Below are 111315 nucleotides of genomic sequence, written 5' to 3' on the forward strand. Positions count from 1 at the left end.
GTCAGACGAAAAAATTCCGCCCATTGTTTCTCCCGCCACGCCTGCTGCGTCGGTGCGCCCCGACCGCGTGGGCCGCGCGTCCGATGCCGATGAACGCGATCGCCGCTCGCGCGAGGCGCCGCCGCGCTATCTGAAGGATAACGACACGCCGTTTGCGCTGGCCTGGCGCGTGCTGACGTCGCGCTACCGTTCGATGCGCGACAAGGCGGGACGCGACTTTATGCGGCGCACTTTGCGCATCGGTATTTCGGCGCGCATTTTTCATCCGGAGCCGGGCGCCACCGGTCTGCGCAGCAAGAATCTGCAGTACCTGGAAGAGTCGATCGCGCAGTGGGTGATGTCGCGCGATGTGCTGGTATTCATGATCCCGACCGTTAATACCAGTGGCTTGCTCCATCCCAGCAATATCACCTTGCGCCACTACGCGCGCCACCTCGATGGCCTGGTGTTGCAGGGCGGGGCGGATGTGTCGCCGCAGACGTATTCGGAAGCGGCCACCCGGCCCGAATGGAGCGGCGACCGCGCGCGCGACCTGTATGAACTGGAGCTGTTGCATGAATTCGTCGATGCGGGCAAACCTGTGCTGGGCATCTGCCGTGGCTGCCAGCTGATCAACGTGGGCTTTGGTGGCACCTTGTACCAGGATATCGCCTCGGACGTGGAGGGCGCATCCTCGCATGTGAACGATCTGTATGACCGCCACCGCCATACCATCGTGTTCCCGAAAGGCTCAACCCTGGCCGGGATGTTTCCGAAGGCGGGCGAGGCCCTGGTCAATTCGATCCACCACCAGTCGGTAAAAGACCTGGGGCGCGATATCACGGTGGAAGCGTATTCGCATGGCGACAATATCGTCGAGGCGATTCGCTACCAGCGTGCGCGTTTCGTGATGGGCCTGCAGTGGCACCCTGAATTCCATTCGGCCGGCGGCGTCGAGCTGCTCGATTGCACGCCGATACTCGATAATTTTTTGCGCGCCGCGCGGGAGACCCGATTTTGATTACGCGCCGTGATGTCCTTGGCTCCCTGTTGATGCTGCCGTTTGCCGGTGCGTTTGCGGCGCCGCGCAGCACTGCACAGCCGTTTGCGCTGACCTCCCCGGCACGGGCAGCGGCCCTGAAGACGCAGGTGCCGTCCAAGGTGGCAATGCAGGTGACCCGTGCTGCGCAAAAGGCCGTGGACCGGCCCGTACATATGATGGCCGAGGTACGTACCGGCGGCCTGCTCAACGGCGAAGGCGGGCGCAAGGAGAGCCAGCAGGCGCAGGAAGACTGGCGCCAGGCGCGGTTGCAGGCGCTGGCCTGGCGGCTGTCGGGCGAAGCGGCTTGCCTGGACAATGCACGCAAGCTGGTACTGGCCTGGAGCCGTGGCTATCAGCCCTCGTTCAGCCCCGTCGACGAGACCGAATTGGCCAGCCTGTTGATGGGCGTGGATCTGATCCAGGAACGCCTGAGCGGCAGCGAGCGCGAACAGGTGCAGGCGTTTTGCCGCACCCTGGCGAGCGGCTACCTCAGCGATCCGATCAAGGTGGGCGGGCCGTCGACGGCCCGCAATAACTGGCACAGCCACCGCATCAAGATCGGCACGGCGGCAGCGTATTTGTCTGGCGATGCGGCGCTGGTCGCGCGCGCCAGGGAACGCTTTATGGCCCATGTACCACGCAATATCGGTGAAGGCGGCGTACCGTTCGACTTCGAGCAGCGCGACGCCCTGCATTACACCACCTACAGCCTGGAACCCTTGCTGACAGCGGCGCTGATGGCGAAGCAGCATGGCGATGACTGGTTCGCAGACCCCGCTGCGCGGCGCTTGAAAGAGGCGCTGGCCTGGCTGACGCCGTATGCGCAAGGGAAAAAAACGCACGAGGAGTTCGCCAACAGCGCCGTACCGTTCGACCGCAAGCGCGTGGCGGCGAAACAGAAGGGATTCACCGGCAACTGGGATCGCACGGGTGCGGCCAATGTATACTTGCTGGCGTCGCGCTTAGATGAATCTTATGCGCCGCTGGCGCGCGAACTGCAGCCGCCGGCCTGGGCGCAGGCACTGTTCTGATCAATAAACCATCGGTTCGCCCCGGAAGCAGCGGATGGCCGAATCGACCATGCCCTCGGCGCTGCCCCGTACATGGCGCTGCTTGCGCAGATACTGTGCGTCGCTCCACTGCTTGGCCACGTCGGACAAATGCTTCAGCGCCTGCGTGCTGCCCAGCGCTTCGCCGTGCGGTTCCATCTTGCGCAGGGTGGTCATGATGTCTTCGCGCAGCGACATGGTTTCGTAGGTTTTCGGGTGCGTGATGGCGCCGTCCAGGCCGAAGCGGCAGGCCTGGAAGCGATTGTAGTTGTAGACCAGATAGTCGTCTTCCACCGGAGGCGCTTCCTTGCGTTCGAGCAGGTAGCGGCACAGCGCCTGCAGGTAGGCGGCCAGCGCGGCGGCCCGTTCCACCGTCAAGGGCGTGTCACATACGCGCAGCTCGATGGTGCCGAATTCCGGCTTGGGACGGATATCCCAGTAAAAATCCTTCATGCTCTTGATGATGCCGGTGTTTTCCATCTTGGCGAAATACACGTTCGAGAACTGCTCCCAGCTCAAGGTGAACGGCGCGCGTCCGCTCATCGGAAACGCGAACACGGAATTCAGGCGGGCCGAATCGAACAGGGTGTCGCGTCCCTGCACGTAAGGCGAAGACGCCGACAGGGCGATAAAGTGGGGTATGTAGCGGTTCAGCGAGTGCAACAAGAACATGGCATCGTCGCCCGAGGCGCAGCCGATATGCACGTGCTGGCCGAAGATGGTGAACTGCTTGGCCAGGTAGCCGTACAGTTCCGAGATCTCCTGGAAGCGCGCCTTGGGAAAAATCTTTTGCGACGACCATTGCTGGAACGGGTGGGTGCCGCCGCCGGCGATGCCGATATTGAGCTTGTCGCCGGCGGTGATCAGGGTGTCGCGGATTTCCTGCAATTGCGCCAGCAGCGGTTCGTGGTGGGTGTGCACGCTCGAATTAATCTCGATCATGCTCTCGGTGATCTCGGGCGTGACATTGCCGGGAAACGGCTTCTTGCCCAGCAAATGCAGCAGGTCGGGGCTGGCCGCTGTCAGGTCGTAGTCCGACAGATTCACCAGTTGCAGTTCGAGTTCGACGCCGAAGGTCAGCGCGGCAGATTGGCCAAAGGGTTCCAGCGGCATTTAGCGCTCCTTGATTTCATGGGTTTCTTTTGCCAGCATCAGCACGCGCTGCACCAGCACGGGGCCGATCACTTCCAGCATCAGCGTGATGGCGGCCAGCGCATTGAGTTCGTCGCCGAAATTCACGCCCAGCTGGCGCGCGTGTTCCAGCAGCAGGATGATAAATACCGACACCGGCGTCAGCGCCACGCCGGTCAGAATGCCCTTGCGCCAGGAGATGCCGCTGACGTGCGAAAATGCGGCCACGCCGACCGTCTTGGCCAGCAAGCGCCCGGCGATCAGCGCGCCGGCCAGCGCCGCGCCGGCCTTTACGCTGGACCATTCCAGGGTCGAGGCGGCGTACACGAACAGCAGCACGGTCAGTAACTCTCCCAGCGCACCGAAGTTGCGCTGCGCCTGGCTGAAGGCCACGCGGCGGTGGCGCGCCACCAGGCCGAAGGTCAGGGTGGCCAGCAGCGGTGACAAGCTGGTGGTATAGGTCAGGGCGACCAGCAGCATGACGGACAAGGCAAACGCCACGGTGGCGTCCTGCGCCATATTGCCAAGGCGGCGCAGCATGGCCGGCACCACGATGCCGAACACGATGCCGGCGCCCACCGAGGCGGCCAGCACGGCGGCGCTACTGCTGGTCGCTTCGATCAGGTCGGTCGAGCTGTAGAACATCCAGAAGCCGACGATAATGTTAAACATGAACACGGCCAGCACGCAGTTGAGCGCCGTCAGGTGCACCAGGCGTTCCGTTACCTGTCCCGAGCTGCGCTCTTCATTGATGACGCGCATGATGGTGGCCGGCGAGGTCGACATCGACAGGGACGCCAGCAGCAGCGCCGTCATGCGCGAGGTATCGAATTCGAGCGCGATGAAATACACGATGGCAAACGTGCCCAGTGCTTCGACCAGGCCGGCCACCGCGATCCACGGATTGTTCTTCAGCCAGCGCAGGTTGATGCGGTAGCCGACCTCGAACAGTATCAAGCCAAACGCCACGTCGGCCAGCACCAGCATCGGGCCCGCTTCCATCTGTGGCAGGATGCCCACCTGAACCTGGGCCAGGATAAAGCCGATCACGCCATAAAAGCTGATGCGCGGCAGGCCGGTCCAGCGGTGGCCGAATTCGCCGATGACCCAGGCCAGCGTAATGGCGAACGGCCACGACAGGTCGGCGGCGATAGCGAGGAGACTGTGCATGCTGATTCCTTTGTAGTAGCGTCGGCACCGGCCGGCAGCGTCAAGGCTGGCGCGGCAAAAACATGGTGCAGCGGTAGTGCATGTGTTGCGATGCCATCATGATGCGCAGATTCTACCGGAGCAGGAGGCGCGCACGATGTACGCAATCGAACGGTGAGGCGGCCATGGCGACCGCGCAGGGGTGCTGCATGGCGGCCTGCTGCCGCCATGGACTTTTTGTTATACGCTTTTACTTACTGAGCAGGCGCATGCCCCGTTCCAGGCCGTCGATCGACAGCGGGAACATACGCTCGTTCATCAACTGGCGCATCACGCCGATCGACTGGCGGTACTGCCACAGGCCTTCCTGCTCGGGATTGAGCCAGATGAATTTCGGGAAGGCAGCCGTGAAACGCGCCAGCCAGACGGAACCGGCTTCCTCGTTGTTGTACTCGACCGAGCCGCCCGGATGCAGGATTTCATACGGGCTCATGGTGGCGTCACCGACGAAAATGAGCTTGGTGTCGGGCGGATATTTGCGCAGCACGTCCCAGGTGGGGAAACGTTCGGCATTGCGGCGCCGGTTGTTCTTCCACAGATAGTCGTAGACGCAGTTATGGAAGTAATAGAACTCCATGTTCTTGAATTCGGTTTTTGCCGCCGAAAACAGTTCCTCGGTGCGCTCGATATGGTCGTCCATGCTGCCGCCCACGTCGAACAGCATCAGGACCTTGATGCGGTTCCTGCGTTCGGCGCGCATCTTGATGTCGAGGTAGCCGGCGTTGTTGGCAGTGGCGGCGATGGTGGCGTCGAGCGCCAGTTCGTCCTGCGCGCCCTCGCGCGCGAACTTGCGCAGGCGGCGCAAGGCCACCTTCAGGTTGCGCGTACCCAGTTCGCGTTCGCCGTCGTAATCCTTGTAGCTGCGCGCTTCCCATACTTTCACTGCCGTGCGGTTGCCGCCCTTGCCGCCGATGCGGATGCCTTCCGGGTTGGTGCCGCCATTGCCGAACGGCGAGGTGCCGCCCGTACCGATCCACTTGCTGCCGCCTTCGTGGCGTTCCTTCTGTTCCTTCAGCAGTTCGTTGAGGCGGTCCATCAGCTTGTCGTAGCCGAATTTTTCCAGTTGCGCCTTTTGTTCATCGCTCAGTTCGCGCCGCATGCGTTTCAACAGCCAGTCGAGCGGGATGGCGGCATTGGTGTCGAACGCCGCATCGATGCCCTTGAAGTACTGCGCAAAGGCGCGGTCGAACTTGTCGAAATGGGCCTCGTCCTTGACCAGGGTCAGGCGCGCCAGGTAATAAAAGTCGTCCATGGAAGCACTGATCACATTCTTTTGCAGCGCTTCCAATAGCGTCAAAAATTCCTTGATCGAGACGGGAATCTTCGCATCCTTGAGCGTGAAAAAGAAGTCGATCAGCACGGGGGGGCTCCGGCACGGGGCAGCGCCACGATCGGCCGCTGCGCCAGCTTGTAGCGCAGGTGAGCCGCGATTTCGGGCCATTCGCCGCGCGTGATGCTGTACATGACGGTGTCGCGCACGGTGCCGTCGCGGCGCAGCGCATGGTGGCGCAGCACGCCGTCCTTTTTCGCGCCCAGCCGTTCGATGGCGGCCTGTGAAGCGTGGTTGAAGTTATCGGTGCGCAGGCCCACCAGCGCGCAATCGAGCGTGTCGAAGGCGTGCGTCAGCAGCAGCAACTTGCAGCTGGTGTTGACATGGCTGCGCTGGCAGTGTTTGGCGTACCAGGTGTAGCCGATTTCCACCCGGCTCACTTCCGGCAGCACGTCGTGGTAGCTGGTGGTGCCCAGCACCTCTCCGCTGGCCGCGTCGAGCACGGCAAAGGCAAAGCGCGAGGGGCGCATTTCGATGGCCTTGAAGATGTACTGCTCGATTTGGTCCGGTTCGGGCACCGATGTCACGCGCAACTGCCACAGCTGGCCGTCGGCGGCTGCCGCGCGCAGGCCTTCGGCGTGGTGCGGTGCCAGCGGTTCGAGGCGGATGCCGTTCAATTCCAGCACCACGGGAGCGATGGTTTTCACGGGCGCTCCTTAGCGGTTGGTGCGCGACATGAACATCAGGCGCTCGAACAGGCTTATGTCCTGCTCGTTTTTCAAGAGCGCGCCGTGCAGCGGCGGCACCACGGTTTTCTGGTCGCCGCTGCGCAGTGCTTCGACCGGGATATCTTCGGCCAGCAGCAGTTTGAGCCAGTCGAGAAATTCCGAGGTCGAGGGTTTCTTTTTCAGGCCTGGCACGTCGCGTACGGCGTAAAAGGTTTGCAGTGCCTGCGCCAGCAATTCCTGTTTCAGATTGGGGTAGTGGACGGCGACGATCTGCTCCATCGTGTCCTTGTCCGGGAATTTGATGTAATGGAAGAAGCAGCGGCGCAAAAAGGCATCCGGCAGTTCTTTTTCGTTGTTCGAGGTAATGATGACCAGCGGGCGATGCAGCGCCTTGACCATCTGGCGCGTTTCATACACATAGAATTCCATGCGGTCGAGTTCGCGCAGCAAGTCGTTGGGGAATTCGATATCGGCCTTGTCGATCTCGTCGATCAGCAGCACCACCGGTTCTGGCGCCGTGAATGCCTGCCACAGCACGCCCTTGACGATGTAGTTCTGAATATCGCGCACGCGTTCGTCGCCCAGTTGCGAGTCGCGCAGGCGCGACACGGCATCGTATTCGTACAGGCCCTGCTGGGCCTTGGTGGTCGACTTGATATGCCACTGCATCAAAGGCATGTTCAGCGCGGCTGCCACTTCTTCGGCCAGCATGGTCTTGCCGGTGCCAGGCTCGCCTTTGATCAGCAGCGGGCGCTGCAGAGTCAGGGCCGCATTCACGGCCAGTTTCAGGTCGGCGGTGGCGACGTAGTTATCGGAGCCTTCGAAGCGGTGGCCTTGCTGTGGGTGCTGTGCTTGCATGAGCGATCCTGCCAAAGTAGGGAAAGACCGAGTATAAACAGAACCGTGGCGCACCGCCACGCCACGCTCTTGTAGCGGTACGCGCACAAGCCGGTTATGCAGGTGGACTTGCAAGAATATCTTGGTTAGAATCGGCAAGGACCAACTTAATTGGCAACCTTAATTGTCAACCTTACTTGTCAACATATAAGATCAAAAAAAACCAGCCTTCGCGTTTCTCCGATTACCTTTGTTCACTTTGTGCCAATATGAAAAAAATAATCGCACTTCTCTTGCTGGCAGGCATCTCGAATGCCGTCACAGCAGCTGACATCGCAGGAAACGCCAAGGCCGGGACAGCCAAGGTGGAAATGTGTATCGGATGCCATGGCATTCCTGGCTACAAAGCCACTTTTCCTGAAGTCTTCCAGGTGCCGATGATAGGCGGGCAATCCGCCAAATATATTGAAAATGCGCTCAAGGCCTACCAGAAGGGCGACCGCAAGCACCCCACCATGAAGGGCATCGCCGCCAGCCTGTCGGACCAGGATATCGCCGACGTGGCGGCCTATTATTCGCAACAAGCCAAGCCCAACTGAGGACCAGCCAGATGAAAAGACTACTCGCCGCCCTGTTGTGCTCGGTAATATCCTGCGCGGCTGTCGCCGCCGGCAATATCAATACGGGCAAGGCCCTGGCCGAAAAATACAGCTGCGCCACCTGCCACGGCAAGGACTACGCCTCGCCGATCGACCCTTCCTACCCCAAGCTGGCCGGCCAGCACCGCGACTACCTGGAACATGCGCTGACCGCCTACAAGCGCGGCGACGCTCCCAACGGGCGCAACAACGCCATCATGACGGGCCAGGTCAAGCCACTGAGCAACCAGGACATCAAGGACCTGGCGGCCTACTTCAACAGCCTGCCGAAAAGCCTGGTCATTCACCGCTGAGGGTTGTTGATCCATCCGAAGCCACGCCGTGGCTTTTCTCATGCAGGGCCAGGAATACGAGGCCGGCGATCAGCGCAATGTTTTTCGTCAGCGGCCCGAAAGGGTGGATCAGGAATTCCGGCAGGAAGACGGCGATCACCAGCGTATAGCCGGCCACCAGCGCGCACTGCGTCCACCATAGCCACGGCCTGGCATGCAACAGCGAGGCGACGCCCATCGCCAGGTCGGCCAGGCAGGATGCGGCAAACACCAGCTCGGTATGCGATGTGATGCCGCTACGGCGCAGCCATGCGAGCGATTCGGCATGCGGATACAGACACCAGGAGACAAACGCCGTCCATAGCCAGATAAAGGCCATGCCGAGACGCATGGCCCAGTATAGCCGTTGCAGGCTGGCTGCTGTCATGGTGCGGGTTTGGCAACCATCAGCCAGTAGACCAGCATGAGCGCGGCAAATGCCGGCACGCCGAGCCAGAACCAGCAGCGCGCATAGGTCCAGTACAGGCGCGGCAGGGGCGTGCCCGTGTCGTCAGCCAGGCGGGCTAGGCTGCGCATGCGGATCTGCAGCCACACCACGGGCAGCCAGCAGGCGCCAGCCAGCGCGTACAGCAGCATCGAGGCGAACACCCAGCCGGACAGTATCGGATAGCCGGCCAGGTGCGCCAGCGCCAGTCCGGACAGCGGCTGGACGATGACTGCCGGAGTTGTGAACAGCCAGTCGGCCAGCACAGTCTTTTCGGCCGACAGGCGGATCGCACGCACCTCGCCGCCCCTGTCGTTGACCCACTTGAAGAAAGCGATGCCGATGCCGGTGCCAAACAGGATGGTGGCGCTGAGGATGTGCAGCCATTTGACGAACAGGTAGCAGCTCATGCCGGTACCTCGGTTACGTCATAGCCTTGCAGCGCGGCCAGGTAGGTTTCCACGGTGAGCAGGCCGACGCAGGGCATCGCACCGCGCGGCAACGGCGCGCCACCGCTGGCGCTGGCCAGGCGGTTCGCCAGCGCTATCGCCGCGCCGCACGGAATATGCGGGCCGTGGTTTTGCGCTGCCAGCAATTGCCATGTCAGTATCAAAGGCAGGCCATCGAGCCCCACCCCTTGCAGCGTGACGAACATCGCGCCCTTGTCGCTGACCAGCGGCTCCACCCAGTGGCTGATGGCGTGTAGCGGCCTGGCCAGTAACAGCAGGCTGCGCAACAGGCCAAGACGCACCAGTTGTGCTGCCGTCCAGACGAACAGATGGCCGGGCGCGCCGGCAAAACCGGCGTGAAAAGTGACGGTGTCGAGGCCCGGATAGCGTTGCGGAAACAGCGTCAGGTCGGGCACGTCGCAACTGCCCAGCAAGCGCCGGCCCACGGGCGCGGCAAAGCGGTGTTGCTTCAGGTCGAGCCAGCCGTGTGTGGTCTCCTGGTTGCCGGCAACCAGGCGCTGGAATGGTTTGCCGCAGTACGAGAAGATGCCGGCCATGGTCGCAATGCCTGGTGCGCGGGCGCCGGAGGCGATGCCATGGCGGATCGATGTGAGCTGGCGAAAGCGCGGCAGGTAGCGCTCCACCACGGCCGATGACAGCGCGGGCAGCGAGCTGGCGCCGCTGGTGACGAAGACACCACGCTGGCGTGCCAGTTCGTCGAGGCTGGCAATGCCGGCGACAAAATCGCGGCCGTCCGCCAGGTCGATATAGTTGGCGCCGGCCTCGATCGCTGCACGGGCAACACGATAATCCTGGCCCTGGAACGGGCCGGCGGTATGGATCAGCGTATCGACACCGAGTTCGGCCAGGCGCCGCGCCAGATCAGGTGCACGGGTATCGAGCGCCATTGCTTGCTGCGACGGCAAGCCCAATTGCGCCGTCAGTGCCGTGGCCCTGGCGGCGTCGCGCCCGGCCACCAGCAGATGGATATCCTGGTTGCCGGCCAGTGCCTCGCAAATGCGCGTGCCGAAGAAACCGTAGCCGCCGAGTACAAGAATGGTGTGATGAGCCAAGATATCCTTCAGTCGATGACTTTCTTGGCAACATGATACTACCTGATCAGCGGCGGCGCACGCAGTCGATATACGCCTCCGTATCTGGCGGCAGACCCGAGCGCTGCGAGGCCCAGATCATCTGGCCCAGGCATTCCATCACTTCGTGCTGGGCCGCGTGGGCCGAATCGAGGCGCTGGGTCAGTTGCTGGACGGCCGTGCGGATGCCGCGCGGCTGGTCGACCTGCACCTGTTCCGTGATCGACAGGTGCATGGACAGGTGCAAAAAGGGATTCGCCTGGCCGCCTTCGACCGAGTAGTCGCGCGCCAGCGCCGCCTCGACGTCGCTGAGTTCGTTTTCATATTCCGGATGATCGAGGATCCAGTCGATCGCGATCGCTTCCATCGGCGACAGGATTTCGCGGGCGCGGTGCTTGCGCAAGGTGTCGCAAAAGAATCGGCGCACATCGTCGGAAGAAGGATTGAACATCGTTTTGGCAGAGGTCTGAAAAGGGCAGGCGGTATTGTACCGCGTACACGTAATCTGTACTCAGGCCCGGTCGATGCGGGCCGCGTAGCAGCCGCGCCGGGCATTGTGCACATGAATATAGCTGACGTCCGGATCGGCAAACAAGCGTCCGATCACGGTTTCCATGGCCGTGCCTTCCACCACGTCAGCATCGAGCATCATGCCATCGGCGTCATAGGCGCGCAGCGACAGCAATCGTATGCGCAGCGACTCCGGCACCTGGTCGAGGGCGTCATAGGGTTGCGTGGCACCCTCGCGGATAAAGATGGCGTGCGAGGCGCGGTAGGGCGTGTTGGCGTCCTGGCAGACATGGTTCAGCAGCAGCACCGTGTCGCCGATTGCCGCGTCGCGCAGTTCGATGCGGTCCGGGTAACCGGGCTGGCTGTCGACCGCCTGTCGGATAATGCCAAGCGTGGCCAGTTCATCGTCGGGCAGGCCGTAATACGGCAGGAAAGGGGCGGGCGACAGGCCGCGAATACGGAAATGCATGCTCAGGCTCCAGTGTTGTCAAACCCTGATCAGACCATGATGCATGCGCGATCGCCATCCGTTTCTTGCTTTCTGCCGGCTCTCTGCACGGCGACATCGGCGCTGTTTTTGACTCCTGCTTACAGGTCATTTAATACTCCAAAGTAAGTGTTATCCACGATCCGGGCGGCCCGGCAAGGGCAACTAACGGTGATAAAATCGCGGTTCTTGATATTTGCTATGGACATTGCCGTCTATTTGTTGCCAGTGTGGCCCCGCGCGAGGGCCTGAACAGCAGCGGCGCCGTATTTTCTTGTCCGCACCATCGCCACCCGCTCGCTGCCGCACTCTGCGGGGCGGCGGCAGCATGCTTCATCACCATCGATTTATGACGATCCTGCCGCTGTTTGCGCTGGAGGGATAGCTGTTTTCCGATGGTCTTGCGCTTGCTGCCCTGGTGGCCTGGAAGAGCCAACCCTCAGTATTCTTAACGGAGTTACCTATGCGTAAATCGCTAATAGTTTTGATGTCGTGCCTGATCCTGGCGGCATGTGACAAGACGCCGCCGGCGTCGACGGACAAGCCGCTCGACGTGCTGCTGATCGGCGCCGGCACCATGAGCGCCACCCTGGGCAGCATGCTCAAGGAACTTGATCCTTCGCTGACGATGGAAATGGTTGAGCGCATGGATTCCGTGTCGGCCGAAAGCTCGGACGCGATGAACAATGCGGGCACGGGCCACTCGGCCTTTGCCGAACTGAACTACACCCCGGAAGCGGCCGATGGCAGCATCGAAACCAAGAAAGCCGTTGCCATTAACGAACAGTTCGAAGTGTCGAAGCAGTTCTGGGCCTATCAGGTGGCCAACAGGCACCTGGGTGCGCCGCAGACCTTCATCAACAATGTGCCGCACATGAGCTTTGTCTGGGGCGACGACAATATCGCTTTCCTGAAGAAGCGCTATGCCGCGCTGCAACAGGAAAACCTGTTCAAGGGCATGCTGTTTTCGGAAGATTTCAAGCAGATCGAACAGTGGGCGCCACTGGTCATGCAAGGCCGTGACAAGAACCAGAAAGTGGCGGCAACCCGCATGGACATCGGTACCGACGTCAATTTCGGCAACCTGACGCGCGGCCTGGTCAAATACCTGACCGACAGCCATGGCATGACCTTGCAGCTGCGTCACGAAGTTGAAGACATCAAGCGCGGCGCCGATGGCGTGTGGAACGTGACCGTCAAGAACCTGGCCGATGGCACCAAAAAGAATGTGCGCGCCAAGTTCGTGTTTATCGGTGCTGGCGGCGGTTCGCTGCCATTGCTGGAAAAATCGGGCATTCCTGAAGCCAAGGGCTTCGGCGGCGTTCCGGTCGGCGGCCAATGGCTGGTGACCACCAATCCGGCTCTGGTCGAAGCCCATGCGGCCAAGGTCTACGGCAAAGCCTCGGTCGGTTCGCCGCCGATGTCGGTGCCGCACCTGGACACCCGTATTATCGATGGCAAGAAAGCGCTGCTGTTTGGCCCGTTCGCTACCTTCTCGACCAAGTTCCTGAAAAACGGCTCGTGGATCGACCTGCCAGCCTCGATCGGCACCGGCAATATCAAGCCGATGCTGCAAGCCGGCTACGACAATATCCCGCTGACCAAATACCTGGTGCAGCAGGTGATGAACTCGCCGGAAGACCGCTTGGCCACGCTGCGCGAATACCTGCCGAACGCCAAGATGGAAGACTGGACCTTGCAGAACGCCGGCCAGCGCGTGCAGATCGTCAAGGATGATCCGGTCAAGGGTGGCTTGCTGCAGTTCGGCACCGAAGTCGTCGGTGCCGCCGATGGCAGCATCGTGGCCCTGCTGGGCGCCTCGCCAGGTGCATCGACTGCGCCGCCAATCATGATCAAGGTGCTGCAAACGGCCTTCAAGGATCGCCTGGCCACGCCGCAATGGCAAGCCAAGATGCTGGAAATGGTGCCGTCGTATGGCCAGAAACTGAACAGTGACCCGGCGCTGGCGAACAAGATCCGCCACTACAGCAGCGATATCCTGGGCCTGAAAGCATTTACGCTGGAAGTGCCTGCAGCGGCGCCAGCGGTAGCGGCAGCGGCAAACTAGGCGCCAGGCTCTGCACAGCCGGCAATAAAAAAAGGGCAGCCTGCGAGGGCTGCCCTTTTTGCATGGGACGCTGGATGGATGCCGCTTACGGCTTGCCGGGCAGAATCAATTCCGGCGTGCAGTTGTCACGGCTGCCTTCCTCGCCGCCCTTGGTTGCTGCCCCAGCCTCTTGCGCACGGGGCGCATGGGGCTGGCGCAAATAGCGCGCGCCATGGCGATGCGGCTGCTGCGTGTTGCCGTTCACGGGCCAGGTCAGGAAGCGGGACAGCTCCTGCAAGGCGCGCTGGTAGACATCACGCTTGAATTCAATCACGACATCGAGCGGGACCCAGTACTCATGCCAGCGCCAGGCGTCGAACTCGGGATGGTCGGTCAGGCGCAGATTGACGTCGTTATCGCGCGCGCACATTCTCAGCAGAAACCAAATCTGCTTCTGGCCACGGTAATGACCACGAATCTCGCGCTTGATGAAGTGGTCCGGCACTTCATAGCGCAGCCAGTCGCGGGTGCGGCCGACAATTTTGACGTGTTCCTGTCTGAGTCCGATTTCCTCTTCAAGTTCGCGAAACATGGCTTGTTCCGGTGTTTCGCCATATTTGATACCGCCTTGCGGAAACTGCCATGAGTGCTCGCGCACCCGCTTGCCCCACCACACCTCGTTCTGGGCGTTTAGCAGGATGATGCCGACGTTGGGCCGAAACCCTTCACGGTCGAGCATAAAACACCTCAAACTTTCTGCGACAGCGCGTCTTTTTTTACATAAATGCCTGCAACTCCGCGTGCCAGTGGTCTTTTCGGGGTGCGAAAAGCGCTGGAATCGCACCAATTGAGCGCATTTGTATAAAGTATGGACGCATCAGCCAGCTAATCCTTTAAAATTAGGTTGATTATAACCCTCTCTTTTTAAAAAGAATTCACCGTTATGCGCGCCTCCCGTTTTTTTATCTCGACACTCAAAGATGCCCCTTCTGACGCGGAAATCGTCAGCCACCAATTGATGATGCGTGCAGGCATGATCAAACGCCTCGGTTCCGGCATCTACACCTACATGCCGATGGGCCTGCGCGTGATCCGCAAAGTGGAAGCCATCGTGCGCGAGGAGATGAACCAGGCCGCCGCCATCGAGCTGCTGATGCCGCTGGTGCAGCCGGCCGAACTGTGGCAGGAGACGGGCCGCTGGGACAAGATGGGCGCTGAACTGATGCGCGTGAAAGACCGCCATGGCCGCGAATACGCGATCCAGCCAACCTCGGAAGAAGTCATCACCGACGTGGTGCGCACCGAAATCAAGTCCTACCGCCAGCTGCCGCTCAATTTTTATCATATCCAGACCAAGTTCCGCGATGAGCGCCGCCCGCGCTTCGGCCTGATGCGCGGCCGCGAATTCACCATGAAGGACGCCTACTCGTTTGACCGCGACCTGGCCGGCATGCAGGCGTCGTACAAGGTCATGTTCGATGCCTACACCCGCATCTTCACGCGCTTTGGCCTGAAGTTCCGCGCGGTGGCGGCCGACAACGGCGCCATCGGCGGCTCCGGCTCGCATGAATTCCACGTCATCGCCCACACCGGCGAAGACGCGCTGGTGTACTGCCCGACCTCCGACTACGCGGCCAATATGGAAGCGGCCGAAGCGCTGCCATTGACCGGCGAGCGTGCCGCTGCAGCCCAGGAACTGACGAAAACGGCCACCCCTGACACCGTAAAATGCGAAGCCGTGGCTGCCTTGCTTGGTATCAACCTGGCCCGCACCGTCAAAACCATCGCCCTGACGGTGGAAACCGAAAAAGACGGCAAGCTCACGAAACAGCATTTCATGCTGCTGCTGCGCGGCGACCATGAACTGAACGAAATCAAGGTCGGCAAGGTCGCCGGCCTGGCCAATCACCGTTTCACGACCGAAGAAGAACTGCTGGAAGTCTACGGTTCGATTCCTGGCTACCTGGGCCCGATCGGCACCAGGCTGCCGGTCACCGTGGTGGCTGACCGCACCGTCGCCCACATGAGCGACTTTGTCTGCGGCGCGAATGAAGCCGGTTTCCACTACACGGGCGCCAACTGGGGCCGTGATTTGCCGGAACCTGCCCTCGTGGCCGACCTGCGCAATGTGGTTGCCGGCGACGCTTCGCCGGACGGCAAGGGCGTGCTGGCGATCGAGCGCGGCATCGAAGTCGGTCACGTGTTCCAGCTGGGCACGGCCTACTCGGAAAGCATGAAAGCCACCTTCCTCGACGAAAACGGCAAGCCTGCACCGCTGCAGATGGGTTGCTACGGCATCGGCATCACGCGCATCCTGGGCGCTGCCATCGAACAGAACTTCGACGACAAGGGCATTATCTGGCCAGCCTCAATCGCGCCATTTGAAGTGGTGCTGTGCCCGATGGGCATGGACCGCAGTGAACTGGTCAAGGAACAGACGGAACAGCTGTACGCGGCCCTGCAAGGCGCTGGCGTCGATGTCATCCTCGATGACCGTGGCCAGCGCCCTGGCGCCATGTTTGCCGACTGGGAGCTGATCGGCGTGCCGCACCGCATCGTGATCGGCGAGCGTGGCCTGAAGGAAGGCAAGCTGGAATACCAGGGCCGCCGCGATACGGAAGCCACGGGCGTGGCGCCAGGCGACATGGTTGCCTTTATCCAGGCCAAAATGGCGCAGTGAGTCGCATGCCTGTACTGAAAACGGCCGGCGCGCTCGCGCTGGCCGCCTGCCTGGCCTGCGCCCCGCTTGCGCAGGCCGGCAACCAGAAGGAAGAGGCGCTGGCCGATTCGGTCCGCCTGGCGCTGTCGCATGCGATCCGCGACGAGCGTCCACCACAACCCACCTTTGCCAATCCACTTGACCAGCAACGCTACCAGCAATGGCTGGCGCAGATGTCGCAGCGGCTGCAGCGCAAACTGCCGGACGCCCAGCTGCGCACGGAATTTCTGGAAACCGTCTGGTACGAAGCGCGCCGCGCGGGCCTGGAGCCGGCGCTGGTGCTGGGCCTGATACAGGTCGAGTCGAACTACCGCAAATATGCCGTCTCGCTGGCCGGTGCGCGTGGCTACATGCAGGTGATGCCATTCTGGACCGGTGTTATCGGCGACCATGACCGCAGCAAGCTGTTTCACATGCAGACCAACTTGCGCTATGGCTGCGCGATTTTGCGCATGTATCTGGATATGGAAAAGGGGGATTTGTATCTGGCGCTGGGGCGGTATAACGGTAGCCGGGGACGGGCCGAGTATCCGAATGCGGTGCGGGCGGCGTGGAGAAACTGGGAGTTCAAATAAAGGCCGGGGTCAGACCCCCTCGACCGGCAGCGCAAGCCTCTGATTTAGCGGCACTGAGGGTCTGACCCCCAAAAAAATACCCCGCTCGCAGTAAAGCGGCGGGGTACTCGCTCGGCCAATGCGCCGGCGGGTAGCTGATTATTTCAAATGATCGGAGATGAGCTTCGTCATTTCAAACATGGAGACTTGGGCCTTGCCGCCAAAAACGGCTTTCAGTTTGTCGTCTGCATTGATCATGCGGCGGTTGGCCGGATCTTGCAGGTCGAGTTTTTTGATGTAATCCCAGACCTTCTTGGTCACTTCAGTGCGCGGCAGTGGTGCTGCGCCAACGACGGCTGCCAGTTCGGTGGACGGCGTCATTGCTTTCATGAAGGCTGCGTTTGGCTTGCGTGGTGTTGCCGGTGCTGCCGCTTTCTTCGCCGCTGCCGGTTTCGCAGCCGGTTTGGCTGCGGGTTTTGCCGCTGGTGCGGCTTTGGCTGCGGGTGCTGCTTTCTTGGCGGCTGCAGGTTTGGCTGCTGCCGCTTTGGCTGGCGCTGCTACTGGGGTTTTTTTGGCTGTTGCCATCTTCGAGCCTCCTTAACAAACACATGGGAAATTGCGCAATTAATCGCACGGCTAATATTGGTGGGGATTTACACAGTATGCAAGCGATTTTCACGTTTTCACGAGGAAAAAGCAGTGAAATCCTCCCTCTGTCGCCCGGGCGCAGCCTGGAAGGACATGGAAGAGTGTTTTTGCCTGAAAACGGCATGCTTGCTGGCTATGCGGCGAGAGGGAGTGCCGGGCTGAGGAAAATGCCGCCCGGCATTATTTAACATATCGTTTTACTGCTTTTTGACCTGTCTTCAGGCGTCTCTAAGGCGTTCAAAATCGTCGCGAGCGGATGTGATTTGTGGCCGAGAAGCGCAGCCGTACGAAAGTACGGTGAGCATCGTCGGCCGCAAAGCGCACCGCGCAGCAGATTTTGAAGCCTTACTTCAGGCCGGGCATCATGCCCTTCATGGAGCGCATCATCTTCATCATGCCGCCGCCCGACAATTTCTTCATCATTGTCTGCATCTGTTCAAACTGGTTCAGCATGCGGTTCACTTCCTGTACCTGCACGCCGGCGCCGGCGGCGATGCGGCGCTTACGGGTGGCCTTGATCAGTTCAGGCTTGGCGCGTTCCTGTGGCGTCATCGAGTCGATAATGCCGCACATGCGCCGTACCTGCTTGTCTGCCTGGTCCATGTTCTTGCCGCCGGCGGCCTGCTGGAATTGCGCCGGCAATTTGTCCATCAGGTTGGCCATGCCGCCCATTTTCTTCATTTGACCCAGTTGCGCTTTGAAGTCGTTCATGTCGAACTTGCCGCCGACCTTCATCTTCTGCGCCAGGTCCGCCGCCGCCTTGCTGTCGACGCCCTTGCGCGCTTCTTCGACCAGCGCCAGGATGTCGCCCATGCCCAGAATACGGTTGGCCATGCGGGTCGGGTCGAACGCTTCCAGGCCGTCGAGTTTTTCCGAGACACCGGCAAACTTGATCGGTTTGCCAGTAATGTGGCGCACCGACAGGGCGGCACCGCCGCGCGCATCGCCATCGAGCTTGGTCAGCACGATACCGGTCAGCGGCAGCGCATCGTTGAAGGCCTTGGCCGTGTTGATGGCATCCTGGCCCAGCATGGCGTCGACCACGAACAGGGTTTCGATCGGTTTCACGGCCGCGTGAACGGCAGCGATTTCGCGCATCATCTCTTCGTCGATACCGAGACGGCCGGCCGTATCGATGATCAGCACATCGTGATAATGCTTCTTGGCCCAGTCCAGCGCGGCCAGCGCGATATCGACCGGTTTGTCATTGGCGGTGGAGGGGAAGAAGTCGGCGCCGACCTGGCTGGTCACCGATTGCAGCTGGGCGATCGCGGCAGGACGATACACGTCGGCCGAGACGGTCAGCACTTTCTTCTTTTTTTCTTCCTTCAGGTATTTCGCCAGCTTGCCGACGGTGGTGGTTTTACCCACACCTTGCAGACCGGCCATCAAAATAATGGCGGGCGGCTGCTGCGCAAAGCTGATCTGCGACGCTTCGGGGCCAAGGTCGGCGCCCATGATGGCGGCCAGCTCGCGCTGCACCACGCCAACCAGCGCCTGGCCCGGCGACAGCGAAGAAAGCACTTCCTCGCCCATGGATTTTTCCTTGACGCGGGCGATGAATTCGCGCACGGCGGGCAGGGCGACGTCGGCCTCGAGCAGCGCCAGGCGCACTTCGCGCAGCATTTCGGCAGTGTTGGTTTCGGTCAGGCGCGCCTCGCCGCGCATGGTCTTGACGACTTTGGCAAGCCGTTGGGTAAGATTATCTAGCATGATGAACCTGCAGTGGAAAGCTTGGAGTGGGCGGCGCGAAGCCGGACGATGGCCGCCATTTTACTCTATCGCGTGGCTGTCACGGATCGTGGTCTGCTGACCTTGCTGCAGTAATTGATATTTCAAAGACATAAATAATTTGTTGCTCCAGCTTCAACACACGGTACTATCTCTGCATAATAAAAAAGCAGTGTTTCCTTGCCTGCAAGCCAGGCATCCCATCACCGTGAGACAGGAGAAGCAGATGCGCCAGTACAGTATCTTGAAAACCACCATCGCCGCCGCCGTCATGCTGACGTTCAGCATGGCTGCTGTACAGGCCCAGGCCCAGGAAGTGGTCCGCCTGGGCAACTTGAAGTTCGCCCATTACGGCGCCGTGTCGTATATCAAGGAAATCGCGCCCAAGTGCGGCATCAAGGTCGAAGAGCATATTTTCGCCAAGGGCCTGGATGTGATGCAGGCGATTATCGCCGGCGAACTGGACGTGGGCGCGACGGCCTCCGAGGCGGCCATTTCCGGGCGTGCCGGCGGTGCGCCCATCTATGTGGTGGCCGGCTTTGCCAAGGGTGGCGCGCGGCTGGTGGGTGGGGTGGGGCAGAAGATTGCCGGTGTCAAGGACCTGAAAGGCAAGCGCGTGGGCGTAACGCGCGGCGGCATCCAGGAAGTGCTGCTGCTGGCCGAGCTGTCGCAGGCGGGACTGACGTATTCGGAAACCAAGGGCAAGGACGTGCAGCTGGTGTTCCTCGCCTATGCGGACCTGAACCAGGCGCTGATGGGCAAGAATATCGACGCCATGATGCAGTCGGAGCCGCAATCGTCGCAGGCCATCAACAAGGGTTTTGGCACCGAAGTGATCAAACCCTATGACACGCCGATTGGCGAGCCGGTGCGCACCATGGTGATGACGGAAAAGTTCTACAAGGAACGCCGTCCGGTGGCCGAGAAATTCATGCGCTGCTTTGTCGAGGCCACCAAGACCTTTATCGACAACAAGCCGACGGCCGAAAAATACGTGCGCGAAGTGGTGTTCCGTGGCCAGATCACCAAGGATGACTTCGACGATGCGATCAGCAATTCGCCGTATTCCTACGACATCACGCCCGAGCATATCCAGACCACTACCGACGTGATGGTGAAAACCGGCGTGGGTCGCATGAGCAAACCGCCGGTGGCCAAAGACTGGGTCAAGACGGACTTGCTCGACCAGGCCAAGAAAAGCCTGAACGTTAAGTAAGGGCATTCAGGCCGACCGTCTGCGCGCAGTTCAACGCTTGGCGGCGGCCGCCAGGATCACTTCGGCTACCTGTTTTGGCTGCGACAGCATCGGCACGTGGCTGGTTTGCAGCACGGTGGTGGTGGCATTGATCTTCTTCGCAAATGCCTGCTGCAGTTCCGGCGCGATCATGCGGTCCTTGCCGGCCACGATGTAATAGCTGGGCTTGTTTTTCCAGGCAGCCACGGTGGTCTTGTCGGCAAACGCCTTGCCGTGGATCGGTCCCTGGGTAGCGGCCATCAAGCGGGTCTGGGCGGCGGGCAGGTCCTGGGCGAAATTGACCCTGACCGATTCTGCCGGCAGATACAGGAAACCGGCAGCGTCCGCTGTCAGGGTGGCGATGCCCGGCGGCGTCGGATAGTCCTTGCCCAACTCTCCCGATGCCTCGCCTTCGGATGGCGCGAAGGCCGCCACGTAGACCAGCGCCTTGACCTTGTCGCTGGTGCCTGCTTGCGTGATGACGGTGCCACCCCAGGAGTGGCCCACCAGGATCACGCGGCCGGTCTGGGCATCGATCACGCGCTGGGCGGCGGCCACATCGTCAGCCAGGGAGGTCAGCGGATTTTGCACGGCCACCACTTTCAAGCCCTTGGCCTGCAGCAAGGGAATCACCTTGTCCCAGCTGGAACCGTCTGCAAACGCGCCATGCACCAGCACCACGGTGGTGTCGGCATTTTGTTGTGCAGGCGCGGCCGCATGGACGGGAGCAAATGCGGCGCCCGAGGCGATGGCGGCGGCAAGCAGGGAAGCTTTGAAAGGGATGGACGACATGGAAGGATTCCTTTTTTTATAGCTCACTATTATTTAGTGAGCTAAGTAATTGATAAAAAAAATGACTGGTGAGATCGACCTGGCCTTCTTGTCTGAAGCTGTGCAGCCAGTCGACGCAAGAAGAATAGCGCACTAATAATTAGTGCGCAATATATTTTTAAAGAAAGTTGACCGGGCTTGCGCCCTCAGGTGCCCAGCCTGGCGTTCAGCTTGCGCAAGCCTTCCATCATGACCTCGAATTCCGGTGCGATCACGCTGCAGTTGTCGGCAATCGCCTGATCGATGACGCTGCTGGCCTGGCGCAGCTGGCGGCCGGCCGGCGTCAGGGTCAGCACGCGGTTGCGCTCGTCGCGCGGATCGCGCTGGCGCAGCAGATAACCTTCCGCTTCAAGCCGCTTGACCAGCGGCGTAATCGAGCCGGAATCTTGCTGCAGGCGCTCGGCCAGGTCCTTGATGCCCAGGCCTTCCTGGTCCCACAGCACCAGCATGACCAGGTATTGCGGATACGTCAGACGGATGGCGGCCAGCATCGGCTTGTAGAGCTGCGTCATTTTCAGCGAGGTGGCATAGAGCTGGAAACACAATTTATCGTCGAGGCTGGAGGAGGGCATGGCAAGGCAATCAGAAAGCGGGGGTGGCGCCAGCCTAACGATAATCGGCGCGTTTGGCAAATTCAGCAATATCCCGCAATGCCCGGCAAGCTTGCCGTGCCGTGCTGCAGGAAGATTCGCGAAATCTTGAGAGCAGGCCACCCGGTCCAGCCTCAGGCGCGATATCATGGCAGGCTATTTCGCATTGCGCGCCAGCGCTGCCGGCAGCCGTGGGTGCTGCTGCGCGATTCGCGCTGGCCGGCTATGGTGTAAACTTAAAACATGCAGACTTATTTCTTTTTCCTTGCCGCCCTGGCGTATGCGGTATGCGCGTTTCTTCCCTCGTCGCAGGGCAGGCTGATCGCCGCGCTGACCGGCCTGGCCTGGCTGTCGCACGGCGCCACCCTGTGGTTCGACCTGATGGCGCCCGGTACCTTGCGTTTCGGTTTTTCCGCCATGCTGTCGGCCGCGCTGTGGGTATCGGTGGGCGCCTACTGGATAGAGAACCGCAATTTCAGCCTCGACGGCTTGCGCCGCATGGTCATGCCCTGCGCCGTGCTGGCGCTCGTCCTGGCCTGGGCCTTTCCCGGTAACCAGGTGGTACTGGAAGGCAAATCGGCTGTGTTCGGCTGGCATATCACGGTGGCGGTGCTGGCCTACAGCACTCTGACGATTGCCGCTTTTCACGCCGTGCTGATGGCGCTGCAGGAGTCGCGTCTGCACACGCGCAGCGAGCGGCGCGGCTTTTTTTCGGGTGCGCTGGACCAGTTGCCAGCCCTGTTGACGATGGAAAAGTTGCTGTTTCGCATGATAGGACTGGGTTTTATTTTGCTGAGCCTGACCGTGCTGTCGGGCATCGTGTTTTCTGAGCAATTATTTGGCAAGGCCCTGACCTGGGATCACAAGTCGGTATTTACCATGCTGTCGTGGCTGCTGTTTGCCGTGCTGCTGGCCGGACGGCGCTTTCGCGGCTGGCGCGGCAAGACGGCGCTGACATTTACCCTGGCCGGCTTTGCCACCTTGCTGCTGGCCTATGTCGGCAGCCGTTTTGTACTGGAAGTGGTTTTGCACCGAGGAGTTTTATGACCCGTATTTTGTTTTGGCTGGCGCTGGTGTTCCTGGTGGTGTTCGCGATCCGCAGCAAGATTCGCAGCGTGCAGCAGCGTGCCCAGCAGCAGCAACGGCAGCAGCCCAATCCCTTTACTCCGCCCGGCCGCGTTGCCGAGCTGCCCGACGCCGAGCTGATGCTGTGCTGCGCCCACTGCGGCGTGTATTACCCGGCCTCCGAAAACGTGCAGGCCAAGGGCCACGACTACTGCAGCCACGCGCACGCCACTGTGTAACGACACTGGTCGTTTTCTTCCCGCATTGCTCATCCGTATCGTAACGCCCTCGGCCAGCGGCCAGGCGTAGCATGGTCGTGTCACGCTTAATTGTCGTGCTTGACCGCAGTCCTTGCTGAAAGGATCACCATGCCCAGCTTGCGTACCGGGGCCACCGCCGGCCATCTTGCGCCCATTGCATCAGCGCCGCAGCTGAGCGGCAGTTCGGCCGCCATGCAGGCATTGAGGGCGCAGATCGCGCGTATTGCCACTGCCAGGGCGCCGGTGGCGATCCGTGGCGAATCGGGCAGCGGCAAGGAGCTGGTGGCGCGCGCCATCCACGCCCAGGGCGCGCGCGCCGATGGCCCTTTTATTGCCGTCAATTGCGGCGCCATTCCCGAGGCGCTGGTGGAAGCGGAGTTGTTTGGCAGTCGTCCGGGTGCCTACACGGGCGCGCTGCATGAACGCCAGGGCCTGTTCCAGGCAGCCGACGGCGGCAGCCTGCTGCTCGACGAGGTCGATGACCTGCCTTTGGTGATGCAGGTCAAGCTGCTGCGCGCGCTGCAGGAGCGCCGCGTGCGCAAACTCGGTGGCAGCGCCGATGAGGCGGTCGACGTGCGCATCTTGTGTGCCAGCCAGCATGGGCTGGCGCGCGGCGTGGCCGCCGGCACGTTTCGCCAGGATCTGTATTACCGCCTGAACGTGATCGAACTGGCGGTGCCGCCCTTGCGCGAGCGGCTGGGCGACTTGCCGGCCCTTTGCGAGGCGATCCTGGCGCGGCTGGCGCCACGGCAAGGCATACGCCTGGCGCCGGCGGTACTGGCGGCGCTGGCGCGCCATGCTTTTCCCGGCAATGTGCGCGAACTGGAAAACCTGCTGGAGCGGGCGCTGGCCTTTGCCGAGGGCGGCATGATCACGGTCGATGGGCTGGGCTTGCCTGTAGCTGCATCTGCGCCCGCGCCTGCGCCAGTAACGGCCTTGCACGCCGGCTTGCCCGGCCGCCAATTGCCGCTGCCCGGCATGGCGCACGGTGGGGTGCCCATCGTGCCGCTGCAGCTGTTCCTGCTGCAAACCGAGCGCGAGATGATCTTGCAGGCACTGGCGCAGACGCACTACCACCGCGCACGGGCGGCGCGGCAACTGGGTATCAGCGTGCGCCAGCTGCGCTACCGCATGCAAAAATTACAACTGCGCGAACCCCCGGGCTGAGCCGAAAAAGCCGGTGCCGGGATGGCAGCGGCGCGGTAGATTATAATGCCGGTCCCGGTTTGGTTGCGGTCCGCAGCGGCCTGCGTTAGTGCTTACTATGCGGGTGCCGGGCCTGTTATCCATGCCCTGAAAAGTCAATTGAATTCGTGCAGAAAATCGTAAAAATTAAGCGGGACAGAGGCGGAAAAAGTATTGCGCCTGCCATCGATGGGTACTACAATTAGTGCATAAATTAGATGTAGTTACTAAATGTAGTGCCATCACAGATGTTTTCAGCATTAGTGTCCAGCCAGCGCCAACACCCTCTGGGTGCTCAACTGGCAATGTTGACACTGGCGGTTTATCACCCTTAGAGACATGCTTCGCGCCTATCATGGCCGTGAGGGCAGGCTGTTTTCATTTGTATCATCTGACGCCTTAATAATGTAGTTTTTATCAATCAATACCGGAAGAAGCCCGGACCATCGGGCGTTCTATTCAACCACACACGCGGCAGCAAAACTGCAGGCTGACTTTAGCTGACAACGGGAGCTTCAATGCAATCACCTCAAGATATTTCCATCCATCCAACGCCAGTACTGCCAGCGCCAGGCGCGGCGCACAGCGTGGCTAGCACCGGCGCGGCCATGGGCGACTATCGCATCATCCGCCGCAATGGTGCGGTGGTGGCATTTGAGCCTTCGAAAATCGCGATCGCCATGACCAAGGCGTTTTTGGCCGTGAGCGGTGGCCAGGGCGCCGCTTCCGCCCGCGTGCGTGAACTGGTGGAACAATTGACGGCCGGCGTGGTCGCAGCGCTGGTGCGCCGCCAGCCGGGCGGCGGCACCTTCCATATCGAAGACGTGCAGGACCAGGTTGAACTGTCGCTGATGCGTTCGGGCGAGCACGACGTGGCGCGTGCCTACGTGCTGTACCGCGCCAAGCACATGGAAGAGCGCCGTTTGCAGAAGGAAGCGCTGGGTGCTTCCGCGCAAGTGGCCGCACCGCAACTGAACGTGCTGGACAACGGCGTGCGCCGCCCGCTCGACATGCAGCAAGTGCGCGACCTGATCAACGCCGCCTGCGCCGGCCTGGAAAAGCACGTCGACGCCGACGCCATCCTGGCTGAAACCGTGAAAAACCTGTACGACGGCGTACCGGTCGAAGAACTGCACAAGTCGGCCATCCTGGCAGCGCGCGCGCTGATGGAAAAAGATCCGGCCTACTCGCAAGTGACGGCCCGCATCCTGCTGCACACGGTGCGCAAGGAAGTGTTCGGCAAGGAAGTGCCGCAAGCGGCCGCCGCCAGTGAGTACCTGAGCTATTTCCCGGCCTATATCGCCAAGGGTATTGCTGCCGAACTGCTGAACCCGGTGCTGGCCACCTTCGACCTGGAACGCCTGGCAAAAGCCATCGTGGCCGACCGCGACCTGCAATTCGGCTATATCGGCCTGCAAACCCTGTACGACCGCTACTTCCTGCACATCCGTGACGTGCGCATCGAAATGCCGCAGGCGTTCTACATGCGCGTGGCCATGGGCCTGGCCCTGAACGAATCGGACCGCGAAGCGCGCGCCATCGAGTTCTACAGCCTGTTGTCCTCGTTCGACTTCATGAGCTCGACGCCGACCCTGTTCAACTCGGGCACCTTGCGCTCGCAACTGTCGTCGTGCTACCTGAGCACCGTGTCCGATGACCTCGAAGGCATCTATGACGCCATCAAGGACAACGCGCTGCTGGCCAAATATGCAGGCGGCCTGGGCAATGACTGGACGCCAGTGCGCGCCCTGGGCGCCCACATCAAGGGCACCAACGGCAAGTCGCAAGGCGTGGTGCCGTTCCTGAAAGTGGTCAACGACACGGCCGTGGCCGTGAACCAGGGCGGCAAGCGCAAGGGCGCCGTTTGCGCCTACCTGGAAACCTGGCACATGGATATCGAGGAATTCCTCGACCTGCGCAAGAACACGGGCGACGATCGCCGCCGCACCCACGACATGAACACGGCCAACTGGATTCCCGACATGTTCATGAAGCGCGTGATGGAAAAAGGCGAGTGGACCCTGTTCTCGCCATCGGAAACGCCGGACCTGCACGACAAGGTCGGCAAGGCTTTCGAGACGGCTTACCTGGGCTACGAAGCGAAAGCGGCGGCCGGCGAAATCCGTTCGTTCAAGAAGATCGCCGCACTGGACCTGTGGCGCAAGATGCTGTCGATGCTGTTTGAAACCGGCCACCCATGGATCACCTTCAAGGACCCATGCAATATCCGCAGCCCGCAGTCGCATGTCGGCGTGGTCCACAGCTCGAACCTGTGCACGGAAATCACCCTGAACACCAGCGCCGATGAAATCGCCGTCTGCAACCTCGGTTCCGTCAACATGCCGGCGCACATGAAAGAAGGCAAGCTCGACCACGTCAAGCTGGCCAAGACCGTGCGTACCGCCATGCGCATGCTCGACAACGTGATCGACATCAATTACTACGCCGTCGACAAGGCGCGCAATTCGAACATGCGCCACCGTCCGGTCGGCATGGGCATCATGGGCTTCCAGGATTGCCTGCACATGATGCGCATCCCGTTCGCCTCGAACGAAGCCGTGTCGTTTGCCGATACTTCGATGGAAGCGGTGTGCTACTACGCCTACCTGGCTTCGACCGAACTGGCCGAAGAACGCGGCCGCTACGAGTCGTACGCAGGTTCCTTGTGGGACCGCGGCATCCTGCCACAGGATTCCGTCAAGTTGCTGGCGGAAGAGCGCGGCGGCTACCTGGAAGTCGATACCTCGTCGGCGATGGACTGGACGCCGGTGCGCGAACGCATCGCCAAGTTCGGCATGCGCAATTCGAACTGCGTGGCGATCGCTCCGACGGCCACCATTTCGAACATCATCGGCGTATCGGCCTGTATCGAGCCGACGTTCCAGAACCTGTACGTGAAATCGAACCTGTCGGGCGAATTCACCGAGATCAACGGCTACCTGGTGCGCGACCTGAAGGCACGCGACCTGTGGGATGAAGTCATGATCTCGGACCTGAAATACTTCGATGGTTCGCTGGTGAAAATCGACCGCATTCCGCAAGACCTGCGCGATATCTACGCCACCGCCTTTGAAGTGTCGCCGAGCTGGCTGGTGGAAGCCGCATCACGCCGCCAGAAGTGGATCGACCAGGCGCAATCGCTGAACATCTACATGGCTGGCGCATCGGGCAAGAAACTGGACGAAACGTATAAACTGGCATGGCTGCGCGGCCTGAAAACCACCTACTATCTGCGCACCATCGCCGCCACCCACATGGAGAAATCAACCTCCAAAACTGGCGCCCTGAACGCCGTGGCAGTTGACGGCGGCATGTCGGCCAGCGCACAAAGTGCCCAGGCAGCGAGTGTGGCGGCGGCAGCCGTCGCCGTGGCGCCAGTGGCGATTGCCGCCGCGGCGGATGATGCGGATGGCGAAGCTTGCTACCTGCGTCCTGGTGATGACGGCTTTGAAGAGTGCGAAGCCTGCCAATAAGTTTGAGTGGTCAGCCCGGCAGCGCCGGGCTGAATATTGTGAATAGCTGCATTTCAAGAGAGAAATAATTATGTCCTTATCCTGGGATGATGAAACCACGCCGGCAGTCGTGCCGCGTCCGGCGCAGCAAGCGCCACTGGGCAATACCGAATTGAACCTGCCAGCCGGCGCCGAGCCGTCCGAAGCGAACGCCGAGCAGGTAGCGCGCCGCGTCAATGCCGACGACAAGCGCATCATCAACGGCAAGACCGACGTCAACCAGCTCGTGCCGTTCAAGTACAAATGGGCCTGGGACAAATACCTGGCCGGCTGCGCCAACCACTGGATGCCGCAGGAAGTGAACATGCAGCGCGATATCGAGCTGTGGAAAAACCCGAACGGCCTGACGGAAGACGAACGCCGCCTGGTGAAACGCAACCTGGGCTTTTTTGTGACCGCCGACTCGCTGGCTGCCAACAATATCGTGCTGGGTACTTATCGCCACATCACGGCGCCGGAATGCCGCCAGTACCTGCTGCGCCAGGCTTTCGAGGAAGCGATCCATACCCACGCCTACCAGTACATCGTGGAGTCGCTGGGCCTGGATGAAGCCGAAATTTTCAACGCCTACAACGAAGTCAAGTCGATCCGCGACAAGGATGAATTCCTGATTCCGTTCATCGACATGCTGACCGACCCGACGTTTACTACCGGCACGACGGAAAACGACCAGAAGCTGCTCAAGTCCCTGATCGTGTTTGCCTGCCTGATGGAAGGCCTGTTCTTCTACGTCGGCTTTACGCAGATCCTGGCGCTGGGCCGCCAGAACAAGATGATGGGCGCCGCCGAGCAGTACCAGTACATCCTGCGCGACGAATCGATGCACTGCAACTTCGGCATCGACCTGATCAACACCATCAAGATGGAAAACCCGCAGCTGTGGACGGCTGCATTCCGCGAAGAGATCAAGGCGCTGTTCCTGCGCGCCGTTGACCTGGAATATGCGTATGCCGAAGACACCATGCCACGCGGCGTGCTGGGCCTGAATGCGCCGATGTTCAAGGGGTACCTGCGCTTTATCGCCAACCGCCGCGCCCAGCAGATCGGCCTTGAGCCACTGTTCGCGCAAGAGGAAAATCCATTCCCGTGGATGAGCGAGATGATCGACATGAAGAAAGAACGCAACTTCTTCGAAACGCGCGTGACGGAATACCAGACCGGCGGCGCGCTGAATTGGGAATAAACTGCTTTGCCTTCAAAAAAACCCCGCCAGCTGGAGTCCAGCTGGCGGGGTTTTTTCATGACACGCCGGCGTTTACTGCAAGCCGCCTGCGCTGATGAAATGCTGGCGTGCAAAGGCCAGCAACTGGCCATCGGAAGGATGATCGACCGTTTCCACCGCCTTGATCTTGTCGGCAATTGCCGCTGCATTGGTGCCCACGTGCTTGACAAAGGCGGTCTTTTCGCCACCCGGCCCGACCACCAGGATCTGCTGGCTGTCTTTCAGCGCGTCCGCGATATCGTTGTAGAAGCGCGTGTTGTCATCTTCGCTGGCGTGGCTGTCGCCGTGCTTGATGTGCGGGTGGGCATGCGTCGAGTGCGTTTTCAGTGATTCGGATTCGGAAGCGTCCTTGTCGAAATGGATGACATGGGCTTTGACATGGTCGAGCCAGACGACGGTGTTGTTGAGTGACATGGGAAACTTTCGTTGGGTTGCGTGAGGACGCCTTGGCGCCACAGGGGGTAGCATGCCGTCCGGACGTCTCCGGGCAATTCGGCAACTCGTTCATGGTAGGCGCACGGCCCATGCTGATCGGTACGCTAACTCACGGAGCGGCCATGTACTGGCGCTTGCTGCGCTGCGCTGTCACCGAGCTGCCGACCGACGCCGCGACGATCAGCACGATCGCCAGCCATTGCATGGCGCTCAGGTACTCTCCCAACAGCAGCAGCGCCAGCAGGGCCGCCACGGCCGGCTCCATGCTGGCCATGATGCCGAAAGCCTGCGGCGACAATCGTTTCAGGGCCACCATCTCGAGCGAGATCGGGATCGCGCTGGAAATCAGCGCCACGCCCAACCCGGTGGCCAGTATCAGCGGCGACAACAGCGCGCTGCCCGCATGCGCCACGCCGACCGGCACCACCACCAGCGCAGCCACGAACAGGCCCAGCGAGACCGAATGGCCCGCATGCAGATGGCTGGCGCGCTTGCCGAAGATAATGTAGGTGGCCCAGAACACGGCGGCGCTCAAGGCGCACAGCACGCCGGCGGGATCGAGCGTGCTGAGATCATGGCCCAGTGGCAGCAGCAGTCCCAGTCCGCTCGCCGCCAGCAGCACCCAGGCAAAGTCCAGCGGGCGGCGCGAGGAAAACAGCGCCACGGCCAGCGGACCGGCAAATTCGATCGCCACCGCAATCCCGAACGGGATGGTGCGCAAGGACATATAAAACGACAGATTCATCGCGCCCAGCGCCGCGCCATACAGGGCCACCGTGCGCGCGTCGGCAGCGCTCAAGGCCCAGCGCCACGGGCGCCAGAACAGCAGCAGCAACAGCGCTGAAAAACCAACGCGTACGGCCGTCGTGCCCTGTGCACCGACCACGGGGAACAGCGAGTGCTTGGCCCACGAGGTGCCAAGGCCAAGCGCGGTGACAGCGCCCAGAATGGCCAGCATGGGGATAAAAGATGTGTGGCGTGACATGGTCGATGCGATGGCGGCAGAGTGTGGAATTTTAGTGCAAAAAAATGCTGGGCATGAGGGCAAATCGCGTGTGAAGTTGTGCCACCATGATCCGCCTAATGAGCTTGTACGGCGCGTGCAAATATCGGTAGCTCCGCAGCCAAACCGGCCATTTGCTGCAGCTTTGTACGTTAGCACGCCTATCCCTGCAAAAAAGCCCTTGAAAACGTATCGTGCCGGTTGCGCATGGACAAGGTTTTCGTGTACTTTAGGACGATTGCAAATACGAGTGGTAGTATGCGGGGTTTTTTGACCAGCGCGACGCCAGCAAAAGCTCGCAAACCAGGGATACAGATTTACACGGATATGCACAAAACCACACCGTTTTCGTCTGCCGCCGTGCCCGAATTTTTTCAGGCATGGCGGTTTTTTATTTGATGATACGCAGTGGTGGCGAACGCGATGCGAGGAGCGGAACAAACGCACGGCATCGAAAACGAAACACCCGAATTCAGACTTTGCCACCAGCTGCGAGATAGAGCAGGGTGGCACCGACGATGGCTGAAGTGCTGCAAACGTGAGGAGTTGCAGCAGTTCAGCTGGTGCCGAATTCATTAGCGCAAACGACCGTTTGTGCCGATGAATAATTCGCCTGGCCTATCCCTGTGGTGGGTTGGACGGGTTTAAATCTTGTAGCTTAAATTTTTCATCTCAGATGAAGGAGAGACAAATGGCAACAGCCGCTAAGAAATCAGAAGTAAAGAAACCAGCCGCCAAAGCTGCCCCTGCCGCGAAAACGCCAGCAGCCGCAGCCAAGCCGGTTGCCGCCAAACCTGCAGCAACTAAAGCTGCAGCAAAACCAGCCGCCAAGCCAGCAGCCAAAGCCGCAGCAAAACCAGCAGCCAAACCAGCAGCCAAACCAGCAGCCAAACCAGCAGCCAAACCAGCAGCGAAGGCAGCCGCCAAGCCGGTAGCGAAACCTGCTGCCAAAGCGGCAGCCAAGCCGGCAACGAAGGTTGCCACTAAAGCCGCAGCGAAACCTGCCGCCAAACCAGCAGCAAAGGTTGCCACTAAAGCAGCCGCCAAGCCAGCGGCGAAGGTTGCCACCAAAGCCGCAGCCAAGCCAGTAGCGAAAGCAGCATCGAAACCTGCAGCCAAGCCGGCGGCCAAAGCAGCAGCTAAACCTGCCGCCAAGCCAGCAGCGAAACCTGCAACCAAGCCAGCGGCCAAAGCAGCAGCCAAGCCAGCAGCGAAGGTTGCAACCAAAGCCGCAGCGAAACCTGCCGCCAAGCCAGCAGCCAAAGCTGCGACCAAGGCAGTCGCCAAACCAGCGGCAAAAGCGGCAGCGAAACCTGCGGCCAAGGTTGCAACTAAAGCAGCAGCGAAACCTGCAGTGAAATCCGCAGCGAAGGCAGCCGCCAAGCCAGCAGCGAAACCTGCGGCGAAAGCAGCAGCAAAACCTGCAGCCAAGCCTGCGACGAAGGTTGCAGCGAAAGCTGCCGCGAAACCTGCGGCCAAGCCAGCAGCCAAAGTTGCAGCAAAACCAGCGGCCAAGCCGGCAGCTAAAGTCGCGGCCAAGCCAGCAGCGAAGGTTGCAACTAAAGCAGAAGCCAAACCGGCAGCGCAAGCTGCGGCCAAGGCAGCAGCCAAGCCAGCGGCGAAACCTGCGGCCAAAGCAGCAGCAAAACCGGCTGCCAAGACAGCCGCCAAGCCAGCAGCCGCTCCGGCCGCAGCAGCGCCGGTAGCCGCAGCAGAACCTGCAGTTGCAGCGCCTGCCGCAGCCAAGCCGGCAGCCAAAAAGGCTGCGCCTAAAAAGGCCGCGCCGAAAGCGGAAGCGGCCAAACCGGCAGCGCCGATCGCACCCGTAGCAAAAACCGTGTTGGCACCTGCCGCAGCCTGGCCATTCCCAACCAGCACCCGCCCATCGTAATGTGACGAAGCGGGTGCCTGGATGAGGCAACACGCCGCTGTGTGATCATCACACAGCGGTTTTTTTTTGGAGAATTTGTTGTGCTGATCACTATCCTTACATTGATCGTTGATACCATTGCCACGCTGCTGGGCGGCGTCTTGCTGCTGCGCTTCTGGATGCAGGCCGTGCGCGTGCGTCCGCCGTCGTCGGTGGCGCAGTTCACCTTTCAATTGACCGACTGGCTGGTGCGCCCGCTGCGCCGCATCGTGCCGGGCGTGGGCGGCTACGACTGGGCCAGCCTGATCGGCGCTTTCGTGATCGTGCTGCTGGCCACCTGCATCTGGTTTATCGCCGGCCTGTCGGTCGAGGCGGTGCTGCTGAAAGCCCTGCAGCGCTTTCTGCAATGGATACTGTACGGTTTCATGGCGCTGCTGATCATCGAGGCGATCTTCAGCTGGGTCAACCCGCATGCGCCGCTGGCGCCATTCGTACGAGCCCTGAACGAGCCACTGCTGCGTCCGATTCGCAAGGTGGTGCCACTGGTGGGCAGCCTGGATTTGTCGCTGCTGGTGGCGTTGATACTGCTGCAGATCGCGCAGATGCTGGTGGGGATGATTTTTGTGCTGGGCAGATGATGCAGGTAGTACTGGGGTCAGACCCTCAATGCCGCAAACTCAGAGTTCATTGCTAGCGGGCGAGGGGGTCTGACCCCGGCCTTAACGGGGTTCGCCGGTTCAATAGCGGTAACCGAACGCCGCTTCAAACTGGTCAGCGATGCTTTCCGCCGTAAACACATGGTTTTGCGCGCCCTGGGTGGCGATCTTGATGGCGCCCAGCAGGCTGGCCAGGCGACCGCTGGTTTCCCAGCCCAGGCCGTTAGTGATGCCGAACAGCAAGCCGGCACGGTAGGCGTCACCGCAGCCGGTCGGGTCCAGCACTTCTCTGGCGGCCACGACAGGAATGTCGATGCGCTTGCCGTCCGTATAAATTTCCGAACCATGTTCACCGCGCGTGACGATCAGCGCTTCGAGGCGGCTGGCGATTTCCGGCAGGGTCAAACCCGTGCGTTCCATCAACATTTCCATCTCATAATCGTTGGCTGACACATAGGTCGCCTTGTTGATGAAGTCGATCAATTGTTCGCCATTGAAGCGCGGCAATTGCTGGCCCGGATCGAACATGAAGGGAATGCCCAGCTCGGCCAGGTCGGCGGCGTGCTTGAGCATACCCTGGTCGCCGTCCGGCGAAATGATGGCGACGCGTGCAGGGCCGGCGCTGGCGATCGGGTTTTCATGCGCGAACGACATGGCGCCCGGGTGGAAGGCATTGATCTGGTTGTTGTCGCAGTCGGCGGTGACGAAACACTGCGCGTTGTAGCTGTCGGCCTTGATCAGGATATTGGCGGTGGAAATGCCCAGCTTTTGCAGGCGCTCCAGGTAAGCGGCGCTGTCCTGGCCCATCACGCCGACGATGCGCGGGTCGCCGCCCAGCATTTTCAGGCTGTAGGCGATATTGCCGGCGCAGCCGCCGAACTCGGTGCGCATGGTGGGCACCAGGAACGAGACGTTCACCTTGTGCAACTGGTCGGCCAGCAGCGATTCGCCGAAACGGCCCGGGAATTGCATGATGGTGTCGGTGGCGAGCGAGCCGCAGATCAATGAAGTTTTGGTCATGTGAGTGTCAGTCAAGGGTAAAAGATGGCGATACGGTAGCCGGACGCCGCGAGCTGGTCCAGGGTGAAATACAGTTTGATGTTCTGCTCCGAGCGCGGCGCAAAGCCCTTGGCGACATCGGTGCCCGCTGGCAGGTAATCGCGCGGCGCCACCACGCGGCGCAGCACGGGTTTGCCATCGTCGTCGTTAAGTAGCAGCTCGATGTGTGGCCATGCTTGCGCGCTGCGGCCCAGGTTGCGCAACTGCGATATGTAGGAAAAGCGGCCTGGCGCGAGCGTTTGCAATTCACCCTGCTCGATGGCCAGCGCTTCGATCTGCGCCGGCAGGTCGACCTGGCAGCCGCTTGCCGAGCACAGCGCGGCAAGTGCCGGCTTAAACTGCGGAAACTGCGCTGCCAGAGGATTGCGGAAGGTGGTCATCACCTGCAGCAGCAACAGCAGCAACAAGGCCACCGCGCCGGCCGCCATTGCCACGCGCATGGCCTTGCCGCTCTGTTCGCGGCGCCGGACCTGGGTCACGAAGGCGGGCTCTTCAACTGGCGGCAACTCCTCCAGCACATGCAGTTCATCCACCGCAGGCGTGCTGCCGGCCGGCAGGTCGAAGGAATGGTCGGCCAGCGTGGGTTCCTGGCGCGTGCCGGCCGGGGCCGCTTGCGCAGGTTTGTCCAGGCTGACTTTATATGGCTCGACTTCAGGTTTTGTTGGCGACGCGATTGCTGCCGGTGCGTCGGCCTCGAACTTCGGCTCGCGCCGGCTGTCGCGCAGATAGGTGACAAAGGCGGGCGCTTCATCGGTTTCGCGGCGGCGGAAGGGCGCCTTCGGTACGGGTAGCGCGGCCATTGCCGGCGCGGGGGCTGGCTCGGCCTCGGGTTCGACTGTTGTTGCGGGTTCGGCGCCTGTTCCAGGCGCATGGTCGATATCGAGGTCGAGCTCGATCGCTTCCTCGTCCTCTTGCACCAGGTCTTTATCGGCGTTCAGTTGCGCCGTTGCCGGCAAGATACCAAAAGGATCGAACGAGGTATCGAAGTCGAGCGTATATACCGGCTCAGCGTCGTCGCTGGTGGCGGGCTGGGGCAGGTCGGGAACATCGAGCGCCAGCAAGGGCGGCAACGATGGTGTTGCCGGTAGCGGTGCCGGGGCAACCGATGGCAACAATGCCGCGCTTGGCTCGACCAGCGCGGCATTGCCGTCAAAGACTTCCTTGCAGGTGCCACAGCGTACGATGCCCCCACGTAATTTCAACTGGTCAGCGGCGACCCGAAATATCGTGTTGCAATGGGGGCATTTGGTGGCGAGGGCCATTGCTGTGCTTACGCACCTTGCGCGCGGGGCGCAGGAGCGGCATCGCTGCCCAGGCGGCCGTGCAGGGCCACCCAGCCGTCTTGCTCGGCCCATACGCCAAGCTTGATGAATGGGGCATAAGCTGCCGCCACTTCTTCTGCCTGGCGCGCCAGCACGCCGGACAATATCAAGGCGCCGCCGTCAGCCACGCGGCCCGAGAGCATCGGCGCCATCAGTTTCAATGGGCTCGACAGGATATTGGCCACCACAATGTCAAACTTCGCCATGGCGTGTGCCGACGTGGCAAATGTATCTGGCAGGAAATATTCGATCTCGCACTGGTTGCGCTCGGCATTGTCGCGCGCCGATTCGATCGCCTGCGGGTCGATATCGACGCCGGCCACGGTCTGCGCACCCAGCTTTTTTGCAACCATCGCCAGAATGCCGGAACCGCAACCATAGTCGAGCACATTCTTGCCGGGTGCCGGATGGGCTTCCAGCCATTCCATGCACAGGCGCGTGGTCGGATGGCTGCCGGTACCGAAGGCCAGGCCAGGGTCCAGTTCCAGGATCAGTCCGTCAGGATCGGGTGCTTCGTGCCAGCTGGGCACGACCCAGATATTCTTGCCGATGTGAATTGGTGCGAACTGCGATTGCGTCAGGCGTACCCAGTCCTGCTCTTCGACCGGGCGGGTAGTGAACGCCGGCGCGTCGGCCAGGCCGATGGCGGCCGCAGCGGCTGCCACGATGGCTGCCTGGTCGGCGTCGACATCGGTCAGCGCGACCACGCGGCTGCGTTCCCACGCCGCTTCCTTAGGCTCCATGCCGGGCTCGCCAAACAGCGGCTGCTCGGCATCGGTGCCTTCGTCGGCGTCTTCCACCGACACCGACAGGGCGCCCGCTTCCATCAGCGCGTCGGACATCGCCTCGGCGTTGTCGCGGGCGATTTCGATGACGATTTCAGTCCAGCTCATGCACCCGCCTTGGCGTCCGCCTTGATTTCGGATTTCTTGGCGATGCTCGGCGGTTCACCGTGGATGTTCTTGCCCAGGTCCGGCATGTCGGCCAGCTTCTGTTCCAGGTAATGGATGTTGGTGCCGCCTTCGATAAAGCGTGCATCGATCATCAGCTCGCGGTGCAGGGCGATATTGGTGTTGATGCCTTCGACCACCATTTCGGACAGGGCGATCTGCATGCGGCGTATCGCCTGCTCGCGCGTGGCGCCGTAAGCGATCACTTTGCCGATCATCGAGTCATAGTGTGGCGGCACGTAGTAGCCGGCGTAGGCATGCGAATCGACGCGAATGCCTGGGCCGCCTGGTGCGTGCCAGGAAATGATCTTGCCTGGCGATGGCGTGAACTTGAACGGATCTTCGGCGTTGATGCGGCACTCGATGGCATGGCCCGACAGCAGCACGTCGCGCTGGCGAAAGCGCAGTTTTTCGCCGGCGGCGATGCGGATCTGTTCCTGCACGATATCGATGCCGGTGATCATTTCCGTGACCGGGTGTTCCACCTGCACGCGGGTGTTCATTTCAATGAAGTAGAACTCGCCGTTTTCATACAGGAACTCAAACGTGCCGGCACCGCGGTAGCCGATCTTGCGGCACGCTTCGGCGCAACGGTCACCGATCTTTTCGATCAGTTTGCGCGGGATGCCCGGCGCCGGTGCTTCTTCGATCACTTTCTGGTGGCGGCGCTGCATCGAGCAGTCGCGCTCGCCGAGCCAGACGGCGTTCTTGTGTTCGTCGGCGAGGATCTGGATTTCCACGTGGCGCGGATTTTCCAGGTACTTCTCCATATACACTTCAGGGTTGCCGAAAGCGGTACCGGCTTCGGTCTTGGTCATCGCCACGGCGTTGATCAGGGCCGCTTCGGTGTGCACCACGCGCATGCCGCGTCCGCCACCGCCACCGGCTGCCTTGATAATGACCGGGTAGCCGATTTTGCGGGCAATTTGCACAATCGCTTTCGGATCGTCCGGCAACGCGCCTTCCGAGCCTGGCACGCACGGCACGCCGGCCTTGATCATGGTCTGCTTGGCGGAGACCTTGTCGCCCATCAGGCGGATCGATTCGGAACGGGGTCCGATAAAGACGAAGCCCGATTTTTCGACGCGTTCGGCGAAGTCGGCGTTTTCCGACAGGAAGCCATAACCGGGGTGGATCGCTTGCGCGTCCGTCACTTCAGCGGCGCTGATAATGGCTGGCATGTTCAGGTAGCTCAGGGTCGACTGGGCCGGCCCGATGCAAACGGATTCGTCGGCCAGCTTGACGTATTTTGCGTCCTTGTCGGCTTCAGAGTGAACTACAACCGTTTTGATGCCCATTTCGCGGCAGGCGCGCTGAATACGGAGGGCGATTTCACCACGGTTGGCAATCAGGATTTTTTCAAACATGGTAGGTTCGCGTATGTCTGTGAGAGCCGGCTAGCCGGCAGAACAACAAGTGTGAGGGGCGTTAAACTGCACACGGCCGTTGCCGGCCGTGTGGACAGGGTATCAGCCGATCACGAACAGGGGTTGACCGAATTCGACCGGCTGGCCGTTTTCCACCAGGATCTGGGTCACGACGCCGGCTTTGTCGGTATCGATTTCATTGAGCAGCTTCATCGCTTCGATGATGCACAGGGTGTCGCCTTCTTTTACGGTGGAACCAACTTCAACATAAGCGGCGCTGCCAGGAGCGGACGAACGGTAGAAGGTGCCGACCATCGGCGACTTGACCACGTAGCCGGTCGGCTCGGCGGCCACTACGGGGGCTGCTGCCGGCGCAGGTGCGGCTTGCGGGGCGGTCTGGTAAGGGGCTTGCATGCCTTGCGGCTGCATCATGACCATCTGGTTTTGCGGCATGGCCGACGATTTGACGATGCGAACCTTGCTTTCGCCTTCGGTCACTTCCAGCTCTGCGATATCCGATTCGGCGACCAGGTCGATCAAGGTCTTGAGTTTTCGTAGATCCATGTGAAACCCCTAGGAATGTATTGTTTTATAAGTGGTGCGGCACGGTCAAAAAACCCGTCGCCGCGCTAATTGCATGCAGATCGCGTAGATTAACGCTTTTTAAGCGCAAAGTCGATGGCAAGCCGATATCCATCGATACCCAGCCCGCAGATCGTCCCCTGCGCGATTGCGCTCAGGAATGAGTGATGACGAAACGTTTCGCGCTGGTAAATATTTGAGATATGCACTTCCACGAACGGAATGGCTACTCCCGCCAGCGCATCGCGCAAAGCCACGCTGGTATGTGTCAGGCCACCTGGATTGATGATGATCGCGTCCACCCCTTCCGCTCGCGCGGCGTGGATACGATCGATCAGCGCCCCTTCATGGTTACTCTGGAAGCATACCAGATCGGCGCCGGCCGCCAGAGCTTGCGCCATCGCCGCCTGCTCGATATCGGCCAAGGTGCTGGCGCCATAGACCTCAGGCTCGCGCGTCCCCAGCAAATTCAGGTTGGGGCCGTTGAGCAGAAGGAGGTTTTTTGCCATGTATCGAAGACCGTTTTAGCGAAAGTTCCGCATTTTGCAGCCAAAGATACGCATTGGCAAGAGAAAAAAGCACGCTGTCGAATTTACAATTTGGCCAGGTCGGCGCGCAATTGATCGAATTTCAGGCGGCCCAGATAAGTCTTCTTGACTTCGCCGTCAGCGCCAATCAACACGGTAAACGGCAGGCCGCCCGTGGCATTGCCGAAATGGCGCGACAGATCGGTGCCGCTCATGCCCGATACATACACCGGGTAGGCGATCTTGACCTTCTCGGCAAAGGTGGCGATATTGCTGGCCGAATCGATGCCGATGCCGATGATCTGCAGGTTTTTGGCGGCAAATTCACCTTGCACTTCGGACAATTCCGGCATTTCCTGCACGCAGGGCGGGCACCATGGCGCCCAGAAGTTCACCAGCAAATTCTTGCCTTTCCATTGCGACAAGGCTTGCTTGGCGCCGGCCGCATCCGGCAGCGACAGCGCATACAGCTCATTGACGGCGGGCGAAACGGCCACTGCCGGACTCGGCTTGTCATGCTTGAGGCCCACATACGCGCCGACAGCGCCGAACAGCAAGGCCACGACGGCACAGGCAATAATATTCTTTTTAGTCATATTCATTAAGATTAAGGTTTTTGATCATTCTGCCTGAGACTTGCTCAGCAGGGTACGCAGGCCGACGATATCGGTGCGCAGCAGCTTGCCGTCCGCCTTGGGCTTGAGCGCGCCGCGCATGTCGTCGAGTTCGTACATGGCGGCATGCACGCCTTCATTTTTCCACAGGAAACTGGCCGTCTCGACCGCATCATAGCGCGGCCCCTTGAAATGCGGCGTTTCCGACATGTCCAGCACCACGTTTTTATTGAGCAGAAAAATATGGATATCCTTGGCGCTCTCGGCAAACAGCTGCAGATAGATTTCATCGTGCGGGCCGGCCGTGCCGTTGAGCACAGGGCCGCTCAATAGCGGGTGGAATTGTTGCAACGCCTCCATCACCTGCAGCGCAATCGTGCGCAGCTGGAACAGCCGCGCCGGCTGGCTGTCGGCTAGGAACAAAGCATTGTAGAGCCGCAGCTGTCCTTCGATCATCTCGTTGTCTGGCAGCACGTTGGCACCGCCTGGGGTCCCGCCCAGGATCTGGCGTGCCGCCTTGCGCTTGGCGCTGCCATAGTCGGCGCCATCCTGCGCCACCAGGCGGGCGGCAGCGGCGGCAATTTCCACGCGTAATTGCCTGGTGTCATCAAAAGCATCAGTCGTCATGAACGAGATCATACTCTGAAGCGGAAAAAACCATGGCGTCAGGTAAAATCCCACACTTACTTTTGTTTCCTGCAGTTTCCTACATTAACAAGCACGTCTTTTGCACTGATCACATGCATATTCATATCCTCGGCATTTGCGGTACCTTCATGGGCGGCCTGGCTGTCCTGGCCAAGGAAGCCGGCCATAAAGTTACCGGCTGCGATGCCAACGTCTACCCGCCGATGAGCACCCAGCTGGCAGCCCAGGGCATCGAATTGATCCAGGGCTTCGACCCGAAACAGACTGAGCTGAACCCGGATTTATATGTGATCGGCAACGTGGTCTCGCGGGGCAACCCGCTGGTCGAGGAAATCCTCAACCGCAGCCTGCCGTATGTATCGGGTCCGCAATGGATAGGCGAGCATATCCTGCGCAACAAGTGGGTACTGGCCGTGGCCGGCACACATGGCAAGACCACGACCTCGGCCATGCTGGCCTGGATACTGGAAGACGCCGGCTATGCGCCGGGCTTCCTGATCGGCGGCGTGCCGATGAACTTCGGCGTTTCCGCGCGCCTGTCGGGCACGATCGATGGCAAGAGCGCCGGGTCCGACTTTTTTGTTATCGAAGCCGATGAATACGATACGGCGTTTTTCGACAAGCGCAGCAAGTTCGTGCATTACCACGCAAAAACTGCCGTGATGAACAACCTCGAATACGATCATGCCGATATCTTCCCCGATCTGCATGCGATCGAGACCCAGTTCCACCACTTGGTACGCACCGTGCCCGGCATCGGTCGCCTGATTGTCAATGGCGATGAGGCCTCGCTGCAGCGCGTGCTGGCGCGCGGCTGCTGGAGCGAGCAGGAAACGTTTGGTCAAGACAGTTTCGGCCAGGACGCCGACTGGCAACTGACGGAACAGGAGAACGGCAGCTTCGACGTGCTGTTCAAGGGCAAGCACGAAGGCCATGTGGCATGGTCGCTGACTGGCAAGCACAACCGCAGCAATGCGCTGGCGGCAATTGCTGCCGCGCGCCACGTGGGCGTGCCGATTGCGCAAGCCTGCGATTCGCTGGCTACCTTCGAGAGCGTCAAGCGGCGCATGGAAGTGCGCGGCGTGGTCGACAATATTACCGTGTATGACGATTTTGCCCATCACCCGACGGCGATTGCCACCACCGTCGGCGGCCTGCGCCAAAAGATAGGTAAAAGCGGCCGTATCCTGGCCGTGCTGGAACCGCGTTCGAATACCATGAAGCTGGGCGCCATGAAAGATGCGCTGCCGGGCAGCCTGAAAGATGCCGACCTGGTATTCGGCTTCGGCAGCGGGCAGGCGCTGGGCTGGAGCCTGGCTGATGCGCTGGCGCCGCTGGGAAACATTGCCAGCGCTTATGAAGAAATCGATGCGCTGGTGGCAGCCGTGGCGGCAGCAGCGCGCCCCGGCGACCAGATCATCGTGATGAGCAACGGCGGCTTTGGCGGCGTGCACCAGAAGTTGCTGGAGGCCCTGGCTCGATGATTTTGTACCTGCATGGATTTCGCTCGTCGCCGCTGTCGATGAAGTCGCGCCTGCTGGCCGCGCAGATGCAGGCGCTGGGTCGTAGTGACGAATGGCGCTGCCCGCAACTGCCGGCTTCGCCGAAGCTGGCGATCGAGCTGGCACTGTCGCTGGTCAAGCATGTGCCGGCGCACGAATTGACCAGTACCTTGACGATTATCGGCTCGTCCTTGGGCGGTTATTACGCCACCTGGCTGGCCGAGCAACTGGACTGCCGTGCGGTGCTGCTGAACCCGGCCATCGTGCCGCTGCTGGACCTGGAGCAGCATGTGGGCGTGACAACAGCGTTTCATTCCGATGAGCCGTTTGAATTCAGGCGTGACTATATCGACGAGCTGCGCGGCTTTGCCGTGCCGGCGATTTCCAGGCCCGAACGCTATTTCCTGCTCGCCGCCACCGGCGACGAAGTGCTCGACTACCGCGACATGGTGGCGCATTATGCAGGGGCGAGACAGACGATCATCGACGGCAGCGACCACGGCATCAGCGAGTTTGCCGACTATCTGGTGCCGGTCCTGCAATTTTGCGGCATCGGCATGGACGCTGGCCGGTGAGGCCCGGTTCGCTGCGCCAGGCGCAATGGCATGCACATGTGAACGCCGTCAATGCGCCACCCGCCTTGCGCCACTGGCTCACTGGCGGCGGTTCGTTGACGGCCAGGCTGAAAGCCCATAGCCGCGCGTTTCGCGTGCAATGTTTGCATCAGGAAACGGCGCGCTGCCTGACGGACGAGGCGGCCATTATCGGCCTGCACCGCGCGGGCCGGGTATGGGAGCGCGAAGTGCTGCTGCGCTGCGACGGCCAGCCCGTTGTGTTTGGCCATACGGTGGTGCCGATGCAGGCCACGGCCACCGACTGGCCGCTGTTTTCCGCGCTGGGCGAACGCTCGCTGGGCACGACGCTGTTTGGCGACCGCATGGTGCGCCGCGGCGAACTGGAATTTGCGCGCCTGCGCGCCGGCCACCCTCTGGTGCAGCGGGCGCAAGCGGCGCTGGCGCTGGAAGGGCGCGCCGCACCAGGGCAGGCATTATTTTTTGCGCGCCGCTGCCTGTATCAGCGCCATCAGGGCTTGCTGCTGGTGACCGAAGTATTTCTGCCGGCGGTGCTGGAATTGGCGCCTGTCGTTGCAACTGACAAATTAATCAATAAAGCATAATAATGAATCTATTTTTTGAAGAATCCGGCGATTTCAAGGTCGGCACGGTCCTGTCGCAGGCAGGCGAGGCATATCAGGTTGAAATGGCCAGCGGCAAGCGTACCAAGGTCAAGGTCAAGGATGTGCTGCTGCAATATGAAAAGCCGGCGCCGGGCGAACTGCTTGAGCAGGCCAAGGCCGTTGCTGCCGAGATTGATCTCGATTTCCTGTGGGAAGTGGCGGGCGAAGAGGAGTTCGGCTTTGCCGAGCTGGGCGCCGAATACTTCGGCCACGCGCCGCTGCCGTTCGAAGCGGCTGGCCTGATTTTGTCGCTGCATTCGGCCCCCGTGTATTTCTACAAGAAGGGCCGTGGCCGCTACAAGGCCGCGCCCGAGGCGTCGCTGAAGGCGGCCCTGGCTGGTATCGAAAAGAAAAAACAGCAGGCGCTGGTGCAGGCTGCTTATGTGGACGAGCTCAAGCAGAATCGTTTGCCCGCTTCGATGCAATCGATGGTGCTGCAACTGCTGTTCAAGCCCGACAAGAACACCATCGAATACAAGGCGCTGGAAGCGGCCTGCAATGAACTGCATACAACTGCGCCGCGGCTGATGCTGGCCACCGGCGGCGTCGCCACGCCAAAAGAGCTGCATTTGTCGAAGTTTTTGTTTGAAAACTTCCCCAAAGGCGCCGGTTTCCCCAGCGTGCCCGTGCCGTCCGTTACCGCGAAATTGCCGCTGGCCGCTGTGGCCGCGTTTTCCATCGATGATGTGACCACCACCGAGATCGATGATGCGTTTTCGGTACAGCCTTTGCCTGATGGCAATTTCAAGGTCGGTATTCATATTGCCGCGCCGGGCCTGGGCATCCGCCCGGACGACGCAATCGACAAGATGGCGCGCCAGCGCATGTCAACCGTCTACATGCCGGGCGACAAGATCACCATGCTGCCCGACGAGATCGTCAACGCGTTTACCCTGGCCGAAGGCACGACCTGCCCGGCGCTGTCGCTGTACGCCACTCTGGATCCGAAAGCAGACTGGGCCGTGGTCAGCACGGAAACGCGCGCCGAGCTGGTGCCGATCGCCAGCAATTTGCGCCATAACCAGCTCGACGACCTGGTCAACGAAGAAACGCTGGCCAGCGGCGAAGGCGAATATCCGCACAAGGCCGACTTTGCCGTGCTGTGGCAGTGGGCCCAGCAGCTGGAACAGGGCCGCATGAAAAAGCGCGAAGGGTTTGGCCTGAAGCCCGAACAGAACAACCGCATCGATTTCAATTTCTATGTGGAAAACGATATCGTCAGCGTAGTACGCCGCAAGCGTGGCGCGCCGCTCGACAAGATCGTCGCCGAACTGATGATCTTTGCCAACAGTACCTGGGGCAAAATGCTGCACGACCATGGCGTGCCCGGCATCTACCGCAGCCAGGGTGGCGGCTCCGGCAATGGCTGGGCGGCAAAGATGCAGGTGCGCATGGTCACCCATGCGGCGCCGCACCAGGGCCTGGGCGTGGATCAATACGCGTGGAGTACCTCGCCGCTGCGTCGGTACACCGACCTGGTCAATCAGTGGCAGATCATCGCCTGCGCCGAACATGGCGTGACGGCACCGCTGGTGGCGCCGTTCAAGCCGCGCGACGCCAATCTGTTCGCCATCGTCTCGGCATTTGATGCGGCCTATGCCGCCTATGGCGACTTCCAGTCGAATATGGAACGCTACTGGTGCTTGCGCTGGCTGGCGCAGGAAGAGGCGCGCCAGGTCGATGCGGTGGTGCTCAAGGATGAGATCCTGCGCCTGGTCGATATTCCGCTGGTGATCAAGCTGCCGGGCATGCCGTCGGTGGCGCGCGGCGCGCAAGTCACGCTGGACCTGTTGCGCTGGGACGAAGTCGACCTGTCGATCGAAGCGCGCCTGCTGGAGATCGCCGCCGCGTCCGGCGATGCCGCTGCCACTGAAGAGTATGAGGAAGAAGAGGGCGCTGACGCCCAGGCCGAAGGCGATGCTGTCGAGCCTGCGAACCCGGCGGCCGAGGTCGAAATAGCCGAGGTTAAGGCGGAAGAGCCGGAAGTTCCAAAATAACAAGTCCTGTCACTTCGGCAACCATGATGGGGCAGCATGACGGAGGCAAGAAAAACGTGCGGGCGATTGATCCTGAGCTGCTTTGCAGCTGGCTGAGCGCCCGCTCGATCGTGCGCGGACTGCCTCTGCCAGTCCCGGATCATGGGGGCTGGCGCGTGGAAACCGGCTCACCCGATGAACTGCGCCGCCATGTCTTTGCCGGTCCCGATCCGGCGATCTCCACATTGGCCAGTACGATCATCTCGCCGCATATCCTGATCAAGATGTGCGGCCCGGGTGAGCAATTGCTGCAGCTGTTGCCGCCGGGCTGGCAACTGCTCCAGGGCAGATTTTTCATGACGCACCAAGGCGGTCTTGCTGTGCAAAGCCTGCCTGCTGGCTACCGCCTTGACGTCGTGACCGCCAACGGCATCACCGAAGCGCGTATTTTGGCGCAGGATGGCGGTATCGCCGCCAGCGGCCATGCCGTGGAATATGGCGGTGTGTTTGTGTTTGACCGTATCGTGACTGAACCTGCACATCAGCGCCGCGGGCTGGGCCGGGCCATTATGGCGGCTCTCGGTGCCAGGCAAGGTTCGGGCAGCGCGCGCCGCGTGCTGGTGGCAACTGAAGATGGGTTGAAATTGTATGCGAGTCTGGGTTGGGAGGTACAATCGCCGTATTCGACGGCAGCGATTGCAGCCTGATCGGGTGTGACGCTGGCAACTTTACCCGCACCCCGCACAAAAACTGCCGGTAGCCCCCCGGCTTTGACGTAAAATTCATCATTTCTCGACGTCACGGACCTGCTGCCCGCGTGAAGCTACTTCAACAACATCGTTTCCTGGTCATTGCCATTGGCGCCTCGCTGCTGGCGCATGGTGCATTGCTGGCGATGCGCTTTGTGGCGCCTGCGCCGCAGCGCGCGGTGGCCACCGATCCCGGCCTGGAAGTGATACTGGTCAATGCCAAGCATGCGGCCCAGCCCTTGAAGGCCGAGGCGCTGGCGCAAGCCAATCTCGACGGTGGTGGGCAGGCCGACAAGGGGCGTGCCAAGTCGCCGTTGCCGGACATGCGCAAGGTGGAAGAGGGTGACAGCGTCAAGGCCAGCGCGCGCCGGATTGCCGAACTGGAACGCAAGCAGCAAGAATTGCTGACCCAGGCGCAGAAACCCACGCCCTACAGCGCCGCGCCGGTGACGGAAAAAGACAAGCCCAACCCGACGGCGACCGGGTCGGATTTGCTGGAGAGCAGCAAGGCGATTGCCCGCATGGCGGCCGAGATCAGCCAGACGGTGGAAGACCAGAACAAGCGTCCGCGCAAGACCTTCATTACGCCCAGCACGCAGGAGGTCGGCTATGCCATGTATTACAAGACCTTGCAAAAGCGCATCGAGGATATCGGCACCTTGAATTTCCCGCAAAAAAATGGCCGCAAGATGTATGGCGAGCTGGTGGTGTATATCCCGATCTTTCAGGACGGCACGATTTACCAGAAGGAAGGCGGCATCCGCGTCGAGAAAAGCTCGGGCAACCCGGCGCTCGATGCGGCGGCGATGGCCATCGTGCGCCGCGCGGCGCCGTTTGGCCGCTTTCCGCCGAACATGCTGTCGAGCGACAAGGACGACCTGTGGATCGTTATCACCCGATTCAAATTTACCCGCGAAGAAAAAATGGAAGCTAACCTGACAGGCGGCAGCAATTGAGTACCGACACCATCCAAACCGACGCTTACTGTGTGTTCGGCAATCCGATTGCCCATAGCAAGTCGCCGATTATTCATGCCGCGTTTGCGCAGCAGACCGGCCAAGCCCTTGTCTATGAACGCCGGCTGGCACCGTTGGACGGTTTTGCGCTGGCGGCGCGCGGCTTTGCGGCCGAAGGCGGCAAGGGCGCCAATGTGACGGTGCCGTTCAAGCTCGACGCCTGCGCGCTGGCGACCGAACTGACGCCGCGCGCGAAAGCGGCCGGTGCGGTCAATACCCTGCGCTTCGACGGCGACGTGATTCTTGGCGATAATACCGATGGCGCCGGCCTGGTGGCCGATATCGTGCGCAATGCGGGCGTAGCCATTCCTGGCAAGCGCGTGCTGCTGCTGGGCGCCGGTGGCGCGGCGCGTGGCGTGATGTTGCCGCTGCTGCAGCAGCAGCCTGGCGAAATCTTTATTGCCAACCGCACCGTGGCCACGGCGGAAAAGCTGGTCGAACAGTTCCACGAGGGCGCGTCGGCCGATTGCACCTTGCGTGCGGGCGGCTTCGAGCAGCCTGATGGCGTGTTCGATATCGTTATCAACGCCACCTCCGCCAGCCTGGCCGGCGACTTGCCGCCGGTGCCGCCGGGCGTGTTTGGCAGCCATACCCTGGCGCTGGACATGATGTATGGCACAGCGCCGACGGTATTCATGGATTTTGCCGCGCAGCATGGCGCGCAGGTGCGCGATGGCCTGGGCATGCTGGTCGAGCAGGCCGCCGAAGCATTTTACGTATGGCGCGGCGTGCGCCCTGAAACGCGGGGCTTGCTGGCGCTGCTGCGCGGTGCCCTGTGAAGGCGGCAAGAAAAGGCGCGCGCAAGGGCGCGTCTTCCAGCCGCTTGGGCTGGATCAAATGGCTGTTTATCGTGCCGGTGCTGGCCTTTATCGTGGTACAGCTGTATTTCTTTTTTCAGATATGGTGGTGGGTCGACCATAATCCGACCAGCACCGCCTTTATGCGCGAGCAGTTGGCCAGCCTGCAGGAAAAGAATCCGCAGGCCGTCATCCAGCAAACCTGGGTGCCGTACGAGCGCATCTCGAACAACCTGAAACGCGCCATCATCGCCTCGGAAGACGCCAATTTTTCCGAGCACGAAGGCATCGACTGGGAGGCCTTGCAAAAAGCCTACGAGAAAAACAGCAAAAAGCAGAAGGTGGTGGCCGGCGGCTCGACCATTACCCAGCAACTGGCGAAAAACCTGTTCCTGTCCGGCTCGCGCAGCTATGTGCGCAAGGGCCAGGAACTGATCATCACCTATATGCTGGAAAGCCTGATGGACAAGCAGCGTATCTTTGAAATCTACCTGAACGTGGTGGAGTTCGGTCGCGGCACCTTTGGCGCCGAAGCGGCGGCGCGCCATTACTACCGCACCAGCGCCGCCAGGCTGAGCGCCAGCCAAGCGGCCAAGCTGGCCGTGATGCTGCCCAATCCGCGGTATTACGACGGCCATCGCGACACCGGCTACCTGAACCGGCGCACCGGCGTGATCCTGCGCCGCATGGGTGCGGCGGAGTTACCCGAGTGACCTGCGTGTTCGAATAGGCAAACATGGCATAAAGACAGCGTTGTATGGATGCTGCGGCGCACTATTTCGGTGAAAAAGGGTGGCGCGGGGGTGGTCGTGAAAAGCCCTTTGCGAGTACACTTGCGCTGTTTTGATTTTTGGCGCCAGCGCCACACCTACCACGATAACCCCACATCCGGCTGAGAGCGCGCATGATCAATGTCTTTGTATTACAGAATGGCCGGCTCAACCAGGTGCCGATCGACAGCCGCGCAGACCTCGAAAATGCCGAACCGGTGTGGGTCGACCTGACCGATCCTACCGATGATGAACGGGCCTGGGTCAAGGCAACCTACAACGTTACCCTGCCGGGCGAAGACGAAGTCAAGGATATCGAGGCGTCGGCCCGCTACTACGAAGCGGAAAACGGCGACCTGCACCTGCGTACCGATTTCTTGCTGGAAGAAGACGACGGCCCCTCGCGCGTCATCACCGTGGCCTTTATCCTGGCCCGAAAAATCCTGTTCTCGATGCATACAGACGACCTGCCCGTATTCCGCCTGGTGCGCATGCGCGCCCGTTCGCGGCCCGGTTCGATCGCCGACTATATGGACGTGCTGCTGGACTTGTACGCCACCGACGCCGAATACTCGGCCGACGTGCTCGAAGGTATTTACCAGAACCTGGAAGAAGTCAGCACGCGCGTGCTGCAAAAGGAATTTACCGACGCCCACGCGGCCGAAGCGCTGAACGCGATTGCCCACGAGGAAGACTTGAATGGCCGTATCCGCCGCAACATGATGGATACGCGCCGTGCTGTCAGCTTTCTGATGCGCGGCCGGCTGCTCAATTCCGAGCAGTTCGAGGAAGCGCGCCAGATTCTGCGCGATATCGAATCGCTGGACGGCCATACCTCGTTCCTGTTCGACAAGATCAACTTCCTGATGGACGCCACTGTCGGTTTCATCAACATCAACCAGAACAAGATCATCAAGATCTTCTCGGTGGCCAGCGTGGCGTTCCTGCCGCCGACCCTGATCGCCAGCGTGTATGGCATGAATTTCAAGTTTTTGCCGGAACTGGAATGGACTTTCGGCTATCCGTGGGCTTGGGGATTGATGATTACCAGCGCGATTGCGCCGTTCCTGTATTTCCGCCATCGGGGCTGGTTGAAGTGAAAAAAGGGCCTTGCGGCCCTTTTTTATTGCGCTGGACGTTTCGGCGCAATACCCGTGTACTGCGCCGACATCAGTTTCCAGTTTGATCCATCCTTGACGGCCACATAGCTGGCGCGCATGGCCATCTGGCGCTGCTGGCCGCCGGCGTTGACCGAGATCGCCAGCTTGCCGATCAGCACGGCTGTGCCGCCTGTCACGCGCACCAGCGGTTCCTCGACCGTGATGATGGGCGTGGCGGTCTTTTTTTCCGGCGCATAGAAGGCCAGCATTTTCTCGCGCGTGTCGACTTCGCCCATCGGCGACACTTCCACGTAATTGTCGGCCGTCAGCGCGGCCAGGGCAGGCACGTCGAAGTTTGTCTGCGCCGCCACGTGCTGGCGCACCAGAGTCAGGACATCGGCCTGGTCGTCCGCCGCCAGTGCCGGCAGCGCGACGATAGCGGACAGCGCAAACGCGGCCACGGTGGAAATCAGGGATAATCGATGGTTCTGCAAGCGGTTGTGCTTCATGGCATGGGTTCCGGTGAGGACTGATTCAAACGATCAGAACAAGCTGAAGTATGCCGGGAATTGAGATTAAAGCAACTGCTTGCGTGTCGAACCACTTATTGGAGCATGCATGCCGGACACCTTGAGCAAGCCATCCCCGTACACCCATCTGATCAGTGACTGCGATGGCGTGCTGATCGACAGCGAGGCCGTGGCGCTGCAGGCGCTGCTCGACCTGCTGGCGCCGCGCCTGCCGGATTTGCCGGCGGGCGTCACGCTGCAAGGCCTGATCGAACCGCGCCTGGGCCTGCGCCTGGTGCCGCTGATGCGCGATATATACGCTGAACTGCGCTTGCCGCAGTTGCCGGAAGAGGAAGCGCTGGCCATTGCCCATACCGTCAACGTCCGTTGCGACGAACATTTGAGCGCCGTGCCCGGCGTGGCGCAGGCGCTGGCCGCCATCGACCTGCCGAAAGCAGTGGCCTCGAACAGCGTCAGCGCGCGCGTGCATGCCGCTTTGACGCGCACCGGCATGGTCGGGCTGTTTGGCGGGCGCTACTTCACGCCCGACCTGGTCGGCCACGCCAAGCCGCATCCTGGCCTGTACCTGGCCGCTGCCGCCGGCTTTGGTGTCCCACCCGCCCAGTGCCTGGTGCTGGAAGACAGCGTGACGGGCGTGACCGCCGCTGCTGCCGCCGGCATGATGGTGCTGGGTTTTATCGGCGGCGGCCATATCGCCGAAGGGCAGGAAGCGCGCTTGAAGGCGGCTGGCGCAGCCCATGTTTTCAGCGACATGGCAGCGCTGCCGGCGCTGGTGGCTGCCATCTGTAACGGCGTGCCGGCCTAGCAGGCCTGACGGCTTGCGCCGGCACTAATGCCCGACATCCTGGTGCAGCCTGTGCATCAGGTTTTGCAGTGCCGGATAGGCATCGCGATACACACCGAACACGCGCTGGTACGTGGCGCTGGCACGGGGCTCGGGCGTACTGCGCGGCACCAGCGTGACCCAGCCCTGCTGCGCCGCTTCGCGCGAAATCAAACCCGTGCCCAGCGCTGCCAACAAGGCCGCGCCCAGCGCCGCTTCGACGTTTTCGGCGATGGTATACACTTGGTAGCCCGTGATGTCGGCAATCATTTGCATCCACAGCGGCGAATGGGCCGCGCCGCCGACGACGATCAGCTTGTCGTCCAGGCTGGCCGCGTCTTTGCTGCCGGCGTCGATATTGTGTTTCAGCGCAAAGCTCACGCCTTCGAGCACGGCGCGGTACAAATGGGCGCGGCCGTGGTACAGGTTCAGGCCCAGGAAGGCGCCGCTGGCTTTTGCGTCCCAGATCGGGCTGCGCTCGCCCATCAGGTAGGGCAGGAACAGCACGCCGTCGGCACCGGCCGGCACCCTGGCGGCATTTTCTTCCATTAACTGGTGCACGTCGGCATAGCCTTGCCGTTTTGCGTCATCGATATCGGCCTGGCAGAAGGCGTCGCGAAACCAGCTGACGGATGCGCCGGCCGTGATCGCGCCACCAAATACATACAGATCGTGCTGGCTGTTGAATACATGCGGCATGCTGACCAGGCCGTGGCTGGCGTCGGCTTGCTGGCGGATGGTGCCCCAGCACATGCTGGTGCCTATCATCGCCACGTGCTGGCCGGCGCGGCTGACGCCCGCCGCCAGGGTGGCGACAGCCGCATCGACGCCGCCGGCGACCACCTTTGTGCCTGGCAGCAGACCCAGTTGTCCGGCCACCTGTGGCAGTAGCGCGCCGACCACCTCGGACGAGTCGACTAGGCGTTCGGGCATCATGCGTGCCGGGATGCCCAGCGCCGCGAGCATTTCGGCGGACCAGCAGCGCGCGGCCATGTCGTACACGCCGCCGATATTGCCGGCCGAACTATGGTCGACCGCCACTTCGCCACACAGCAGGTAATTGATATAGCTGTTTGGTGGCAGCAGGTAGCGCGTGCGTTGCCAGACGGTTGGCAGGTGGTTTTTCAGCCACAGCATCTTGGTATAACCGTAATAGCTGTCGACGCCATTGCTGGTGATGGCATGCAGGCGTTCGAGGTCGATATGCTGGTTGACCCATTCCACTTCGGCAGTGGCGCGGCGGTCCATCCAGATCAGGCAGGGGTGCAGCGGCGCCATGGCCTCGTCGACGGCGATGCCGGAGCCGCCGTACAGGCTGCTGACGCAAATGGCCTTGATCCGTGCCGCTGGCACGCCGCCTTTTGATACCACTTCGCGTATGCAGATAGTGACAGCGTCGTACCATACGGCCGGCCACTGTTCTGCCCACAGCGGTTTGGGTGTATCGACCTGATAGCCGTGCGCATGCTGGGCAATAATGGCGCCCGTGCTGTCCACCAGCAAGGCCTTGGTGCTTTGCGTGCCGATATCGACACCGATGACATAGTCCATGCAGTCTCCTTTTTTATTGCAAGAATATAGCAGGAGAGCGGCAACCATGGGGAGGGCGCCAGCGCGGCGGCCAGGAAGGCCGCCGCGAAAAATCGCTTGAAGCGATTACTTCAATGCGGCAAACACCTTGCGCGCTGCGGCGATGGTGGCATCGATCACGGCGTCATCGTGCTGCGCCGAGACAAAGCCCGCTTCAAACGCCGCCGGCGCGAAGTACACGCCTTCGTCCAGCATGGCGTGGAAGAAGGCGTTAAACTTGCTGCGGTCGCCGGCCATCATTTCGGCGTAGCTGGTCGGTGGCGCGGCGCTGAAATAAATGCCGAACATGCCGCCGATGGCGTCGGCGCAAAATTCCACGCCCGCTTCTTGCGCCGCGCTTGTCAAGCCGTCGGCCAGGCGCTGTGCGGTGGCGCCCAGCTTTTCATAAAAGCCCGGCTGCTGTATCAGTTTCAAGGTCGTCATGCCGGCAGCCACGGCCACCGGATTGCCCGACAGGGTGCCAGCCTGGTAGACGGCGCCCAGCGGCGCCATATGCTGCATCAGCGTTGCGCTGCCGCCAAAGGCCGCCACCGGCATGCCGCCGCCGATCACCTTGCCCAGCGCGGTGAGGTCGGGCTTGATGTTGTACAGCGCCTGCGCGCCGCCCAGCGCCACGCGGAAGCCGCACATGACTTCATCGAAAATCAGCAGCGCGCCGTGCTCGGTGCACAAGTCGCGCATTGCTTGCAGGAATTCTGGCGTGGCTTTCACCAGGTTCATATTGCCAGCCACCGGTTCGACGATCACGCAGGCGATTTCGGCGCCAAAACTGTCGAAGGCGTCTTTCAGCTGCTCGACGTTGTTGTAATCAAGCACCAGGGTGTGCTTGACAAAATCTTCCGGCACGCCGGCCGAAGTCGGGTTGCCGAAGGTGAGCAGGCCACTGCCGGCTTTCACCAGCAGCGAGTCGGCGTGGCCGTGGTAGCAGCCTTCGAACTTGACGATCTTGTCGCGTCCGGTGGCGCCACGCGCCAGGCGCAGCGCGCTCATGGTCGCTTCGGTGCCCGACGAGACCAGGCGCACCTGTTCGATCGACGGCACCAGGCGCGTGATTTCCTCGGCCATCAGGATCTCGCCTTCGGTCGGCGCGCCGAACGACAGGCCCAGCGCGGCCGCGTCCTGCACCGCTTTCACCACTTGCGGGTGAGCGTGGCCGACAATCGCCGGGCCCCACGAGCCGATATAGTCGATATAGCGCTTGCCGTCGGCATCCCAGAAATACGGGCCTTCGGCGCGCGTGATGAAGCGTGGCGTGCCGCCCACCGAGCGGAAGGCGCGTACCGGCGAATTGACGCCGCCCGGCGTGGTTTTCTGGGCGCGGGCGAACAGGGTATCGTTTTGCGAAGTCGTCATGAGGTTGCCTTGTATGGTTTGTGAGGGTAGTCAGGGGTCAGGCGCCGGCCTTGAACAGGCGGTTCGGCACCAGCTTGCCCATGCCGAAGCGCCGCGCATGCGTCAGCGCGCCGGCCGTGTATTCCTGCGCCGCCACCACTGCCTGCTGCACGTCGCTGCCGACATCGCCGCCGCCCTGGTCGAGTGCCAGCAGCGCCGTGGCCGCCGCCGACAGGGTGCTGCCGGCGCCGTTGAAGATGCCGGGCAGGTGGCGCCATACGTCGTGGCGCACCACGCCGTCTTCGCCGAACAGGGTATTGGCGCGCAGCTTGCCTTCGCCGCTGCCGCTCTTGCCGGCGTCAGCCGGCATGCCGGTCACCAGCACGTATTCGCAGCCCAGGGCAACCAGGTAGTCGACATCGTTTTGCAAGGTGTCGGACGGGTCGCTGTCGCGCCAGGTTTCGGCGAGGCGTTCCAGTTCCACCGGCGACAGTACCAGCAGGGTGGTTTGCGGGATCAGCAACTGGCGCACGGCGGTCAGGATGTCTTCGTCGTCCATGCCCTGTTCCGGCAGCGCCGAAATGAAAGGGTCGAGTATCAGCGGCACGTCGGGGTAGTCGGAGACGATTTCGGCGATCGCCGTGACGTTTTCCACGCTGCCCAGCGCGCCGATCTTGATGGCGGCCACTGACATGTCTTCAAGCAGCACGCGAGCCTGGTCGGAGACCCAGTCCGGGTCGACCGCCTGCATGTCTTCGACGCGGGCGGTATCGCTGATCAACAGGCCGGTGGTAACCGACAGGCCATGGCAACCGAACGCTGCAAAAGTGGCCAGGTCGGCCTGGATACCGATCGCGCCGACGGGATCGGACACGCCGAAGCTTAATATGAGAGGAGAAGTTTGGTTTTGCACGGCGGGTAGATTAAGATACCTAATTCAGCATTTTACTTGATTGAAGGGTGGCGGAACGTGAGTAGCAACGAAACAACGCAGCAATTCCAAACATGGATGTGTCTTATTTGCGGCTGGGTTTATGATGAAGCGGCCGGCCTGCCAGACGAAGACATCGCTCCCGGCACGCGTTGGGCCGACGTGCCGATGAACTGGACCTGCCCGGAATGCGGCGCGCGCAAAGATGACTTCGAGATGGTGGCTATTTAAACAATTTTATACGCCAGGCCAGCCATGTGCCAGCATGGCTGCGGCGCAGCAGCTTGTGACGGCCTATGCTATGGTGTGAATAATTGCCGAATGATCAAACTGGACCAGCCGTGAGCAGCCCCGTATCTGACGCCAGCGCCGACGCCAGCGATATCACCATCCTGGTGATCGACGACAGCGCCACCATGCGTACCTGCGTGGCCGGCTACCTGCGCGACGCCGGCTACCGCGTGGTGCTGGCCGAAGACGGCTTCGACGCGCTGGCCAAGCTGGACGACTGCAGGCCGGAACTGGTGGTGTGCGACGTGGTGATGCCGCGCCTTGATGGCTACCGCACTTGCGCCCTGATACGCGCTAGCGCCGGTTTTCGCGCCACGCCGGTGCTGATGCTGTCGGCCAAGGGGGGCTTGTTCGACCTCGCGCGCGGCAGGCAGGTGGGCGCCAGCGCCTGCCTGGCCAAACCGCTGGCGCGCGAGGTGCTGCTGGCGGCCGTACGGCAGCACCTGGTCGCAACGGCGCCGCTGTAGCGCCGTCAGTCGTTTTTAACCACCAATGCAGCAAGGAAGCAGATGTCCATACATACAATTCTGATCGTCGATGATTCGCCGACGGAACGCTACTACCTGAGCGAGATGCTGGTGCGCGCCGGTTATGCGGTATTGACCGCCGAAGATGGCGCCGACGCACTGGCGCAGCTCAAGCAGGCCAGGCCCGACCTGATCCTGATGGACGTGGTGATGCCGGGCGCGAATGGCTTCCAGATCACGCGCGCCATCGCACGCGACCCCGAACTGGCGCATGTGCCGGTGATTATCTGTTCCAGCAAAAGCCAGGAAACCGACCGCATCTGGGGTTTGCGCCAAGGCGCGCGCGACTACCTGGTCAAGCCGGTGGTCGAAGCAGACCTGCTGGCCAAGATCGCGGCACTGTCCTGACCGATGCAGATTACGCCCGGCATCAGTGCCTCCGGATCGCCACCTGTTGAAGGCGGTGCGCGGCACGGGCGTTTGCGCCAGTATCAGCTGCAGCTGCACGAAAGGGTGCAGGCCGCGCGCAGCGGCGCACTGGCCGGGCGCAAGGACCTGGGCGTGCTGCTGGGCGGCCGGCACTGTCTGCTCGACCTCACGCAATTGGGTGAAATCGTGATTCCGGCCGGCCTGCACATCCAGGGCGTGCCACTGGCGCAGGACTGGTACCTGGGCCTGGCGGCCATGCGCGGACGCCTGACGGCCATCATCGACCTGGCGCGCTATATGGGCCAGCCGGCCTGCAGCATGGGCGGCGACAGCCGTCTGATCACATTTGCGCCGCGCCTGGGGCTCGATTGCGCGGTGCTGGTCGAGCGCGTGCTGGGCCTGCGCCAGCAGCGCGGCATGCTGGCCATGGCGCTGCCACCAGGTTTGCACGATGCACCGTGGGCCGCGCATGCGCTGCACGACAGCGAACACCAGCATTGGTTGCGGCTGGACCTGGCGCAACTGGCGCAAGCCGAGCGTTTTCTCGACGCCGGCTTTGCCAGCGCCCTTGCCACCCCCCAGATCGCTCACACACACAAGGAATTGCGCTGATGGGCGACCACTCTTCGATCCTGGCTGACGGCGCCGTGCCGGCCGCCACCATTTCGCCCGACGATTTGCCCTTGCGCCTGCGCGACGCGCTGGGACGGCGCAAGACGCTGGCCAGCGCGCCGGCGACCGACCTGAAACTGCCGCTGATCGGCCATCTGCCACTGCAAAAACAGCTGTCGGTATTGAGCACCGTGATGGCCCTGAGCCTGGCCGCCAGCCTGCTGTTTGTCGGCCTTAATACCCGGAGCGGCAATATCGCTTCGGCCCAGACCCAGCTGGCCAGCGACGCGCTGATGCACTCGCAGCGCCTGGGAAAAGCGGCGCCGAACGCGGTGCAGGGCAATCCCGAGGCGTTCCGCCAGCTGGAGGAAAGCCGCAATGAACTGAACCAGGATTTCCGCCTGATGGTGCGCGGTGGTACTTATCACGGCCGCGATATCGGCGAGTCGCGCGCCAGCTTGCTGGCGGCAGTGGCCGACGCGCGTAAAAAATGGGCCAGCAGCGACCGCGCGGCCGGCACCATCTTGCGCCTGAAGGCGGAACTGGGCCAGTTTGACCAGACCTTGCAGCAATTAAATGCGCGCACGCCGGCCTTGCTGGCGCAAACCGAGGAAATCGCGGCGCTCAAGGTGCAGCGCGGCGGCAACGGGCGCGAGCTGGCCGTGATCGGCCGGCTGATGATGCTGACCCAGCGCATGAGCCGCAGCGCCAGCGGTTTTATCGATTCCGGCAGCATCAGTTCGGAAACCGCCTTCGCGCTGGGGCGCGATACCACCTATTTCCGTGCCGCCGTAGACGGACTGCTCAATGGCAGCGCGACCTTGCAACTGGCACCCACCCGCGATGTGCAATTGCGCGAACAGCTGGTGGCGCTGAAGGCCGGCTTCGACAGCTATCAGAAACTGGTCTCGTTGCTGCTTGACGGCCTCGACAAATTCAGCGCGGCGAAAAGCGCCGAGCAGCTGATCTTCAGCGAAAACGAAGACCTGCGCCAGCGCCTGACCCTGCTGCAGCAGATGTACCATCTGAAACAGGAAAGCCTGGGCGCGGCCTTCTGGTTGATGGTGGGCGGTGTGCTGCTGACCCTGGTGGCAGCGGCCGGCATGGGCCGCGTGCTGCTGCAGGACTCCGTCAACCGCACGCGCGACGCCGAACGGCGGCGCCAGGAAGCCGAGATCCGCCGCCTGCTGTCGCAAGAAAAAGAGGAAGCGGCCAAGGCGCAGAACGACCAGAACCAGGCGGCCATCCTGCGCCTGATGAACGAACTGCAAAAGGTGGCCGACGGCGACCTGACGGTACAGGCAACGGTGTCGGAAGACATCACGGGTGCAATCGCCGATTCGGTCAACTACACGGTCGAAGAACTGCGCGGCCTGGTGGGGCGCGTGACGGCGACCGCCGAACAGGTCAACCGCGCGTCGACCCATGCGCAAAGTATCTCGAGCAAACTGCTGATCGCCTCGCAGCAGCAGTCGCGCGAAATCCAGGGTGTCAGCGCGACAGTGGTGAAAATGGCAAATGCGATCACCGAGGTGTCGAAGTCGGCCAGCGTCTCGGCCGACGTGGCGCGCCAGTCGGTGGCCGCCGCCCTGCAAGGTTCGACGGCGGTGGAAAACGCCATCAAGGGCATGCATGAGATCCGCGACCAGATCCAGGATACCTCCAAGCGCATCAAGCGCCTCGGCGAGTCGTCGCAGGAAATCGGCGAGATTACTGAACTGATTTCCGACATTACCGAACAGACCAATGTGCTGGCGCTGAACGCCGCCATCCAGGCCGCCTCGGCCGGCGAAGCAGGGCGCGGCTTTTCAGTGGTGGCCGAGGAAGTGCAGCGCCTGGCCGAGCGTTCGGCGGGCGCTGCCAAGCAGATCGGCGTGCTGGTACGCACCATCCAGGCAGACACCCAGGATGCAACCCGGGCGATGGAAAAATCGACCCAGGGCGTGGTCGAAGGCGCGCATTTGTCCGACGCGGCCGGCGCCGCCCTGAACGATATCAGCAAGGTGTCGAAACACCTGGCCGAACTGATCCAGGGCATGTCGTTCGCCACCGGTACGCAAGCCGGTTCGGCCAGCGGCATGGCCCTCAATATCCAGCATATCCTGAGCGTGACTGAACAGACCCAGGACGGCACGCAGCAAACGGCGCAGTCGATCCACAAACTGTCGCTGCTGGCGCAGGAGCTGAAAAACTCGGTGTCGCGCTTCCGCGTCGCCGCGTGAGCCAGGATCCGGCGCGTGCCGATTTTTGCGTTATGAATTCTTTACCGAGGCAGGCATGAGCACACCAGATAATCCGCAGCAGTCCAGGCCGCAGCAGTCCAAGCCATTCGACAGCGAGCCCTTGTCGTGGGTAATGGTGGAAATTCGCGAAGCGCTGGCCCGTTCCCGCACGGCTTTGTTCGAAGCTGGCGGGCGCGAGCGCGAAGAGCGCGCCACCGCCCTGCAGCATGCGCGCTCGCATCTGCACCAGGCGCATGGCGCGCTGGTAATGGTCGACGTGGCCGGCGCCGGCCTGCTGACGGCGGGCGCGGAACAGGCGCTGACGCGTTTTCGCGACGGCACGCTGGAGTACACGGTCGACCATGCGCAGGTGGTGGCCGAGCTGTACCAGGCCCTCACCGAATACCTGGAAGACCTGCTGGCCGGGACGCTGCCGCAGCCCACCCGCTTGTTCCCCTACTACCGTGCGCTGCAGACCATGCTGGGCGTGGAGCGCGTGCATCCGGCCGAACTGTTTTTCCCGCCCGCTGTCGATCAGGGCCACGCCATCGTGCTGGCCGAGCCGGTAATTGCCGCCGATTATCCGGCCTGGCGCAGCCGCTTTGAAAAGTCGCTGCTGCCTTATTTGCGGGCGCCGGACGCCGAGGCGCGCCAGTTGCACGCTCAATCCCTGCACGACACCTTGCAATTGGTGGCCGATGCGCAAGCAGAAGCGTCGGCGCGCACCTTCTGGTTCACCATGCAGGCGGTAGCCGGCCTGGCGGCCCAGGGTCAGGGCGGCGACAGCCTGTACATGAAACAGCTGTTCGGCCTGATTAACCTCCAATTGCGCCGCCTGGCGCAAGGCACGGCCGGCTTGCCCGACACCTTGCTGCGCGATGCGCTGTACCTGATCGCCGCCGCTGGCGAGCCCACACCCGCGGCGCGCCAGTTGCGCCAGGCTTTCGAACTCGATGGCCTGGTGGCCGACGACGTGGAAGCGCGGCGCTATGGCCAGGTCGACCAAGCCGCCTTGCAAAGCGCACGCGAAGCGCTGGCGCGCGCGCGCGGCAACTGGCGTGAAGCTGCGCCAGGCGAGGCTTTCAGCGAGGCGCTGCTTGACGTGGCAGCACAGGCGGAGACCTTGAAAGTGCCGGCCCTGGCCAGCCTGCTGCGCCAGGGCGCGGATGTGGCGCGGCAGGCGCAAGGCAATGGCCGCCTGCCGGCGCTGGCAGAGGAAATGGAAACGGCGCTGCTGTTTGCCGAAACCGGCCTGGAGCAACTGCGCAGGCTGCCCGACGATTTCGCCAGCAATGCCGAAACCATCGCCGCACGCTTGCAGGCGCTGCTGGACGGCGAGGCACCATCGGCGCCGGCGCAAGGCGAATTGTCGCGCCAGATCGAACAGGGGCAAGTGGCAGGGGCGCTGGCCGAGGCCATGAAAGCGGGCTTGCGCCAGGTCGAGCAGTTGCTCAATGCCTATTACGCCGATATTGGCCGCCGCACGGAACTGGCCGGCGTGGCGCCGTTGCTCGAGCCGATGCAGCAGACCCTCGATGAGCTGGGCCAGGCGGCCGCCAGCGCGGGCATGCAGCAGGTAGAGTCTGCCGTACAGATGCTGCTGGACGGCGATGGGCGGGCGTCCCGGGCGCCGATGGAAGTGCTCGACGAGATCGCGCAAAACGTCAGCGCGCTGGGATTTTTTGTCGACATGCTGGGCCGCAATCCGCAGGCGGCCAGCGCGCGCTTTCATTTCGATGCCGCCAGTGGCGCCTTCCGCGCGCTGCCGTTCGAAAAAGTGGCGGCAAGCGGCAGCGTGCCGGTGCCGGTGCTCGATCACGCTTTGCCGCCGCAGGCCAGCATGCCGCCGGCGCAAGACACGGCGCCGGCCGCCGGCGATCTCGACGCAGACATGCTCGATATTTTCCTGGCTGAAGCGCGCGAGGTGCTGGCCTTTGTCGAAACCAGCCTGGCCGCGCTGCGCGCCGAGGCGGGTGCCGGCAGTGGCGAACACAGTGGCGAACACCTGGCCATGCTGCGCCGCGCGTATCAGACCCTGAAAGGCAGCAGCCGCATGATCGGCCTGGCGCAGTTTGCCGAAGCGGCCGGCGCCATCGAAAAGGTGCTCAATACCTGGCTGGCCGAGGCGCGCCCGGCCAGCGATGATCTGTATACCCTGCTCAATTATGGCTGGTACCAGTTGAGCGAATGGGTGGCCGAACTGGAGGGCGGCGGCGCGCGCGGGCGCGAGGCGGGCATGCTGCCGGACGCGGCCGAGCGGGTGCGCCAGGGCGGACCGTTCGAACTGCGCAAGCGGCGCCCGGCGGCGAAGGATACGCCAGCACCGGCCCCGGCCAATCCCGGCCACGGCAATGTGATCGGCTTCCCACCGGCCACCGCGCCCACGGTGCACGAGACGCCGGACGACAACCTGAAACACGTGGGCGAGCTGCGCATCAGCCTGCCTCTGTATAACATCTACCTGGCCGAAACCGACGAACTGCTGCGCGTGCTTGAGCGCGACTTCGGCGAATGGCGCCATGAAGCGCGCGCCGTCAGCGCCGACGCGCTGCAGGCCGTGCATACCCTGGCCGGCAGCTCCGGCACGGTAGGTTTTACCGCCTTGCGCGATCTGGCTCACGCGCTGGAAACCGCCATCGAAACCGTGGTGGCGCCGCGTGCCGGGCTGGCCGACGCGCAGCACGACGTGCTGGAACACGCCACCGATGGTATCCGCCAGATGCTGCAGGCGTTTGCCCTGGGCGATCTGGCGCCAGCGCAGCCGGCGCTGATCGAGGAACTCAATACCCTGTGGCGTGCGCTGACTGCGCCGCCAGCGACCAGTGTGCCTGAGCCTGAGCCAGAGAATGGCCTGGACGCCCTGTTCGCTGCCACCTACGCCAGCATCATGGAGGCCGGCAGCAAGCCGGTCGAGAGCGGGCTGGACGCGCTGTTCGCCGCCGCCTACGCCAGCATCGTTGCCGATGGAGCAGGGCAGGGAAATGCCGCGGCGGACGAGGCGCCAGCGGCGCGCATGAAACTGCCGCCGGCGCCCGATACCAGCGCCATCGACGACCTGTTCGATTCCGTGTTCGATACGCCGCCAGCAGTGTCCGAGCCTGAACCCGAGCCGGAACCTGGACTGGAAACCGATGCGCCGGCAATGGTGGCGGCAGATGCGCAGGTCCTGCTGGCCGCCAGCGCCGGTATCAGCGACGAGCTGGACCTGGACTTGCTGCCGGTGTTCCTGGAAGAGGGCGCCGATTTGCTGCCGCAGATCGGTGCTGCGCTGCGCAACTGGCAGCAGCAGCCGCAAGACAGCAGCCAGGCGCAGATGCTGCTGCGTACCCTGCACACGGTCAAGGGCAGCGCGCGCATGGCCGGCGCCATGCGCCTGGGCCAGCATGCGCATGAAATCGAAACGCATATTGAAAACATGCTGCACGCGGGCACGGCCACGCCGCAGGCTTTCGAAGAATTGCTCGCCCATTACGACCATGCGCTGCATCTGTTCGAACAGTTGCAGCAGCCTTTGCTGCCGCTGCCGGGCATGGAAGACAAGCCGCCAGCGGAACCGAAAGCGGCGCTGGTGCGGGTGCGCGCCGACATCCTTGACCGCCTGGTGAACCAGGCCGGCGAAGTGTCGATCACGCGCTCGAAAATCGACAACGAAGTGGGTGTGCTGGGCGCCTCGCTGGCAGAGTTTTCCGACAATCTGGCGCGCTTGCGCCGCCAGCTGCGCGAAGTGGAAATGCAGGCCGAATCGCAGATCGCCTCGCGCATGGCGGTGGGCAGTGCGCGTGATTTCGACCCGCTTGAATTCGACCGTTTTACGCGCTTGCAGGAACTGACGCGCATGATGGCCGAAAGCGTCAACGACGTCGCTTCCTTCCATGAAAACCTGAGCCAGAGCGTCAGCACGGTGGGCGATGACCTGGTGCTGCAGGCGCGCCTGACGCGCGAATTGCAGCGCGACCTGATGCAGATCCGCATGGTGCCTTTTGCCAGCATCGCCGAGCGTTTGTTCCGCGTGGCGCGGCAAAGCGCCAAGGAAGTCGACAAGCGGGTCAACCTCGATATTCGCGGCGGTGCGGTGGAAATTGACCGCAGCGTGCTGGAACGCATGGCCGCACCGTTCGAACATTTGCTGCGCAATGCGATTGCACACGGCATCGAGCCGCGCAAGGCACGCCTGGCGGCAGGCAAGAACGAAACGGGCGAGTTGCTGGTGCAGGTCAGCCAGCAGGGCAATGAAGTGGCGATCGCTTTTTCAGACGATGGCGCCGGGCTGGACCTGGAGCGCATCCGCGCCAGGGCGCGCAGCGCCGGCCTGGTCGCGCCGGACGCCGAGGTCAGCGACGCGCAGGCGGCCGAACTGATCTTCGCGCCCGGCCTGTCCACCGCCGACAGCCTGACCGAGCTGGCCGGCCGTGGTTTCGGCATGGATATCGTGCGCTCGGAAGCGCTGGCGCTGGGCGGGCGGGTCGACACCGCGACCGAAGCGGGCCAGGGGATCCGTTTCACCATCCATCTGCCCCTGACTCTGGCGGTGACACAGGTGGTGCTGCTGGCGGCCAATGGCAAGACCTATGCCTTGCCCTCGGTACTGGTCGAGCAGGTGCTGCATCTGAAGGGCGAGCAGCTGGAGCAAGTGACAAGCTCCGGCCAGATCGATGCGCACGGCCAGTTGCTGGCGCTGCACCAGTTGTCGGCCATGCTGGGCGACCCACCGGCGGCGCCCGCTACCCGGCGCCATGCGCCGGTACTGCTGCTACGCAATGGCAACGACAGGCTGGCGCTGCAGGTTGACGATGTGCTGGGCAACCGCGAAGTGGTGGTCAAGCATGTGGGCCCGCAACTGGCGCGCATGCCGGGCATTGCCGGCGCCACGGTGCTGGGCACCGGCGACATCGTCCTGATCCTGAACCCGGTGGCGCTGGCGCAGCACCTGGCTCACCATCCGGAATTGCTGGCGCAGTACGCGGCGGCGGCCGGCGAAGGCCGGGTGGCGCTGCCAGCACCGCGCGCCTGCGTGATGGTGGTCGACGATTCGCTGACCGTGCGCCGCGTGATGCAGCGCCTGTTCGAGCGCGAAGGTTACCTGGTGCTGCTGGCCAAGGACGGCGTCGACGCGCTCGAGCAGCTGCATGAACTCGAACCGGCTGCGTTGCCGGCCCTGATGCTGGTCGACGTCGAAATGCCGCGCATGGACGGTTTTGATTTGACGCGCAATGTGCGCAGCGACGAACGCACGCGTGCGATTCCCCTCATCATGATCACCTCGCGCAGCGCCGACAAGCACCGCCAGCATGCCTTGGCCCTGGGCGTGAATGCGTATTTCGGCAAACCTTTCCAGGAGCAGGAGCTGCTGGCCGAGGTGGATCGGCTGCTCACAGGGAACTGATCCGCAGTGCCGGCCATGTCTGCTTGATGAAGGCCGTCCACACCAACAGGAAAACAATGAGTATTGACGCCAGACTGAAAAAACTCGCAGCCAAGGCCAGCAGCAAGGGCGAGCATGCGCTCGCTGCGGCCGCCTTTTACCTGATGCAGGATCTGGACGCCATCGACCGGCAAATCAATCTGGTCGGGGCGTTGCATGAAGTGGGCTATCTTCAAAACTCGCTGAAGCCATACTGGCAGGCGTTCAGGATGGACGAGGCGGCGTGGATAGAACGCTGCCTGGCCAGGTTGCTGGTGGCCGACCATGACTATTGGGCACTGGCCGCATTGCTGGGCTGCAATGGTCCGGCGACGATCAGCATGGCGGCCGGCAAGGGCTTCAAGTCCGCCGCGACCAGGCTTTACCAGCGGTTTGACCAGCCCGATGTGCAGGTCGACACCTTGTATCTGAATGCCATCGGCAAGGTGTTGCATCCGATACTGGAGATCGGCCATGACACCCGGGACATGCAGAATGTCGACCTGGGTCGCGCACGCGCACTGACTCTGGACCATGCGCCATGGCAGCCTGGCGATCCACTCGGATCGGTCGGGCTTTCCCTGTCCATGCAGGCAAGGCTGCCGCATGGTGCCTGGCGCTCGGTCTGGGCGCCGTTTGCCACGCAGCAAACGAGCGAGCTTACTTGACCACCTTGACTACCTCATAGCGCGCCAGAGTCTCCTTGCGCGCCTCGTCGTGCTGCACGATGGGCGCCGGATAATCGCGGCCCAGCACGATGTTCTTCTGGTCGAGCAGCATGCGCGGCACCAGCCACGGCGCATGGATTTCCTTGTCGCCCAGCGCTTTCAGCTGCGGCAGATAACGGCGGATAAAGCGGCCGTTGGCGTCGAATTTTTCCGACTGGGTGATCGGGTTGAAGATGCGGAAATAAGGCTGGGCGTCGCAGCCCGACGACGAGGCCCACTGCCAGCCGCCGTTGTTCGAGGCCAGGTCGAAGTCGTTCAGGTGCAGTGCAAAATACGCTTCGCCACGGCGCCAGTCGATGCCCAGATCCTTGATCAGAAAGCAGGCCGTGACCATGCGCAGGCGGTTGTGCATATAGCCGCTCTGGTTCAGCTGCAGCATGGCTGCGTCGACCAGCGGATAGCCGGTGCGCCCTTCGCACCAGGCGGCAAACGCTTCGTCGGCTTGCGCTCCGGTTTCCCAGGCGATGGCGTCGTAGGCGCTCTTGAAAGCACCCTGTTCCACATGCGGATTCTGGTACAGGATCATGGCGTAGAAGTCGCGCCAGATTAGTTCGGACAGCCAGACAGGCGCGCCGTCGCCGCCGCTGCCGCGCTCCATCAGGTCGACCATGGTGCGCACCAGGTAGCGCAGCGACACGGTGCCGAAGCGCAGATGCAGCGACAGGTATGACGGCCCCTTCAGGGCAGGGTAGTCGCGCGCCACGTCGTACTTTTCCACGCGCGCCAGGAAGTCTTCGAACAATGTCGCGCCGCCCGACATGCCGGTGGGGATCGCCAGTTCACCGAGGTTGCTGGGTTCGAAACCGAGCTGCTCCAGGGTCGGCAGAGCCACCGGCTGGCCGCGCGGCGGCGCCAGCCTGGCTGCATGAGGCTCGATATCGTGCGGCGCCAGGCACGACGGGTCGGCCTGCAGTTTTTTCAGCCAGGCATTTTTATACGGCGTGAAGACGGTGTACGGCTTGTCGGACAGGGTCAGCACTTCATCTTTTTCAAAGATCACCTGGTCCTTGAAGCTGAACCATAATCGCGCGTCTGCGGTCAGGGCGTCCGCCACGCCGGCATCGCGGGCGATTGCCTGCGGCTCGTAGTCATGGTTTGCGAACACGGCGTCGGCCTTCAGTTCGGCCGCCAGGCGCGGTATCGCCGTGGCCGCATCGTCGTGCAGCACGATCAGGTCGCCACCGAGCTGGCGCAGTTCGCTGGCCAGTTCAGCCAGGCTGGCATGGATAAAGTCGACGCGCCGGTCGCGGCGCGGCAGGCTGTCCAGAATCGCGGTGTCGTAGACGAAGACGCAGTGCACGGCCTGGCTCTGGCGCAAAGCATGTTGCAGTGCAGCATGGTCAAACGCGCGCAGGTCGCGGCGGAACCAGACCAGGGAGGTATTGAGTGTCATGGGTGTCAGATTGTGCGTATTTGCGTTGTAAAAGGTCAAGAAAGGGCGATTTTTCGCCGCTTGCGGCGCATTATGCCTGTGCGGGCCGCGCCTTGGGCGTCGCCGGCATGGCAATTCAGTGTAAACTAGCGGCTGATTTCGCGGTATTTGCGCGTGCGCCAGCAGAACGGTAACGATCTTACAATCGACGTCCCCACGCAAGCCACGCGCACTCAAATCACGTCGCAAAACCGCATCGTACAAATAATAATGACAGCAGGGGTAAAGTGTCTTGCCAGCAAGCCCACAGAGAGAGCAACGCGCATGAAAAAGAGTAAATTCGACCACACGCTCCCGGGACATCGTTTGATGCAGAGCGCCGGCGAAGGCGCCGCCACCGGTTCATCCACCTTGAATCTGGCCAATCATTTTCTGATCGCCATGCCGGCAATGCAAGACCCTATCTTCGGCGGCACCGTGGTCTATGTGTGCGAACACAATGAAAATGGCGTGCTGGGCGTGGTCATCAACAAGCCGACCGACATGACGATGGATGTGCTGTTCGAGCGCATCGACCTGAAACTGGCGGCCGGCAGCGATACACCCATCGTCAATGAACCGATCATGTTCGGCGGCCCGGTGCAGGACGACCGCGGCTTCGTGCTGCACACGCCCGGTGCGCGCTATTCCTCGTCGCTGACGGTGACCGACGAAGTGGCGTTTACCACCTCGATCGATGTGCTCGAAGCCGTCGCCAAGGGCGAAGGCCCCGAGCGTATGCTGGTCTCGATCGGCTATTCGGGCTGGAGCCCGGGCCAGCTGGAAGAGGAAATCGGCCGCAACGGCTGGCTGACGGTGGGCGCTTCGGCCGATGTCCTGTTCGATTTCCCGATCGCCGAACGCTACGTGGCGGCCATCAAGCTGCTGGGCATCGATCCGCTCATGTTGGCCAGCGAGGCTGGCCACGCATGAACGGTGAGGCGATCGACACCATACTCGCATTTGACTTTGGCCTGAAACGCATCGGCGTGGCCATCGGCAACACCATGATCTGCCAGGCCAAGCCGCTGAGCGTGATCACGGCGATTGCCAATGAACCGAAGTTTGCCGCCATCGCCGCCTTGATCCGCGAATGGGGCGCAACGCGCATCGTGGTGGGCTTGCCGAGCCACCCGGATGGCACCGAACATGAAATGAGCGCGCGCTGCCGGCGCTTTGCCAACCAGGTTCATGGCCGCTTCGGCCTGCCGGTGGAACTGGTCGACGAGCGTTATTCCTCGGCCGTGCTTGCCGCCAGACGCGGTGAAGTGATCGATGACCGCGCCGCCGCCGTAATCTTGCAGCAGTATTTCGACGCCCGGTCCTGAACCGTTTTTTTTGACTACTCCTCCACTTATGTCCAATCTTGTGAATCCCTCCCAACTCGACGCCGAGGCCCTGTACGGGGTCTTGCTGGAGCAAGTGCGCAGCGGCCTGGCCGGCGCCAGCAACGTGGCCATCGTCGGCATCCACTCGGGCGGCGCCTGGCTGGCTGAACGCCTGGCACGCGACCTGGACCTGACGGCCCGCCTGGGCGTGCTCGACGTCTCCTTTTATCGCGACGACTTCGCGCAGAAGGGCCTGCATGCCGACGTCAAGCCGACAAAAATTGCGTTTGACGTCGCTGGCGCCACCATCCTGCTGGTCGACGACGTGCTGTACACGGGCCGCACCACGCGCGCGGCCATCAACGAATTGTTCGATTACGGCCGTCCGGCCAAGATCATGCTGGCCGCCCTGGTAGACCGGGGCGAGCGCCAGTTGCCGGTGGCCGCCGATTTCGTGGCCGCCTTTACCGCCGTGCCGCCGGGCCAGGCGCTGGTACTGAAGCAGGCCGACGATAAATTCACGCTCACCATAGACACCCACCATGCTTAATCCGCAACTGAATAAACACGGCGAACTGCAGCACCTGTTGACTATCGAAGGCTTGCCGAAGTCTATCGTCAACCATATCCTCGACACGGCTTCCTCGTTCGTCGGCATCTCTGACCGCGATGTGAAGAAAGTGCCGCTGATGCGCGGCAAAAGCGTGTTCAACCTGTTTTTTGAAAACTCCACGCGCACCCGCACCACCTTCGAGATTGCCTCGAAACGCCTGTCGGCCGACGTCATCAACCTGAACATCCAGGCTTCGTCGGCCAGCAAGGGCGAATCCCTGCTCGATACCATCGACAACCTGTCGGCCATGCATGCCGACATGTTCGTCGTGCGCCATGCGCAGTCGGGTGCGCCCTACCTGATCGCCAAGCACCTGATCGACACCAGACAGCCGCATGTTCACGTGGTCAACGCCGGTGACGGCCGCCACGCGCACCCGACCCAGGGCCTGCTCGACATGTACACGATCCGCCACTACAAAAAGGATTTCACCAACCTGACGGTGGCCATCGTCGGTGACATCCTGCACAGCCGCGTGGCGCGTTCCGACATCCATGCGCTGACCACCCTGGGTGTGCCGGAAGTGCGCGCCATCGGCCCGCACACCCTGCTGCCGGGCGGCCTGGAGCAAATGGGCGTGCGTACCTTCACCAACATGGATGAAGGCCTGAAAGGCGTCGACGTGATCATCATGCTGCGCCTGCAGAACGAGCGCATGAGCGGCGCGCTGCTGCCGTCGGCGCAGGAGTACTTCAAGAGCTACGGCCTGACGCCGGAGCGCCTGGCGCTGGCGAAACCGGATGCCATCGTGATGCACCCGGGGCCGATGAACCGCGGCGTCGAGATAGATTCGGCCGTGGCCGACGGTCCGCAGGCGGTGATCCTGCCGCAGGTGACCTTCGGTATCGCCGTGCGCATGGCGGTAATGAGTATTTTGGCTGGTAATCAGGGCTGATGGCCCAAGGACGAGAAGCAAGCATGACGACACTACATATCAAGAACGGCCATCTGATCGACCCTGCCAACGGCATCGATGGCGTGCAGGACCTGTTTATCGCCGACGGCAAGGTACTGGCGGTGGGCAGCGCGCCGGCCGGCTTTGTCGCCGACAACACTTTTGACGCGGCCGGCCTGGTGGTCTCGCCGGGCCTGGTCGACCTGTCCGCGCGGCTGCGCGAGCCGGGCTACGAATACAAGGCCACGCTGGAGTCCGAGCTCCAGGCGGCGCTGCAAGGCGGCGTGACCAGCCTGGTATGCCCGCCCGACACCGACCCGGTGTTAGATGAGCCGGGCCTGGTGGAGATGCTGAAATACCGCGCCAAGACGCAGGACAAGGCGCATGTGCACCCTCTGGGCGCGCTGACGATGGGCCTGAAAGGCCAGTCGCTGACAGAAATGGCGGAACTGACGGAAGCTGGTTGCATCGGCTTTGCACAGGCCGAGGAACCAATCGAAGACACCACCGTGCTGCTGCGCGCGATGCAATATGCGAACACCTTTGGCTACACCGTGTGGCTGCGCCCGCAGGACCCGCATATCGGCCGTGGCGGCATTGCCCACAGCGGTCCGCTGGCCTCGCGCCTCGGTTTGTCCGGCGTGCCGGTGATGTCCGAGACCATCGCACTGCACACGATTTTCGAGTTGATGCGGGCTACCCGCGCGCGCGTGCACCTGTGCCGCATCTCGTCCGCCGCCGGCCTGGAACTGATACGCGCGGCGAAAGCCGAAGGCCTGCCGGTGACCTGCGACGTTGGTGTGCACCATGTACACCTGACCGACGCCGACATCGGCTTCTTTGACCCGAATGCGCGCGTCACGCCGCCGTTCCGCAGCCAGCGCGACCGCGACGCGATCCGTGCCGGCCTGTTCGACGGCACCGTCGACGCCATGTGTTCGGACCATACGCCGGTCGACGACGATGAAAAACTGCTGCCCTTCGGCGAGGCGTCGCCTGGCGCTACCGGCCTGGAACTGCTGCTGTCGCTGGCCCTGAAATGGGCCGACGACTATGCGCTGGCGCAGCCGCAAGGCGGTGCCCGTCCTTTGGCGCGCGCCGTGGCCAAGGTCACGGCCGACGCCGCGCGTGTCGCCGGCATCCCGGCCGGCAGCCTGGCCATCGGCGAAGCGGCCGACATCTGCGTGTTCGATCCCGCCGCGCGCTGGACCGTGTCGTCTTCCTCGCTGGCCAGCCAGGGCAAGCACACGCCTTTCCTCGGCTATGAGCTGAGCGGCGTCGTCAGGGCGACCATCGTGGCGGGCCGGGTGGCGTTTCAACGTTGAAGCTGCTGCTTGCCTGGCGCCTGGCCCGCGTCGCCGTTCATCTGGCCATCGGCATGAGCAAAAGCCTGGTGCTGTTTCCATGGTTGGACGTGGCGGGCCGCAACCGGCGCATCCGCGCCTGGTCGCGCCAGCTGCTGGCCATCTGCAACGTGACGGTGGAAGCGTCCGCCAGCCACGCGGCAGCGCTCGACCATTGCATGGTGGTGGCCAATCACGTGTCCTGGCTCGATATTTTTGTCATCAATGCGGTCCATCCTTGCCGCTTTGTCGCCAAGGCCGAGATCCGCTCGTGGCCTGTCCTGGGCTGGCTGGCGGCGCGCGCCGGCACGATCTTTATTTCACGCGGCAACAAGCGCGACTTGCGCAAGATCTTCCAGGGTCTGGTCGACAAATTGCAGCAAGGTGAACGGATCGGCGTATTCCCTGAAGGCACCACGGCCGCGCAAGGGCAGCTGCTGCCATTTCACGCCAATCTGTTGGAAGCGGCGATCGATGCGCAAGTGCCGGTGCAGCCGTTTGCCGTATCCTACGTGGATGCGGCGGGCGTGCCGCACGATGCCGTCGACTTTATCGGCGACATGACGTTCGCGTATAGCATGGTGCGCATCCTCGGTGGCAAACCCGTCGTCGCGCGCCTGGCGTGCCTGGCGCCGATCTCCACGGTCGGTGCGCACCGGCGCGAAGTGGCGCTGGTGGCGCATGCCGCCGTCGCCGCTACCCTCGGGATCAATCCGGAAACTTCACCTGCTGCCTGAGCTGCAGCCGGCGCGCCAGCTGGCCGGTATCAAGCCTGGGCTTTATTTGGCGGCTTTGCCGGCCGGTTGCCGGAAGGCCGGGCAGTCGACCTGGATCAAGGTGCGGTCTTCCAGGCAGACAGCGGACAATTTGCCGCCCCATACGCAGCCGCTATCGAGGCCGATCAAACGGGGCTTCAGCATCAAACCCAGCGCCGACCAATGGCCAAATACCACCGTCTGGCCGGCGCTTTGCCTGCCGGGAACGTCGAACCACGGCATCAGGCCGGAGCCCTTTGGTGCGCTGCCGCTTTCCTTCATCTTGAAGTCCATGCGGCCCTCTTCGGTACAAAAACGCAGCCGTGTCATGGCGTTGACAATGCAGCGCAGGCGGTCGGCGCCGCGCAGGTCGTCGCTCCAGATGGCCGGTTCGTTGCCGTACATGCTGCGCAGGAAATCGATCCAGCCGCCGCCCGACAGCATGGCGGACACTTCATCGGCCAGCAGCAAAGCCTTTTCCACGCTCCATTGCGGCAGCAGGCCCGCGTGCACCAGCAGATGGCCGTCGTGGCGCAGTGCCAGCGGACGGTGGCGTAGCCAGTCAATCAGCTCGTCACGGTCGGGTGCTTCAAGGATATCTCCCAATGTGTCGGAAGCGTGTTCGGGCCGGATGCCGTTGACGACAGCCAGCAAGTGCAGGTCGTGATTGCCCAGCACGCTATTGGCCAGGCCCTGTTGCGCCAGTGAATAGACCAGCCGCAAGGTCGCCAGCGAATCGGGGCCACGGTTGATCAGGTCGCCGGCAAACAGCAGGCGGTAAGGCCCGTTTGCGGTGTCCGCTATGCGCGCCAGCAAGTCCAGTGTCTGATCGTGGCAGCCCTGCAGGTCGCCGATAAAGTAAGTTTTCATGGGATGCGGTGGTCGATGGTGGCTATCAGTGCGTGATCGTACCAGACGATATTTGCGTGCGTCACATCATGCCTGAAATGCCATCCGCCAACCTGGGCACTTGATAATTGTCAAACGATGTCGAGGCAGGCACGGTTCGGCTTGTCAAAAAAGCTAGCACCTATGTATCAAATGGTAAATAGTGTTAGCAATCATGGGATGCATTGCTACTATCGCTCGCGCTATGCCCCTGCGCGTCACCGAATTGATAAATTAAAAATATCTGACGTGCCGCATGGCCCTGCATGAAAAAACAATTGCGCGCTCTCGATGGCTGTTTGGCGACACCGGGTGAATATCTGCCGGGCGGTATTCATTGTGATGGTTAGAACGTTGCGTCAGCTGGCAAACCCGATCTTTTATTGATAAAAAATGTTTTCTTTCATCGTGAGCTTTGTTGCATCTGCCTTATTGACACTGTTGATCATAAAACAGGTGCAATTGCATAAGTCCGCGCTTGATTCGGATTTCCAGGGCGTACAAAAAGTGCATTCGCATCTGGTGGCGCGTATCGGCGGCTTGTCGATTTTCCTGGCCGTGATGCTGAGCGCCATGGTCTCGATCTGGCGCCTGCCGGACATGGCTTACTGGATGATCGCTCTGCTGCTGTGCTCGGCAATTGCCTTTGCCGGTGGCATAGTCGAGGATTTCACGGGCAAGGTCAGCCCCATCGGTCGCTTGCTGCTGACCATGGCGGGTGCCTTGCTGGCGTATTTTCTGATCGATGCGCGCATTGTGCGCATCGATTGGCTGTCTTCCAGCTGGGCCATCCCGTTTATCTGGCTCAGCTTGCCGATCACTGTGCTGGCCGTGGCCGGTATCGCCAATGCCATCAATATCATCGATGGCTTCAATGGCCTGGCCAGCGTAGTGTCGATTTGCATGCTGTTATCACTGGCGTATGTAGCCTTGCAGGTCAACGATTCGTTTATCCTGGTCACCGCCCTGCTGGTGGCAGGCGCGATCACCGGTTTCCTGATCTGGAACTATCCGGTTGGCCTGATCTTCCTCGGCGATGGCGGCGCCTATTTCATCGGTTTCATGCTCGGTGAACTGACTTTGCTGCTGGTCATGCGCAATCCGGAAGTATCGACCTGGTATGCCGTATTGCTGTTGATCTACCCCGCTTTTGAAACCCTGTTTTCCGCCTACCGCCGTGCCTTCATTCAAGGTAAATCTCCAGTCATGCCAGATGGCATACATTTGCATAGCCTGATTTTCCGCCGTATCGTGCGATGGACGGTGGGCCGCAAGGAAGCGCGCGCGCTGATGCGCCGCAATTCCCTCACATCGCCATATTTGTGGCTGTTTTCATTGATGGCGGTGATACCCGCAACGCTATTGTGGCGCCATAGCGGGCTGTTGATTTGCTGTTCCCTGATATTTATTGCCACTTATATCTGGTTATATCTGCGTATTATTCGTTTCAAATCGCCGCGCTGGATGATTATGTGCAAGAAGAGTTAATGTGTTTTCATGAATCGGTGTATATTCCATGGGTTTTTTGTAGCGCATATTCATTTTCCAGAAAGTAAAGCATGAATTTATCGACATTGACCGTGGCCGAATTACGCAATCTGGCGCAAAAGGTCCAGCAAGAAGTCAGTCATCGTGAACGCGATGACTTGAACAAGGCGCGCGAACAGATCATGGCGATCGCACAGCAGGCGGGCATTCCGCTGAAACAGCTGATCCAGGATGGCCTGCACCCGCGCGTGGTGGGCAAGGTCGCGGTAAAGTTCCGCAATCCCGATAATTCCAGCGAGCAATGGACCGGCCGCGGCCGCCAGCCACTGTGGGTCAGGCACTGGCTCGAATCGGGCAAGTCGATCGATCTGCTGCGGGTATAATTCGGTTTACTATTGGCGCAGTGGCAAGTCCGCTGTACCATGTCTTCCACTTTTACCTTCCCCTACGCTCAGACCATGCTCCCTCTGTCAAAAACGATTTTCAAAGCTTACGATATTCGCGGCATCATCGATAAAACCCTCGACGCCAGCGTGGCCAGGAAGATCGGACAGGCTTTTGGCCAGGCCGCATTGGCCAAGGGCGAACAGCGGGTGGTGATCGGCCGTGACGGCCGCTTGTCCGGCCCGGAACTGGCCGCAGCGCTGGCGCAGGGCCTGCAAGCGGCCGGCGTCGACGTGATCGACCTGGGCGTGGTTGCCACGCCGATGGTGTACTTCGGTACCAATGTGCTCGACACGAAGTCGGGCATCATGGTCACCGGCAGCCACAATCCGCCCGACTACAACGGCTTCAAGATGGTACTGGCCGGCGAAGCGATCCATGGCGAAGCCATCCTGTCGTTGTACCAGAGCATCGTTGACCATGACGGCAGCGCCAGCGCCACTCCTGGCAGCTACACCACGCATGACATCCGTTCGGCTTATATCGACCGCATCCTGGGCGACGTGAAACTGGCGCGCCCGATCAAGATCGCCGTCGATTGCGGCAATGGCGTGGCCGGCGCATTCGCCGGTGACCTGTTCCGTGGCATGGGTTGCGAGGTGATCGAACTGTTCTGCGAAGTCGATGGCAATTTCCCGAACCACCATCCGGATCCGGCCCACCCTGAAAACCTGCAGGACCTGATACGCTGCCTGGCCGAGAGCGACGCTGAAATCGGCATCGCCTTTGACGGTGACGGCGACCGCCTGGGCGTGGTCACCAAGGATGGCCAGATCATCTATCCGGATCGCCAGATGATGCTGTTCGCCGCCGACGTGCTGACGCGCCATCCGGGCGAGCAGATTCTGTACGACGTGAAATGCACGCGCCACCTGGCGCCTTACATCACCAAGCATGGCGGCGTGCCACTGATGTACAAGACCGGCCACTCGCTGGTGAAAGCCAAGCTGCGCGAAACCGGCGCCCCGCTGGGTGGCGAAATGAGCGGCCATATCTTCTTCAAGGACCGCTGGTACGGTTTCGACGACGGCCTGTACTCGGGCGCGCGCCTGCTGGAAATCCTGACCCGCGAAAGCGATCCATCGGCATTGCTGAACTCGCTGCCGCAATCGGACAGCACGCCAGAGCTGCACCTGGAACTGAAGGAAGGCGAGAACGTCGCGCTGATGGACATGTTGCGCCGCGATGCCGTTTTCCCGGGCAATGAGCAGATCATCACCATCGACGGCCTGCGCGTGGAATACGCGGACGGCTTCGGCCTGGCGCGTTCGTCGAACACCACGCCGGTGATAGTGATGCGCTTTGAAGCGGAAACGCCGGAAGCGCTGGCGCGCATCCAGGGCCAGTTCAAGAGCGTGATCCTGGCTGCCAAGCCTGACGCGGTCCTGCCGTTCTAGGTTCGTGGCGGGCCAGGTGGGCGCACGACAGCCCTTGAAGATATTGCTGGTGCGCGTCTCTTCGCTGGGCGACGTGCTGCACAACCTGCCGATGGTGGCCGACATCGCCCGCCATTATCCCGATGCCACCATCGACTGGGTGGTGGAGGAGGGTTATACGAGCCTGGTACGTTTGAATCCGCGCGTCGGCACCATCTTTCCGTTCGCGCTGCGGCGCTGGCGCAAAAGTCTGGGCAAGAAGGAGACGCGCGCCGAAATCGTCGCCTTCTTGCGCACCCTGCGCCAGACCCGCTACGATTATGTGTTCGACACCCAGGGTTTGCTGAAGACCGGCATCATCATGGGCGCGGCACGCCTGGCGCCCGGCGGCCAGAAAGTGGGCCTGGCCAATGGCAGCGAAGGCTCGGGCTACGAAGGCATTTCGCGTATCTTTCATACCAAAAGCATACCCCTCGATCCGCGCACCCATGCGGTAGCGCGCGGCCGGCTGGTCGCCGCCGCCGCACTCGGCTATACCGTCGACACGCCAGCCGATTTCGGCCTGCCCGCGGTATCGGCCAGCGAACCACGCCCCGACTGGATGGGCCAGGCGCCATATGCCGTGTATTTTCACGGCACCGCGCGTGACGCCAAGAAATGGGCGCCGGAAAACTGGATCGCCCTGGGTCAGGCCCTGGCACCGATGACCATTCTGCTGCCCTGGGGTTCACCCAGGGAAAAGCTGGAAGCCGACGTGCTGGCGGCCAGCCTGCCGAACGCGCGCGTGCTGCCGAAACTGTCGATGGCGGACGCCACCTTGCTGGCGCGCCATGCGGCGCTGGTGATCGGCGTCGACACCGGCCTGACTCATATCGCCGCCGCATTCGTGCGCCCGACGGTGGAAATCTACGCCGATTCGCCGCTGTGGAAAACCGAGGGCAACTGGTCGAACAACATTATCAACCTGGGTGACCAGGGCAGCCCGCCCGGGGTGCCCGAAGTGCTGGCTGCGGCCAGGCTGCTGCTGGCCGACTGACGGCAAGGTTTATTCATGCGACTACTCTATACCCTGGCCTGGTGGCTGGCCCTGCCGCTGGTGCTGGCGCGCCTGTGGCTGCGCGGGCGCCAGGAACCTGGCTACCGCCAGCACTGGGGCGAGCGCCTGGGCTGGTACGGCAGCAAACCTGCGGCCGTACCGATGACCATCTGGCTGCACGCCGTCTCGGTCGGCGAAACGCGCGCGGCCGAACCGCTGGTTGATGCCCTGCTGGCCGATTGGCCAAGCTGCCGCATCGTGCTGACCCATATGACCCCGACCGGCCGCGCCACCGGCCGCGCACTGTTCGCCAGACATGGCGCGCGGCTGGTGCAAAGCTATCTGCCGTATGACACCGGTGCCATGCCGGCGCGCTTTATCCGCCATTTTTCGCCGCGCATCTGCATCCTGATGGAAACCGAAGTGTGGCCCAACCTGATCCACCAATGCCGGCGCCACCAGGTGCCGGTGGTGCTGGCCAATGCGCGCCTGTCGCAGCGTTCGCTGAAGAAGGCGCAGCGCCTGGGCCAGTTGATACTTGAGGCTGCACGCGCCATTACGCTGGTGGCTGCGCAAACGCCGGACGACGCCGCGCGCGTGCGCCAGCTCGGTGTGCAAGAGGTGGTGGTTACCGGCAGCATCAAGTTCGACGTGGTGGTGCCGGAAGCGGCGCTGGCTACCGGCGCCTGGCTGCGTGCAGCTATCGGCCAGCGTCCCGTGCTGCTGTGCGCCAGCACGCGCGAAGGTGAAGAAGAACTGATACTCGATGCATTTGCCCGCGCCAGATTGCCGCCTGCGACCTTGCTGCTGCTGGTGCCGCGCCATCCGCAGCGTTTCGACGAAGTGGAAAAGCTGGTGGCGTCGCGCGGTCTGGGGCTGCAGCGCCGCTCAAGCCTCGCAGCTGGCGCCGTTGTGGCGCCAGCCACGCAAGTGCTGCTCGGTGATACGATGGGCGAAATGTTTGCGTACTACGCGGCCTGCGACTGCGCTTTTGTCGGCGGCAGTTTGCTGCCGCTCGGCGGGCAAAACCTGATTGAGCCGGCAGCGCTGGGCAAACCGGTGCTTATCGGCGCGCACACCTTCAATTTTGCGCTGGTAACCGAGCAGGCGATCGAGGCCGGCGGCGCGGTGCTGGTGGCGGATGCCGATGCACTGATGGCGCAGGCCGCGTCGCTGATGCAGGATGGTCCACGCCTGGCTGCAATGGGCGCAAAGGCGCTGGCGTTTGCGGCGCAGCACCGTGGCGCTACGCCGCGCACGATCGCGGCGATCAGATCGTTAATTTAATTGAATAATACCGGCAGCTCCTGCGAGCGCTTGCGCAAGGCCTGCTTGGCGCCATCGTAATCGGGATAGATCGATTCGACGGTGGCCCAGAAACGCGGGCTGTGGTTCATTTCCAGCAGGTGCGACAGTTCGTGCGCCACCACGTAGTCGACCAGCGGCAGGGCGAAGTGGATCAAGCGCCAGTTCAGGCGGATTTTTCTCTGTACGGTACAACTGCCCCAGCGCGTGCCGGCCGACGACAGCGACAATGAATCGTAGCGTACGCCCAGTTTTGCCGCGTACAGGTCAAGCCGTTCTTCGAACAGCTGGCGCGCCTCGTGCTGGAACCAGGCTTTCACTTTTTCCTTCAACTGTTGCTCGGTGCCGGTCGGTGTGACCCACACGTGCAATTCGCCGCTGTCGCGCTGGAAGCTGGCGCGGTGGCGCGGCGCCTGGTGCAGGCGCAGGGTGATTTCGCCGCCCAGGTAGGGCAGCACGGCGCCGTCGCTCCACACCACCGGGGGGCGCTGCTGGCGCTGCACCTTGCGCTCGCCCCGCTCCTGCAATTTCGAGATGATCCAGCCCTGTTTGGCGCGTATCGCGTTGTCGATTTCGGCCAGGGTCACGCGCTTCGGTGCGGTCACGCGCAGGCCATTGTCGTCGATCATGAAGCCGATCGAGCGGCGCGTCGAGCGGCGCAGGGCGAATTCCAGCAGGTGGGGGCCGAGCTGCAGCTGGCGCAGCGGCGGGCCGTCGGCGGAACGGGGCGGGGAAGGCAGGGGCGGCAATGCCGGGACGACAAGGGGCGGGACGGCAGCGGGCGGCACATCGGCCACGATGGGGGGGGCCACGGGAAGCACCGGCGGCGCCATCGGGCGCGCCACCGGGGGCGTGCTGGTCGAGACGTCATGCGCGAACAGATCCAGTTGCTGGTCGCCGACCCTGATGGTCTTCATCTGCTCACGCAGTGTCGGCTCCTGGATGACCGCGCTGATGCCGTCTAGCCAGCGTTGTAGGCGTGAGGCGAAATGACGCGCATTTCTGATTCTATCCAATTTTCCACCTGTTGCATCATGCTGTCCGGGGTTTGCCCTTCCGGCGAAATCGGTTTGCCTATCGAGACCGTGATCACTCCCGGCCGCTTGAGAAATGACTGCTTGGGCCAGCACTCGCCCGAGTTATGGGCGATCGGCACCACCACTGCTCCGGTGGCAATCGCCAGACGCGTGCCACCGCTCTTGTACTTGCCTGTCTGGCCGACCGGGATGCGGGTGCCTTCGGGGAACATGATAATCCATTGACCATCTGCGAGGCGGCGTTTGCCATGCGCGACCACGCTTTTGAAGGCGTGCTTGCCCTGCTTGCGGTCGATCGGGATCATGCGCAGCAGCGCCATGGCCCAGCCGAAAAACGGAATGTACAGGATCTCTTTCTTGAATACATACACCAGCGGGCGAGGCAGGCTGGGCAGCAGGAAGATGGTTTCCCAGGCCGACTGGTGTTTCGACAGCACGATGGCCGGCGCGTCGGGGAAGTTCTCGGCGCCCTTGACCTCATAACGGATGCCGCAAATGACTTTGGCGCACCAGATGATGAACACGTTCCAGCGCGACGTGAACCAGTAGCGCTTGTTATAACTGAATGGCGCGGCAAAAAAGCACGCGCAGGCCCAGACGATGGTGGCCACGATCATGATGACCATGAACAGCAGTGACCTGAGGAACAGGGAAATAGTACGCAAGCGGTTCTCCGGATTAAATACTGAATGCCACGGTGGGCGATGGCGCGGCGCCAGCCGGCGCCTTGAGCAGGTGGCTGACTACGGCCGCCAGGTCGGCAAAAACCTGGGTGCCGGGTGGCAGTCCGCCGGTTTCATTGGTGCTTGTGCCCTTGCCGGTCAGGACCAGGTAGGGCGCGCAGCCGCTGATAAAGCCGGCCTGCAGGTCGCGCAGCGAGTCGCCGACGGTCGGCACGCCTTTCAGGCTGGTGTTGTAGCGCTGCGAGATTTCATGGAACATGCCCGGCTTGGGCTTGCGGCAGTCGCAATTGTCGGCGCCCGCATGCGGGCAAAAGAAGATGGCGTCGATATCGGCGCCGACCTGCTGCGCCAGCGTGTGCATCTTCTGGTGTATTGCGTTCAGCACCGACATGTCGAAGTACTCGCGCGCGATACCGGACTGGTTCGAGGCGATCACCACGCGGTAACCGGCCTGGTTCAGGCGGGCGATCGCTTCGAGCGAACCGGGTATCGGCAGCCATTCGGCCGGCGACTTGATAAAGTCCGGCGAGTCATGATTGATGACACCATCACGGTCGAGGATGATCAGTTTCATCGCCGGCGCGCCCATTATGCCGCCAGCTTGGAAATGTCGGCCACGCGGTTCATCATGCCATGCAAGGAGGACAGCAGGGCCAGGCGATTGTTGCGCAGGGCGACATCCTCGGCCATCACCATCACGTCGTTGAAAAAGCCGTCGACATCGTCACGCAGCTGCGCCAGCGTTTGCAGGGTGCCCGTGAAGTCGCCCCTGGCAAACGCCGCATCGACTTCCGGCTGCACGCGCGAGACGGCGGCGGCCAGTTTTTTCTCGGCTTCGTCCTGCAGCAGCGCCACGCTGACGCCACTGTCGGCAACCAGCTTGAGCGCTTCTTCGTTCTTTTTCAGGATATTCGTGATGCGCTTGTTGGCGCTGGCCAGCGAGGCGCTTTCCGGCAGCGCGGCGAACGCCTGCACCGCTTCCAGGCGCTGCACGATATCGTCAAGGCGATCCGGATTTTGCGCCACCACCGCTTCGATCTCGTTGGGCGAAAAACCGCGCTCGCGCAGGATGCCGCGCAGGCGTTCCAGTATGAAGACAGTGACATCCGCCACCGGGTCCTTGAAGCCGGGGATGGCCGCAAATTGCGCGGCAGCGTCGCCCAGCAGGCCCTGGATCGACAGCGGCAAACGTTTTTCCAGCAGCATGCGCAGTACGCCCAGCGCATGGCGGCGCAGCGCGAACGGGTCCTTGTCGCCGGTTGGCGCCAGGCCAATTGACCAGATGCCGACCAGGGTTTCAAGCTTGTCGGCCAGCGCCACGGCGGTGCCGGTGGCGGTCGACGGCAGCGCGTCCCCGGCAAAGCGCGGCTGGTAGTGTTCCGAGGCGGCCAGCGCCACTTCTTCCGGCTCGCCGTCATGGCGCGCGTAATACGTGCCCATGATGCCTTGCAGCTCGGGGAATTCGCCCACCATGTCGGTCAGCAGATCGGCCTTGGCCAGCAGGGCGCCACGTTTTGCCAGTTCCACGTCGCCACCGAGCTTGGCAGCGATTGCGCCAGCGATTGCCGTGACGCGCTCTGTGCGCGCAGCCTGCGTGCCCAGCTTGTTGTGATACACCACATTGGCCAGCAGTGGCAAACGCGACTCCAGGGTTTTCTTTTTGTCCTGCTCGAAGAAGAACTTGGCATCCGACAGGCGTGGGCGCACCACGCGCTCGTTGCCGCCGATAATGTGTTGCGGCGTGTCGGTGGCGATGTTCGAGACGATCAGAAAGCGCGAGCGCAGCTTGCCTTCGCTGTCGGTCAGCGCAAAGTATTTCTGGTTCGTTTGCATGGTGAGAATCAGGCACTCCTGCGGCACGGCCAGGAATTCTTCCTCGAAGTGGCACTCGTAGACCACCGGCCATTCGACCAGGGCAGTGACTTCATCGAGCAGCGACTCGGGCATCAGCACCTGGTCGGCACCGGCTTTTTCCAGCAACTGGGCGCGGATGGTGGCCTTGCGCTCTTCCACGCTGGCGATTACGCTGGCGTCGAGGATCAGGCTGGCGGCATAGTTTTCCGCGTGCTTGATGGTGATAGCCTCGCCATTCGTCAGGAAGCGGTGACCCAGCGTTTCGCGCCCGGCGCTCAGGCCCAGCAGGGTCAATGGCAGTACATTGATGCCGTGCAGGGCGATCAGGCTATGCGCCGGGCGCACGAATTGCACGGTGCTGCCGTCGGGGCGCTGGTAGCTCATCAGTTTTGGAATCGGCAGCTTGGCGCACGATTCGGTCAAGGCCGCTTGCGCGCCAGTGGCCAGCAGGCTGCCCGGAGCCGTATGCGTGTAGAAAAAGCTCTCGGCCTTGCCGTCGGCGGCGCGTTCCAGGTCCGCCACCGTCAGGTCGGGAAAGCCCAGCGCGGCCAGTTTCTTGGCCAGCGGCGCGGTACCGTTGCCGTTCGCATCGAGCGCCACCGAGACGGGCAGCACTTTTTCGCGGATCGATTTGTCTGGCGACACTTCGCGTACATTGGTAATGGAGACGGCCAGGCGGCGTGGCGAGGCGTAGCTGGTGGCGACGCTGTCGTCTTCCAGGAAGTCGCGCGATTTGAGGCCGTTGACGATGCCGGCGGCAAAAGCGGCGCCCAGCTTGGCCAGCGCTTTCGGCGGCAGTTCTTCGGTCAGCAGTTCGATAAGCAGTGTTTGGTTCATGGTGTTCTTGTCTGGTACGGCGTCAAATTAGGCAGCTGGGGCGGCTTGTTCTTGTGCTGGCAACATCGGGAAGCCGAGGCGTTCGCGCGAATCGTAATAGGCCTGGGCGACCAGGCGCGACAAGGTGCGCACGCGGCCGATATAGGCGGCGCGTTCGGTCACCGAGATGGCGCCGCGCGCATCGAGCATATTGAAGCTGTGCGAGGCCTTCATGATTTTTTCGTAGGCCGGCAAGGTCAGTTGCAGTTCGATCAGGCGCTTGGCTTCTGCCTCGTAGTTGCCGAACTGTTCGAACAGCAGCTCGGTATTGGCGTGCTCGAAGTTGTAGGTCGACTGTTCCACTTCGTTTTGATGGAATACGTCGCCATAGATCAGCTTCTTGGTGGTGCCATTCTCTTCCCACTCGGTCCAGACCAGGTCGTAGACGTTTTCCACGCCCTGCAAATACATCGCCAGGCGTTCGATGCCGTAGGTAATTTCGCCCAGCACCGGCTTGCAATCGAGGCCGCCCACTTGCTGGAAGTAAGTGAACTGCGTCACTTCCATACCGTTCAGCCAGACTTCCCAGCCCAGGCCCCAGGCGCCCAGGGTCGGGCTTTCCCAGTCGTCTTCGACGAAACGCACGTCATTCTGTTTCAGGTCCAGGCCCAGTGCCGCCAGCGAACCCAGATACAGGTCGAGAATGTTTTCCGGCGCAGGTTTCAGCACCACCTGGTACTGGTAGTAGTGCTGCATGCGGTTCGGGTTTTCGCCATAGCGGCCATCTTTCGGGCGGCGCGACGGCTGCACATACGCGGCGCGCCAGGGTTCCGGACCGATCGCGCGCAGGAAGGTGCCGGTGTGAAAAGTACCAGCGCCGACTTCCATGTCGTAGGGTTGGAGCAGGGCGCAACCCTGCTTGTCCCAATAGGTTTGCAAGGTCAGGATAATTTGTTGAAATGTGAGCATCGTATGAGTTCGCCGCGCGACAGGCTGCGCTTTGTTAAGGTTTGCTTGAAGCCCGGATGGCTGCGCTGCAAGGCAGGCAGGCATCAGGGCCAGGGTTTTGCTAATTTTAGCGGGTTTTATGACGCTACTGTGACTCTTGTGTCAATTCGCCTTTGCGCCAGCCTTGCGGGCGCGGTAGCCCGGCAGGAAGGCGGCGAGCAAGGCCAGCGCGTTCAGGGCCAGCAGCAGTTTGTTGCCGTACACGATATACGGCGTCATGCCGCCCATGCCCTGCACCGTGGCTGCCAGCGTGCCTTGCTGCGCCGGTGGCAGCAGTTGCAGCACCTTGCCCTTGCCGTCGATCACGGCCGTGGCGCCGGTATTGGTCGCACGCAACATCGGCCGGCCTGTTTCCAGGCTGCGCATCTGCGAGATCTGCAAATGCTGGTCTATCGCGATCGAGTCGCCAAACCAGGCCAGGTTCGAGATGTTCAGCAAGACCGAGGCCGATTGCTTGCCATGGCGGTGGGCATTGGCAAGCTGGCCGGCGATCTCTTCGCCAAACAGGTCTTCGTAGCAGATATTCGGCAGCACCAACTGGTCGCGCACCTGCAAGGGCGGCTGCACGCGCGCGCCGCGGCCCATGTCGCCCAGGGGAATGGCCATCATGGCGACAAACCAATGCAGGCCAGGGGGCACGAATTCGCCGAACGGCACCAGATGATGTTTGCGGTATTGATAATACGGTCCCGGCGTTGCATTGGGCGTGATGCCGACGGCGGCGTTATAAAAGCGGCGTTCTTCGTCGAGCACCGGCATGCCGACCAGCAGCGTGCTGCCGGTCTGCTGCGCGTACGCACCCAGGCCTTCCAGGTAGCCATTCGGCAGCTGCTGCGGCAGCACCGTGACGGCCGTTTCCGGCGTGGCGATCAGGTCGGCCGGCGCACTGGTGATCGCCTGCCGGTACATCTGCAGGGCGCCCAGCACGAAAGCTGGGTCGAATTTTTGCTGCTGCGGCACATTGCCCTGTAACAGGCGCACCGTGATCGGGCGGCCTACCGCATGCGTCCAGTCGACATGCCGCAGGCCGATGCCGGCGCCATACAGGGCCAGCACGCCGCCAAGTGCGATCCAGCGCGTGCGTGGCAGCGGATGCGTCAGCAGCAGCAGGGCGCCGGCCGACAGCGCCGCCAGCCAGCCCAATCCATACGAACCGATGACCGGTGCGAAGCCGCCCAAGGGGCTGGCATTGTGGGCATAGCCGGTGGCCAGCCACGGGAAGCCCGTAAACAGCCAGCCGCGCGTCCATTCGAACAGGCTCCACAAGGAAGGCAAGACCAATAAGGTCATGGTGGGCAGCGACAAGACCCAGCGCCGGCGCAGCCAGGCAGCCGCGCCCATCGCCAGCGCCACGTAGATGCCCATCAGCAGCGCCAGCAGCGCTACCGCGATGGCGGCGACCGGCGCTGCCATGTCGCCATAGCGGTGCATCGAGATATACAGCCAGTGGGTGCCGGCGCAGCACCAGCCGAAGCTGTAAGCCCAGCCGATGCGCGCGCTGCTTTTGATGTCGGCGGCGCGCAGCACCTGGTAGAACAGCACGGCCAGGCTGATGATTTGCAGCGGCCAGTAGCCGAAAGGGGCGAAGGCCAGCACCGCCGCCGCACCGGCGATGGCGGCAATCACCATGCGCGAGAGCGTGCTGCGGGGCGGCTTGGGAGGGGCGTTGGGATCAACGCGTCTGAAACGCATTTACAGCACGCGCATGTCAGAGTTCCAGTTCGGGCACGTCGGGCAGGCGCTCGACCAGCAGCACATGCACCTGGCGTGCGTCGGCGCGCAGTACTTCGAAGCGCAAGTCGCCCAGGTCGAAGATATCGCCCTTGTGCGCCATGCGGCCCAAATGCTTGGAGACCAGGCCGCCGATGGTATCGACATCCTCAGATGGCAGGCGGCAGCCGAGTTGGTGGTTGAACTGGGCGATCTCGGTCAGCGCCTTGACGCGCCAGCGTGGGCCGAACTGGCCTTCCTTGAGCGAAAAAATATTGTCTTCTGCTTCGTCGAAGTCGTATTCGTCCTCGATATCGCCGACGATCTGTTCGAGCACGTCTTCGATGGTGATCAGGCCGGCCACACCGCTGTATTCATCGACCACGATGGCCATGTGATTGTGGTTGGCGCGGAAGTCGCGCAGCAGCACATTCAGGCGTTTCGATTCTGGGATGAAAATGGCGGGACGCAGCATCTCGCGCACGTCGAAGGACTCTTCCGCGTAGTAGCGCAGCAGGTCTTTCGCCAGCAGGATGCCGATGACTTTGTCGCGTTCGCCCTCGATCGCGGGAAAGCGCGAGTGGGCGGTCGACAGGACTTCCGGCATCCATTCCTCGATCGGCTTGCTGATGTCGATGACATCCATTTGCGAGCGGGGAATCATGATGTCGCGCGCGCAGAGATCCGACACCTGGAACACGCCTTCGATCATCGACAAGGCGTCGGCGTCGATCAGCTTGCGTTCGTGCGCATCGTGTAGAACTTCGAGCAATTCTGCACGGTTCTCTGGCTCGGGGGAAATAAGTGCGGTCAGGCGTTCAAACAGTGACCGGTGGGGCTTGACGTCAGTTCTGACGCCACTAGGATGCTCGGGCATAGGAGGCGTGAGCCGTTGTTGTGCAGGGGTATAGGATACACCAAAAGCGGGCAACTACCGATATTCCGCGCTTTTGATGTGAATTTACTACGCTTATTGCCGACGTTTCAGCTGGCTGAACCCAGCACGCGCAGGCGCAAGGCCGCCACGTCGGCCTGCCAGTCTTCGAAATGTTCGCTTTCCTGCCACAGCTGGCGCAGCTCCGACGATTCCGACACAATCCGCTCGAAGGCCAGGCGCGCCTTGTCCAGCAGTTGTGGCGTGATCCTCTTCTTGCAGGAGCTGACCCACTCATCGACTTCTTCGGTGGACGGATCTTTTTCGCCCGGCTTGCCCAGCAAGCGTGCGATCACCTCCAGCGCGGCCAGCGCTTCGGCGGCGTAGGGCGCTTCGAGTTCTTCTTCGGTGCTGTCGATAACATTGTCGAGCGTGGTCTCGAGCAGTTCCAGCGTCTTGTATTCCTGCAGGTCCTGCGCCCAGTCCATGGCGTAGTCGTTGCCGAAGGCGTCCAGTGCCCAGGTGGCCATAGTGCGTTCCTTTATTTCTTGTTATGCCTTGTATGGATCGGCGATACCCAGCTTGCCCAGAATGTCCGTTTCCAGAGCTTCCATTTCGGTCGCTTCTTCGTCATCCATGTGATCGTAGCCCTGGGCATGCAGCACGCCGTGCACGATCAGGTGGGCGGTGTGTTCTTCCACGCTTTTGTGCTGCTCTTGCGCTTCTTTTTCCAGCACGTCGGTGCACAGGATGATGTCTGCGCGGGTCGGCTCGTCGTCGGCAACGCTGTTGGAAAATTCGTCGCCTTCGTTGTAGGCAAACGTCAGCACATTGGTGGCGTAGTCTTTTTCGCGGTAGTCGCGGTTCAGGGTACGGCCTTCTTGCGCATCGACAAAGCGTATCGTCAGTTCGGCCGGTGCCAGCAGGGCCGCCTGCACCCAGCGGCGGATTTTCGGCCGCGTGATCACGGTGGCCAGGCGGGTGTCCGGGTATTGCACGGACAGGGACAGTTTATTTTTTTCGGACATTTTTGGCCGCTGCTGGTTTCAATAGGGGGACGATGGCGGCGTCAGTATCGGCTGCCTGCGCCGTTTCATAGGCGTCGACGATGCGCGCCACCAGCGGGTGGCGTACCACGTCGGTACTGTTAAATTGCGTGAAGCCGATGCCGCGTACGTCGCGCAAGACTTGCACGGCGTCGATCAGGCCGCTTTTCTGGCTCTTCTGCAAGTCGACCTGGGTCACGTCGCCCGTCACCACGGCCTTGCTGCCAAAGCCGATGCGGGTCAAAAACATCTTCATCTGTTCGACTGTGGTGTTCTGCGCCTCGTCGAGTATCACGAAGGCGTGGTTCAGCGTGCGTCCGCGCATATAGGCCAGCGGCGCGATCTCGATCACCTGTTTTTCGAACAGCTTTTGCGTGCGGTCAAAGCCCAGCAAGTCGTACAGGGCGTCGTACAGCGGGCGCAGGTAAGGATCGACCTTTTGCGCCAGGTCGCCCGGCAGGAAACCCAGGCGTTCGCCCGCTTCGACGGCCGGGCGCGTCAGAATGATGCGCTTGACGGCGTCGCGTTCGAGCGCGTCGACCGCGCAGGCGACGGCCAGGTAGGTCTTGCCGGTGCCGGCCGGGCCGACGCCAAAGCTGATGTCGTGTTCGAGGATGCTGCGCAGGTAGGCGATCTGGTGCGGGGTACGGCCGCGCAGGTCGCTGCGCCGCGTTTTCAGCACCGGGCTGGCGATATCGGGTTCGACAAAAGTGGCGGCGGGCGCGTCGCCCTGGTGCGCGTGGTGTTCGGACGCGGCCGACAGGCCGGCGCGCTGTTCCACCAGGGCCAGCTGCACTTCTTCCAGCGGCACGACCTTGTTGGCGATGGCGTAGAACTGTTCCAGGATTTCCACGGCGCGCCCGGCGTTGCTGCCGCCGACGATGAATTTTTCGCCGCGGCGGAAGATCGTCACGTCGAGGGCGGCGGAAATCTGGCGCAGGTTTTCATCGAGCGGCCCGCACAAATGCGCTAGGCGCGTATTGTCGAGTGGCTCGGGAATGAAGTAGTGCGGCTGGATCGGGGCTTTGGTTTTCAACTGGCTCTTTTCAATGCGGTGGCGCCGGCGACAAGTTCGCCGCGCAGGGTGTAGGAATGGCTCTCGGTGATGCGCACCTCGACCAGTTGGCCGATCAGATGCAGACCATCGGGGCCGGCGTCGAAATTGACTACGCGGTTGTTCTCGGTGCGGCCTTGCAGTTCGCTCGCATCAGTGTCTTTTTTCGAGCGTCCTTCGACCAGGATGGTCTGCACCGTGCCGACCATGGCCAGGCTGTACTTGCGCGTGTTGGCGTCGATGGCCGCCTGCAGCTGCTGCAGGCGCGCCAGCTTGACTTCATGCGGCGTGTCGTCTTCCAGGCTGGCCGCTGGCGTGCCGGGGCGCTTGCTGAAGATAAAGCTGTAGCTGTTGTCGAAGCCGACATCGGCGATCAGTTTCATCATGGCGTCAAAGTCAGCTTGCGTCTCGCCGGGAAAGCCGACGATGAAGTCCGACGAAATCGCCATGTTCGGGCGCACGGCGCGGATGCGGCGGATGATGGACTTGTATTCCAGGCCCGTGTAGCCGCGCTTCATGGCGCCGAGGATCTTGTCGGAGCCGTGCTGGGCCGGCAGGTACAGGTGATCGACCAGCTGCGGGATTTTTGCGTAGGCTTCGATCAGGCGCTGCGTGAATTCCTTCGGGTGGCTGGTGACAAAGCGCATGCGCTCGATGCCGGGAATGTCGGCCACGTATTCGAGCAGCAGCGCGAAGTCGGCAATCTCGCCGCCTTCCATCACGCCGCGGTAAGCGTTGACATTCTGGCCCAGCAGGGTGATTTCCTTGACGCCCTGCGCGGCCAGGCCCGCCACTTCCGTCAGCACGTCTTCGAAGCGGCGCGATACTTCCTCGCCGCGCGTGTACGGTACCACGCAGTAGCTGCAGTATTTGCTGCAGCCTTCCATGATCGAGACAAACGCCGAGGCGCCGTCGACCTTGGCCGGCGGCAGATGGTCGAATTTTTCAATTTCCGGAAAGCTGATATCGACCTGCGCGGCGCCACTGGAGCGGCGCAGTTCCATCATCTGCGGCAGGCGGTGCAGGGTTTGCGGGCCGAACACCAGGTCGACATACGGCGCGCGCTTGACGATGGCGTCGCCTTCCTGCGAGGCGACGCAGCCGCCCACGCCGATCAGCAGCTTGGGGTTGGCCAGCTTCAGTTCGCGCAGCCGGCCCAGGTCGGAAAACACTTTTTCCTGCGCCTTTTCGCGCACCGAGCAGGTATTGAGCAGGATCACGTCGGCGTCTTCCGGCGTGTCGGTACGCACCAGGCCATCGGAGGCGCCCAGTACGTCGGCCATTTTGTCCGAGTCGTACTCGTTCATCTGGCAGCCGAAGGTTTTAATGAATACTTTTTTCTGCATGGGGTCGGGCGCTTTAGCGGTAATGGGTGCGGGATGGATGCTGCGCAAAGCGGGCGAAGGCCGGGCCATGCGGAGCCCAGCATGCGGTAAGGCGGTAGTTTAACGTATATCGCGGCGCCGGGCCATGGCGCGCTTGCCCCTGGCGGCGTGCTGCCATCAGGTGCAAAGGCAACCATTGCCGTGCATCACCATTGATTTGTAACAAGTTGCTGCAAAGCCTAGTGTGCGGCCGGTTCGCATCCTAATGTGTTGAAATGGCATCGTTGCAAAGGCAACCAGCCGCTTGATTGATATTTAACAATCGCGAAGGTTGCGCTGCGCGCGATTGCTGGCGGTTTGAACTAGTATATTGCCGTATATGCAAGTCATTCGAATAATCGAGTGTAGGAGATTGAGGGGAGGGAAAGGTTAGGGCGCGTTCTTTTGAAGCACTCTAAGCCAGCCTTAAGTTCAGATCGGCATTATTTTCAACATTCACCAGACGAGGAAAAATCATGGCACATCATGCACTGGCATCTCAAGAAAGCTACAACCCCAACCACCTGCTCGATATTTTGCTCAGCAAGATGCAGCTGAAAAACGATGCAGCCTTGTCGCGCCTGCTGGAGGTCGCGCCACCGGTCATCAGCAAGATCCGCCACCACCGCTTGCCGGTCGGCGCCTCGCTGCTGATCCGCATGCACGAAGTGACGGGCATGAGCATCCGCGACCTGCGCGACCTGATGGGCGACCGCCGCACCAAGTACCGCCTGTCGGACGCCCAGGGCCGTCCAAAAGCGGAAGAGCGCGGTGATGCGAAAGAATCGAATTACGCGCATCACTGAGATGGGCCCCTGGCGCTGAGCTTGCCGCCTGCATCGCTGCAGGCGGCAAACTGGCAGCGTGGGTAGCTGCAGTACGGATAACGGCTTTCGCCTTGCGGCGCGAGCCGTTTGCGTTTGCGTCGCTGGTATTGATCAGCCCGCCTGACTCAGCAAGGCTGCCGTGATTTCGTCATAGCGCAGCTCGATTTCGCGGAATAGTTGCAAATACGTTTCTTCCGACAGGTCCAGCGCGTTCCACGCCACCAGCGACACGTGCGGCACCATGTCGTCGCCCGCCTGTGCCAGGTCCAGCGCGCAGACGATGGCATTGGCAACATGGATCAGCGCGGCCAGGAAACCGGCACCCGGCGCTTCCGGCGTCGGGTAGTTGCCGATTGCCAGGCGCATGGTGTCGGAAAAATTCCAGCGCTCGGCCAGCGCCACGCCCGCCTGTACATGGTCCACGCCCAATACCGTGCGCTCGGCCTCGAGCATGGTGCAATCGTGTTCGGCGCGCCAGGCGATCACTTGCGCATAGTGTTCCGGAAAACTCGATACCAGTACCAGGCGGCCGATATTGTGCAACAGCCCCGCCGTAAACGCGTAATCCTGGTTGAAGCGGATTTGCCGCGCCAGTACCTTGGCGCAGGCGGCCGTGGCCACCGAGTGGCGCCAGAACTCCTTGTCGTCAAAACCCGCGCAGCGCCCTTCCGGAAAACAGCCGGTAATCGCCGCCGACATGATCAGGCTGCGCGTGGTCTGGAAGCCCAGGTAGGTGATCGCCTGCTGGATGGTGGTTGCCTTGACCTGCAGGCCGTACTGCGACGAGTTCGCCAGGCGCAGTGTCTTGGCTGTCAGTGCCTGGTCGTACGACACTTTTTTCGCCAGCACGGAAATATCGATGTCTTCCTGGTCTATGCTGTTGAGCAACTCCATCACCACGACCGGCAGCGACGGCAGGTCGTCGAGGTGGGCCACGATATCGTCGGCCGTCAGCCGGGCCTGGCCGGGGTTCATGCCTGTGCTCCCAGGCGGTAGCTGCTGACATAGCTGTGCAGAATGCTGGTGGCCGCATCGTCGGGAAGGTCGGGGTCATACTTGCGGAACAGATAGTCCAGCCGCGCGCGATGGGCTTCCTGCTGCCGTGCCTGCTCTTCCGGCGACATGCCGGGTGCGGTGATCGGCAGCATGTCGATGCCGTGGCGCGGCATCAGTGACAGCATGTTCTCCGTCAGGACCGCGCCTTGCGGCAGCAAGACTTGCCCGTGTGCATCGAGTAGCACATCGGACAAGGTCATGCCCGCACGGACCTGGTCCAAGGGTAAATATTGATGCGCGACCGCCATGATGATTCCTCCTGTGATGCACAATATTACCATTGCCGTTGCGCAATTAACCGTTTGCGGCCAGGGTGATGCCGCATTCATGCCACGCTTGGGCGCGCTTGCTGTAAATCCTGCTTATTCTTGCCAATCCGCAAACCATACCGTACATTTCACGGTATCTGACGTCTCCATGCCCGCGTCGCGGGCCGCCAGACCTGGCCCTGGGAGTGTTGTTCGATGGTACGTATCCAAGTCCGGCTGACCTTGCTTTTCATCGTGATCGTGACCCTGGTGCTTGGCATTTCCGGCAGCTATACCCAATATACTCTCAGCAAGGAACTTGAAGCCGGCAGTACCCGCTTGCGCAGCGGCGTGCTGACGCGCTTGCAGACCAGCTTGCCATCGGCCCTGTGGGACCTCGACAAGACCAAGGTCGACAGCATTGTCGCGGCCGAAATGTTGCCGCCAGAACTGGTCGGCATCCGCGTCTATGACGCTTCGGTGGGGCTGTTTGCCGGCGCAATGCGCGACGCTAGCGGTGCGCTGGCGCCCCTGGTCAGCGACGGCGCGCTGGGTGGCACGGCAATCGAGGCGCCGCTGGTGTTTCGCGACGCGGTGGCCGCCGCCAGTGGCGGCACGCCGGTAATCGTCGGCAAGGTGGTGGTCAATTTCAGTCGCGAGCAGATCGATGCGGCGCTGCGCAGCGAGGTGTTGCGCAAGGTGCTCGAAGTGCTGCTGCTCGACGTGATCCTGGTGGCAGCGCTGGGCCTGAGCCTGCGCATCATCTTCGGACCGCTGCGCCAGTTGCGCGATGGCCTGTTTGACCTCGCAACGCGCGGCAGCGACGAGGTCGAGGAATTGCCGGAAAGCCGGCGCGACGAACTGGGCGACGTGATCCGTGGCTTCAATGCGGTGCAGCGCAAGCTGCAATCGATCATCGAGCGCACGCGCCAGGCGGAAGACGCGGCGCGCCGCTCGCAGCAGGAGACGGCGCAGGCCATGCTCGATTTGCGCCGCACCCAGGAATCCTTGCTGCAGTCCGAACGGCTGGCCTCGCTGGGCAGCCTGGTGGCCGGCGTGGCGCATGAAATCAATACGCCGGTCGGCATCGCGCTGACCAGTGCCTCGGTGCTGAAGGATGCGACCGATAACATCAGCGCTGCGGTCGCTGCCGGCAATATCAGGAAGACTGATATCGTGCGCTACCTGGAAACGGCTGGCGAAAGTTCGCGCCTGATCATGAACAACGCCTACCGCGCCGCGCACCTGATCCACAGCTTCAAGCAGATCGCCGTCGACCAGGTCAGCGAAGCGAGGCGCGCGTTCGAGTTGCGCGCGTATATCGTCGAAGTGATGGACAGCCTGCAGCCGACCTTGAAAAAGACCCGCAGCGAAGTCATTATCGACTGCCCGTCCGGCATCGAGTTCGACAGCTACCCCGGCGCGCTGGCGCAGGTGCTGACCAACCTGGTTCTCAACTGCGTCGAACACGCGTTCGACCCCGACACGGCCGGCACCATCCATATCGGCGTGCGCTGCGAAGAGGGGCAACCGGACGCCAGGGCGCAATGGATCGCCCTGCAGGTGCGTGACAATGGCCGCGGCATCGCTCCCGACATGCTCGACCGCGTGTTCGACCCGTTTGTTACTACCCGGCGCGGCCAGGGCGGCACCGGCCTCGGTTTGAATATCGTGTTCAACTTGATTGCCAAGCAATTTGGCGGCACCATCACGGTCAGCAGCACGCTGGGCCAGGGTGCTACCTTTTTGGTACGCATGCCCCGCGTGACGCCGTTGGCGCACAGCAAAGGAGAGGGGTATGGCAATGGAAGAGAATAATCGGCAGGTAGCATTGCTGCGCGGCATAAACGTCGGCCGCGCCAAGCGCGTGGCGATGGCCGACCTGCGCAAGCTGCTGGCCGACCTGGGCTACGGCGACGTGCGTACCGTCCTCAACAGCGGCAATGCCGTGTTTCAGGCCGGCAGCGTGCCGCCGGCCACCTCGGCCACCCGCATCGAGGAAGCGCTGGTGCTGAAACTGGGCGTGGCCGCGCGGGTGACGGTATTGTCGGCCAGCCAGTTTGCCGAACTGATGGCGCAAAACACGCTGGCGCCAGGCTATGACCCTGCGCGGCTGCTGGCGCTGGTACTGAACAGGCCGGCCGACACCGCGCGCCTGGCGCCGCTGCTGGGCCAGCCCTGGCAACCGGAAGCACTGGCCGTCGGCAGCTGGGCCGCGTATGCCTGGTGCCCCGATGGCGTGCTGGCCAGCAAGGTGGTGGCCGCGCTCGGCTTGCTGCTGGGCGACGGCGTGACCTCGCGCAACTGGGCCACCATGCAAAAAATCGATGGCTTGCTGAACGGATCGGCAACGGCAGCCTGACTGTTCCAGCACTCCCGCTGGTGCCATCGTCAGCGCCACCCTGTTTTTGGGCGCGCCTGCAGCACGAAAACAATATATCGATTAGTATATTGTTGATGAAAGACCGAAGCCTGTGGGAGGCATAATGGAAACGCTGCAAGCACCTGATACATCCATGCAATTGAATTTCGACGCCATGCGCGCGTCCGCCTGCAAGGCCAGTTCGCTGCTGAAGGCGATGGGCAATGCCGACCGCTTGATGCTGCTGTGCCAGTTGTCGCTTGGCGAGCATTGCGTCAGCGACCTTGAGCAGAAGACCGGCATCGGCCAGCCGACCCTGTCGCAGCAGCTCGGCGTGTTGCGCGAAGAGATGCTGGTCGCTACCCGCCGCGACGGCAAGCAAATTTATTACCGTGTCGCCAGCACCCCCGTGATGGCGGTGTTGCAGGTGTTGTACGCGCAATTTTGCCCGCCGCAGCCCGTGTTCAACGACGAGGCGGATTGATCCATGCAGATCGCCTGGCACGCGTTTACGCCATGGACTTCCCTGGCCGGCGGCATGCTGATCGGCCTGGCCGCCGCCATGCTGATTCTGTTCAATGGCCGCATTGCCGGCATCAGCGGCATCGTCGGCGGCCTGCTGCGTCCGCGCACCGGTGACGTGGCCTGGCGCCTGGCCTTTTTGGCTGGTTTACTGGCCAGCCCTTTGTTGTACCTGCTGTTCCATGCACTGCCAGAAGCGCAGATCGCCGCCGGCACGCCGGCCTTGACGTTGGCGGGCCTGTTGGTCGAACTGGGCGTGCGTTATGGCGCCGGCTGCACCAGCGGCCACGGCGTGTGCGGCCTGTCGCGCGGGTCGCCGCGCTCGCTGGCGGCCACCGCCACTTTCATGGCGGCCGGTTTTGTCACCGTGTATCTGCTGCGCCATGCGCTGGGCTGAATCATGAGACTGTTATTTTCCCTGTTGAGCGGCCTGGTGTTTGGTATCGGCTTATTCATGTCAGGCATGAGCAATCCTGCCAAAGTGCTCGGTTTCCTGGACCTGGCCGGCAACTGGGACCCCTCGCTGGCGCTGGTCATGCTTGGCGCCATTTTGGTGGCCACGCCCGCCTTCTGGCTGGCGCGGCGTCGCCGTACGGCCCTGCTGGGCGACAGCATGCAACTGCCCGCCGCGCAAACCATCGACCGCCGCTTGCTGCTGGGCAGCCTGGCCTTTGGTGCCGGTTGGGGCATCGCCGGCTTTTGTCCGGGGCCGGCGCTGGTGTCGCTGCTGGCGCTGGTGCCGCAAGCATGGATGTTTGTCGCCGCCATGCTGGTGGGCATGCTGATCTTCGAAGCACTGGAACGCCGCAAAGCTGCTCGCACCACCGCCTGAGACGGTACAATCTGGCGCATCGCCATTCCAGGAACTACTGACCATGAAGACCGTGATTTTCCGCGCAGCCACGCGCACCACCGTGCTGTGCGGCGTGCTGGCGCTGGCCGCCTGCGGTGGCTTGCTGAAAAAGTCGCCACCACCGGCGCCCGTGCCGGTGGCCGACAAGCTGCCCAATCCGCAGGTGCTGCTGCTGGGCGAAGTGCACGACAATGCGCAAGGCCACCGTTTGCGCTTCGAGGAACTGCAGCGCCGGGTCGCCGCCGGCTGGCGCCCGGCAATTGTTATGGAACAGTTCGACCGCGAAACCCAGCCCCTGCTGACGCGCGCGGCGCGCGACTGCGCCGACCCCGAATGCATTATCCGCGTGATGGAGCAGCCGCGCTGGGACTGGAGCTTGTACCGCCCCGTGCTTGACCTCGTCATCAGCTACCAGTTACCGCTGATCGCCGCCAACCTGTCGCGTGTCGACGCCTCGCGCACCGTGCGCGACGGCGTGAAATCGTCGATGACACCGGCCATGATCAGCACCTACCTGTCTGCACCGGTGCCGGCCGACATACTGGCCGCGCAAAAAAAGGAAATCCAGGACGGCCATTGTGGCATGCTGCCCGACATGATGATAGGCGGCATGGTCGACGCCCAGGTGGCGCGCGATATCTGGATGGCCAAGGTGATCCGCGACCAGGCGCCGCGCGGCGTGGTGCTGTTCGCCGGCAATGGCCATGTGCGCAAGGACATCGGCGTGCCGCGCTGGCTGAAACTGGCCGACCCGGAGCTGAACGTGCGCACCATCGGCTACCTGGAGCCGGGCAGCAGCTATCCGGGCGCCTTCGACCTGACACAGACCATGCCGGCACAGCCGCGGCCCGATCCGTGCGCCAAGTTTAAAAAATAACTATTGCTGCACGCGTACCAAGGCACTGACCCGGCTTGCCGTCTCCAGCAGTTTCGGCAAGCTGTGTTCCATCAAATGCGCCACCGACGGCCCCGCCGTCTGGCCGCTGACATTGATCGCCGCGACGATCTTGCCGCTGCGATCAAGCACCGGCGCGGCCAGCGCGATCAATCCCTGTTCCAGTTCCTCCTGTACCAGGCACCAGCCCTGGCGCCGCACCTGGGCTATCTCGTCCATCAATACCTCGATATCGACTTTCGTTGCCGGTGTGAGTTGCAGCAAGGCCATCTTCGACAGCCGCGCGCGCAGCGCATCCGGCGCCAGGCTTGACAGCAATACTCTTCCCATCGAGGTGCAGTAGGCGGGCAGGCGGCTGCCGATGCCCAGGTTGATCGACATGGTGCGGTGCGCCGACAGCCGCACCACGTAGACGATATCGTCGCCGTCGAGCACGGTGGCCGAGCACGACTGGCGCAGCACCTGCATCAATTCTTCCAGCAGCGGCTGGGCCTGGGTCCAGATCGGCAACGACGACAGATAGGCGTAGCCGAGGTCGAGCACCTTGGGCGTCAATCGAAACAGCCTGCCATCGGCTTCCACATAACCGAGTTGCAGCAAGGTCAGCAGGATGCGCCGCGCGCCGGCCCTCGTCAGCTGCGCCCGTTCCGCCACTTCGGAGAGAGTCTGCTGTGGAGCATCAAAGCCAAAGCTGCGCAGCACGGCCAGTCCGCGCGCGAACGATTGCACATAACTGTCGCCGGGACGCGGACTTTCTTCTGTGGCGGGAAGGGGAGGGCTGTGCTGGTTCATGGGCATTCCAGTTGATCAAGGTGGCAATTATAGCCATGGCTTTGGTGCAAACGGCAAATTGACAAGCGCAGTGAACAGGCATATTCTCACGAATAAGTTCTAAATACGAATACTTGTTCGTTTAGCGAACAAAGTTTGAGGAATCAAAACAAGGAGGCACCGCATGATCGATAAACTGCGTACCAGCGTGTCGGAGGCACTGGCCGATATCCACGATGGCGCCACCGTCATGATTGGCGGCTTCGGCGGGGCCGGCCAGCCGGCCGAGCTGATCGACGGCCTGATCGCCCAGGGCGCACGCGACCTGGTGATCGTCAACAACAATGCGGGCAATGGCGACACAGGCCTGGCGGCGCTGCTGAAAAACGGGCAAGTGCGCAAGATCATCTGCTCGTTTCCGCGCCAGGTCGATTCCCATGTGTTCGACGGCCTGTACCGCGCCGGCAAGCTGGAACTCGAATTGGTGCCACAGGGTAATCTGGCCGAGCGCATACGCGCCGCTGGCGCTGGTATCGGCGGTTTTTTTACGCCCACCGGCTATGGCACCGAGCTGGCCAAGGGCAAGGAAACGCGCGAGATCGATGGCCGCATGTATGTGTTCGAGTCGCCGATCCACGCCGACTTCGCGCTGATCAAGGCCGAACAGGGCGACCGCTGGGGCAACCTTACCTACCGCAAGACGGCGCGCAATTTCGGCCCGATCATGGCCATGGCCGCCAGGGTCAGCATCGCTTCCGTGCACGAAGTGTTTGAGCTGGGCGCTATCGACCCCGAACATGTGATCACGCCGGGCCTGTTCGTGCAGCGCATTGTGCAAGTGCCGCGCACCGCCACCGGCCCGGCCGGCTTCAACGCTTCCTGAGGAGACCAGCATGAACAAATGGAATCGAGACCAGATGGCGGCCCGCGTGGCGGCCGACATCCATGAAGGATCCGTGGTCAACCTCGGTATCGGCTTGCCGACCCTGGTTGCCAACCATCTGCCAGCCGGCGCCGAGATTATTTTGCACAGCGAAAACGGCGTGATCGGCATGGGCCCGGCGCCCGCACCCGGCGCAGAAGACTACGACCTGATCAATGCGGGCAAGCAGCCCGTCACCTTGCTGCCCGGCGGCAGCTATTTTCACCATGCCGACAGCTTTGCCATGATGCGCGGCGGCCACCTCGACATCTGCGTGCTCGGTGCTTTCCAGGTGTCCGCCACCGGTGACCTGGCCAACTGGCATACGGGTGCGCCGGATGCGATTCCGGCCGTCGGCGGCGCCATGGATCTGGCCATCGGCGCAAAAAAAACCTGGGTCATGATGGAATTGCTGACCAAGGCCGGTGACAGCAAGCTGGTGCAAGCCTGCACTTATCCGCTGACCGGTGTCGGCTGCGTCAGCCGCATCTACAGCGATCTGGCCGTGATCGATCTGGGGCCGCAGGGCGCGGCCGTGATCGACCTGGTTGATGGCCTGAGCTTTGAACAATTGCAGGCCTTGACACCGGTCACACTGGCTGACGCCCGCTGATTTTGCATTACCCTTTCTTGGAGGAAAGTAACATGACAGCAGCTTTTATTTGTGACACCCAGCGCACCGCCTTTGGCCGCTACGGCGGAGCACTTTCCGGCGTGCGTGCCGATGACCTGGGCGCCGTGCCGATCCGCGCCCTGATGGCGCGCAACCCGAACGTCGACTGGGAGGCCGTCACCGACGTGCTGTACGGCAGCGCCAACCAGGCCGGCGAAGACAATCGCAACGTCGCGCGCATGGTGGCCTTGCTGGCCGGCTTGCCGATCACGGTGCCTGGCGCCACCCTGAACCGCTTGTGCGGCTCGGGCCTCGATGCGGTCGGCAGCGCCGCGCGCTTTATCAAGAGCGGCGAAGCGGGCCTGATGATCGCCGGCGGCGTGGAAAGCATGAGCCGCGCGCCATTTGTGATGGGCAAGGCCGACAGCGCGTTTTCGCGCGCCATGAAAATGGAAGACACCACCATCGGCTGGCGTTTCATCAACCCCCTGATGAAGGCGCAATACGGTGTCGATTCGATGCCGGAAACGGCGGAAAACGTGGCCGCCGAATTTGGCATCAGCAGGCTTGATCAGGACCTGATGGCGCTGGCGAGTCAAACCAAGGCGCTGGCCGCGCAGCAGGCCGGCGTGTTCGACAGTGAAATCTGCCCCGTTACCATCGCCCAAAAGAAGGGCGACCCGATTATCGTCAGCCGCGACGAGCACCCGCGCGCCACCACCCTGGAAACCCTGGCCAAACTGAAACCCGTGGTGCGCGCTGACGGCACTGTGACGGCCGGCAATGCTTCCGGCGTCAATGACGGCGCCGTGGCCCTGCTGCTGGCCGACGAAGCGAACGCCGCCCGCCATGGCTTGACCCCGCGCGCGCGCGTGGTGGCGATGGCCACGGCTGGCGTGGCGCCGCGCATCATGGGCATCGGTCCGGCGCCCGCCACCGTGAAAGTGCTGGCGATGACCGGTTTGAGCATGGCCGACTTCGACGTGATTGAACTGAACGAAGCGTTTGCCGCCCAGGGCCTGGCCGTGCTGCGCCAGCTCGGCGTGCGCGACGATGACCCCCGCGTCAATCCGAACGGCGGCGCGATTGCGCTGGGCCATCCGCTGGGCGCTTCCGGCGCGCGGCTGGCCATGACGGCTGTCAACCAGTTGCACCGCACCGGTGGCCGCTACGCGCTGTGCACCATGTGCATCGGCGTCGGCCAGGGTATCGCGTTGGTGCTGGAACGCGTCTGATGGCGTGCCCCGGCCTACGTATTTATGCGTATGTCCGGCTGCCGCGCGGCGCGTTTCCAGCGCGTATGATGCAAAACCTGCCCCCAAAACCTGGGTTGGCGTTGGCTTTTTTACACGAATAAGAAGACTCATATGACACATGACACAGCAAATGACATTGCGCAGCTGACCTCGCAGCAGCGCATCAAGGCGATTATCGGCGCCTCTTCCGGCAACCTGGTGGAATGGTTCGATTTCTACATTTACTCGTTCTGCGCGCTGTACTTTTCGCATGCCTTTTTCCCTTCCGGTAACCCGACCACGCAACTGCTGCAAACGGCCGGCATCTTTGCCGCCGGTTTCCTGATGCGTCCGGTCGGCGGCTGGCTGTTCGGCCGCATTGCCGACAAATACGGCCGCCGCCAGTCGATGATGATTTCCGTGCTGATGATGTGCGGCGGCTCGCTGATGATCGCCGTCATGCCCACTTATGACACCATCGGCGCGTTTGCGCCGTTCCTGCTGCTGGTGGCGCGCTTGTTCCAGGGCCTGTCGGTCGGCGGCGAATACGGCACCAGCGCTACCTACATGAGCGAAGTGTCGGAGTCCGGCAAGCGCGGCTTTTTCGCCTCGTTCCAGTACGTCACCCTGATAGGTGGCCAGTTGCTGGCGCTGTTGGTGCTGGTGGTGCTGCAGCAATTGTTGACCCTGGAAGAACTGCGTGCATGGGGCTGGCGCATCCCGTTCGTGTTCGGTGCGCTGGCCGCACTGGTGTCGCTGAACCTGCGCAAGTCCTTGACCGAAACCACCACCGCCAGCGAGCGCAAGGACAAGGACGCCGGCAGCCTGCGCGGCTTGCTCAAGCACAAGCGCGCGTTTATCACCGTGCTGGGCTTTACGGCCGGCGGCTCGCTGGTGTTCTACACCTTTACCACCTATATGCAGAAATACCTGGTCAACACGGCCGGCATGGATACCAAGACGGCCAGCGCCGTGATGACCTGCGCCTTGCTGGTCTACATGATTCTGCAGCCGGTGTTCGGCGCCTTGTCGGACCGCATCGGCCGCCGTACCTCGATGCTGTTCTTCGGCGGCCTGGCCACCCTGTGCGTGCTGCCGATCATGCATGCCCTGAAAGACATTTCCAGCCCGTACGCGGCGTTTGGCCTGATCATCGTCGCGCTGGCCATTATCAGCTTCTATACCTCGATCAGCGGCCTGATCAAGGCCGAGATGTTCCCGGTCGAAGTGCGTGCGCTGGGTGTCGGCTTGTCGTACGCGGTCGCCAACGCCATGTTCGGCGGTTCGGCCGAATACGTGGCGCTGCAGTTCAAGGCATGGCACGTGGAAGAGTATTTTTACTGGTACGTCACCATCATGTGCCTGATCTCGTTTATCGTCGCCATCCGCATGCCGGACCCGGGCCGTTCGGGCCTGCTGAAATAAGGCAAACGTCGTAGAATAGGCATTCAGGAAATGGCAGCGTGAGGGCTGCCATTTTTTTACCCACTTCCAGGAGGGACCATGTCGTATGTTTTCGCCGCACCCGTGCAGGCCGCCGTTCCCGTCGTTGGCCAGGACGCGCTGTTTCCCGTTCATCGCATCTATTGCGTGGGCCGCAACTATGTCGATCACGCCAAGGAAATGGGCCACACCGGCCGCGAGGCGCCGTTCTTTTTCATGAAGCCGGCCGACGCCGTGCTGCCGGTAGCCGCTGGCGCCACCGGCGAACTGCCGTATCCGGCCCAAACCGAAGACTTCCAGCACGAGATGGAACTGGTGGTGGCGATTGGCAAGGGCGGCAAGGACATTTCCGTAGAGCAGGCAATGGAATATGTCTGGGGTTATGCGATCGGCCTGGACATGACGCGCCGAGATGTGCAGGGTGCGGCAAAAAAACTGGGCCGTCCGTGGGATACGGGCAAGGCCTTTGAACACTCGGCGCCGATCGGTGCCATCACCCCAGCCGCCCAGGCCGGCGAGATCGGCAGCGCCGCCATCACCCTGCACGTCAATGGTGGCGTGCGCCAGAGCAGCACCATCGACAAACTGATCTGGAACGTGGCCGAAACCATCGCCGACCTGTCGACGTATTTTACTTTGCAGCCGGGCGACCTGATCTACACTGGCACGCCGGCCGGCGTGGCGGCCGTGCAGCGCGGCGATGAGCTGGTTGGCGCCATCACGGGCCTGGGCGAACTGCGCCTGAAGGTGGTGTAAAAGCGGCCTGCCGCACCGCGCCGCCAGAGTGACCGATGCATAGTCATCGTGCAGGCTTTGTTCAAGGAGACAGCGATGATAAACAAAACCTATGCCGTGGCCCAGCCCACGCGCGCCGAGATCGACGCCTTGCCGGGCGCTGCCGTGCTGGAGTTCGGCACCGGCTGGTGCGGCCACTGCCGCGCCACCGATGCGCCGCTGGCAGCCGCCCTCGAACAGCATCCCGAGGTGCCGCACTTGCGCGTGGAAGACGGCAGCGGCCGCGCGCTGGGCCGCTCGTTCAAGGTCAAGCTGTGGCCGACCCTGGTTTTTTTGAAGGATGGCCAGGAAGTGGCGCGCCTGGTGCGCCCGCTCGACAGCCGCGAGATCGGGCAGGTGTTGGCGCTGATTGACGTGTAAGCAAGCGATAGCTGGGGGCAGACCCGCGCGAGCGCTGGCGCAAGCCGCCGAGTTCGCGTCCTTGAGGGTCTGACCCCAAACAACTTTCTTGCCGCAGTGCACCACTACGCGTATCATGAAACCATACAGCAAGATCAAGCGCATCCCTCGAAAGATGCTGGCGCGATCATCACGGCCAGCCCCACCGCGGGCGGCCGCAGGCAAGGCTTCACCACAAATGACCGATGCCGCGATGCCCAGCGCAGGTCTGGTACGGAAATGCCTGGCAATCGCCGGGCGCTGACACACGTCCTCATCCCCTGACGCCCTTCCTGCCGTGCCCCGGATCACCGGATTGCGCACGACCGTTGTTTTTGTTTGCACATTGCGTGGCAAATAAGTAGCAAATACGCAGCAAACGTGACCGCGCGCGGCTATGATATGCCAGCGACGCGTCGAGACAACGCGCCGTGCTGCTGCCTGAACAAACATCCAGAGAATGGCCTTTAGACACCCTCCCCAAGGAGCGCAGTAACATGAGCACCACCCCCAAGAAAAATTCACCGCGCACAGTGCTGTTTGCCAGCCTGATCGGCACCACCATCGAGTTCTTCGACTTCTATATCTACGCCACCGCCGCCGTGCTGGTGTTCCCGAAACTGTTCTTCCCCGCCGGCGACCCGTCGGCCGCGGTGCTGCAGTCGCTGGCCACCTTCGCCATCGCCTTCTTTGCGCGTCCGATCGGCTCGGCCGTGTTCGGCCACTACGGTGACCGCATTGGCCGCAAGGCAACCCTGGTGGCGGCCCTGCTGACGATGGGTATTTCCACCGTCGTTATCGGCTTGCTGCCGACCTATGCCGCGATCGGCACCGTGGCGCCGCTGCTGCTGGCGCTGTGCCGTTTCGGCCAGGGCCTGGGCCTGGGCGGTGAATGGGGCGGTGCGGTACTGCTGGCCACGGAAAATGCGCCACCGGGCAAGCGCGCCTGGTACGGCATGTTCCCGCAACTGGGTGCGCCGATCGGCTTTTTCCTGTCGGGCGGCATTTTCCTGCTGCTGAGCGAAACCCTTACCGAAGAGCAGTTCTTCAGCTACGGCTGGCGCATTCCCTTCCTGGCCAGCGCGCTGCTGGTGATCGTCGGCCTGTACGTGCGTTTGAAAATCACGGAAACGCCGGACTTCCAGAAAGTGCTCGACAAGAACGAGCGCGTGAAACTGCCGGTGGCCACCGTGTTCCGCCAGCACGGCCGCATGCTGTTCCTGGGCACCATCGTGGCGCTGGCCACTTTCGTGCTGTTCTACCTGATGACGGTGTTTGCACTGAGCTGGGGCACCACCAAGCTGGGCTTCACGCGCAAGGAATTCCTGATCGTGCAATTGTTTGCCGTGCTGTTCTTCGCGCTGACAATCCCGTTCTCGGCCATCCTGGCCGACCGCCGTGGCCGCCGCACCACCCTGATCTGGGTCTCGGTCGCCATCGCCGTCTTTGGCCTGGTGCTGGCGCCCATGTTCGGTTCCGGCGTGACCTGGGAAGTAACCGTGTTCATGGCCGTCGGCCTGGGCCTGATGGGCATGACCTACGGCCCGCTGGGCACCATGCTGTCGGAACTGTTCCCGCCGGAAGTGCGCTACACGGGCGCCTCGCTGACCTTCAACCTGGCCGGCATCCTGGGCGCCTCGCTGGCGCCGTATATCGCCACCTGGCTGGGCACCACCTACGGCTTGCAGTACGTGGGCTACTACCTGACCCTGGCAGCGCTGCTGACGCTGGCCGCGTTGCTTGCAGTGGGCAAACCTCGTGCGGGCAAGGAAGCCTGGGAGTGATGCAGCATTAGTCCTGCTCAGTTAAAAAACCCGCCAGTTCATTGGATGAACTGGCGGGTTTTTCATTGGTGGCCAGCACCGCATAAATCCGCATCACGCAAAAAGCTTTCCTCAGAGGACAGGCGTAATTTTCTGGCTATCGGGATGTTTTGAGATGGTTTTCTTCAGAGCTTGCGCATCACTGCGAGCGGGCCAATGATAATCAGTGTTGTGTTATCCGATTTCTGGATGGTGATTTTCTCCGCATCCCAACGTGCCCAGCTTGGTACATTGCGCGAAACAATTCTTCTTCCATCACTATCCAGATAGTCTTGGTTGTACCCGAGTGATACCATCTTGTCATTAAGGCTACGCAGATTTCCATCTTCTGCGATACCGATAATTGGAATCATCATTACACGCATGAAAACAACCGCTGCGCCGCCGCCGAAGAGTGCGCCCATGGTCGAGCCCTGGTCGGCAGCAAAAAAGGATGTTGCAAATGCGACGATCCCGCTGCCTGCGAGTACGATGCACAGCCAAATAAGGAAATCACGCCTTGATCCAAAAGGATTGAGCGAATAAATTCGTTTTTTTGAGATCAAACTGTGTGTCGACATATTAATTGTTGCGCTCCGAATGACAATTGAAGACCAATGATGAAATAAAAACTCACCATTGGTAAATTTAAAACTTCACAGGCAACTTGCGCAAGACTTTTGCGTAGGGTTCTAGGCGGCGCTGGCTTTACGCTTACGCTTCAGGGCAATCGCGCTTTTCAGATAGGATACGCTGGCCGGGTCCGGATAATCCTGCAGGTAGCCGATGATGTCCTTGTGCTCGTCGTGGGCAGGATCGAGCAGGCGTTCACGTTCCGCTGCGAAGTCGGACGGCAGGTCACCAGTCATGGCCAAGTCCGTATCAATGCGCCGCGAGGGTGCGATGGCGCCAGTGTGACGGCAAATGAAGACTGGATCAACCGCGTGCCATGCGCACATGAAAAAACCCGCTGCTGCGCAAGGCAAAAGCGGGTTTTCAATACTGCAAATTCTTGGTGGTGATAGGTGGACTTGAACCACCGACCCCAGCATTATGAATGCTGTGCTCTAACCAACTGAGCTATATCACCAAACAGACCGGTCAGACCGGATGCTGGTTTTGACCAGGGCAAACCCTGATCGATGTTCTTTGGTGGTGATAGGTGGACTTGAACCACCGACCCCAGCATTATGAATGCTGTGCTCTAACCAACTGAGCTATATCACCCAACAGCCGAGCATTATCCGGCCTTCCGTTTTCCTTGTCAATGCCGGCCGCAAAAAAATCTGTGGGTTTTTCGTGGTGGCTTATGCCAGGCGCGCCTGTATCTGCGCCAGCATCTGTCCGGCCGGATCGTTGCTCAGGCAATCGATGACGAGCCGGTCGGGCATCGAACGCAGCCAGGTCAGCTGGCGCTTGGCCAGCTGGCGCGTGGCGATAATGCCGGTCTCGCGCAGTGTGGCGCGGTCGATGCGTCCGTCGAGGTAGTCCCAGGCCTGGCGGTAGCCAACGCAGCGCATGGAGGGCAGGCCAGGGTGCAGGTCGCCGCGCCGTCGCAGTCCATCCACTTCACCCTGCAGCGCGTCGTCTTTCAGCATGGCGTCGAAGCGGGCGGCGATGCGCGCGTGCAGCACGGCGCGGTCCGATGGCTCCAGCGCAAACGACTGCAGATGGAATGGCAGCACGGTTTTTTCGCGCAGCGCCAGCAGGGCCGACATGGGCTGGCCCGACAGGACGATGATTTCCAGCGCGCGGCCGATGCGCTGGGCATCGTTCGGCGCCAGGCGCGCAGCAGTCGGTGGGTCGAGCTGCGCCAGGCGCGCATGCATGGCGGGCCAGCCGATGGCGGCCGCATCTGCTGCCAGCTGGACGCGCAGTTCCGCGTCGGCGCCGGGCAAGTCGTCGAGGCCATCGACCAGGCCCTTGAAATACAGCATGGTGCCGCCGACCAGCAGCGGCAATTTGCCGCGCGCCGTGATCTCACTGACCAGGCGCAGCGTGTCGTTGCGGAACTGCGCCACCGAATAGGCATCGAGCGGGTCGATAATATCTATCAAGTGGTGCGGCACGGCCGCCAGTTCGTCGGCGGTCGGCTTGGCCGTGCCGATATCCATGCCGCGGTAGACCAGCGCCGAATCGACCGAGATGATCTCGGAGGGAATGGCTTGCGCGATGGCCAGCGCGCAAGCGGTCTTGCCGCTGGCCGTGGGGCCCATGATGGCGACGGCCAGGGGGAGACTAGGGGAGTTTTGCATATTGATACTTGTAAGGTGTTACTGCCCGCGCAGGAATAATTTGTCCAGTGCGCTGATTTCCACCTGCACCCAGGTCGGCCTGCCATGGTTGCACTGATCGGCCCGTTCCGTGCTTTCCATCTGGCGCAGCAGGGCGTTCATTTCCTGCACCGACAGGATGCGGTTGGCGCGCACGGCCGTGTGGCAGGCGAGGGTGCCCAGCAGTTCGTTCTGGCGCTCGATCAGCACGCGCGAGCCGCCGTATTCGCGCACGTCGCGCAGCACGTCGCGCGCCAATGTCTGCGCATCGGCGTTCTTGAGCAGGGTCGGCACGCTGCGCACGGCCAGGGTGGTGGGTGACAGGGCGGCGATATCGAAGCCCAGCGCCGTCAAAGTGTCCTGGTTTTCATTCGCGGTCGAGACTTCGATCGCGTCGGCATAAAACGTCACCGGTATCAGCAATGCCTGCACCTGCATGTCCTGGCCCGATACCTGCGCCTGCAGCGCGGTTTTCAGCTGTTCGTACAGGATGCGTTCGTGGGCTGCATGCATGTCGACCAGCACCAGGCCCTTGGTATTTTGCGCCAGGATGTAAATGCCATGCAGCTGGGCCAGCGCAAAGCCGAGCGGATATTCTTCGCGCGCCATCGCTTCAGCCGAGGCGACGTAGGGCTGCACCTGCGTGACGGGCGACGGTGCACCGCCGAACAGCGCACCATACGATGCAGTGTCTTGTGCCACGCCCGGCGCCTCGGCAAAAAACGGCCGCGTGCCGCCAGCGGGCGCGGGTGCAAAGGTATTCGTGAACTGCGCGCCAAACGAGGTCTGCGTCTGCTCGCGGCGCCACAGACCCGGCCCTCCGGCGCCAGTCGCATCGCCTCCAAGGCTGGCTGCAGCAGGCAAGGGTGCCGGCACGCTGCCAAACGCGGTGGCCGAGGTCTGCGCCAGCGCGCGCTGCACTGCGTGAAACACGAACTGGTGTACCGAGCGGCTGTCGCGGAAGCGCACTTCGATCTTCGACGGATGCACATTCACGTCGACCAGCGAGGGATCGAGGTCGAGCGCCAGCACGTACGAGGGAAAACGGTCGCCGTGCAGCACGTCCTGGTAGGCCATGCGTACCGCGTGCACCAGCAGCTTGTCGCGCACGAAGCGCCCGTTGACATAAAAGAACTGGCCGTCGGCGCGCGCCTTGGACGCCGTCGGCAAGCCGGCAAAGCCGTGCAGGCGCAGGCTGCCCGCTGTTTCGTCGATTGCCAGGCGCGCTTCGGCAAAGTCATTGCCGAGAATATGCGCGCTGCGCTTTGCCAGTTCGCTGATATTCCATTGATCGATGGTGCGGCCGTTGTGCGACAGCGAGAACGACACATCGGGCCGCGCCAGCGCAATGCGGCGCACGACTTCGGCGCAGTGGCCGTACTCGGTCTGTTCGGATTTGAGGAATTTGCGCCGCGCGGGGGTGTTGAAATACAGGTCCTGCACGTCGACCGTGGTGCCTTGTGCGCCCGACGACGGCGCTACCGTGCCATTGTGCGAGCCGACAATTTCCCATGCATGGGCAGCGTCGGCCGTGCGCGAGGTAACGGTCACGGCCGCGACCGACGCAATCGACGCCAGCGCCTCGCCGCGAAAACCCAATGTGCCCACGTTTTCCAAGTCGTGCAGCGAGGCGATCTTCGAGGTGGCGTGACGCGCCAGGGCCAGCGGCAGCTGGTCCTTGTCGATGCCGCGGCCGTTGTCGGTGATCGCGATGCGTTTCACGCCGCCTTCTTCGAGCCGCACGGTGATCTGCGTGGCGCCCGAGTCGAGCGCGTTTTCCAGCAATTCCTTGACCACCGCCGAAGGCCGCTCGACCACCTCGCCGGCGGCGATTTGCGAAATCAGCTGGTCAGGCAGGGCCTGGATCGGACGGTGGGGCGTGATGGGAGCATTCATGCCGTAGATTATACCGGGGTCAGACCCTCAATGCCGCTAACTCGGAGGCTTGCGCTAACGGGCGAGGGGGTCTGACCCAAGCTGTTGGCTTCGGGTTTATTTGCCCACTTCCCTCACCGGTATCGGCGCATTGCACAAGTCCAGATGCCCGGCCTGCACCTTGCTCCACGGTCCGCCCCGGTTGCGCTGGGCTTCCAGCACGGCCTGGTAGGCGGCGCTGTCGGTGCGCATGACCTCCATCTGCACACGCTGTTCCGGTGGCAGGCTGGCGGCCAGGCGCACGGATTTGATCGGCACGTTTTTATCCGGGCTGTCATAAAAACCCATCGGCGCCGCGCCGCGCGGCAGCGTTGACAGCAGCGGCATGCCCGAGACGACGCGTCCGACCACGGTGATGTCGCGGTCCAGGTGGCGTGGCGACTGGCCGATCACGGCATACAGTTCGGTGCCGCCGCCGCTGTCGCTGCCCACGTCGCGGCCCACGCCGACGGTGGCGTAGCAGTGCGTCAGCCAGGCAGTGCCGCTTTTCGGATCGCGCGCGGACGGAAAGCCGTTCGAGTGGCCCACCTGCGGTGCATAGCCGTCTGCATCCTTCAGGCGCGTGAAGCTGGTGATGGACTTCATGGGCACCGTGAATTCACCTGGCAGGGTGCGCTGCGCATGCAAGATGGGCTTGGGATTTTTTTCATCGGGGTCGCCCCATTGCGCCACCCAGTTGTCCTGCGCGCGCGTGATCGCAAGGCCGTCGTAATACTGCTCGGCCACCAGCGCCTTGATATTGGCCACGTGTTTCGGCGCGAACTCGGGCGCCAGTTCGATCACGATGCGCCCGGCGGCGATATCCATGTACAAGGTATTGGCTGGGTCCAGCGGGCGCCAGTCGGCCGGCGTGGAAGCCTTGATGACGTCGGCCACCGTTTGTTTGGCGGGCAGTTCGCTTGGCGCACGGATGGTGGCGGCATGCAAGGGTGGCAGTGCCGCGCTGATGGCGGCGGCGATGGCCAGTGTCTTGAGGTGGTTCAGTCGCATGGTTTCTCCTGGTCGGCGCGGCTTGCGCCCGGCGGAAAGTGTATAACGAATAGGCAAGATTTCGGAAGGGAAAGTACGGCGCAACAGCGCGCCGCCATTTCGTGCCGCAAGGCAGGCGCCCCCGGTTTTCCTTAACCTGGCCTTAAATTGTCACACCGCATGCCACGCTGGCCGGGGCGCTGAAAAATTAATCATGAAATATCGGCCCCGGGACTGCCGTCGCACAGGCCCGGTGGTGTATGATTCCGGCGCTACCTTTAGGGAAAAAAATATGGATTTTGTGCAATTCCTCGACATGATTGTTCATGTCGACAAGACACTCGGTATCTTGATTGAACAGTACGGCACGCTGGTGTATGCGGTCCTGTTTGCCATTATTTTTTGTGAAACAGGCCTGGTGGTGCTGTTTTTCTTTCCCGGAGATACGCTGCTGTTTATCGCCGGCGCTTTTTGCGCGACCGGCCAGATGCACCTGGGCTTGCTGATCGCCCTGCTGGTGACGGCGGCCATTACCGGCAATACTCTCAATTACTGGATAGGCGAGGCGATCGGGCAAAGGGTGTTTACCCACGATTACCGCTGGATCAACAAAGATGCCATGCGCCGCACGCATGAGTTTTTTGAAAAGCATGGCGGCAAGACGATTATCCTGGCGCGTTTCGTGCCGGTGGTGCGCACTTTCGCGCCGTTCGTGGCCGGCATTTCCGACATGACGCATACGCGCTTCCAGATGTACAACGTCACGGGCGCCGTACTGTGGGTGGTTGGCCTGGTGACGGCTGGCTACTTTTTCGGCAATATCCCATGGATACGTGACCACCTGACGCTGATCGTGCTGATCGGCGTAGGCGCTGCCGTGGTGCCGGTGGCGCTGGGCGGCATCTGGAAACTGTACAAGAAAATGACGGCCCGCTCGGCCTGATGCACTACCTTGGATCCGGCGCAATCGCGTGCCGGATCCTGTTTTCCCCTGCCGCAGTTCGCCTCTCTCCCCAAGCCGATTCAAGTTTTAGTTCTTTCCTGCCGTAAACAGAGAGTATTCTCACTTTCTGGATTTCCATGCGACATACGAGCGCCCTGTTAGCTTGCAGCCTGGCCGTGATGGCAGCGATGGCAAGCGCCAAAGATGCCCCCACGCCGCCGGTTCCGGCCGCCAAGGCTGCCGCGTCTTCGGCGCCAGCGTCCGCATCGGAGCGCGCGGCCGCCATGAAAACCCTGACCGAATCTGTCAAGGGCAAGCCGCCCGTCACCGTTGCGCCCACCGCGCGCGACAAGGAAGAGGCGGCCGAAGTCGACCTGTCCGAACGCATCGCGGCGCGCCTGGCGGAAATGCGCGCCACCCAGGCCGCCCGCGCTGCTGCCCGCGCCAGGCGCACCACGGTGGCGAAAGCCGTGCCAACACCACCGCCTGTGGCGCGCGGCACGCACTGGTCGTACGAAGGCGACAGCGGGCCAGCGAACTGGAGCAAGATCAATGTGGACTGGGGCAAGTGCGGTACCGGCAACCGCCAGTCGCCGATCGATATCCGCGACGGCATGAAGGTCGAACTGGAACAGATCAGCTTTGACTACCATCCCTCGTCCTTCAACGTGGTCGACAACGGCCACACGGTACAGGTGGGCGTTGGCAGCGGCAATTACATCACGGTGCAGAACCGCATGTTCGAGCTGCAGCAGTTCCATTTTCACCGGCCGTCGGGTGACCGCATCAATGGCAAGACGTATGAGATGGTGGTGCACCTGGTGCACCGCGACGCCGAAGGCCGCCAGGCCATCCTGGCGCTGATGCTCGAGCGCGGCACGCCGCAGGCGACCATCCAGACCGTGTGGAACAACCTGCCGCTGGAAAAATTCGACACCATGAGTCCGTCGATATTGCTCGACCCGATGGAAATGCTGCCGATGCGGCGCGATTACTACACCTACATGGGATCGATGGAGCAGCCGCCATGCAGCGAGAACGTGCTGTGGCTGGTGATGAAGCAGCCGGTGCAGGCATCGGCTGCGCAGATGGCGCTGTTCAGTCGCCTGTATCCCTTGAATGCGCGGCCGATTCAGGCTACCAACGGCCGCATCATCAAAGAATCGAACTGAACTTCAATTGCTGGCTGCCGTGCCACTGGGCGCCGGCGGCCAGCAGGTCCGGCTGGATCAGGGCCGCTTCGATGCAGACAAAACGCGGGTATTCGTCATCGGCCAGGTCGGGCAGGGCAGCCGCATCCTGCGCGCCCGGATTCCATATCACGGCATCGGTAAAACCCTGCTGCGCCAGGCGCAAGGTAGCGCCGCCCGATTCGAGTTGCAAGGGGCCGGGCAGCAGGTGATAGATGCGGTCGAGCTTGTCGGCAAACTGCAGCACCTCTTCCACCTGCAGCGCGTCCGGCGGCGTCTCTTCCGAATAGCGCACGCGCTGCAGGCCGGTAATGCGGGCCTGGTCCAGCTGGTCGATGGCGAAATAGCTGTGCAGGGCGGCCGAGAACGGGAATGGCTGGCTGCCCGTGTTATGCACGGCGAGGCCGATCTCCAGCGAGGATGCCTGCACCGTCACGCGCAGGCGCAGGGCAAACGCGAACGGCCAGGCGGCGGCAATCGCCGGCTGCAGGTCGTGCTGGTCCAGGCTGAACTCGGCCCAGGCGGCGCCGTTGTCAGTTCCACTGCCTGCTTCCTGCCAGGTCGCCACGCGGGCAAAGCCATGGCGCATGCCGCTGCCGCGCGCACCGAACTGCGGGAAGATCA

Annotated in this window: 110 protein-coding genes and 2 tRNA genes (2 of these 112 running past the window's edge); 58 read left to right on the forward strand and 54 right to left on the reverse strand. The window is 62.1% G+C overall.

Features of this window, described 5'->3' with window-relative positions; all coding sequences use genetic code 11:
* Positions 1-1000 carry the 3' portion of a gamma-glutamyl-gamma-aminobutyrate hydrolase family protein gene (locus ACQ4WM_RS13765; protein WP_436547233.1) on the forward strand. It extends 2 nt beyond the left edge of the window, so only the last 1000 of its 1002 coding nucleotides appear in the window; the start codon is cut by the window's left edge — 1 of its three bases falls inside, at position 1; the stop codon is at positions 998-1000.
* Positions 997-2052, forward strand: a complete 1056-nt coding sequence (locus ACQ4WM_RS13770) for an alginate lyase family protein (RefSeq protein WP_436547234.1) — start codon at positions 997-999, stop codon at positions 2050-2052. The genes ACQ4WM_RS13765 and ACQ4WM_RS13770 overlap by 4 nt, the downstream gene beginning before the upstream one ends.
* Here the strand turns inward: ACQ4WM_RS13770 and ACQ4WM_RS13775 are convergent, their stop codons facing one another.
* The 5 genes from ACQ4WM_RS13775 to ACQ4WM_RS13795 form a co-directional block, all read right to left on the reverse strand.
* A complete protein-coding gene (locus ACQ4WM_RS13775) occupies positions 2053-3183 on the reverse strand; it encodes a YbdK family carboxylate-amine ligase (protein WP_436547235.1) in 1131 nt (376 codons plus the stop codon).
* Positions 3184-4371 carry a cation:proton antiporter gene (locus ACQ4WM_RS13780; RefSeq protein WP_436547236.1) on the reverse strand — a complete coding sequence of 396 codons (1188 nt, stop codon included), beginning with the start codon at positions 4369-4371 and terminating at the stop codon, positions 3184-3186.
* Positions 4372-4600: 229 nt separating this feature from the next.
* Positions 4601-5770, reverse strand: coding sequence for a vWA domain-containing protein (locus ACQ4WM_RS13785; RefSeq protein WP_436547237.1), 1170 nt, complete (start codon positions 5768-5770; stop codon positions 4601-4603).
* Positions 5764-6387, reverse strand: a complete 624-nt coding sequence (locus ACQ4WM_RS13790; protein ID WP_436547238.1) for a GNAT family N-acetyltransferase — start codon at positions 6385-6387, stop codon at positions 5764-5766. The genes ACQ4WM_RS13785 and ACQ4WM_RS13790 overlap by 7 nt, the downstream gene beginning before the upstream one ends.
* 9 nt (positions 6388-6396) lie before the next feature.
* Complete coding sequence (locus ACQ4WM_RS13795; RefSeq protein WP_436547239.1) at positions 6397-7266, reverse strand: AAA family ATPase; 870 nt, start codon at positions 7264-7266, stop codon at positions 6397-6399.
* A 248-nt stretch (positions 7267-7514) separates the two neighbouring features.
* On the opposite strand from ACQ4WM_RS13795, the gene ACQ4WM_RS13800 reads away from it, so the two are divergent.
* Together ACQ4WM_RS13800 and ACQ4WM_RS13805 are read left to right on the forward strand one after the other, a co-directional pair.
* A complete protein-coding gene (locus tag ACQ4WM_RS13800; protein WP_436547367.1) occupies positions 7515-7844 on the forward strand; it encodes a c-type cytochrome in 330 nt (109 codons plus the stop codon).
* 11 nt (positions 7845-7855) lie between these two features.
* Positions 7856-8197 (forward strand): c-type cytochrome, encoded by a 342-nt coding sequence (locus ACQ4WM_RS13805; protein ID WP_436547240.1) that lies wholly within the window; start codon positions 7856-7858, stop codon positions 8195-8197.
* Here the strand turns inward: ACQ4WM_RS13805 and ACQ4WM_RS13810 are convergent.
* The 5 genes from ACQ4WM_RS13810 to ACQ4WM_RS13830 are packed head-to-tail and all read right to left on the reverse strand — an operon-like array spanning position 8184 to position 11179.
* Positions 8184-8603, reverse strand: a complete 420-nt coding sequence (locus tag ACQ4WM_RS13810; RefSeq protein WP_436547241.1) for a DoxX-like family protein — start codon at positions 8601-8603, stop codon at positions 8184-8186. The genes ACQ4WM_RS13805 and ACQ4WM_RS13810 overlap by 14 nt on opposite strands.
* Positions 8600-9070 (reverse strand): DUF2269 family protein, encoded by a 471-nt coding sequence (locus ACQ4WM_RS13815; protein WP_436547242.1) that lies wholly within the window; start codon positions 9068-9070, stop codon positions 8600-8602. Before ACQ4WM_RS13815 ends, ACQ4WM_RS13810 begins: the two co-directional genes overlap by 4 nt.
* Positions 9067-10182, reverse strand: coding sequence for a saccharopine dehydrogenase family protein (locus ACQ4WM_RS13820; RefSeq protein WP_436547243.1), 1116 nt, complete (start codon positions 10180-10182; stop codon positions 9067-9069). The genes ACQ4WM_RS13815 and ACQ4WM_RS13820 overlap by 4 nt, the downstream gene beginning before the upstream one ends.
* Before the next feature lie 46 nt (positions 10183-10228).
* Positions 10229-10651 carry a DUF1841 family protein gene (locus ACQ4WM_RS13825; RefSeq protein ID WP_436547244.1) on the reverse strand — a complete coding sequence of 141 codons (423 nt, stop codon included), beginning with the start codon at positions 10649-10651 and terminating at the stop codon, positions 10229-10231.
* Between the two features lie 60 nt (positions 10652-10711).
* Positions 10712-11179 (reverse strand): DUF1203 domain-containing protein, encoded by a 468-nt coding sequence (locus tag ACQ4WM_RS13830; protein ID WP_436547245.1) that lies wholly within the window; start codon positions 11177-11179, stop codon positions 10712-10714.
* Between the two features lie 481 nt (positions 11180-11660).
* Between ACQ4WM_RS13830 and mqo the strand changes: the two genes are divergently transcribed.
* Complete coding sequence (gene mqo / locus ACQ4WM_RS13835; protein WP_436547246.1) at positions 11661-13265, forward strand: malate dehydrogenase (quinone); 1605 nt, start codon at positions 11661-11663, stop codon at positions 13263-13265.
* Positions 13266-13350: 85 nt separating this feature from the next.
* Here the strand turns inward: mqo and ACQ4WM_RS13840 are convergent, their stop codons facing one another.
* Positions 13351-13983 (reverse strand): RNA pyrophosphohydrolase, encoded by a 633-nt coding sequence (locus ACQ4WM_RS13840; RefSeq protein ID WP_436547247.1) that lies wholly within the window; start codon positions 13981-13983, stop codon positions 13351-13353.
* A gap of 204 nt (positions 13984-14187) precedes the next feature.
* Between ACQ4WM_RS13840 and ACQ4WM_RS13845 the strand changes: the two genes are divergently transcribed.
* A complete protein-coding gene (locus tag ACQ4WM_RS13845) occupies positions 14188-15924 on the forward strand; it encodes a proline--tRNA ligase (protein WP_436547248.1) in 1737 nt (578 codons plus the stop codon).
* 5 nt (positions 15925-15929) lie between these two features.
* Positions 15930-16538, forward strand: a complete 609-nt coding sequence (locus ACQ4WM_RS13850; protein ID WP_436547249.1) for a lytic transglycosylase domain-containing protein — start codon at positions 15930-15932, stop codon at positions 16536-16538.
* A 138-nt stretch (positions 16539-16676) separates the two neighbouring features.
* Here the strand turns inward: ACQ4WM_RS13850 and ACQ4WM_RS13855 are convergent, their stop codons facing one another.
* Positions 16677-17102: an SWIB/MDM2 domain-containing protein gene (locus ACQ4WM_RS13855; RefSeq protein WP_436547250.1), complete on the reverse strand. Its 426-nt coding sequence runs from the start codon at positions 17100-17102 to the stop codon at positions 16677-16679.
* Between the two features lie 408 nt (positions 17103-17510).
* Positions 17511-18878, reverse strand: coding sequence for a signal recognition particle protein (gene ffh, locus ACQ4WM_RS13860; RefSeq protein ID WP_436547251.1), 1368 nt, complete (start codon positions 18876-18878; stop codon positions 17511-17513).
* A gap of 244 nt (positions 18879-19122) precedes the next feature.
* Between ffh and ACQ4WM_RS13865 the strand changes: the two genes are divergently transcribed.
* Positions 19123-20112, forward strand: coding sequence for an ABC transporter substrate-binding protein (locus ACQ4WM_RS13865; RefSeq protein ID WP_436547252.1), 990 nt, complete (start codon positions 19123-19125; stop codon positions 20110-20112).
* Between the two features lie 30 nt (positions 20113-20142).
* Here the strand turns inward: ACQ4WM_RS13865 and ACQ4WM_RS13870 are convergent, their stop codons facing one another.
* Both ACQ4WM_RS13870 and ACQ4WM_RS13875 read right to left on the reverse strand, forming a co-directional pair.
* Positions 20143-20922, reverse strand: a complete 780-nt coding sequence (locus ACQ4WM_RS13870) for an alpha/beta fold hydrolase (RefSeq protein ID WP_436547253.1) — start codon at positions 20920-20922, stop codon at positions 20143-20145.
* 185 nt (positions 20923-21107) lie between these two features.
* On the reverse strand, positions 21108-21533 hold the full coding sequence (locus ACQ4WM_RS13875) for a MarR family winged helix-turn-helix transcriptional regulator (protein ID WP_436547254.1): 426 nt from the start codon (positions 21531-21533) through the stop codon (positions 21108-21110).
* 261 nt (positions 21534-21794) lie between these two features.
* Here ACQ4WM_RS13875 and ACQ4WM_RS13880 point away from each other — a divergent pair, with 261 nt between their 5' ends.
* From ACQ4WM_RS13880 to ACQ4WM_RS13900, 5 genes are all read left to right on the forward strand, one after another.
* Positions 21795-22598, forward strand: a complete 804-nt coding sequence (locus tag ACQ4WM_RS13880; protein WP_436547255.1) for a cytochrome C assembly family protein — start codon at positions 21795-21797, stop codon at positions 22596-22598.
* Positions 22595-22855, forward strand: coding sequence for a PP0621 family protein (locus ACQ4WM_RS13885; RefSeq protein ID WP_436547256.1), 261 nt, complete (start codon positions 22595-22597; stop codon positions 22853-22855). The genes ACQ4WM_RS13880 and ACQ4WM_RS13885 overlap by 4 nt, the downstream gene beginning before the upstream one ends.
* A 129-nt stretch (positions 22856-22984) precedes the next feature.
* On the forward strand, positions 22985-24043 hold the full coding sequence (locus ACQ4WM_RS13890) for a sigma-54 interaction domain-containing protein (RefSeq protein WP_436547257.1): 1059 nt from the start codon (positions 22985-22987) through the stop codon (positions 24041-24043).
* A gap of 536 nt (positions 24044-24579) precedes the next feature.
* The gene (locus ACQ4WM_RS13895; RefSeq protein WP_436547258.1) at positions 24580-27534 is read left to right on the forward strand and encodes a ribonucleoside-diphosphate reductase subunit alpha; all 2955 of its coding nucleotides are present in this window, start codon (positions 24580-24582) and stop codon (positions 27532-27534) included.
* 70 nt (positions 27535-27604) lie between these two features.
* Positions 27605-28756, forward strand: a complete 1152-nt coding sequence (locus tag ACQ4WM_RS13900; protein ID WP_436547259.1) for a ribonucleotide-diphosphate reductase subunit beta — start codon at positions 27605-27607, stop codon at positions 28754-28756.
* 72 nt (positions 28757-28828) lie between these two features.
* Here the strand turns inward: ACQ4WM_RS13900 and ACQ4WM_RS13905 are convergent, their stop codons facing one another.
* The 3 genes from ACQ4WM_RS13905 to ACQ4WM_RS13915 all read right to left on the reverse strand — a co-directional run bounded on the left by ACQ4WM_RS13905 (position 28829) and on the right by ACQ4WM_RS13915 (position 31892).
* Positions 28829-29209 carry a translational machinery protein gene (locus ACQ4WM_RS13905; RefSeq protein ID WP_436547260.1) on the reverse strand — a complete coding sequence of 127 codons (381 nt, stop codon included), beginning with the start codon at positions 29207-29209 and terminating at the stop codon, positions 28829-28831.
* A gap of 130 nt (positions 29210-29339) precedes the next feature.
* On the reverse strand, positions 29340-30215 hold the full coding sequence (locus ACQ4WM_RS13910) for an EamA family transporter (protein ID WP_436547261.1): 876 nt from the start codon (positions 30213-30215) through the stop codon (positions 29340-29342).
* 690 nt (positions 30216-30905) lie between these two features.
* Positions 30906-31892: a hypothetical protein gene (locus tag ACQ4WM_RS13915; RefSeq protein WP_436547262.1), complete on the reverse strand. Its 987-nt coding sequence runs from the start codon at positions 31890-31892 to the stop codon at positions 30906-30908.
* A 312-nt stretch (positions 31893-32204) separates the two neighbouring features.
* Between ACQ4WM_RS13915 and ACQ4WM_RS13920 the strand changes: the two genes are divergently transcribed.
* On the forward strand, positions 32205-32741 hold the full coding sequence (locus ACQ4WM_RS13920; RefSeq protein ID WP_436547263.1) for a YggT family protein: 537 nt from the start codon (positions 32205-32207) through the stop codon (positions 32739-32741).
* 99 nt (positions 32742-32840) lie between these two features.
* Here the strand turns inward: ACQ4WM_RS13920 and ACQ4WM_RS13925 are convergent, their stop codons facing one another.
* From ACQ4WM_RS13925 to ACQ4WM_RS13960, 8 genes are all read right to left on the reverse strand, one after another.
* Positions 32841-33779, reverse strand: a complete 939-nt coding sequence (locus ACQ4WM_RS13925; RefSeq protein ID WP_436547264.1) for a carbohydrate kinase family protein — start codon at positions 33777-33779, stop codon at positions 32841-32843.
* An 11-nt stretch (positions 33780-33790) separates the two neighbouring features.
* Positions 33791-35080: a DUF3426 domain-containing protein gene (locus ACQ4WM_RS13930; RefSeq protein ID WP_436547265.1), complete on the reverse strand. Its 1290-nt coding sequence runs from the start codon at positions 35078-35080 to the stop codon at positions 33791-33793.
* Between the two features lie 8 nt (positions 35081-35088).
* Positions 35089-36033, reverse strand: coding sequence for a 50S ribosomal protein L11 methyltransferase (gene prmA, locus ACQ4WM_RS13935; RefSeq protein ID WP_436547266.1), 945 nt, complete (start codon positions 36031-36033; stop codon positions 35089-35091).
* Positions 36030-37457, reverse strand: a complete 1428-nt coding sequence (accC, locus tag ACQ4WM_RS13940) for an acetyl-CoA carboxylase biotin carboxylase subunit (protein ID WP_436547267.1) — start codon at positions 37455-37457, stop codon at positions 36030-36032. The genes prmA and accC overlap by 4 nt, the downstream gene beginning before the upstream one ends.
* 102 nt (positions 37458-37559) lie before the next feature.
* A complete protein-coding gene (gene accB / locus ACQ4WM_RS13945) occupies positions 37560-38021 on the reverse strand; it encodes an acetyl-CoA carboxylase biotin carboxyl carrier protein (protein ID WP_436547268.1) in 462 nt (153 codons plus the stop codon).
* Positions 38022-38110: 89 nt separating this feature from the next.
* A complete protein-coding gene (gene aroQ / locus ACQ4WM_RS13950; RefSeq protein ID WP_436547269.1) occupies positions 38111-38548 on the reverse strand; it encodes a type II 3-dehydroquinate dehydratase in 438 nt (145 codons plus the stop codon).
* Positions 38549-38631: 83 nt separating this feature from the next.
* Positions 38632-39162, reverse strand: a complete 531-nt coding sequence (locus tag ACQ4WM_RS13955; protein ID WP_436547270.1) for a TlpA family protein disulfide reductase — start codon at positions 39160-39162, stop codon at positions 38632-38634.
* Positions 39163-39186: 24 nt separating this feature from the next.
* Positions 39187-39807, reverse strand: a complete 621-nt coding sequence (locus ACQ4WM_RS13960; RefSeq protein WP_436547271.1) for a hypothetical protein — start codon at positions 39805-39807, stop codon at positions 39187-39189.
* Positions 39808-39920: 113 nt separating this feature from the next.
* Between ACQ4WM_RS13960 and mpl the strand changes: the two genes are divergently transcribed.
* The 9 genes from mpl to corA all read left to right on the forward strand — a co-directional run bounded on the left by mpl (position 39921) and on the right by corA (position 48975).
* Positions 39921-41312, forward strand: a complete 1392-nt coding sequence (gene mpl, locus ACQ4WM_RS13965; RefSeq protein ID WP_436547272.1) for a UDP-N-acetylmuramate:L-alanyl-gamma-D-glutamyl-meso-diaminopimelate ligase — start codon at positions 39921-39923, stop codon at positions 41310-41312.
* A complete protein-coding gene (locus ACQ4WM_RS13970) occupies positions 41309-41905 on the forward strand; it encodes a YqiA/YcfP family alpha/beta fold hydrolase (RefSeq protein WP_436547273.1) in 597 nt (198 codons plus the stop codon). Before mpl ends, ACQ4WM_RS13970 begins: the two co-directional genes overlap by 4 nt.
* On the forward strand, positions 41902-42507 hold the full coding sequence (locus ACQ4WM_RS13975; protein ID WP_436547274.1) for a chorismate--pyruvate lyase family protein: 606 nt from the start codon (positions 41902-41904) through the stop codon (positions 42505-42507). Before ACQ4WM_RS13970 ends, ACQ4WM_RS13975 begins: the two co-directional genes overlap by 4 nt.
* Positions 42508-42509: 2 nt before the next feature.
* On the forward strand, positions 42510-44564 hold the full coding sequence (locus ACQ4WM_RS13980; protein ID WP_436547275.1) for a ribonuclease catalytic domain-containing protein: 2055 nt from the start codon (positions 42510-42512) through the stop codon (positions 44562-44564).
* 23 nt (positions 44565-44587) lie between these two features.
* A complete protein-coding gene (locus ACQ4WM_RS13985; RefSeq protein ID WP_436547276.1) occupies positions 44588-45250 on the forward strand; it encodes a GNAT family N-acetyltransferase in 663 nt (220 codons plus the stop codon).
* A gap of 110 nt (positions 45251-45360) precedes the next feature.
* The gene (locus tag ACQ4WM_RS13990) at positions 45361-46248 is read left to right on the forward strand and encodes an energy transducer TonB family protein (RefSeq protein ID WP_436547277.1); all 888 of its coding nucleotides are present in this window, start codon (positions 45361-45363) and stop codon (positions 46246-46248) included.
* Positions 46245-47087 (forward strand): shikimate dehydrogenase, encoded by an 843-nt coding sequence (gene aroE / locus ACQ4WM_RS13995; protein WP_436547278.1) that lies wholly within the window; start codon positions 46245-46247, stop codon positions 47085-47087. Before ACQ4WM_RS13990 ends, aroE begins: the two co-directional genes overlap by 4 nt.
* Positions 47084-47818, forward strand: a complete 735-nt coding sequence (gene mtgA, locus ACQ4WM_RS14000; RefSeq protein ID WP_436547279.1) for a monofunctional biosynthetic peptidoglycan transglycosylase — start codon at positions 47084-47086, stop codon at positions 47816-47818. Before aroE ends, mtgA begins: the two co-directional genes overlap by 4 nt.
* A gap of 191 nt (positions 47819-48009) precedes the next feature.
* Positions 48010-48975 (forward strand): magnesium/cobalt transporter CorA, encoded by a 966-nt coding sequence (corA, locus tag ACQ4WM_RS14005; protein ID WP_065309743.1) that lies wholly within the window; start codon positions 48010-48012, stop codon positions 48973-48975.
* A 23-nt stretch (positions 48976-48998) separates the two neighbouring features.
* On the opposite strand, the gene ACQ4WM_RS14010 is transcribed toward corA, so the two are convergent.
* Positions 48999-49484, reverse strand: a complete 486-nt coding sequence (locus ACQ4WM_RS14010; RefSeq protein WP_436547280.1) for a nuclear transport factor 2 family protein — start codon at positions 49482-49484, stop codon at positions 48999-49001.
* 109 nt (positions 49485-49593) lie between these two features.
* Here ACQ4WM_RS14010 and ACQ4WM_RS14015 point away from each other — a divergent pair, with 109 nt between their 5' ends.
* Entirely contained in the window at positions 49594-50310 is a 717-nt protein-coding gene (locus ACQ4WM_RS14015; RefSeq protein WP_436547281.1) for an HAD-IA family hydrolase, read from the forward strand.
* Between the two features lie 24 nt (positions 50311-50334).
* Here ACQ4WM_RS14015 and ACQ4WM_RS14020 read toward each other — a convergent pair whose 3' ends face one another.
* The 3 genes from ACQ4WM_RS14020 to thiD all read right to left on the reverse strand — a co-directional run bounded on the left by ACQ4WM_RS14020 (position 50335) and on the right by thiD (position 54163).
* The gene (locus ACQ4WM_RS14020) at positions 50335-51879 is read right to left on the reverse strand and encodes an FGGY-family carbohydrate kinase (RefSeq protein ID WP_436547282.1); all 1545 of its coding nucleotides are present in this window, start codon (positions 51877-51879) and stop codon (positions 50335-50337) included.
* Between the two features lie 105 nt (positions 51880-51984).
* On the reverse strand, positions 51985-53271 hold the full coding sequence (gene hemL, locus ACQ4WM_RS14025) for a glutamate-1-semialdehyde 2,1-aminomutase (RefSeq protein WP_436547283.1): 1287 nt from the start codon (positions 53269-53271) through the stop codon (positions 51985-51987).
* 37 nt (positions 53272-53308) lie between these two features.
* On the reverse strand, positions 53309-54163 hold the full coding sequence (gene thiD / locus ACQ4WM_RS14030; protein ID WP_436547284.1) for a bifunctional hydroxymethylpyrimidine kinase/phosphomethylpyrimidine kinase: 855 nt from the start codon (positions 54161-54163) through the stop codon (positions 53309-53311).
* Between the two features lie 96 nt (positions 54164-54259).
* Here thiD and ACQ4WM_RS14035 point away from each other — a divergent pair, with 96 nt between their 5' ends.
* The 7 genes from ACQ4WM_RS14035 (at position 54260) to ACQ4WM_RS14065 (ending at position 64271) form a co-directional block, all read left to right on the forward strand.
* Positions 54260-54412, forward strand: a complete 153-nt coding sequence (locus tag ACQ4WM_RS14035) for a rubredoxin (RefSeq protein WP_038488910.1) — start codon at positions 54260-54262, stop codon at positions 54410-54412.
* A gap of 110 nt (positions 54413-54522) precedes the next feature.
* Positions 54523-54939: a response regulator gene (locus ACQ4WM_RS14040; RefSeq protein ID WP_436547285.1), complete on the forward strand. Its 417-nt coding sequence runs from the start codon at positions 54523-54525 to the stop codon at positions 54937-54939.
* Positions 54940-54981: 42 nt separating this feature from the next.
* Entirely contained in the window at positions 54982-55347 is a 366-nt protein-coding gene (locus tag ACQ4WM_RS14045; RefSeq protein ID WP_436547286.1) for a response regulator, read from the forward strand.
* Positions 55348-55350: 3 nt separating this feature from the next.
* Positions 55351-55980: a chemotaxis protein CheW gene (locus ACQ4WM_RS14050; RefSeq protein WP_436547287.1), complete on the forward strand. Its 630-nt coding sequence runs from the start codon at positions 55351-55353 to the stop codon at positions 55978-55980.
* Positions 55980-58202: a methyl-accepting chemotaxis protein gene (locus ACQ4WM_RS14055; RefSeq protein WP_436547288.1), complete on the forward strand. Its 2223-nt coding sequence runs from the start codon at positions 55980-55982 to the stop codon at positions 58200-58202. The genes ACQ4WM_RS14050 and ACQ4WM_RS14055 overlap by 1 nt, the downstream gene beginning before the upstream one ends.
* A gap of 55 nt (positions 58203-58257) precedes the next feature.
* Positions 58258-63585, forward strand: a complete 5328-nt coding sequence (locus tag ACQ4WM_RS14060; RefSeq protein ID WP_436547289.1) for an Hpt domain-containing protein — start codon at positions 58258-58260, stop codon at positions 63583-63585.
* A gap of 56 nt (positions 63586-63641) precedes the next feature.
* A complete protein-coding gene (locus ACQ4WM_RS14065) occupies positions 63642-64271 on the forward strand; it encodes a hypothetical protein (RefSeq protein ID WP_436547290.1) in 630 nt (209 codons plus the stop codon).
* On the opposite strand, the gene ACQ4WM_RS14070 is transcribed toward ACQ4WM_RS14065, so the two are convergent.
* Positions 64264-65724 (reverse strand): cryptochrome/photolyase family protein, encoded by a 1461-nt coding sequence (locus tag ACQ4WM_RS14070; RefSeq protein ID WP_436547291.1) that lies wholly within the window; start codon positions 65722-65724, stop codon positions 64264-64266. The genes ACQ4WM_RS14065 and ACQ4WM_RS14070 overlap by 8 nt on opposite strands.
* A gap of 303 nt (positions 65725-66027) precedes the next feature.
* Between ACQ4WM_RS14070 and ACQ4WM_RS14075 the strand changes: the two genes are divergently transcribed.
* The 6 genes from ACQ4WM_RS14075 to ACQ4WM_RS14100 are packed head-to-tail and all read left to right on the forward strand — an operon-like array spanning position 66028 to position 70658.
* Positions 66028-66675 carry a YqgE/AlgH family protein gene (locus ACQ4WM_RS14075; RefSeq protein WP_436547292.1) on the forward strand — a complete coding sequence of 216 codons (648 nt, stop codon included), beginning with the start codon at positions 66028-66030 and terminating at the stop codon, positions 66673-66675.
* Positions 66672-67070, forward strand: coding sequence for a Holliday junction resolvase RuvX (gene ruvX / locus ACQ4WM_RS14080; protein ID WP_436547293.1), 399 nt, complete (start codon positions 66672-66674; stop codon positions 67068-67070). Before ACQ4WM_RS14075 ends, ruvX begins: the two co-directional genes overlap by 4 nt.
* A gap of 28 nt (positions 67071-67098) precedes the next feature.
* Positions 67099-67620 (forward strand): bifunctional pyr operon transcriptional regulator/uracil phosphoribosyltransferase PyrR, encoded by a 522-nt coding sequence (pyrR, locus tag ACQ4WM_RS14085; RefSeq protein WP_436547294.1) that lies wholly within the window; start codon positions 67099-67101, stop codon positions 67618-67620.
* A complete protein-coding gene (locus ACQ4WM_RS14090) occupies positions 67613-68578 on the forward strand; it encodes an aspartate carbamoyltransferase catalytic subunit (RefSeq protein ID WP_034780223.1) in 966 nt (321 codons plus the stop codon). Before pyrR ends, ACQ4WM_RS14090 begins: the two co-directional genes overlap by 8 nt.
* A gap of 23 nt (positions 68579-68601) precedes the next feature.
* The gene (locus tag ACQ4WM_RS14095) at positions 68602-69903 is read left to right on the forward strand and encodes a dihydroorotase (protein WP_436547295.1); all 1302 of its coding nucleotides are present in this window, start codon (positions 68602-68604) and stop codon (positions 69901-69903) included.
* Positions 69900-70658, forward strand: a complete 759-nt coding sequence (locus tag ACQ4WM_RS14100) for a lysophospholipid acyltransferase family protein (protein ID WP_436547296.1) — start codon at positions 69900-69902, stop codon at positions 70656-70658. The genes ACQ4WM_RS14095 and ACQ4WM_RS14100 overlap by 4 nt, the downstream gene beginning before the upstream one ends.
* A 42-nt stretch (positions 70659-70700) precedes the next feature.
* Here ACQ4WM_RS14100 and ACQ4WM_RS14105 read toward each other — a convergent pair whose 3' ends face one another.
* Positions 70701-71546 carry a symmetrical bis(5'-nucleosyl)-tetraphosphatase gene (locus tag ACQ4WM_RS14105; protein ID WP_436547297.1) on the reverse strand — a complete coding sequence of 282 codons (846 nt, stop codon included), beginning with the start codon at positions 71544-71546 and terminating at the stop codon, positions 70701-70703.
* A 411-nt stretch (positions 71547-71957) separates the two neighbouring features.
* Here ACQ4WM_RS14105 and ACQ4WM_RS14110 point away from each other — a divergent pair, with 411 nt between their 5' ends.
* From ACQ4WM_RS14110 to waaA, 5 genes are all read left to right on the forward strand, one after another.
* Entirely contained in the window at positions 71958-73052 is a 1095-nt protein-coding gene (locus ACQ4WM_RS14110) for an MraY family glycosyltransferase (RefSeq protein WP_436547298.1), read from the forward strand.
* A 71-nt stretch (positions 73053-73123) separates the two neighbouring features.
* Positions 73124-73435: an H-NS histone family protein gene (locus ACQ4WM_RS14115; protein ID WP_436547299.1), complete on the forward strand. Its 312-nt coding sequence runs from the start codon at positions 73124-73126 to the stop codon at positions 73433-73435.
* A gap of 75 nt (positions 73436-73510) precedes the next feature.
* Positions 73511-74893 carry a phosphomannomutase/phosphoglucomutase gene (locus tag ACQ4WM_RS14120; RefSeq protein ID WP_436547300.1) on the forward strand — a complete coding sequence of 461 codons (1383 nt, stop codon included), beginning with the start codon at positions 73511-73513 and terminating at the stop codon, positions 74891-74893.
* Positions 74894-74927: 34 nt separating this feature from the next.
* Positions 74928-75908 (forward strand): lipopolysaccharide heptosyltransferase I, encoded by a 981-nt coding sequence (gene waaC, locus ACQ4WM_RS14125; RefSeq protein ID WP_436547301.1) that lies wholly within the window; start codon positions 74928-74930, stop codon positions 75906-75908.
* Positions 75909-75923: 15 nt separating this feature from the next.
* Positions 75924-77195 (forward strand): lipid IV(A) 3-deoxy-D-manno-octulosonic acid transferase, encoded by a 1272-nt coding sequence (gene waaA, locus ACQ4WM_RS14130; protein ID WP_436547302.1) that lies wholly within the window; start codon positions 75924-75926, stop codon positions 77193-77195.
* On the opposite strand, the gene ACQ4WM_RS14135 is transcribed toward waaA, so the two are convergent.
* From ACQ4WM_RS14135 to miaB, 11 genes are all read right to left on the reverse strand, one after another.
* Positions 77192-78130 (reverse strand): M48 family metallopeptidase, encoded by a 939-nt coding sequence (locus tag ACQ4WM_RS14135; protein WP_436547303.1) that lies wholly within the window; start codon positions 78128-78130, stop codon positions 77192-77194. The genes waaA and ACQ4WM_RS14135 overlap by 4 nt on opposite strands.
* 44 nt (positions 78131-78174) lie before the next feature.
* Positions 78175-78915 (reverse strand): lysophospholipid acyltransferase family protein, encoded by a 741-nt coding sequence (locus tag ACQ4WM_RS14140; RefSeq protein ID WP_436547304.1) that lies wholly within the window; start codon positions 78913-78915, stop codon positions 78175-78177.
* A 13-nt stretch (positions 78916-78928) separates the two neighbouring features.
* Positions 78929-79507, reverse strand: a complete 579-nt coding sequence (gmhB, locus tag ACQ4WM_RS14145; protein ID WP_436547305.1) for a D-glycero-beta-D-manno-heptose 1,7-bisphosphate 7-phosphatase — start codon at positions 79505-79507, stop codon at positions 78929-78931.
* A gap of 14 nt (positions 79508-79521) precedes the next feature.
* Entirely contained in the window at positions 79522-81624 is a 2103-nt protein-coding gene (gene glyS, locus ACQ4WM_RS14150; RefSeq protein WP_436547306.1) for a glycine--tRNA ligase subunit beta, read from the reverse strand.
* A gap of 27 nt (positions 81625-81651) precedes the next feature.
* A complete protein-coding gene (glyQ, locus tag ACQ4WM_RS14155; protein WP_436547307.1) occupies positions 81652-82572 on the reverse strand; it encodes a glycine--tRNA ligase subunit alpha in 921 nt (306 codons plus the stop codon).
* Between the two features lie 141 nt (positions 82573-82713).
* Complete coding sequence (gene lnt / locus ACQ4WM_RS14160; RefSeq protein WP_436547308.1) at positions 82714-84240, reverse strand: apolipoprotein N-acyltransferase; 1527 nt, start codon at positions 84238-84240, stop codon at positions 82714-82716.
* A gap of 79 nt (positions 84241-84319) precedes the next feature.
* Positions 84320-85198 (reverse strand): CorC family transporter, encoded by an 879-nt coding sequence (locus ACQ4WM_RS14165; RefSeq protein ID WP_436547309.1) that lies wholly within the window; start codon positions 85196-85198, stop codon positions 84320-84322.
* Between the two features lie 107 nt (positions 85199-85305).
* A complete protein-coding gene (locus ACQ4WM_RS14170) occupies positions 85306-85725 on the reverse strand; it encodes a DUF4259 domain-containing protein (protein ID WP_436547310.1) in 420 nt (139 codons plus the stop codon).
* A 21-nt stretch (positions 85726-85746) separates the two neighbouring features.
* Complete coding sequence (gene ybeY, locus ACQ4WM_RS14175; RefSeq protein ID WP_436547311.1) at positions 85747-86223, reverse strand: rRNA maturation RNase YbeY; 477 nt, start codon at positions 86221-86223, stop codon at positions 85747-85749.
* Positions 86207-87277, reverse strand: a complete 1071-nt coding sequence (locus tag ACQ4WM_RS14180; RefSeq protein WP_436547312.1) for a PhoH family protein — start codon at positions 87275-87277, stop codon at positions 86207-86209. Before ACQ4WM_RS14180 ends, ybeY begins: the two co-directional genes overlap by 17 nt.
* Positions 87274-88641 (reverse strand): tRNA (N6-isopentenyl adenosine(37)-C2)-methylthiotransferase MiaB, encoded by a 1368-nt coding sequence (miaB, locus tag ACQ4WM_RS14185; RefSeq protein WP_436547313.1) that lies wholly within the window; start codon positions 88639-88641, stop codon positions 87274-87276. The genes ACQ4WM_RS14180 and miaB overlap by 4 nt, the downstream gene beginning before the upstream one ends.
* A 494-nt stretch (positions 88642-89135) precedes the next feature.
* Between miaB and ACQ4WM_RS14190 the strand changes: the two genes are divergently transcribed.
* The gene (locus ACQ4WM_RS14190; protein WP_308924523.1) at positions 89136-89465 is read left to right on the forward strand and encodes a hypothetical protein; all 330 of its coding nucleotides are present in this window, start codon (positions 89136-89138) and stop codon (positions 89463-89465) included.
* Positions 89466-89597: 132 nt separating this feature from the next.
* On the opposite strand, the gene ACQ4WM_RS14195 is transcribed toward ACQ4WM_RS14190, so the two are convergent.
* Together ACQ4WM_RS14195 and ACQ4WM_RS14200 are read right to left on the reverse strand one after the other, a co-directional pair.
* On the reverse strand, positions 89598-90461 hold the full coding sequence (locus tag ACQ4WM_RS14195) for an HDOD domain-containing protein (protein ID WP_436547314.1): 864 nt from the start codon (positions 90459-90461) through the stop codon (positions 89598-89600).
* A complete protein-coding gene (locus tag ACQ4WM_RS14200; RefSeq protein WP_436547315.1) occupies positions 90458-90742 on the reverse strand; it encodes a hypothetical protein in 285 nt (94 codons plus the stop codon). Before ACQ4WM_RS14200 ends, ACQ4WM_RS14195 begins: the two co-directional genes overlap by 4 nt.
* Positions 90743-91006: 264 nt before the next feature.
* Here ACQ4WM_RS14200 and ACQ4WM_RS14205 point away from each other — a divergent pair, with 264 nt between their 5' ends.
* From ACQ4WM_RS14205 to ACQ4WM_RS14230, 6 genes are all read left to right on the forward strand, one after another.
* Positions 91007-92608: a sensor histidine kinase gene (locus ACQ4WM_RS14205; RefSeq protein ID WP_436547316.1), complete on the forward strand. Its 1602-nt coding sequence runs from the start codon at positions 91007-91009 to the stop codon at positions 92606-92608.
* Positions 92595-93152, forward strand: coding sequence for a DUF1697 domain-containing protein (locus tag ACQ4WM_RS14210; RefSeq protein WP_436547317.1), 558 nt, complete (start codon positions 92595-92597; stop codon positions 93150-93152). The genes ACQ4WM_RS14205 and ACQ4WM_RS14210 overlap by 14 nt, the downstream gene beginning before the upstream one ends.
* 154 nt (positions 93153-93306) lie before the next feature.
* On the forward strand, positions 93307-93636 hold the full coding sequence (locus tag ACQ4WM_RS14215; RefSeq protein ID WP_436547318.1) for an ArsR/SmtB family transcription factor: 330 nt from the start codon (positions 93307-93309) through the stop codon (positions 93634-93636).
* Between the two features lie 3 nt (positions 93637-93639).
* Positions 93640-94071 (forward strand): YeeE/YedE family protein, encoded by a 432-nt coding sequence (locus ACQ4WM_RS14220; RefSeq protein ID WP_436547319.1) that lies wholly within the window; start codon positions 93640-93642, stop codon positions 94069-94071.
* A gap of 3 nt (positions 94072-94074) precedes the next feature.
* Entirely contained in the window at positions 94075-94506 is a 432-nt protein-coding gene (locus tag ACQ4WM_RS14225; protein WP_436547320.1) for a DUF6691 family protein, read from the forward strand.
* A gap of 43 nt (positions 94507-94549) precedes the next feature.
* On the forward strand, positions 94550-95404 hold the full coding sequence (locus tag ACQ4WM_RS14230) for a ChaN family lipoprotein (protein WP_436547321.1): 855 nt from the start codon (positions 94550-94552) through the stop codon (positions 95402-95404).
* Here the strand turns inward: ACQ4WM_RS14230 and ACQ4WM_RS14235 are convergent, their stop codons facing one another.
* Entirely contained in the window at positions 95405-96214 is an 810-nt protein-coding gene (locus ACQ4WM_RS14235; protein WP_436547322.1) for an IclR family transcriptional regulator domain-containing protein, read from the reverse strand.
* 163 nt (positions 96215-96377) lie between these two features.
* On the opposite strand from ACQ4WM_RS14235, the gene ACQ4WM_RS14240 reads away from it, so the two are divergent.
* The 7 genes from ACQ4WM_RS14240 to ACQ4WM_RS14270 all read left to right on the forward strand — a co-directional run bounded on the left by ACQ4WM_RS14240 (position 96378) and on the right by ACQ4WM_RS14270 (position 103363).
* Positions 96378-97076, forward strand: coding sequence for a 3-oxoacid CoA-transferase subunit A (locus tag ACQ4WM_RS14240; protein ID WP_436547323.1), 699 nt, complete (start codon positions 96378-96380; stop codon positions 97074-97076).
* A gap of 10 nt (positions 97077-97086) precedes the next feature.
* On the forward strand, positions 97087-97728 hold the full coding sequence (locus ACQ4WM_RS14245) for a 3-oxoacid CoA-transferase subunit B (RefSeq protein WP_436547324.1): 642 nt from the start codon (positions 97087-97089) through the stop codon (positions 97726-97728).
* Positions 97729-97760: 32 nt separating this feature from the next.
* A complete protein-coding gene (gene pcaF, locus ACQ4WM_RS14250; RefSeq protein ID WP_436547325.1) occupies positions 97761-98963 on the forward strand; it encodes a 3-oxoadipyl-CoA thiolase in 1203 nt (400 codons plus the stop codon).
* 132 nt (positions 98964-99095) lie between these two features.
* Positions 99096-100388: an MFS family transporter gene (locus tag ACQ4WM_RS14255; RefSeq protein ID WP_436547326.1), complete on the forward strand. Its 1293-nt coding sequence runs from the start codon at positions 99096-99098 to the stop codon at positions 100386-100388.
* 78 nt (positions 100389-100466) lie between these two features.
* The gene (locus ACQ4WM_RS14260) at positions 100467-101162 is read left to right on the forward strand and encodes a fumarylacetoacetate hydrolase family protein (RefSeq protein WP_436547327.1); all 696 of its coding nucleotides are present in this window, start codon (positions 100467-100469) and stop codon (positions 101160-101162) included.
* Positions 101163-101237: 75 nt separating this feature from the next.
* Positions 101238-101561: a thioredoxin family protein gene (locus ACQ4WM_RS14265; protein WP_436547328.1), complete on the forward strand. Its 324-nt coding sequence runs from the start codon at positions 101238-101240 to the stop codon at positions 101559-101561.
* Between the two features lie 515 nt (positions 101562-102076).
* Positions 102077-103363, forward strand: coding sequence for an MFS transporter (locus ACQ4WM_RS14270; RefSeq protein ID WP_436547329.1), 1287 nt, complete (start codon positions 102077-102079; stop codon positions 103361-103363).
* Between the two features lie 164 nt (positions 103364-103527).
* Here the strand turns inward: ACQ4WM_RS14270 and ACQ4WM_RS14275 are convergent, their stop codons facing one another.
* From ACQ4WM_RS14275 to ACQ4WM_RS14305, 7 genes are all read right to left on the reverse strand, one after another.
* A complete protein-coding gene (locus ACQ4WM_RS14275) occupies positions 103528-103962 on the reverse strand; it encodes a hypothetical protein (RefSeq protein WP_436547330.1) in 435 nt (144 codons plus the stop codon).
* Positions 103963-104073: 111 nt separating this feature from the next.
* A complete protein-coding gene (locus tag ACQ4WM_RS14280; protein WP_436547331.1) occupies positions 104074-104250 on the reverse strand; it encodes a hypothetical protein in 177 nt (58 codons plus the stop codon).
* Positions 104251-104394: 144 nt separating this feature from the next.
* Positions 104395-104471, reverse strand: a tRNA-Met gene (locus ACQ4WM_RS14285).
* 60 nt (positions 104472-104531) lie between these two features.
* Positions 104532-104608 (reverse strand) — tRNA-Met (locus ACQ4WM_RS14290).
* Between the two features lie 80 nt (positions 104609-104688).
* Positions 104689-105636 carry a tRNA (adenosine(37)-N6)-dimethylallyltransferase MiaA gene (miaA, locus tag ACQ4WM_RS14295; protein WP_436547332.1) on the reverse strand — a complete coding sequence of 316 codons (948 nt, stop codon included), beginning with the start codon at positions 105634-105636 and terminating at the stop codon, positions 104689-104691.
* 18 nt (positions 105637-105654) lie between these two features.
* The gene (gene mutL / locus ACQ4WM_RS14300; RefSeq protein ID WP_436547333.1) at positions 105655-107550 is read right to left on the reverse strand and encodes a DNA mismatch repair endonuclease MutL; all 1896 of its coding nucleotides are present in this window, start codon (positions 107548-107550) and stop codon (positions 105655-105657) included.
* A 96-nt stretch (positions 107551-107646) separates the two neighbouring features.
* Positions 107647-108579, reverse strand: a complete 933-nt coding sequence (locus ACQ4WM_RS14305) for a peptidylprolyl isomerase (protein ID WP_436547334.1) — start codon at positions 108577-108579, stop codon at positions 107647-107649.
* Positions 108580-108850: 271 nt separating this feature from the next.
* Between ACQ4WM_RS14305 and ACQ4WM_RS14310 the strand changes: the two genes are divergently transcribed.
* On the forward strand, positions 108851-109501 hold the full coding sequence (locus ACQ4WM_RS14310) for a VTT domain-containing protein (RefSeq protein WP_436547335.1): 651 nt from the start codon (positions 108851-108853) through the stop codon (positions 109499-109501).
* Positions 109502-109638: 137 nt separating this feature from the next.
* Positions 109639-110673 carry a carbonic anhydrase gene (locus tag ACQ4WM_RS14315; protein ID WP_436547336.1) on the forward strand — a complete coding sequence of 345 codons (1035 nt, stop codon included), beginning with the start codon at positions 109639-109641 and terminating at the stop codon, positions 110671-110673.
* Here the strand turns inward: ACQ4WM_RS14315 and ACQ4WM_RS14320 are convergent.
* Positions 110657-111315, reverse strand: the 3' portion of a protein-coding gene (locus ACQ4WM_RS14320) for a D-hexose-6-phosphate mutarotase (protein ID WP_436547337.1). The gene runs 187 nt beyond the window's last position; 659 of the gene's 846 nt are visible here — the last part of the coding sequence; the start codon falls outside the window, past its right edge; the stop codon is at positions 110657-110659. The genes ACQ4WM_RS14315 and ACQ4WM_RS14320 overlap by 17 nt on opposite strands.

This window comes from Janthinobacterium longum, assembly GCF_051380735.1.
Classification (GTDB): domain Bacteria; phylum Pseudomonadota; class Gammaproteobacteria; order Burkholderiales; family Burkholderiaceae_D; genus Janthinobacterium.

Coding starts and splice junctions, on each gene's coding strand:
- ACQ4WM_RS13775 (WP_436547235.1), bottom strand. CDS start 3,183: ATGCCGCTGGAACCCTTTGGCCAATCTGCCGCGCTGACCTTCGGCGTC.
- ACQ4WM_RS13780 (WP_436547236.1), bottom strand. CDS start 4,371: ATGCACAGTCTCCTCGCTATCGCCGCCGACCTGTCGTGGCCGTTCGCC.
- ACQ4WM_RS13795 (WP_436547239.1), bottom strand. CDS start 7,266: ATGCAAGCACAGCACCCACAGCAAGGCCACCGCTTCGAAGGCTCCGAT.
- ACQ4WM_RS13800 (WP_436547367.1), top strand. CDS start 7,515: ATGAAAAAAATAATCGCACTTCTCTTGCTGGCAGGCATCTCGAATGCC.
- ACQ4WM_RS13805 (WP_436547240.1), top strand. CDS start 7,856: ATGAAAAGACTACTCGCCGCCCTGTTGTGCTCGGTAATATCCTGCGCG.
- ACQ4WM_RS13810 (WP_436547241.1), bottom strand. CDS start 8,603: ATGACAGCAGCCAGCCTGCAACGGCTATACTGGGCCATGCGTCTCGGC.
- ACQ4WM_RS13815 (WP_436547242.1), bottom strand. CDS start 9,070: ATGAGCTGCTACCTGTTCGTCAAATGGCTGCACATCCTCAGCGCCACC.
- ACQ4WM_RS13825 (WP_436547244.1), bottom strand. CDS start 10,651: ATGTTCAATCCTTCTTCCGACGATGTGCGCCGATTCTTTTGCGACACC.
- ACQ4WM_RS13830 (WP_436547245.1), bottom strand. CDS start 11,179: ATGCATTTCCGTATTCGCGGCCTGTCGCCCGCCCCTTTCCTGCCGTAT.
- mqo (WP_436547246.1), top strand. CDS start 11,661: ATGCGTAAATCGCTAATAGTTTTGATGTCGTGCCTGATCCTGGCGGCA.
- ACQ4WM_RS13840 (WP_436547247.1), bottom strand. CDS start 13,983: ATGCTCGACCGTGAAGGGTTTCGGCCCAACGTCGGCATCATCCTGCTA.
- ACQ4WM_RS13845 (WP_436547248.1), top strand. CDS start 14,188: ATGCGCGCCTCCCGTTTTTTTATCTCGACACTCAAAGATGCCCCTTCT.
- ACQ4WM_RS13850 (WP_436547249.1), top strand. CDS start 15,930: ATGCCTGTACTGAAAACGGCCGGCGCGCTCGCGCTGGCCGCCTGCCTG.
- ACQ4WM_RS13855 (WP_436547250.1), bottom strand. CDS start 17,102: ATGGCAACAGCCAAAAAAACCCCAGTAGCAGCGCCAGCCAAAGCGGCA.
- ffh (WP_436547251.1), bottom strand. CDS start 18,878: ATGCTAGATAATCTTACCCAACGGCTTGCCAAAGTCGTCAAGACCATG.
- ACQ4WM_RS13865 (WP_436547252.1), top strand. CDS start 19,123: ATGCGCCAGTACAGTATCTTGAAAACCACCATCGCCGCCGCCGTCATG.
- ACQ4WM_RS13870 (WP_436547253.1), bottom strand. CDS start 20,922: ATGTCGTCCATCCCTTTCAAAGCTTCCCTGCTTGCCGCCGCCATCGCC.
- ACQ4WM_RS13875 (WP_436547254.1), bottom strand. CDS start 21,533: ATGCCCTCCTCCAGCCTCGACGATAAATTGTGTTTCCAGCTCTATGCC.
- ACQ4WM_RS13880 (WP_436547255.1), top strand. CDS start 21,795: ATGCAGACTTATTTCTTTTTCCTTGCCGCCCTGGCGTATGCGGTATGC.
- ACQ4WM_RS13885 (WP_436547256.1), top strand. CDS start 22,595: ATGACCCGTATTTTGTTTTGGCTGGCGCTGGTGTTCCTGGTGGTGTTC.
- ACQ4WM_RS13890 (WP_436547257.1), top strand. CDS start 22,985: ATGCCCAGCTTGCGTACCGGGGCCACCGCCGGCCATCTTGCGCCCATT.
- ACQ4WM_RS13895 (WP_436547258.1), top strand. CDS start 24,580: ATGCAATCACCTCAAGATATTTCCATCCATCCAACGCCAGTACTGCCA.
- ACQ4WM_RS13900 (WP_436547259.1), top strand. CDS start 27,605: ATGTCCTTATCCTGGGATGATGAAACCACGCCGGCAGTCGTGCCGCGT.
- ACQ4WM_RS13905 (WP_436547260.1), bottom strand. CDS start 29,209: ATGTCACTCAACAACACCGTCGTCTGGCTCGACCATGTCAAAGCCCAT.
- ACQ4WM_RS13910 (WP_436547261.1), bottom strand. CDS start 30,215: ATGTCACGCCACACATCTTTTATCCCCATGCTGGCCATTCTGGGCGCT.
- ACQ4WM_RS13925 (WP_436547264.1), bottom strand. CDS start 33,779: ATGACCAAAACTTCATTGATCTGCGGCTCGCTCGCCACCGACACCATC.
- ACQ4WM_RS13930 (WP_436547265.1), bottom strand. CDS start 35,080: ATGGCCCTCGCCACCAAATGCCCCCATTGCAACACGATATTTCGGGTC.
- prmA (WP_436547266.1), bottom strand. CDS start 36,033: ATGAGCTGGACTGAAATCGTCATCGAAATCGCCCGCGACAACGCCGAG.
- accC (WP_436547267.1), bottom strand. CDS start 37,457: ATGTTTGAAAAAATCCTGATTGCCAACCGTGGTGAAATCGCCCTCCGT.
- accB (WP_436547268.1), bottom strand. CDS start 38,021: ATGGATCTACGAAAACTCAAGACCTTGATCGACCTGGTCGCCGAATCG.
- aroQ (WP_436547269.1), bottom strand. CDS start 38,548: ATGGCAAAAAACCTCCTTCTGCTCAACGGCCCCAACCTGAATTTGCTG.
- ACQ4WM_RS13955 (WP_436547270.1), bottom strand. CDS start 39,162: ATGACTAAAAAGAATATTATTGCCTGTGCCGTCGTGGCCTTGCTGTTC.
- ACQ4WM_RS13960 (WP_436547271.1), bottom strand. CDS start 39,807: ATGACGACTGATGCTTTTGATGACACCAGGCAATTACGCGTGGAAATT.
- mpl (WP_436547272.1), top strand. CDS start 39,921: ATGCATATTCATATCCTCGGCATTTGCGGTACCTTCATGGGCGGCCTG.
- ACQ4WM_RS13970 (WP_436547273.1), top strand. CDS start 41,309: ATGATTTTGTACCTGCATGGATTTCGCTCGTCGCCGCTGTCGATGAAG.
- ACQ4WM_RS13980 (WP_436547275.1), top strand. CDS start 42,510: ATGAATCTATTTTTTGAAGAATCCGGCGATTTCAAGGTCGGCACGGTC.
- ACQ4WM_RS13985 (WP_436547276.1), top strand. CDS start 44,588: ATGATGGGGCAGCATGACGGAGGCAAGAAAAACGTGCGGGCGATTGAT.
- corA (WP_065309743.1), top strand. CDS start 48,010: ATGATCAATGTCTTTGTATTACAGAATGGCCGGCTCAACCAGGTGCCG.
- ACQ4WM_RS14010 (WP_436547280.1), bottom strand. CDS start 49,484: ATGAAGCACAACCGCTTGCAGAACCATCGATTATCCCTGATTTCCACC.
- ACQ4WM_RS14015 (WP_436547281.1), top strand. CDS start 49,594: ATGCCGGACACCTTGAGCAAGCCATCCCCGTACACCCATCTGATCAGT.
- ACQ4WM_RS14020 (WP_436547282.1), bottom strand. CDS start 51,879: ATGGACTATGTCATCGGTGTCGATATCGGCACGCAAAGCACCAAGGCC.
- hemL (WP_436547283.1), bottom strand. CDS start 53,271: ATGACGACTTCGCAAAACGATACCCTGTTCGCCCGCGCCCAGAAAACC.
- ACQ4WM_RS14035 (WP_038488910.1), top strand. CDS start 54,260: ATGTGTCTTATTTGCGGCTGGGTTTATGATGAAGCGGCCGGCCTGCCA.
- ACQ4WM_RS14045 (WP_436547286.1), top strand. CDS start 54,982: ATGTCCATACATACAATTCTGATCGTCGATGATTCGCCGACGGAACGC.
- ACQ4WM_RS14050 (WP_436547287.1), top strand. CDS start 55,351: ATGCAGATTACGCCCGGCATCAGTGCCTCCGGATCGCCACCTGTTGAA.
- ACQ4WM_RS14055 (WP_436547288.1), top strand. CDS start 55,980: ATGGGCGACCACTCTTCGATCCTGGCTGACGGCGCCGTGCCGGCCGCC.
- ACQ4WM_RS14060 (WP_436547289.1), top strand. CDS start 58,258: ATGAGCACACCAGATAATCCGCAGCAGTCCAGGCCGCAGCAGTCCAAG.
- ACQ4WM_RS14065 (WP_436547290.1), top strand. CDS start 63,642: ATGAGTATTGACGCCAGACTGAAAAAACTCGCAGCCAAGGCCAGCAGC.
- ACQ4WM_RS14070 (WP_436547291.1), bottom strand. CDS start 65,724: ATGACACTCAATACCTCCCTGGTCTGGTTCCGCCGCGACCTGCGCGCG.
- ACQ4WM_RS14075 (WP_436547292.1), top strand. CDS start 66,028: ATGAAAAAGAGTAAATTCGACCACACGCTCCCGGGACATCGTTTGATG.
- ruvX (WP_436547293.1), top strand. CDS start 66,672: ATGAACGGTGAGGCGATCGACACCATACTCGCATTTGACTTTGGCCTG.
- pyrR (WP_436547294.1), top strand. CDS start 67,099: ATGTCCAATCTTGTGAATCCCTCCCAACTCGACGCCGAGGCCCTGTAC.
- ACQ4WM_RS14090 (WP_034780223.1), top strand. CDS start 67,613: ATGCTTAATCCGCAACTGAATAAACACGGCGAACTGCAGCACCTGTTG.
- ACQ4WM_RS14095 (WP_436547295.1), top strand. CDS start 68,602: ATGACGACACTACATATCAAGAACGGCCATCTGATCGACCCTGCCAAC.
- ACQ4WM_RS14105 (WP_436547297.1), bottom strand. CDS start 71,546: ATGAAAACTTACTTTATCGGCGACCTGCAGGGCTGCCACGATCAGACA.
- ACQ4WM_RS14110 (WP_436547298.1), top strand. CDS start 71,958: ATGTTTTCTTTCATCGTGAGCTTTGTTGCATCTGCCTTATTGACACTG.
- ACQ4WM_RS14115 (WP_436547299.1), top strand. CDS start 73,124: ATGAATTTATCGACATTGACCGTGGCCGAATTACGCAATCTGGCGCAA.
- ACQ4WM_RS14120 (WP_436547300.1), top strand. CDS start 73,511: ATGCTCCCTCTGTCAAAAACGATTTTCAAAGCTTACGATATTCGCGGC.
- waaA (WP_436547302.1), top strand. CDS start 75,924: ATGCGACTACTCTATACCCTGGCCTGGTGGCTGGCCCTGCCGCTGGTG.
- ACQ4WM_RS14135 (WP_436547303.1), bottom strand. CDS start 78,130: ATGAAGACCATCAGGGTCGGCGACCAGCAACTGGATCTGTTCGCGCAT.
- gmhB (WP_436547305.1), bottom strand. CDS start 79,507: ATGAAACTGATCATCCTCGACCGTGATGGTGTCATCAATCATGACTCG.
- glyS (WP_436547306.1), bottom strand. CDS start 81,624: ATGAACCAAACACTGCTTATCGAACTGCTGACCGAAGAACTGCCGCCG.
- glyQ (WP_436547307.1), bottom strand. CDS start 82,572: ATGCTCACATTTCAACAAATTATCCTGACCTTGCAAACCTATTGGGAC.
- lnt (WP_436547308.1), bottom strand. CDS start 84,240: ATGGTGATTGCCGCCATCGCCGGTGCGGCGGCGGTGCTGGCCTTCGCC.
- ACQ4WM_RS14165 (WP_436547309.1), bottom strand. CDS start 85,198: ATGCCCGAGCATCCTAGTGGCGTCAGAACTGACGTCAAGCCCCACCGG.
- ACQ4WM_RS14170 (WP_436547310.1), bottom strand. CDS start 85,725: ATGGCCACCTGGGCACTGGACGCCTTCGGCAACGACTACGCCATGGAC.
- ybeY (WP_436547311.1), bottom strand. CDS start 86,223: ATGTCCGAAAAAAATAAACTGTCCCTGTCCGTGCAATACCCGGACACC.
- miaB (WP_436547313.1), bottom strand. CDS start 88,641: ATGCAGAAAAAAGTATTCATTAAAACCTTCGGCTGCCAGATGAACGAG.
- ACQ4WM_RS14190 (WP_308924523.1), top strand. CDS start 89,136: ATGGCACATCATGCACTGGCATCTCAAGAAAGCTACAACCCCAACCAC.
- ACQ4WM_RS14195 (WP_436547314.1), bottom strand. CDS start 90,461: ATGAACCCCGGCCAGGCCCGGCTGACGGCCGACGATATCGTGGCCCAC.
- ACQ4WM_RS14200 (WP_436547315.1), bottom strand. CDS start 90,742: ATGACCTTGTCCGATGTGCTACTCGATGCACACGGGCAAGTCTTGCTG.
- ACQ4WM_RS14205 (WP_436547316.1), top strand. CDS start 91,007: ATGGTACGTATCCAAGTCCGGCTGACCTTGCTTTTCATCGTGATCGTG.
- ACQ4WM_RS14210 (WP_436547317.1), top strand. CDS start 92,595: ATGGAAGAGAATAATCGGCAGGTAGCATTGCTGCGCGGCATAAACGTC.
- ACQ4WM_RS14215 (WP_436547318.1), top strand. CDS start 93,307: ATGCAATTGAATTTCGACGCCATGCGCGCGTCCGCCTGCAAGGCCAGT.
- ACQ4WM_RS14220 (WP_436547319.1), top strand. CDS start 93,640: ATGCAGATCGCCTGGCACGCGTTTACGCCATGGACTTCCCTGGCCGGC.
- ACQ4WM_RS14225 (WP_436547320.1), top strand. CDS start 94,075: ATGAGACTGTTATTTTCCCTGTTGAGCGGCCTGGTGTTTGGTATCGGC.
- ACQ4WM_RS14230 (WP_436547321.1), top strand. CDS start 94,550: ATGAAGACCGTGATTTTCCGCGCAGCCACGCGCACCACCGTGCTGTGC.
- ACQ4WM_RS14235 (WP_436547322.1), bottom strand. CDS start 96,214: ATGAACCAGCACAGCCCTCCCCTTCCCGCCACAGAAGAAAGTCCGCGT.
- ACQ4WM_RS14240 (WP_436547323.1), top strand. CDS start 96,378: ATGATCGATAAACTGCGTACCAGCGTGTCGGAGGCACTGGCCGATATC.
- ACQ4WM_RS14245 (WP_436547324.1), top strand. CDS start 97,087: ATGAACAAATGGAATCGAGACCAGATGGCGGCCCGCGTGGCGGCCGAC.
- pcaF (WP_436547325.1), top strand. CDS start 97,761: ATGACAGCAGCTTTTATTTGTGACACCCAGCGCACCGCCTTTGGCCGC.
- ACQ4WM_RS14255 (WP_436547326.1), top strand. CDS start 99,096: ATGACACATGACACAGCAAATGACATTGCGCAGCTGACCTCGCAGCAG.
- ACQ4WM_RS14260 (WP_436547327.1), top strand. CDS start 100,467: ATGTCGTATGTTTTCGCCGCACCCGTGCAGGCCGCCGTTCCCGTCGTT.
- ACQ4WM_RS14265 (WP_436547328.1), top strand. CDS start 101,238: ATGATAAACAAAACCTATGCCGTGGCCCAGCCCACGCGCGCCGAGATC.
- ACQ4WM_RS14270 (WP_436547329.1), top strand. CDS start 102,077: ATGAGCACCACCCCCAAGAAAAATTCACCGCGCACAGTGCTGTTTGCC.
- ACQ4WM_RS14275 (WP_436547330.1), bottom strand. CDS start 103,962: ATGTCGACACACAGTTTGATCTCAAAAAAACGAATTTATTCGCTCAAT.
- ACQ4WM_RS14280 (WP_436547331.1), bottom strand. CDS start 104,250: ATGACTGGTGACCTGCCGTCCGACTTCGCAGCGGAACGTGAACGCCTG.
- miaA (WP_436547332.1), bottom strand. CDS start 105,636: ATGCAAAACTCCCCTAGTCTCCCCCTGGCCGTCGCCATCATGGGCCCC.
- mutL (WP_436547333.1), bottom strand. CDS start 107,550: ATGAATGCTCCCATCACGCCCCACCGTCCGATCCAGGCCCTGCCTGAC.
- ACQ4WM_RS14305 (WP_436547334.1), bottom strand. CDS start 108,579: ATGCGACTGAACCACCTCAAGACACTGGCCATCGCCGCCGCCATCAGC.
- ACQ4WM_RS14310 (WP_436547335.1), top strand. CDS start 108,851: ATGGATTTTGTGCAATTCCTCGACATGATTGTTCATGTCGACAAGACA.
- ACQ4WM_RS14315 (WP_436547336.1), top strand. CDS start 109,639: ATGCGACATACGAGCGCCCTGTTAGCTTGCAGCCTGGCCGTGATGGCA.